At 72.3% G+C, this 110,695-nt stretch carries 110 protein-coding genes and 1 riboswitch (2 of these 111 cut by a window edge); of the genes, 63 read left to right on the top strand and 47 right to left on the bottom strand.

All coding sequences use genetic code 11. From position 1 onward, the window contains the following. The 7 genes from AC2YHB_RS07500 to AC2YHB_RS07470 form a co-directional block, all read left to right on the top strand. Window positions 1–1,286, top strand: partial view of a serine hydrolase domain-containing protein gene (locus AC2YHB_RS07500; RefSeq protein ID WP_179651171.1) — the 3' portion only. 91 nt of this gene lie to the left of the window's left edge; 1,286 of the gene's 1,377 nt are visible here — the last part of the coding sequence; its start codon lies off the left edge, out of view; the stop codon is at window positions 1,284–1,286. Beyond that, window positions 1,270–2,307, top strand: coding sequence for a dipeptidase (locus AC2YHB_RS07495; protein WP_179651172.1), 1,038 nt, complete (start codon window positions 1,270–1,272; stop codon window positions 2,305–2,307). The genes AC2YHB_RS07500 and AC2YHB_RS07495 overlap by 17 nt, the downstream gene beginning before the upstream one ends. A gap of 88 nt (window positions 2,308–2,395) precedes the next feature. Next, window positions 2,396–4,444 (top strand): ABC transporter ATP-binding protein, encoded by a 2,049-nt coding sequence (locus AC2YHB_RS07490; RefSeq protein ID WP_308645669.1) that lies wholly within the window; start codon window positions 2,396–2,398, stop codon window positions 4,442–4,444. Window position 4,445: 1 nt separating this feature from the next. Continuing rightward, complete coding sequence (locus AC2YHB_RS07485) at window positions 4,446–5,396, top strand: ABC transporter permease (RefSeq protein ID WP_179651173.1); 951 nt, start codon at window positions 4,446–4,448, stop codon at window positions 5,394–5,396. After that, a complete protein-coding gene (locus AC2YHB_RS07480) occupies window positions 5,393–6,253 on the top strand; it encodes an ABC transporter permease (RefSeq protein WP_179651174.1) in 861 nt (286 codons plus the stop codon). The genes AC2YHB_RS07485 and AC2YHB_RS07480 overlap by 4 nt, the downstream gene beginning before the upstream one ends. 121 nt (window positions 6,254–6,374) lie before the next feature. Next, a complete protein-coding gene (locus AC2YHB_RS07475; protein ID WP_179651175.1) occupies window positions 6,375–8,237 on the top strand; it encodes an ABC transporter substrate-binding protein in 1,863 nt (620 codons plus the stop codon). Continuing rightward, window positions 8,237–11,209 (top strand): prolyl oligopeptidase family serine peptidase, encoded by a 2,973-nt coding sequence (locus AC2YHB_RS07470; RefSeq protein WP_179651176.1) that lies wholly within the window; start codon window positions 8,237–8,239, stop codon window positions 11,207–11,209. Before AC2YHB_RS07475 ends, AC2YHB_RS07470 begins: the two co-directional genes overlap by 1 nt. On the opposite strand, the gene AC2YHB_RS07465 is transcribed toward AC2YHB_RS07470, so the two are convergent. The 5 genes from AC2YHB_RS07465 to AC2YHB_RS07445 all read right to left on the bottom strand — a co-directional run bounded on the left by AC2YHB_RS07465 (window position 11,187) and on the right by AC2YHB_RS07445 (window position 17,976). Then, on the bottom strand, window positions 11,187–12,884 hold the full coding sequence (locus AC2YHB_RS07465; protein ID WP_179651177.1) for a PucR family transcriptional regulator: 1,698 nt from the start codon (window positions 12,882–12,884) through the stop codon (window positions 11,187–11,189). The genes AC2YHB_RS07470 and AC2YHB_RS07465 overlap by 23 nt on opposite strands. A 104-nt stretch (window positions 12,885–12,988) precedes the next feature. Further along, complete coding sequence (gene menC / locus AC2YHB_RS07460; RefSeq protein ID WP_179651178.1) at window positions 12,989–14,098, bottom strand: o-succinylbenzoate synthase; 1,110 nt, start codon at window positions 14,096–14,098, stop codon at window positions 12,989–12,991. Continuing rightward, window positions 14,095–14,967: a GNAT family N-acetyltransferase gene (locus AC2YHB_RS07455; protein ID WP_179651179.1), complete on the bottom strand. Its 873-nt coding sequence runs from the start codon at window positions 14,965–14,967 to the stop codon at window positions 14,095–14,097. The genes menC and AC2YHB_RS07455 overlap by 4 nt, the downstream gene beginning before the upstream one ends. Beyond that, the gene (locus AC2YHB_RS07450) at window positions 14,961–16,079 is read right to left on the bottom strand and encodes a M20 family metallopeptidase (RefSeq protein WP_308645670.1); all 1,119 of its coding nucleotides are present in this window, start codon (window positions 16,077–16,079) and stop codon (window positions 14,961–14,963) included. The genes AC2YHB_RS07455 and AC2YHB_RS07450 overlap by 7 nt, the downstream gene beginning before the upstream one ends. A 94-nt stretch (window positions 16,080–16,173) precedes the next feature. Next, on the bottom strand, window positions 16,174–17,976 hold the full coding sequence (locus tag AC2YHB_RS07445; RefSeq protein ID WP_179651180.1) for a hypothetical protein: 1,803 nt from the start codon (window positions 17,974–17,976) through the stop codon (window positions 16,174–16,176). 131 nt (window positions 17,977–18,107) lie between these two features. Between AC2YHB_RS07445 and AC2YHB_RS07440 the strand changes: the two genes are divergently transcribed. After that, complete coding sequence (locus AC2YHB_RS07440) at window positions 18,108–19,076, top strand: AurF N-oxygenase family protein (protein ID WP_179651181.1); 969 nt, start codon at window positions 18,108–18,110, stop codon at window positions 19,074–19,076. A 10-nt stretch (window positions 19,077–19,086) separates the two neighbouring features. On the opposite strand, the gene AC2YHB_RS07435 is transcribed toward AC2YHB_RS07440, so the two are convergent. Both AC2YHB_RS07435 and AC2YHB_RS07430 read right to left on the bottom strand, forming a co-directional pair. Continuing rightward, window positions 19,087–20,064, bottom strand: coding sequence for a cation diffusion facilitator family transporter (locus AC2YHB_RS07435; RefSeq protein WP_036545591.1), 978 nt, complete (start codon window positions 20,062–20,064; stop codon window positions 19,087–19,089). A 9-nt stretch (window positions 20,065–20,073) separates the two neighbouring features. After that, window positions 20,074–20,802: a PaaX family transcriptional regulator C-terminal domain-containing protein gene (locus tag AC2YHB_RS07430; RefSeq protein WP_051932262.1), complete on the bottom strand. Its 729-nt coding sequence runs from the start codon at window positions 20,800–20,802 to the stop codon at window positions 20,074–20,076. Window positions 20,803–20,903: 101 nt separating this feature from the next. On the opposite strand from AC2YHB_RS07430, the gene AC2YHB_RS07425 reads away from it, so the two are divergent. Next, window positions 20,904–21,749, top strand: coding sequence for an SDR family oxidoreductase (locus AC2YHB_RS07425; protein ID WP_179651182.1), 846 nt, complete (start codon window positions 20,904–20,906; stop codon window positions 21,747–21,749). Continuing rightward, window positions 21,746–22,129, top strand: a complete 384-nt coding sequence (locus tag AC2YHB_RS07420; RefSeq protein ID WP_179651183.1) for a hotdog fold thioesterase — start codon at window positions 21,746–21,748, stop codon at window positions 22,127–22,129. Before AC2YHB_RS07425 ends, AC2YHB_RS07420 begins: the two co-directional genes overlap by 4 nt. On the opposite strand, the gene AC2YHB_RS07415 is transcribed toward AC2YHB_RS07420, so the two are convergent. Next, window positions 22,126–23,328 carry a cytochrome P450 gene (locus tag AC2YHB_RS07415; protein WP_487353706.1) on the bottom strand — a complete coding sequence of 401 codons (1,203 nt, stop codon included), beginning with the start codon at window positions 23,326–23,328 and terminating at the stop codon, window positions 22,126–22,128. The two genes, AC2YHB_RS07420 and AC2YHB_RS07415, sit on opposite strands and share 4 nt — an antisense overlap. Window positions 23,329–23,459: 131 nt before the next feature. On the opposite strand from AC2YHB_RS07415, the gene AC2YHB_RS07410 reads away from it, so the two are divergent. After that, entirely contained in the window at window positions 23,460–24,005 is a 546-nt protein-coding gene (locus AC2YHB_RS07410) for a TetR/AcrR family transcriptional regulator (RefSeq protein ID WP_487353705.1), read from the top strand. Here AC2YHB_RS07410 and AC2YHB_RS07405 read toward each other — a convergent pair. Next, window positions 23,995–25,332, bottom strand: coding sequence for a TIGR04338 family metallohydrolase (locus AC2YHB_RS07405; RefSeq protein ID WP_179651185.1), 1,338 nt, complete (start codon window positions 25,330–25,332; stop codon window positions 23,995–23,997). The genes AC2YHB_RS07410 and AC2YHB_RS07405 overlap by 11 nt on opposite strands. Before the next feature lie 162 nt (window positions 25,333–25,494). Here AC2YHB_RS07405 and AC2YHB_RS07400 point away from each other — a divergent pair, with 162 nt between their 5' ends. Then, a complete protein-coding gene (locus AC2YHB_RS07400; RefSeq protein ID WP_487353704.1) occupies window positions 25,495–26,193 on the top strand; it encodes a hypothetical protein in 699 nt (232 codons plus the stop codon). Between the two features lie 25 nt (window positions 26,194–26,218). Here AC2YHB_RS07400 and AC2YHB_RS07395 read toward each other — a convergent pair whose 3' ends face one another. After that, window positions 26,219–27,370, bottom strand: a complete 1,152-nt coding sequence (locus AC2YHB_RS07395) for a CDP-glycerol glycerophosphotransferase family protein (protein ID WP_179651189.1) — start codon at window positions 27,368–27,370, stop codon at window positions 26,219–26,221. Window positions 27,371–27,450: 80 nt separating this feature from the next. On the opposite strand from AC2YHB_RS07395, the gene AC2YHB_RS07390 reads away from it, so the two are divergent. From AC2YHB_RS07390 to AC2YHB_RS07325, 14 genes are all read left to right on the top strand, one after another. Further along, complete coding sequence (locus AC2YHB_RS07390; protein ID WP_277987703.1) at window positions 27,451–28,119, top strand: acyltransferase; 669 nt, start codon at window positions 27,451–27,453, stop codon at window positions 28,117–28,119. Between the two features lie 63 nt (window positions 28,120–28,182). After that, on the top strand, window positions 28,183–29,529 hold the full coding sequence (locus tag AC2YHB_RS07385; RefSeq protein WP_179651190.1) for a hemolysin family protein: 1,347 nt from the start codon (window positions 28,183–28,185) through the stop codon (window positions 29,527–29,529). Continuing rightward, window positions 29,522–30,589: a hemolysin family protein gene (locus AC2YHB_RS07380; RefSeq protein WP_207010748.1), complete on the top strand. Its 1,068-nt coding sequence runs from the start codon at window positions 29,522–29,524 to the stop codon at window positions 30,587–30,589. Before AC2YHB_RS07385 ends, AC2YHB_RS07380 begins: the two co-directional genes overlap by 8 nt. A 19-nt stretch (window positions 30,590–30,608) precedes the next feature. Next, window positions 30,609–31,223: a cardiolipin synthase ClsA gene (clsA, locus tag AC2YHB_RS07375; protein ID WP_051932312.1), complete on the top strand. Its 615-nt coding sequence runs from the start codon at window positions 30,609–30,611 to the stop codon at window positions 31,221–31,223. Beyond that, window positions 31,220–32,083 carry a DUF881 domain-containing protein gene (locus AC2YHB_RS07370; RefSeq protein WP_036545612.1) on the top strand — a complete coding sequence of 288 codons (864 nt, stop codon included), beginning with the start codon at window positions 31,220–31,222 and terminating at the stop codon, window positions 32,081–32,083. The genes clsA and AC2YHB_RS07370 overlap by 4 nt, the downstream gene beginning before the upstream one ends. Next, window positions 32,080–32,412: a small basic family protein gene (locus tag AC2YHB_RS07365; protein ID WP_036545614.1), complete on the top strand. Its 333-nt coding sequence runs from the start codon at window positions 32,080–32,082 to the stop codon at window positions 32,410–32,412. Before AC2YHB_RS07370 ends, AC2YHB_RS07365 begins: the two co-directional genes overlap by 4 nt. Next, window positions 32,405–33,130 carry a DUF881 domain-containing protein gene (locus tag AC2YHB_RS07360; RefSeq protein ID WP_036545617.1) on the top strand — a complete coding sequence of 242 codons (726 nt, stop codon included), beginning with the start codon at window positions 32,405–32,407 and terminating at the stop codon, window positions 33,128–33,130. Before AC2YHB_RS07365 ends, AC2YHB_RS07360 begins: the two co-directional genes overlap by 8 nt. Window positions 33,131–33,140: 10 nt before the next feature. Further along, window positions 33,141–33,530: a glycine cleavage system protein GcvH gene (gene gcvH, locus AC2YHB_RS07355; RefSeq protein WP_487353703.1), complete on the top strand. Its 390-nt coding sequence runs from the start codon at window positions 33,141–33,143 to the stop codon at window positions 33,528–33,530. Window positions 33,531–33,575: 45 nt separating this feature from the next. After that, window positions 33,576–34,091, top strand: a complete 516-nt coding sequence (locus AC2YHB_RS07350; protein ID WP_036545621.1) for an FHA domain-containing protein — start codon at window positions 33,576–33,578, stop codon at window positions 34,089–34,091. Window positions 34,092–34,093: 2 nt separating this feature from the next. Further along, window positions 34,094–34,825 carry a transcriptional regulator FtsR gene (gene ftsR, locus AC2YHB_RS07345; protein ID WP_051932266.1) on the top strand — a complete coding sequence of 244 codons (732 nt, stop codon included), beginning with the start codon at window positions 34,094–34,096 and terminating at the stop codon, window positions 34,823–34,825. A gap of 158 nt (window positions 34,826–34,983) precedes the next feature. Next, window positions 34,984–35,454, top strand: coding sequence for a bifunctional nuclease family protein (locus tag AC2YHB_RS07340; protein ID WP_036545624.1), 471 nt, complete (start codon window positions 34,984–34,986; stop codon window positions 35,452–35,454). 173 nt (window positions 35,455–35,627) lie between these two features. Further along, complete coding sequence (locus tag AC2YHB_RS07335) at window positions 35,628–36,227, top strand: MerR family transcriptional regulator (RefSeq protein WP_036545626.1); 600 nt, start codon at window positions 35,628–35,630, stop codon at window positions 36,225–36,227. A gap of 23 nt (window positions 36,228–36,250) precedes the next feature. After that, a riboswitch (glycine riboswitch) is annotated at window positions 36,251–36,352 on the top strand. A gap of 79 nt (window positions 36,353–36,431) precedes the next feature. After that, window positions 36,432–39,260: an aminomethyl-transferring glycine dehydrogenase gene (gcvP, locus tag AC2YHB_RS07330; protein ID WP_487353702.1), complete on the top strand. Its 2,829-nt coding sequence runs from the start codon at window positions 36,432–36,434 to the stop codon at window positions 39,258–39,260. Next, a complete protein-coding gene (locus AC2YHB_RS07325) occupies window positions 39,257–40,552 on the top strand; it encodes a serine hydrolase domain-containing protein (RefSeq protein ID WP_179651197.1) in 1,296 nt (431 codons plus the stop codon). Before gcvP ends, AC2YHB_RS07325 begins: the two co-directional genes overlap by 4 nt. Here the strand turns inward: AC2YHB_RS07325 and AC2YHB_RS07320 are convergent. Together AC2YHB_RS07320 and AC2YHB_RS07315 are read right to left on the bottom strand one after the other, a co-directional pair. Beyond that, complete coding sequence (locus tag AC2YHB_RS07320; protein ID WP_179651199.1) at window positions 40,518–40,907, bottom strand: hypothetical protein; 390 nt, start codon at window positions 40,905–40,907, stop codon at window positions 40,518–40,520. The two genes, AC2YHB_RS07325 and AC2YHB_RS07320, sit on opposite strands and share 35 nt — an antisense overlap. Beyond that, window positions 40,877–41,305 carry a hypothetical protein gene (locus AC2YHB_RS07315; protein ID WP_179651201.1) on the bottom strand — a complete coding sequence of 143 codons (429 nt, stop codon included), beginning with the start codon at window positions 41,303–41,305 and terminating at the stop codon, window positions 40,877–40,879. Before AC2YHB_RS07315 ends, AC2YHB_RS07320 begins: the two co-directional genes overlap by 31 nt. A 62-nt stretch (window positions 41,306–41,367) precedes the next feature. On the opposite strand from AC2YHB_RS07315, the gene AC2YHB_RS07310 reads away from it, so the two are divergent. After that, a complete protein-coding gene (locus AC2YHB_RS07310; protein ID WP_179651203.1) occupies window positions 41,368–42,288 on the top strand; it encodes an acyl-CoA thioesterase domain-containing protein in 921 nt (306 codons plus the stop codon). Between the two features lie 15 nt (window positions 42,289–42,303). On the opposite strand, the gene AC2YHB_RS07305 is transcribed toward AC2YHB_RS07310, so the two are convergent. The 3 genes from AC2YHB_RS07305 to pepN all read right to left on the bottom strand — a co-directional run bounded on the left by AC2YHB_RS07305 (window position 42,304) and on the right by pepN (window position 46,924). Further along, window positions 42,304–42,870: a hypothetical protein gene (locus tag AC2YHB_RS07305; protein WP_179651205.1), complete on the bottom strand. Its 567-nt coding sequence runs from the start codon at window positions 42,868–42,870 to the stop codon at window positions 42,304–42,306. Window positions 42,871–42,963: 93 nt separating this feature from the next. Then, window positions 42,964–44,415, bottom strand: coding sequence for a DNA recombination protein RmuC (locus AC2YHB_RS07300; RefSeq protein WP_179651207.1), 1,452 nt, complete (start codon window positions 44,413–44,415; stop codon window positions 42,964–42,966). 55 nt (window positions 44,416–44,470) lie between these two features. Beyond that, the gene (pepN, locus tag AC2YHB_RS07295) at window positions 44,471–46,924 is read right to left on the bottom strand and encodes an aminopeptidase N (RefSeq protein WP_179651209.1); all 2,454 of its coding nucleotides are present in this window, start codon (window positions 46,922–46,924) and stop codon (window positions 44,471–44,473) included. Between the two features lie 28 nt (window positions 46,925–46,952). On the opposite strand from pepN, the gene AC2YHB_RS07290 reads away from it, so the two are divergent. Next, window positions 46,953–47,855, top strand: coding sequence for an oxidoreductase (locus AC2YHB_RS07290; RefSeq protein WP_487353701.1), 903 nt, complete (start codon window positions 46,953–46,955; stop codon window positions 47,853–47,855). On the opposite strand, the gene AC2YHB_RS07285 is transcribed toward AC2YHB_RS07290, so the two are convergent. Further along, on the bottom strand, window positions 47,842–48,576 hold the full coding sequence (locus AC2YHB_RS07285; protein ID WP_179651213.1) for a peptidylprolyl isomerase: 735 nt from the start codon (window positions 48,574–48,576) through the stop codon (window positions 47,842–47,844). The two genes, AC2YHB_RS07290 and AC2YHB_RS07285, sit on opposite strands and share 14 nt — an antisense overlap. Window positions 48,577–48,627: 51 nt before the next feature. On the opposite strand from AC2YHB_RS07285, the gene AC2YHB_RS07280 reads away from it, so the two are divergent. Both AC2YHB_RS07280 and AC2YHB_RS07275 read left to right on the top strand, forming a co-directional pair. After that, complete coding sequence (locus AC2YHB_RS07280; protein ID WP_179651215.1) at window positions 48,628–49,497, top strand: LLM class F420-dependent oxidoreductase; 870 nt, start codon at window positions 48,628–48,630, stop codon at window positions 49,495–49,497. After that, window positions 49,497–51,137 carry an ABC-F family ATP-binding cassette domain-containing protein gene (locus tag AC2YHB_RS07275; protein WP_179651217.1) on the top strand — a complete coding sequence of 547 codons (1,641 nt, stop codon included), beginning with the start codon at window positions 49,497–49,499 and terminating at the stop codon, window positions 51,135–51,137. The genes AC2YHB_RS07280 and AC2YHB_RS07275 overlap by 1 nt, the downstream gene beginning before the upstream one ends. Before the next feature lie 30 nt (window positions 51,138–51,167). On the opposite strand, the gene AC2YHB_RS07270 is transcribed toward AC2YHB_RS07275, so the two are convergent. Continuing rightward, window positions 51,168–51,860 (bottom strand): alpha/beta hydrolase, encoded by a 693-nt coding sequence (locus tag AC2YHB_RS07270; protein ID WP_179651219.1) that lies wholly within the window; start codon window positions 51,858–51,860, stop codon window positions 51,168–51,170. A 60-nt stretch (window positions 51,861–51,920) separates the two neighbouring features. Between AC2YHB_RS07270 and AC2YHB_RS07265 the strand changes: the two genes are divergently transcribed. After that, window positions 51,921–52,808 (top strand): AraC family transcriptional regulator, encoded by an 888-nt coding sequence (locus tag AC2YHB_RS07265; RefSeq protein WP_179651221.1) that lies wholly within the window; start codon window positions 51,921–51,923, stop codon window positions 52,806–52,808. Between the two features lie 17 nt (window positions 52,809–52,825). On the opposite strand, the gene AC2YHB_RS07260 is transcribed toward AC2YHB_RS07265, so the two are convergent. From AC2YHB_RS07260 to AC2YHB_RS07235, 6 genes are all read right to left on the bottom strand, one after another. Further along, entirely contained in the window at window positions 52,826–53,152 is a 327-nt protein-coding gene (locus AC2YHB_RS07260) for a VOC family protein (RefSeq protein ID WP_257026954.1), read from the bottom strand. Window positions 53,153–53,336: 184 nt separating this feature from the next. Further along, window positions 53,337–53,657 carry a hypothetical protein gene (locus tag AC2YHB_RS07255; RefSeq protein WP_179651223.1) on the bottom strand — a complete coding sequence of 107 codons (321 nt, stop codon included), beginning with the start codon at window positions 53,655–53,657 and terminating at the stop codon, window positions 53,337–53,339. Continuing rightward, window positions 53,650–54,672 carry a hypothetical protein gene (locus AC2YHB_RS07250; RefSeq protein WP_179651225.1) on the bottom strand — a complete coding sequence of 341 codons (1,023 nt, stop codon included), beginning with the start codon at window positions 54,670–54,672 and terminating at the stop codon, window positions 53,650–53,652. The genes AC2YHB_RS07255 and AC2YHB_RS07250 overlap by 8 nt, the downstream gene beginning before the upstream one ends. Window positions 54,673–54,712: 40 nt before the next feature. Next, entirely contained in the window at window positions 54,713–55,180 is a 468-nt protein-coding gene (locus AC2YHB_RS07245) for a GNAT family N-acetyltransferase (protein WP_308645671.1), read from the bottom strand. A 39-nt stretch (window positions 55,181–55,219) separates the two neighbouring features. Next, entirely contained in the window at window positions 55,220–55,708 is a 489-nt protein-coding gene (locus AC2YHB_RS07240) for a GNAT family N-acetyltransferase (protein WP_179651227.1), read from the bottom strand. 49 nt (window positions 55,709–55,757) lie between these two features. Continuing rightward, on the bottom strand, window positions 55,758–56,219 hold the full coding sequence (locus AC2YHB_RS07235) for a pyridoxamine 5'-phosphate oxidase family protein (protein ID WP_179651229.1): 462 nt from the start codon (window positions 56,217–56,219) through the stop codon (window positions 55,758–55,760). Window positions 56,220–56,274: 55 nt separating this feature from the next. On the opposite strand from AC2YHB_RS07235, the gene AC2YHB_RS07230 reads away from it, so the two are divergent. The 3 genes from AC2YHB_RS07230 (at window position 56,275) to AC2YHB_RS07220 (ending at window position 58,202) form a co-directional block, all read left to right on the top strand. Beyond that, a complete protein-coding gene (locus AC2YHB_RS07230; RefSeq protein WP_308645672.1) occupies window positions 56,275–57,090 on the top strand; it encodes an HAD-IIB family hydrolase in 816 nt (271 codons plus the stop codon). Between the two features lie 96 nt (window positions 57,091–57,186). After that, a complete protein-coding gene (locus tag AC2YHB_RS07225; RefSeq protein ID WP_036545659.1) occupies window positions 57,187–57,531 on the top strand; it encodes a YciI family protein in 345 nt (114 codons plus the stop codon). Between the two features lie 29 nt (window positions 57,532–57,560). After that, window positions 57,561–58,202, top strand: a complete 642-nt coding sequence (locus AC2YHB_RS07220) for an HD domain-containing protein (protein ID WP_207010793.1) — start codon at window positions 57,561–57,563, stop codon at window positions 58,200–58,202. Between the two features lie 3 nt (window positions 58,203–58,205). Here AC2YHB_RS07220 and AC2YHB_RS07215 read toward each other — a convergent pair whose 3' ends face one another. Further along, window positions 58,206–58,478: a hypothetical protein gene (locus tag AC2YHB_RS07215; RefSeq protein ID WP_179651232.1), complete on the bottom strand. Its 273-nt coding sequence runs from the start codon at window positions 58,476–58,478 to the stop codon at window positions 58,206–58,208. Window positions 58,479–58,516: 38 nt separating this feature from the next. Then, complete coding sequence (locus AC2YHB_RS07210; RefSeq protein WP_218864770.1) at window positions 58,517–58,795, bottom strand: hypothetical protein; 279 nt, start codon at window positions 58,793–58,795, stop codon at window positions 58,517–58,519. 89 nt (window positions 58,796–58,884) lie between these two features. Here AC2YHB_RS07210 and helR point away from each other — a divergent pair, with 89 nt between their 5' ends. Next, window positions 58,885–61,059, top strand: a complete 2,175-nt coding sequence (helR, locus tag AC2YHB_RS07205) for an RNA polymerase recycling motor ATPase HelR (protein ID WP_179651233.1) — start codon at window positions 58,885–58,887, stop codon at window positions 61,057–61,059. A gap of 27 nt (window positions 61,060–61,086) precedes the next feature. Further along, window positions 61,087–62,751, top strand: coding sequence for an AMP-dependent synthetase/ligase (locus AC2YHB_RS07200; RefSeq protein WP_487353700.1), 1,665 nt, complete (start codon window positions 61,087–61,089; stop codon window positions 62,749–62,751). A 130-nt stretch (window positions 62,752–62,881) separates the two neighbouring features. On the opposite strand, the gene AC2YHB_RS07195 is transcribed toward AC2YHB_RS07200, so the two are convergent. Then, entirely contained in the window at window positions 62,882–63,343 is a 462-nt protein-coding gene (locus AC2YHB_RS07195; RefSeq protein WP_179651235.1) for a VOC family protein, read from the bottom strand. A 177-nt stretch (window positions 63,344–63,520) separates the two neighbouring features. Here AC2YHB_RS07195 and AC2YHB_RS07190 point away from each other — a divergent pair, with 177 nt between their 5' ends. From AC2YHB_RS07190 to AC2YHB_RS07180, 3 genes are all read left to right on the top strand, one after another. Next, window positions 63,521–63,901 (top strand): VOC family protein, encoded by a 381-nt coding sequence (locus tag AC2YHB_RS07190; protein ID WP_179651236.1) that lies wholly within the window; start codon window positions 63,521–63,523, stop codon window positions 63,899–63,901. Between the two features lie 87 nt (window positions 63,902–63,988). Beyond that, window positions 63,989–65,239, top strand: a complete 1,251-nt coding sequence (locus tag AC2YHB_RS07185; RefSeq protein WP_179651237.1) for an NADH:flavin oxidoreductase/NADH oxidase family protein — start codon at window positions 63,989–63,991, stop codon at window positions 65,237–65,239. Window position 65,240: 1 nt separating this feature from the next. Further along, window positions 65,241–65,819, top strand: coding sequence for a TetR/AcrR family transcriptional regulator (locus AC2YHB_RS07180; RefSeq protein ID WP_179651238.1), 579 nt, complete (start codon window positions 65,241–65,243; stop codon window positions 65,817–65,819). On the opposite strand, the gene AC2YHB_RS07175 is transcribed toward AC2YHB_RS07180, so the two are convergent. From AC2YHB_RS07175 to AC2YHB_RS07160, 4 genes are read right to left on the bottom strand one after another with little or no spacing between them, the layout of a single operon-like run. Then, the gene (locus AC2YHB_RS07175) at window positions 65,812–68,160 is read right to left on the bottom strand and encodes an ATP-binding cassette domain-containing protein (protein WP_179651239.1); all 2,349 of its coding nucleotides are present in this window, start codon (window positions 68,158–68,160) and stop codon (window positions 65,812–65,814) included. The genes AC2YHB_RS07180 and AC2YHB_RS07175 overlap by 8 nt on opposite strands. Then, window positions 68,157–68,624, bottom strand: a complete 468-nt coding sequence (locus AC2YHB_RS07170; protein WP_179651241.1) for a pyridoxamine 5'-phosphate oxidase family protein — start codon at window positions 68,622–68,624, stop codon at window positions 68,157–68,159. The genes AC2YHB_RS07175 and AC2YHB_RS07170 overlap by 4 nt, the downstream gene beginning before the upstream one ends. Continuing rightward, a complete protein-coding gene (locus AC2YHB_RS07165; protein ID WP_179651243.1) occupies window positions 68,625–69,032 on the bottom strand; it encodes a VOC family protein in 408 nt (135 codons plus the stop codon). 5 nt (window positions 69,033–69,037) lie between these two features. Then, window positions 69,038–69,544 carry a helix-turn-helix transcriptional regulator gene (locus tag AC2YHB_RS07160; RefSeq protein WP_179651244.1) on the bottom strand — a complete coding sequence of 169 codons (507 nt, stop codon included), beginning with the start codon at window positions 69,542–69,544 and terminating at the stop codon, window positions 69,038–69,040. A gap of 91 nt (window positions 69,545–69,635) precedes the next feature. Between AC2YHB_RS07160 and AC2YHB_RS07155 the strand changes: the two genes are divergently transcribed. From AC2YHB_RS07155 to AC2YHB_RS07145, 3 genes are read left to right on the top strand one after another with little or no spacing between them, the layout of a single operon-like run. Beyond that, on the top strand, window positions 69,636–70,244 hold the full coding sequence (locus tag AC2YHB_RS07155; protein ID WP_179651245.1) for a TetR/AcrR family transcriptional regulator: 609 nt from the start codon (window positions 69,636–69,638) through the stop codon (window positions 70,242–70,244). Beyond that, a complete protein-coding gene (locus tag AC2YHB_RS07150) occupies window positions 70,241–71,833 on the top strand; it encodes an FAD-binding oxidoreductase (RefSeq protein WP_179651246.1) in 1,593 nt (530 codons plus the stop codon). The genes AC2YHB_RS07155 and AC2YHB_RS07150 overlap by 4 nt, the downstream gene beginning before the upstream one ends. Beyond that, on the top strand, window positions 71,830–72,981 hold the full coding sequence (locus AC2YHB_RS07145; RefSeq protein ID WP_218864771.1) for a DUF6670 family protein: 1,152 nt from the start codon (window positions 71,830–71,832) through the stop codon (window positions 72,979–72,981). Before AC2YHB_RS07150 ends, AC2YHB_RS07145 begins: the two co-directional genes overlap by 4 nt. Here AC2YHB_RS07145 and AC2YHB_RS07140 read toward each other — a convergent pair. The 3 genes from AC2YHB_RS07140 to AC2YHB_RS07130 all read right to left on the bottom strand — a co-directional run bounded on the left by AC2YHB_RS07140 (window position 72,873) and on the right by AC2YHB_RS07130 (window position 76,339). Continuing rightward, window positions 72,873–73,721, bottom strand: coding sequence for an SDR family oxidoreductase (locus tag AC2YHB_RS07140; RefSeq protein WP_179651247.1), 849 nt, complete (start codon window positions 73,719–73,721; stop codon window positions 72,873–72,875). The two genes, AC2YHB_RS07145 and AC2YHB_RS07140, sit on opposite strands and share 109 nt — an antisense overlap. Window positions 73,722–73,782: 61 nt before the next feature. Continuing rightward, the gene (locus AC2YHB_RS07135; RefSeq protein WP_179651248.1) at window positions 73,783–75,102 is read right to left on the bottom strand and encodes a cytochrome P450; all 1,320 of its coding nucleotides are present in this window, start codon (window positions 75,100–75,102) and stop codon (window positions 73,783–73,785) included. Beyond that, window positions 75,089–76,339, bottom strand: a complete 1,251-nt coding sequence (locus AC2YHB_RS07130) for an RsbRD N-terminal domain-containing protein (protein WP_179651249.1) — start codon at window positions 76,337–76,339, stop codon at window positions 75,089–75,091. Before AC2YHB_RS07130 ends, AC2YHB_RS07135 begins: the two co-directional genes overlap by 14 nt. A 182-nt stretch (window positions 76,340–76,521) precedes the next feature. On the opposite strand from AC2YHB_RS07130, the gene AC2YHB_RS07125 reads away from it, so the two are divergent. From AC2YHB_RS07125 to AC2YHB_RS07110, 4 genes are read left to right on the top strand one after another with little or no spacing between them, the layout of a single operon-like run. After that, window positions 76,522–77,172, top strand: coding sequence for a hypothetical protein (locus tag AC2YHB_RS07125; protein ID WP_179651250.1), 651 nt, complete (start codon window positions 76,522–76,524; stop codon window positions 77,170–77,172). A 44-nt stretch (window positions 77,173–77,216) separates the two neighbouring features. Further along, a complete protein-coding gene (locus AC2YHB_RS07120) occupies window positions 77,217–79,025 on the top strand; it encodes a peroxidase family protein (RefSeq protein WP_179651251.1) in 1,809 nt (602 codons plus the stop codon). 51 nt (window positions 79,026–79,076) lie between these two features. Then, the gene (locus AC2YHB_RS07115) at window positions 79,077–80,447 is read left to right on the top strand and encodes an L-serine ammonia-lyase (RefSeq protein WP_179651253.1); all 1,371 of its coding nucleotides are present in this window, start codon (window positions 79,077–79,079) and stop codon (window positions 80,445–80,447) included. A 55-nt stretch (window positions 80,448–80,502) separates the two neighbouring features. Then, on the top strand, window positions 80,503–80,628 hold the full coding sequence (locus AC2YHB_RS07110; RefSeq protein WP_257026957.1) for a hypothetical protein: 126 nt from the start codon (window positions 80,503–80,505) through the stop codon (window positions 80,626–80,628). A 111-nt stretch (window positions 80,629–80,739) separates the two neighbouring features. Here the strand turns inward: AC2YHB_RS07110 and AC2YHB_RS07105 are convergent, their stop codons facing one another. Together AC2YHB_RS07105 and AC2YHB_RS07100 are read right to left on the bottom strand one after the other, a co-directional pair. After that, window positions 80,740–81,543 (bottom strand): maleylpyruvate isomerase family mycothiol-dependent enzyme, encoded by an 804-nt coding sequence (locus AC2YHB_RS07105; protein ID WP_179651255.1) that lies wholly within the window; start codon window positions 81,541–81,543, stop codon window positions 80,740–80,742. 54 nt (window positions 81,544–81,597) lie between these two features. Then, window positions 81,598–82,614: a zinc-dependent alcohol dehydrogenase family protein gene (locus AC2YHB_RS07100; RefSeq protein WP_179651257.1), complete on the bottom strand. Its 1,017-nt coding sequence runs from the start codon at window positions 82,612–82,614 to the stop codon at window positions 81,598–81,600. A 90-nt stretch (window positions 82,615–82,704) separates the two neighbouring features. On the opposite strand from AC2YHB_RS07100, the gene AC2YHB_RS07095 reads away from it, so the two are divergent. From AC2YHB_RS07095 to AC2YHB_RS07080, 4 genes are all read left to right on the top strand, one after another. Then, complete coding sequence (locus tag AC2YHB_RS07095) at window positions 82,705–84,246, top strand: helix-turn-helix domain-containing protein (RefSeq protein ID WP_036545693.1); 1,542 nt, start codon at window positions 82,705–82,707, stop codon at window positions 84,244–84,246. Between the two features lie 2 nt (window positions 84,247–84,248). Beyond that, window positions 84,249–85,037, top strand: a complete 789-nt coding sequence (locus tag AC2YHB_RS07090) for a glycerophosphodiester phosphodiesterase family protein (protein ID WP_179651259.1) — start codon at window positions 84,249–84,251, stop codon at window positions 85,035–85,037. Continuing rightward, window positions 85,034–86,377: an MFS transporter gene (locus AC2YHB_RS07085; RefSeq protein WP_179651261.1), complete on the top strand. Its 1,344-nt coding sequence runs from the start codon at window positions 85,034–85,036 to the stop codon at window positions 86,375–86,377. Before AC2YHB_RS07090 ends, AC2YHB_RS07085 begins: the two co-directional genes overlap by 4 nt. A gap of 135 nt (window positions 86,378–86,512) precedes the next feature. After that, the gene (locus AC2YHB_RS07080) at window positions 86,513–86,902 is read left to right on the top strand and encodes an RNA polymerase-binding protein RbpA (protein ID WP_036545700.1); all 390 of its coding nucleotides are present in this window, start codon (window positions 86,513–86,515) and stop codon (window positions 86,900–86,902) included. A gap of 86 nt (window positions 86,903–86,988) precedes the next feature. On the opposite strand, the gene AC2YHB_RS07075 is transcribed toward AC2YHB_RS07080, so the two are convergent. The 4 genes from AC2YHB_RS07075 to AC2YHB_RS07060 form a co-directional block, all read right to left on the bottom strand. Beyond that, complete coding sequence (locus AC2YHB_RS07075) at window positions 86,989–87,468, bottom strand: FxsA family protein (protein WP_179651262.1); 480 nt, start codon at window positions 87,466–87,468, stop codon at window positions 86,989–86,991. 18 nt (window positions 87,469–87,486) lie between these two features. Next, a complete protein-coding gene (locus AC2YHB_RS07070) occupies window positions 87,487–88,269 on the bottom strand; it encodes a polyprenol monophosphomannose synthase (protein ID WP_036545704.1) in 783 nt (260 codons plus the stop codon). Then, window positions 88,259–89,782: an apolipoprotein N-acyltransferase gene (gene lnt / locus AC2YHB_RS07065; RefSeq protein ID WP_487353699.1), complete on the bottom strand. Its 1,524-nt coding sequence runs from the start codon at window positions 89,780–89,782 to the stop codon at window positions 88,259–88,261. The genes AC2YHB_RS07070 and lnt overlap by 11 nt, the downstream gene beginning before the upstream one ends. 416 nt (window positions 89,783–90,198) lie before the next feature. Next, window positions 90,199–90,660: an Lrp/AsnC family transcriptional regulator gene (locus AC2YHB_RS07060; protein WP_036545706.1), complete on the bottom strand. Its 462-nt coding sequence runs from the start codon at window positions 90,658–90,660 to the stop codon at window positions 90,199–90,201. Window positions 90,661–90,762: 102 nt separating this feature from the next. On the opposite strand from AC2YHB_RS07060, the gene AC2YHB_RS07055 reads away from it, so the two are divergent. The 12 genes from AC2YHB_RS07055 (at window position 90,763) to AC2YHB_RS07000 (ending at window position 101,092) form a co-directional block, all read left to right on the top strand. Further along, window positions 90,763–91,707, top strand: a complete 945-nt coding sequence (locus tag AC2YHB_RS07055) for a 5'-3' exonuclease (protein WP_308645673.1) — start codon at window positions 90,763–90,765, stop codon at window positions 91,705–91,707. Between the two features lie 137 nt (window positions 91,708–91,844). Further along, window positions 91,845–93,089 carry an urea ABC transporter substrate-binding protein gene (urtA, locus tag AC2YHB_RS07050; RefSeq protein WP_036545712.1) on the top strand — a complete coding sequence of 415 codons (1,245 nt, stop codon included), beginning with the start codon at window positions 91,845–91,847 and terminating at the stop codon, window positions 93,087–93,089. A gap of 84 nt (window positions 93,090–93,173) precedes the next feature. Then, entirely contained in the window at window positions 93,174–94,058 is an 885-nt protein-coding gene (gene urtB / locus AC2YHB_RS07045) for an urea ABC transporter permease subunit UrtB (protein WP_036545714.1), read from the top strand. Beyond that, window positions 94,055–95,176: an urea ABC transporter permease subunit UrtC gene (urtC, locus tag AC2YHB_RS07040; RefSeq protein WP_179651268.1), complete on the top strand. Its 1,122-nt coding sequence runs from the start codon at window positions 94,055–94,057 to the stop codon at window positions 95,174–95,176. Before urtB ends, urtC begins: the two co-directional genes overlap by 4 nt. Continuing rightward, window positions 95,173–95,949 (top strand): urea ABC transporter ATP-binding protein UrtD, encoded by a 777-nt coding sequence (urtD, locus tag AC2YHB_RS07035; protein WP_487353698.1) that lies wholly within the window; start codon window positions 95,173–95,175, stop codon window positions 95,947–95,949. Before urtC ends, urtD begins: the two co-directional genes overlap by 4 nt. Continuing rightward, complete coding sequence (locus AC2YHB_RS07030) at window positions 95,942–96,622, top strand: ATP-binding cassette domain-containing protein (RefSeq protein ID WP_179651273.1); 681 nt, start codon at window positions 95,942–95,944, stop codon at window positions 96,620–96,622. Before urtD ends, AC2YHB_RS07030 begins: the two co-directional genes overlap by 8 nt. A gap of 4 nt (window positions 96,623–96,626) precedes the next feature. Beyond that, the gene (locus AC2YHB_RS07025) at window positions 96,627–96,929 is read left to right on the top strand and encodes an urease subunit gamma (RefSeq protein ID WP_036545722.1); all 303 of its coding nucleotides are present in this window, start codon (window positions 96,627–96,629) and stop codon (window positions 96,927–96,929) included. Window positions 96,930–96,942: 13 nt separating this feature from the next. Then, the gene (ureB, locus tag AC2YHB_RS07020; RefSeq protein ID WP_036545723.1) at window positions 96,943–97,281 is read left to right on the top strand and encodes an urease subunit beta; all 339 of its coding nucleotides are present in this window, start codon (window positions 96,943–96,945) and stop codon (window positions 97,279–97,281) included. Then, window positions 97,274–98,980 carry an urease subunit alpha gene (locus AC2YHB_RS07015; RefSeq protein WP_179651275.1) on the top strand — a complete coding sequence of 569 codons (1,707 nt, stop codon included), beginning with the start codon at window positions 97,274–97,276 and terminating at the stop codon, window positions 98,978–98,980. The genes ureB and AC2YHB_RS07015 overlap by 8 nt, the downstream gene beginning before the upstream one ends. Window positions 98,981–98,987: 7 nt before the next feature. After that, complete coding sequence (locus AC2YHB_RS07010) at window positions 98,988–99,647, top strand: urease accessory protein UreF (RefSeq protein ID WP_179651277.1); 660 nt, start codon at window positions 98,988–98,990, stop codon at window positions 99,645–99,647. After that, on the top strand, window positions 99,640–100,362 hold the full coding sequence (gene ureG / locus AC2YHB_RS07005) for an urease accessory protein UreG (protein WP_308645674.1): 723 nt from the start codon (window positions 99,640–99,642) through the stop codon (window positions 100,360–100,362). Before AC2YHB_RS07010 ends, ureG begins: the two co-directional genes overlap by 8 nt. Next, window positions 100,346–101,092 (top strand): urease accessory protein UreD, encoded by a 747-nt coding sequence (locus AC2YHB_RS07000; protein ID WP_179651281.1) that lies wholly within the window; start codon window positions 100,346–100,348, stop codon window positions 101,090–101,092. The genes ureG and AC2YHB_RS07000 overlap by 17 nt, the downstream gene beginning before the upstream one ends. On the opposite strand, the gene AC2YHB_RS06995 is transcribed toward AC2YHB_RS07000, so the two are convergent. Beyond that, on the bottom strand, window positions 101,089–102,123 hold the full coding sequence (locus AC2YHB_RS06995) for a substrate-binding domain-containing protein (protein WP_487353697.1): 1,035 nt from the start codon (window positions 102,121–102,123) through the stop codon (window positions 101,089–101,091). The two genes, AC2YHB_RS07000 and AC2YHB_RS06995, sit on opposite strands and share 4 nt — an antisense overlap. 197 nt (window positions 102,124–102,320) lie before the next feature. Here AC2YHB_RS06995 and AC2YHB_RS06990 point away from each other — a divergent pair, with 197 nt between their 5' ends. Beyond that, a complete protein-coding gene (locus AC2YHB_RS06990) occupies window positions 102,321–102,701 on the top strand; it encodes a MarR family winged helix-turn-helix transcriptional regulator (RefSeq protein ID WP_487353696.1) in 381 nt (126 codons plus the stop codon). A gap of 139 nt (window positions 102,702–102,840) precedes the next feature. Here AC2YHB_RS06990 and AC2YHB_RS06985 read toward each other — a convergent pair whose 3' ends face one another. The 7 genes from AC2YHB_RS06985 to AC2YHB_RS06955 form a co-directional block, all read right to left on the bottom strand. Next, complete coding sequence (locus tag AC2YHB_RS06985; protein ID WP_487353695.1) at window positions 102,841–105,663, bottom strand: DEAD/DEAH box helicase; 2,823 nt, start codon at window positions 105,661–105,663, stop codon at window positions 102,841–102,843. Beyond that, window positions 105,660–106,529 carry a diacylglycerol kinase gene (locus AC2YHB_RS06980; RefSeq protein ID WP_036545732.1) on the bottom strand — a complete coding sequence of 290 codons (870 nt, stop codon included), beginning with the start codon at window positions 106,527–106,529 and terminating at the stop codon, window positions 105,660–105,662. The genes AC2YHB_RS06985 and AC2YHB_RS06980 overlap by 4 nt, the downstream gene beginning before the upstream one ends. A 49-nt stretch (window positions 106,530–106,578) precedes the next feature. Then, window positions 106,579–107,421: a twin-arginine translocase subunit TatC gene (gene tatC / locus AC2YHB_RS06975; protein WP_036545733.1), complete on the bottom strand. Its 843-nt coding sequence runs from the start codon at window positions 107,419–107,421 to the stop codon at window positions 106,579–106,581. 25 nt (window positions 107,422–107,446) lie between these two features. Further along, a complete protein-coding gene (locus AC2YHB_RS06970) occupies window positions 107,447–107,689 on the bottom strand; it encodes a Sec-independent protein translocase subunit TatA (protein WP_036545735.1) in 243 nt (80 codons plus the stop codon). A 77-nt stretch (window positions 107,690–107,766) separates the two neighbouring features. Continuing rightward, window positions 107,767–108,786 (bottom strand): helix-turn-helix transcriptional regulator, encoded by a 1,020-nt coding sequence (locus AC2YHB_RS06965; RefSeq protein WP_179651294.1) that lies wholly within the window; start codon window positions 108,784–108,786, stop codon window positions 107,767–107,769. Window positions 108,787–108,871: 85 nt separating this feature from the next. Beyond that, entirely contained in the window at window positions 108,872–109,843 is a 972-nt protein-coding gene (locus tag AC2YHB_RS06960) for a helix-turn-helix transcriptional regulator (RefSeq protein WP_036545740.1), read from the bottom strand. A gap of 24 nt (window positions 109,844–109,867) precedes the next feature. Then, window positions 109,868–110,695 carry the 3' portion of an FKBP-type peptidyl-prolyl cis-trans isomerase gene (locus AC2YHB_RS06955; protein ID WP_179651296.1) on the bottom strand. It continues 288 nt past the right edge of the window, so the window shows 828 of its 1,116 coding nt (coding positions 289–1,116); its start codon lies beyond the right edge, outside the window; the stop codon is at window positions 109,868–109,870.

The following is a 110,695-nucleotide window of genomic DNA, read 5'->3' as shown; positions in this document are numbered from 1 at the left end:
TGTCGCGGGGGGAGGAGGTCGCCGAGCAGGCGGCGGGTCTCCTGAGCACCGCGACCGGGGTGCCGGCGACCACCGACTCCGTCTTCCAGATCGGCTCCGTTACCAAGGTCCTCACCGCCACGCTCGTGCTCCAGCTGGTGGCGGAGGGTGCGGTGGACTTGGACCGGCCGGTGCGGACCTGGCTGCCCGAGCTGTCGCTCGGCGATGCGGAGGCAGCGGACCGGATCACCGTGCGCCAGCTGCTGAGCCACACCTCCGGCTTCGAGGGCGACGTCTTCACCGACACCGGCAAGGGCGACGACTGCATCGAGAAGTACGTCGGCGAGCTCGCCGAGGTGCCCCAGCTGTTCCCGCCGGGCGCGATGTTCTCCTACAACAACGCAGGCTTCTGCCTGCTCGGCCGGCTGGTCGAGGTGGTCCGTGACCGTCCCTACGACGACTGCCTGCGCGACCACCTGCTGAGGCCGCTCGGCGCCACCCACACGGCGTGCGATCCCTACGAGGCGGTGCTGCACCGGGTGGCGGTCGGCCACGTCGCCACCGACGCGGGCCTGGCTCCGACGACGACCTGGGCGCTGGCGCGGTCCAACGCGCCGGCGGGCTCGATGCTGGCCATGAGCGCAGGCGACCTCGACCGCTTCGCCCGGATGCACCTCGCCGGCGGTCGCGGCATCCTCGACACCGAGCAGGTGCGGTCGATGCAGGAGGCCCAGGTCGACCTGCCGGACATCGGCCAGGGCCGTGCGTGGGGCCTGGGGTGGGAGCTCTTCGACGTCCCCGGCGCCGTCGTCGTCGGCCACGACGGCAACACGATCGGCCAGTCGGCGTTCCTGCGCCTGCTGCCCGACCACGACCTCGCCGTCACGCTGCTCACCAACGGCGGGCCCGCCAAGCCGCTGTGGCGTGCGGTCGCCGGCCACGTGGTCCGGGAGCTGGCGGGCATCGAGCTGCCTGCCCCGCCGGCCCCGGCCGACCCGCCGGTCCCGCTCCCCGAGGCCAGCCGGTACGTCGGCCGCTACACCTCGATCGTCGGCGAGACCGTCGTGAGCGCGGACGCCGCGGGCCGGCTGTGGCTGGACCGGACGCCGCTCGGCGTGCTCGCGGAGATCGACGAGCCGTCGTACCGGACGGAGCTGGTGGGCTGGCGGGGTGACACGCTGTGGCCCGTCGAGCCGGAGGGCGGCACCCACCAGCCGGTGGCCTTCCTGGGCGACGACGGCGCCGGCCGGGCGGCGTACCTGCACACCGGACGAGCGGACCGGAGGGCCGATGACGGACGCAGCTGAGCTCCACCACCGCGCGGTGGTGGCCGACACCCACAACGACCTGCTGTGCGCGGTCGTGGCCCGGCCGGTGGACCGCTGGGCGTCGTACTTCCGGGAGAACTGGCTGCCGCAGCTGCGCGCCGGCGGCGTGGACATCCAGACGCTGCCGGTCTTCGTCGAGGACGCCTACCGCCCGGAGGGTGCGCTGCGTCGCACGCTGCGGATGGTGGAGGCCGCGCACCGCGTGGCCGAGGGGTGCCCAGCGGACACGCTGCTGTGCCGTGACGGCACCGACCTGGACGCCGCGCTCGAGTCCGGGCGGATCGCGCTGGTGCTGGCGCTCGAGAGCGCCCCCGGGGTGGGGGAGGACGTCGAGCTGCTGGGCACGCTGTTCCGGCTCGGCGTCCGCGTCGCGTCGTTGGCCCACTTCGGGCGCACGGCGCTCGCCGACGGGAGCGGGGAGGACGGGACCGGCAGCCGCCTGACCCGAGCCGGTGTCGCGGCGCTCGCGGAGATGGAGCGGCTCGGCATGCTGTTCGACATCAGCCACCTGGGCGCCACCGGCGTCGACCACGTCCTCGAGCTGGCGACCCGACCCGTGATCGCCACGCACTCCTCGGCGCGCGCGTTGCGCGACCACCACCGCAACCTCACCGACGAGCAGATCCGCGGGGTGGCCGCCGGCGGAGGCGTGGTGTGCGTCAACTTCTTCGCACCCTTCTTGCACCCCACCGACCACACCGTCGACCGACTGGTCGACCACATCGAGCACATCACCTCGGTGGCCGGGGTGGCCCACGTCGGACTGGGCCCGGACTTCCTCAAGGAGGTGCTGGCCGACACCACTCCGCCCTGCTGCGAGGGCGCCGTGGTGGAGGGCGTGCCCTCGGACGTCTACCTCCCCGGCCTCGAGGGACCCGCCGGACTGCCGCTCGTCACCTCGGCGCTGCTGCGCCGCGGGTGGGCGGAGGAGGACGTGCTGGCGGTGCTCGGCGGCAACGTCCGGCGCCTGTACGTCGAGCACCTGGGTCTCCCCGCATGAGCGGGTTCGTCGGAGCGGACGAAGGCACACCCTCACTTCGGGATCGCCGTACCAACATCCGGGGTGACCTGCATCGCACCATCGTCCTGTGGCAGTCGAGAGCACAGTCGTGAACGACCTCGTGCGAGGTCCCGGACCTGGTGCGGAGCGGGTCCTCAGCATCCGTGACCTGTCGGTCGAGATCCGGCGCGGCGAGCGCGTCGTCCGGCCGGTCACCGGGGTCAGCCTCGACCTGCACCGCGGCGAGACCCTGGGCATCGTCGGGGAGACCGGCTCCGGCAAGTCGATGACCGGGCTCGCGGTGATGGGCATGCTCCCGTCCGGTGGCCGAGTGACCGACGGCTCGATCATGCTCGGCGGCACCGAGCTCGTCGGGCTGGCCGCGCGGCAGTACCGCGGCCTGCGCGGCAACGAGGTCGCCATGGTCTTCCAGGACTCGCTGACCTCGCTGAACCCGACCCGGCGGATCGGCGACCAGGTCGCCGAGCCCGTCCGGCTGCACCGGGGGCTGTCCCGGCGCGCCGCGCGCGAGCGCGCTGCCGAGGTGCTCGCGATGGTCGGCCTGCCGCGCCCCCGCGAGCGCATGGAGGACCATCCCCACCAGCTCTCCGGCGGCCAGCGCCAGCGGGTGATGATCGCGATGGCGCTCGCGTGCGAGCCCAAGGTGGTGATCGCCGACGAGCCCACGACGGCCCTCGACGTGACCATCCAGGCCGAGATCCTCGACCTGCTCGACGACCTGCGCTCGCGCCTCGGGATGGCGATGGTCCTGATCACCCACGACATGGGCGTGATCGCCCGGCACGCGGACCGCGTCGGCGTCATGTACGCCGGCCGGCTGGCCGAGACCGGACCGACGCGTGCGCTCTTCGACCGCACCCGGCACCGCTACACCCAGGCACTGCTCGCCTCGATCCCGTCGCTGGACCACGACCGCGGCGAGGAGCTCTACAGCATCGGCGGTGCGCCGCCGGACCTGGCCGCGCCGCTGCCCGGCTGCGGGTTCGCGCCCCGGTGCGCTGCTGCCACGGACCGGTGCCGCACCGAGCAGCCGCCCCTGACCACGGAGCGGGCCCACGCCTTCGCGTGCTGGCACCCCGCCTCCGGACCGGTCGAGCGGACGCCCGTCCGGCTGGCCGAGCCCCCGACGTCTCCTGCGGTCACGGACAGCGGCCCCCGCCTGCAGGTCGTCGACCTGCACCGGGAGTACCGGGCCGCCAGCAGTGGCTGGTTCGGCGGGCGTCGTACGGTCAAGGCGGTCTCGGGCGTCAGCTTCGAGGTCGCCGCCGGCGAGACCCTCGGACTGGTCGGGGAGTCCGGCTGCGGCAAGTCGACCCTCGGGCGGATGCTGGTCGCGCTGGACAGCCCGACCTCGGGCGACGTCGTCTTCGAGGGGACGGCGGTCTCCGGCGGCCGGCTCGGCGATCGGCGCTCCCGGCTCCAGATGATGTTCCAGGACTCGAGCGCCGCCCTCGACCCGCGGATGAGGATCGGCGCGATCCTGCGCGAGCCCTTCGCGATCCACGGCATCGGCAGCCGCGCCGACCGCACCGCGCGGGCCCGGGACCTGCTCGCCGACGTCGGTCTGCCGGCCGCGGTCCTCGAGCGGTTCCCGCACGAGCTGTCCGGCGGCCAGCGCCAGCGGGTCGGCCTGGCGCGCGCGCTCGCGCTCGACCCGGAGGTCCTCGTCGCCGACGAGCCGGTCAGCGCACTCGACGTCTCCATCCGCTCCCAGGTGCTCAACCTGATGCGCCGGATCCAGCGCGAGCGCGGCCTGAGCAGCGTGGTCATCTCCCACGACCTCGCCGTCGTGCGCTATCTCGCCGACCGGGTCGGCGTGATGTACCTCGGCAAGCTCGTCGAGATCGGCTCCGCCGAGGAGGTGTACGCCGCACCACGGCATCCCTACACGGCAGGCCTCCTGGCCGCCGTACCGGGTGTGGGGGCGCGGCGCACCCGCATCCACGGTGAGCTGCCCAGCCCGATCGACCCGCCCAGCGGTTGCCGGTTCCGGACCCGCTGCCCGCTGGCCACCGAGAAGTGCGCCGAGCTGGAGCCGGCGCTCGAGGCGGTCGCGGCCACGCACCAGGTCGCCTGCCACCACCCGTTGCACGCCGACTCGGAAGGAGCCGCCTGACATGGCCTGGTACGTCGTCAAGAGGCTCGCCGTCTCCGCCGTGGTCCTGCTGGGGATCTCGGCCGTGGTCTTCTTCCTCCTCCACCTCGTCTCCGACAGCCCGGGCCGCGTGGTGCTCGGACAGCGCGCCAGCCCGGAGGCGGTGGCGGACTTCAACCACGAGCACGGCTTCGACCGGCCCGTTGTCGTGCAGTACGTCAGCTACCTCGGCCAGCTCCTGCACGGTGACCTCGGACGCTCGTACAAGCTGAACCAGGACGTGGGCACCCTGCTGCAGCAGAACGCCGGCCGCAGCGCGATGCTCTCGCTGGCCGGCCTCGTCGTCGCCCTGCTCGTCGCGATCCCGCTCGGGGTCCTCCAGGCCGTCCGGCGCAACAGCGTCGTCGACCGGTGGGCGACGAGCCTGGCCTACGTTCTCTACGCGACGCCGACCTTCCTCCTCGGCCTCGTCCTGATCGCCGTGTTCAGCCAGTCGCTCGAGCTCTTCCCGGCGGAGGCCTCGCAGTCGCACTCGCCCTGGGTCGTGTTCACCGACCCACGCTCGATGGCGCTCCCGGTCGCCACCATCGCGGTGACGAGCATCGCCGTCTTCAGCCAGTACCAGCGATCGTCGGCCCTCGACCAGCTCGGCCAGGACTACATCCGCGTCGCCCGCGCCAAGGGCCTGCCCGAGCGCCTGGTCGTCACCCGTCACCTGCTCCGCAACGCCTGCCTGCCGGTCATCACGCTGGTGGGCACGATGATCCCGATCCTGCTGGCCGGCAACCTGATCGTGGAGTCGTTGTTCAACTACCCGGGGCTGGGGCTGTTGTTCCTCAACAGCCTCCAGCGGGAGGACTACCCGGTGCTGCTGGCCTACACCCTGATCGGCGGCGTGCTGACCGTCGCCGGCAACTTCATCGCCGACATCGCGGTGGCGCTGGCCGACCGCAGGATCGAGCTCGCCGCATGACCGCGATCGAGATGCCCGCCACGACGCCCGAGCGCCGCCGACCGCGGCTGCGCGACCACCCGCTCGGTGTGGCCGGGCTGGGGCTGCTCCTCGTCGTCGTCGCCTTCTGCTACCTGGGCCCGCTGGTGTGGCAGACCAACCAGACCGACGTGAGCCTGCTCGACGCAGCGCTCCCGCCGGGGCCGGGCCACCCGCTCGGCACGGACACCAACGGCTTCGACGTCCTCGGGCGACTGATGGCCGGAGGCCGGGTGTCCCTGCAGATCGGGCTGCTCGCGGCGGTGTTCGCGACCACCCTCGGGACCGTGTACGGCGCCGTGGCCGGCCTCGCCGGGGGCGTCGTCGACGGCATCCTGATGCGCCTGGTCGACGTGCTGCTCTCGGTGCCCTTCCTCTTCTTCGTGCTCATCCTGTCGGCCCGCTTCCACGCGAACGCCTGGACGCTGGCGCTGGTGATCGGCGCGTTCTCGTGGCTCGTCTCGGCCCGGCTGGTGCGCGGCGAGGTGCTGACCCTCCGCGTCCGGGAGTACGTCCTCGCGGCCCGGGTGATGGGAGCCTCGCGTCGTCGCATCATCTTCACGCACCTGATCCCCAACGCGATGGGCGTGATCATCGTCAACATCACCTTCCAGGTGGCCGACGCGGTGCTCGTCGTGGCGGCGCTGGGCTTCCTCGGGTTCGGGCTCACCTACCCGACGACGGACTGGGGGAGCCAGCTCGCCAGCGGCGTCACCTACATCTCCTCGGACTACTGGTGGCTGATCTACCCCGTGGGTGGCTGCATCATCCTCACCGTGCTGGCCCTCAACCTGCTCGCCGACGCGCTGCGTGACGCGATCGGCCGCAAGGCCGACTGAGCCGACGACCCCTGTCCGCCCGTACCGACCGGCCGCCGGCGAATCGTCGTACCGGACGAACCGGCACCGGACCACCTGCTGGATCGTCGGAGCACCACCCACCACCTCACCAGGAGCCGTCATGACACACCTGCCCGGACCGCGACGCGCCCGCCTCGGCGTGGCCCTCGCCGCGGTGGTCGCCCTCCTCGTCTCGGGGTGCTCCGGCGATGCCGGATCGACCAAGGACATCGCGAGCAAGTACAAGGACATGCCCGCCGAGACCGGCAACCCCAAGGACGGCGGCACCATCACCGTCGCCCTCACGCCGGGTCTCAGCCCCAACTACATCTACCCGTACCCGCCGGCGTCGGTGAGCGGGACGGTCATCGCCCGCGGCCAGCTGTGGCGGGCCCTCTACCGGCCGAGCGGGTCCGGCGAGGGCGTCGTCAACGAGGAGCTGAGCATGGCGGAGATGCCGTCCTTCAGCGACGACCGCAAGACCGTCGAGATCTCGCTCAAGGACTACCAGTGGTCCAACGGTCGGCCGGTCGTCGCCGACGACGTGGTCTTCTCCCTCGACCTGCTCAAGGCGGGCATCGCCGAGAGCCCCGGTAACTGGAGCTTCTACACGCCCGGGCAGTTCCCGGACGGCGTGCGCGCCGAGGCGACGGACGACAAGACGGTCACCTTCCACCTCGACACGGCCTACAACGAGTCCTACCTGCTCTCGATGCTTGCCCTGCTCTACGTGATGCCGTCGCAGGAGTGGAACATCGCGGAGACCGGCGGCGAGCACCTCGACGCGACGGACCCGAAGAACGCCACGGCGATCTACAGGTACCTGACCAAGCAGGCCGAGGACCAGGCCGGCTTCACGACGAACCCGCTGTGGAAGGTCGTGAACGGGCCGTTCCAGCTGAAGAGCTTCGACCCGACGACCGGTTCGTTCTCGCTGGTGCCCAACGAGGAGTACAGCGGGCCCGGCGACCAGCACCTCGACCAGGTCGACTTCAAGGCGTTCACCTCCGCCTCCGCGGTGCTCAACCAGTACAAGGCGGGCACGCTCACCGTCGGCACCCTGGACGCGAGCTTCGTCAACGAGATCGACGACCTCAAGAAGGACGGCTACCACGTGTACGGCGCGCCCGCGCCCGCCCGCTTCGACCCGCTGACCTTCAACTTCAAGAACACGGTCGACAACTTCGACAAGGTCGCGAGCCAGCTGTACGTGCGGCAAGCGCTGCAGCACCTGATCGACCAGGACGGCTACATCGCGAGCCGCGGTGTCTACAACGGCACGGCGTCGGAGAACTACAGCGTGGCCGGGGCGGAGTCGCCGTACCCGCCGGAGTTCGGTGACGAGCCGACGTACCCGTTCGACCCGGACGCGGCGGAGAAGCTGCTGACCGACCACGGCTGGAAGGTCGTGCCGGACGGCCGCACGACCTGCGCGAACCCCGGCACGGGCGCGGACCAGTGCGGGGCGGGCATCCCCGAGGGCCAGGCCATCAGCTTCACCCTCGCGTCGGCGAACACGCCGTCCTACGTCGGCGCACGTGACATCGCCTTCGCCTCGCAGGCGAAGAAGCTCGGCATCGAGGTCAAGGTCGTCACCAAGTCGCTCAACTACATGTACGCCAACTACGGCAACAGCTTCGCCCCGGCGAAGGCGAACGAGTGGGCGATGCAGGACTACGGCGCGATCTACCAGGCGGCGGGCTACCCGACCAGCAACACGCTGTTCAACACCACGGGCAGCTTCAACCTCGGCAGCTACGCCAACAAGAAGATCGACGAGCTGATCGACCAGTCGACCTTCGGCGCCGATCCGGCTGCGCTGTCGAAGGAGATCACCGCGATCTCCGAGGACCTGCCCGTGCTGCTGTTCCCGACACCGCACACGCTGGTCGTCTGGAAGGACACGCTGTCGGGGCCGCAGGACTCGTTCCACGCCCTGCTGAGCTTCCTGTACTCGCCGGAGCTGTGGTACTTCCACCAATGATGACCGCGGTCGACCTCGCCGGGCTGCGCCCGCTCGTGCGCGATGCACGGGTGGTGGCGCTCGGCGAGGCCGCTCACAACGTGACCGAGCTCCACGAGGTCCGGGACGAGCTGTTCCGGATGCTCGTGGACCTCGGCTTCACGGCGCTCGTGCTCGAGTCCGGGTTCGCCGAGGGCCTGGCGGTCGACGCCTGGGTGCGCGGCGGTCCCGGGGAGGTCGCCGCCGTCGCCGGCGAAGGCATCTCCTACGGCTTCGGGCACTCGCCGGCCGTCCACGCGCAGCTCGGCTGGATGCGTGAGCGCGGCGGCCTCCGCTTCTACGGCATGGACGTGGCCGGCGCCTCGACGTCGCCGGGACCGGCGGTGCGCGAGCTGCTGCTCCGGCTCGAGCCCGAGCCCGGGGACGACGCACTGCTCCGGCGCGCGGACCTCGGCGGGCGCGTGGAGGCGGCCGTGCGGTACGCCGGCCTGTCCGACGAGGACCGCGAGCGCCTGCACGCCGACCTCCGGATCCTCGCCGACCGTGGCAGTGCCGCCGCGGACCCGGTCGCGCAGCGGCTCGCCGCGTCGGTACGGGCCTTCGCCGATGGACAGGACCGTGACGTGTTCATGGCGGAGACGGTCCGTTGGGTCCTCGAACGGGAGGAGCGGGTGCTGGTCGGAGCGCACAACGGCCACGTCCAGCGCACGCCGTACGACGGCCGGCCGACGATGGGCTCGCTGCTCTCCGCGGCGCTCGGACCCGAGCTGGTGGTCGTCGGCACGACCTGGGCCTCGGGTCCGCGCGTCGAGATCACCGACCTCTCCGACCGGCCCTTCGACTGGGCGGTGTCCCTCGCCGGGAATGCCCCGGCCCCGGCGCTTCCCAGCGCAGGTGCCTTCGACCACGTGCTGGCGCTGGGGGAGGTGCACCGGGTGCCCGGCGCCTTCGAGCGGCTCCGGGCCGAGCTCGCCGCGCCGTACCCGCCGACCCGGACGGTCGACGTCGTCGCCACGCAGGCGGGCGTCTCGGTCCCGGACCCCTACCGCTGGCTCGAGGCCGAGGACGACGAGGTGCACGCCTGGCAGCGCCGGCAGGCCGAGGTGGCCACGGGCACCATCCTCGGCGGCCAGGACCGGGGCGCCCTGCGCGCGCTCGTCGAGCAGTACGACGCCGGCGCGCGGCCCGCCCTGCCGAGGCATGCCGCCGGCAGGTGGTTCCGGCCGGTGGGCGACGCCCTGGTCGCCTCGGACGAGCCGCTCGGGGACGGTTCGGTCGTGGCGCGCCTCGAGCCGGGGGAGGTGCTCTCGTGGTTCGCGCCGTCCCCGGACGGGCGGCTCCTCGCGTTCGGCGTGTGCGACGACGGCAGCGAGCACAACACGATCCGCCTGGTGGAGGTCGCGTCCGGTGAGCGCCGGCCGGCACCACCGCAGGTCCTGCACAGCGCCTGGGCCGGGGGCGTCTCCTGGCAACCCGACAGCGGCGGCTTCTGGTTCCTCGCCCTGAGCGGCACCCCGGAGGAGTTCGTCCAGGCGACCTTCCACCACGACCTCGCCTCGGGCGCGACCGTCGTCGAGGAGATCCCGCTGCCGGAGGGCTCGCGCGAGTACACCCTCGTGCAGCCCTCGCCGGACGGTCGCTGGCTGGTGGCAGCGCACCGGGTCGGGAGCCCCGTGCCGGTCGCCGTGCGCGACCTCCGCGAGCCCGCCGCCGGCTGGCGTCCCTTCGTCACCGGCTGCACGGGCACGGTCGCCGGCCACGTCGTCGGCGACCGGTACGTCGCGGTGACCGACATCGGCGCCGCGCGCGGCCGCGTGGTCGCGATCCCGCTCGACTCGCCGACGCCGGCCGACCCGGCGACGTGGGCCGAGCTCGTGCCGGAGGGACCCACGGTGCTGCGCGCGCTGACGCCGGTGGCGGAGCACCTCTACCTCGCCGAGCTCGACCGGACCTTCGCCCGGATCCGGGTCCTCGACGCCGCCGGCGTCCCGGTCGGCGAGGTGCCGATGCCGGCGGGCGGCACGATCGCGGCGCCCTTCTTCCCCCTCACCGGCCTCGCCGTCGGCGCCCCGGCCCCCGAGCTGGTCTTCGCGTTCTCCACGTTGACGCGCTCGTGGAGCGTGCACCGCCACCGTCCCGGTGGCGGTGTCGAGGAGCTGGCGCCCCCGAGGGTGGTCCTCGACGCGTCCGTCGAGGCGGGGAGCGCGCCCGCCGGTGACGGGACCGCGGTGCCCTTCCACGTCGTGCGCCCCGCCGGGGCCGATCACGGTGCGCCGGCGCCGGTGCTCGTCACGGCCTATGGCGCCGCCAACGTGGCCACGCTGCCGTCGTACCAGCCCGATCTCGCGGCGTTCGTCGCGGCAGGCGGCACGCTGGTGCAGGCCTACCTGCGCGGGGGAGGGGAGCTCGGGCGGGACTGGTACCTGGCGGCCCATCGCGAGACCAAGCACGTGCGCGACGACGACCTCGTCGCCGTCGCCGAGCACCTCGTCGCCTCGGGCGTCAGCACCACGGACCGGATGGCGCTGACCGGCGGGTCCGACGGCGGGCTGATGTGCGGCGTCGCGGTGACCACCCGGCCCGACCTGTGGCGCGCGGTGCTGCCCAGGGCGCCCCTGCTCGACCTGGTCGCGGGCATGCGCGACCCCTATCTCGACTTCGTCATCCGCAAGGCGTGGGGCGATCCCGACGACCCCGAGGACGTACGACGCATGATCGGTCGTTCGCCGTACGAGCTGGTCCGTCCGGGCGAGTTCCCGGCGGTCTACCTGCAGGCGGGCGCGAACGACCCGCGGTGCCGGCCGTGGCACGCCCGCAAGTTCGTCGCCCGGCTGCAGGCAGCCCAGCGCGGCACGGCACCGGTCCTCGTCCACGTCTTCGAGGGCGCCGGCCACGGCGCGGCCAGCGGACCCGAGGTGGTCCTGGCCCAGGACGTGGAGTGGCTCGGCTTCCTGGTCCGCGAGCTGGGGCTCAGGCCCCGCTCGTCCGGGTGAGGTCGAGCAGCCGCAGCTGGAGCATGACCGCGAGCCGCGCGTCGGGGTCGGCGAGGTCGACCTGGCCGACCTCGGTGGCCCGGCGCAGCCGGTAGCGGAAGGTGTTGGTGTGGACGTACATCGCCGCGGACGCGACGGCCACGTCGCCGAACGCGTCGAGCCACGCCCGCAGGGTCTCCATCAGGCTGCTCTGGTGGATCCGGTCGTAGGCCATGATGCGGGCGACCGGACCGCTCGGGAGGTCGCCCTTCGGGACGCGGTCGGCGAGCTCGAGGAGCAGCGCCTCCAGGTGCACGTCCTCCAGGCGGACCACCTGCTGCCCGCCGCGACGCGACCGCAGCACCCGCAGGGCCCGGTCGGCGCCGGTGCGTGAGCGCTGCAGGGCCGCACCGCCGGCCGCGATCGGACCGACGCCGACCAGCGGACGCAGCCGCGAGTCGACGCGGGAGAGGAAGTCCGACGCGATCACCACGGCGCGCTCCTCGCTGTCCTTGCGGCCGCGGGCCACGGGGAGGATGGCATAGGCGACGTCGCCGACCAGCCCCGCCGCGCTCCGCGGGTGCACCGCGGTGAGGTGGAGCGCGAAGGCGTCCGCGAGGCGCTTGCGCTCGACGGCGAGCTGCGCCGGCAGGGGAGGCTCGGCGTCGGCGCCGACCACGGTGAGCGCCAGCACCACGGCAGGCTCGTCCTTGAGGCCGAGCCGCTGCAGCGTCTCGACGGTCCGGGGTCCGCCCTCGAGCGCGGTGCTCAGCAGCTCGGCGCGCAGTCGACGCTCGACGTCGGCGTCGGCCCGCTGCCAGACCAGGTGCATCGCGACGATCTTCGCGCCGTCGTACAGGGCCTGGCTGCGTTGCTCGTCGAGCGGCTCCTCGGCCACGGCCCAGATGGTCCCGAGGATCTCGTCGCCGGCCCGGATCGCGATCGCCGCGCGGCCCTGGCCGCCGGGGGTGCTGTCGTCGATGGGCGGCACGAACACCGGCCGCGTGCTGCGGTAGATCTCCTGGAAGTCGCCGCGCTCCTCGAGGATGCGGGTGTAGTGCTCGGGCACCTGGCGGCGCAGGATCGTCTGCACCCGCCAGCTGTCGACCTCCTCCTGGCGGCTCGAGAAGGCCAGGAGCCGGGAGCTGCGGTCCTCGATCGTGACGGGCGCGTCGACCAGCGCCGCGATCGCGTTGGCGACGGCGAAGAGGTCGTCCAGGCCGGACTGGTAGCCCGTCACCTGGCGCAGGCCGGCGCCGGACCTGCCGAGCTGTCCGGTCGGGACGGCCGGGTCGGCGACCACCGCCGCGGGCTCGGCGGTGAGGGTCCGCAACATCCCGGCCAGCTCGTTCCACGACGCGCCGCGGGCCAGCGCGAGGACGACGACACCGGCTCCCCGGGCCGCCTCCTCCAGCACCTCGGTCGCCTCGACGGGGCCGCGGACGACGAGCGCGAGCGCGCCCCGGCCACCGCTCTCCCGCGCGACCCGGGCGATCGCTGCCGGATCCTGCAGCCCGACGCCGAGGACGACTGCGTTGTCGGGCAGCTCGGGCTCGTCGAGGGGGTCGTGGATGACGATCCCGCCGATCTCACCGGCCCGGACCTCGCCGCACACCACGTCCAGCAGGGTCGCCCCGACCTCCTCGAGCACGCGCGTCAGCCCGGCGCGGGGGAGATTGCTCACGGCTGCCGACACGCCGGTGACGCTAGCCCCGGTGCGGGGTGCGCCCGTTCGTCGATCACGACGAAATCATCGCACTCATTCGTCCGCGCCGACACACGCCGGAGACCTCACGGACCTCAGGGCGCGAGCGGGAGCCATTCCCGCGCCACGGTGACCTCGTCGAGCACGTCGGCGATCGGGCTCACCCCGATGCCCGCGCCGGTCGGGACCCGCAGCTGGCCGTCCTCGAGCACGAACGGCTCGGTGAGGTCGGTGCGGTAGTAGCGCTCGGACGCCGAGGTGTCGCCCGGCAAGGTGAAGCCGGGCAGCGCGGCCAGGGCCAGGTTGGCCGCGCGGCCCAGCCCGGTCTCGAGCATCCCCCCGCACCAGACGGGCACGCCGTGCGCCGCGCAGACGTCGTGGATCCGTCGCGCCTCGAGGTAGCCCCCGACGCGACCCGGCTTGATGTTGACGATCCGGCAGGCGCCGAGCGCGATCGCGTCGGCCGCCGCGGCTGCCGAGACGATCGACTCGTCCAGGCACAACGGGGTGCGGATCGCGCGGGCGAGCTCTGCGTGGCCGAGCAGGTCGTCCTCGGGCAGCGGCTGCTCGACGAGGAGCAGATCGAAGGCGTCGAGCTGGAGGAGGTGACGGAGGTCGCTGCGTCGGTAGGCGGTGTTCGCGTCGACCTGGAGCGGGATGTCGCCGAACCGCTCGCGCACGGCCCGGACGGGCTCGACGTCCCAACCGGGCTCGATCTTCAGCTTGATCCGTCGGTAGCCGGCCGCCAGGTACTCGTCGACGACGTCGAGCAGGGCAGGGACCGACCCCGTGATCCCGACCGACACCCCGCACGGCACATGGGTCCGCACCGCGCCGAGGGCGTGGGCGAAGGAGACGCCGCGGGCGCGGAGATCGGCGTCCAGCACCGCCGTCTCGAGGGCGGCCTTGGCCATCCGGTGGCCCTTGAACGGCGCCAACGCCGGGGCGACCCGGTGCGCGTCCAGGTCGGGAGCGGCCGCGACCGCGGGCACGAGGAAGCGGCGCAGCACGTCGGCGGCGGCGCCGGTGTACTCCGAGGAGTAGTGCGGTCCGGTGCCCGCACCGCACTCGCCCCAGCCCTCGGCCTCGTCGGTGACCACGCGGACCAGGACCGCCTCGCGCACGGTCTCCGTGCCGAACGAGGTCCGGAACGGCGCCACCAGCGGCACCTCCACGGTGCGGATCTCCACACCCTCGAGCTTCATCGTTCCCTGCTCCTTCCGTCGGTGGCGGGCTCGCGGTCGACGACGTACCAGCCGGCCCGGTCGAAGCCGCGCACCCGGGCGCCGTCCGCCAGGAGGCCGCCGAGGACCTCGCGCAGGGCGGTGCGCCACTGCGCCGCGGTGCGCGGGTCGTGCTCGCGCAGCCCCTCGATGTCATCGGGTACGCCGACCAGCACGGTCCTGCCCAGGACGGGCCGCTGCAGCGGGCCGCCCGCCGCCGAGGCCTCGAGCGCGACCTGGGCGCCGGCGTGCCGCTCGGCCCCGCCGTCGAGGGTCCGGGGGCTCCCGGCGCAGGCGGCACGAACCGCATCGGTCGTGAGCGACCATCGCACGAGGATCCGGTCGGTGTCGTCACTGCGGTTGACCTGGTCGTCGATCGGCCCGTAGAAGTTCGGCAGGTACTCGTCGGCGTCCGCGGCGAGCTTGCCCAGGTTGAACCACGCGTTGCGCCGGATCAGCGGGTCGTAGGTCCACGAGATCTCGGCGGTGTCGTGCGCGAGCGCCCACGCCCGCTGGTGGAGCTTCAGGGCATAGCCGACATGGCGTGCCCGGGAGCTGGTGAGCACGCCGGCGATGTGGCTGTGCAGGGCATGGCGTGCAGGCGCCGCGAAGAAGCCGAAGCAGGCGCCGACCAGCTCGTCGCCGGCGTACGCGCCGCTGACGTAGCTTCCCGCCTTGGCCATGGCCTTGAGCAGGTCGGCGGTCACGGGTGGGGCGGCGGCGCCGGTCCGCCAGATCCGCTCGTAGAGCCGGCGCACCGCTTCGAGGTCCGCGACCTCGTCGAGGGTGCGGATGACCACGCCCGACGTCGCGGCGGCCCGCGCGGCGTCCTCTTCGGCGTGGATCAGCATGCGCCGTCCTCCGCCAGCAGGTCGTGGAGGAGTCCGGCGAGCAGGCGCGTCCGGGGCAGCAGGTGCGCGACGAGGACGTGCTCGTCAGGGGCGTGGGCGCCGCCGCCCACCGCCCCGAGGCCGTCGAGGGTGGGGGTGCCGACGCCGGCGGTGAAGTTGCCGTCCGAGGCCCCGCCGACGGAGAGCGACGTCAACGGGTCCAGGCCCAGCTGCTCGGCGAGGGCGACGGCGCGGTCGTACAGCGCCGCCGTCGCGTCGGCCGTCAACGGCGGCCGGTTCGGTCCGCCGAGGACCCGCACCCGGGCATCCGGCAGGACCGCCTCGAGGTCGGTGATCGCGGCGTGGATCCGCTGCTGCTCGGCGTCGTCGCGGACCCGGACATCGACGCCGAAGCCGGCGGCGGCCGGGACGGTGTTGATCGTCGTACCGGCGTCCAGGCGGGTCGGCGTGACCGTCGTACCGGCATCAGGATCGCTCAGCGCCGCGACCGCGAGCACCTGGTGGGCCGCCTCCACGGTGGCGTTCACGCCGCGCTCGGGCTCGAGGCCCGCGTGCGCGGCGCGCCCCTCGACCAGCACGTCGTACCGGGACACGCCCTTGCGCTCGGTCTTGAGGGCTCCGCCCGGTCCCGCCGCCTCGAGCACCAGCGCGGCACGGCAGCCGCGGGCCTCGTCCTCGATGAGTCCTCGCGAGGACGGCGAGCCGATCTCCTCGTCCCCGGTGATCAGCAGGCACACGCCCGTCCGGTCGTCGAGCGCGGCGACGGCCCGCAGCGCCATGGCCACCCCGGCCTTCATGTCGAAGCAGCCCGGTCCTCGCAGCACGCCGTTGACGACGGCGCAGGGGTTGTCGGCCAGCGAGCCGATCGGCCACACGGTGTCGTGGTGCCCCAGCACGAGCACCCGGGCGGGTCCGAACCGCCACCGCAGGTGCGTCCAGCCGTCACGCACGATGCGCTCGGGCGCGACACCGAGGAGGCGCGTGCCCAGGTCCGCGACGACCTCGGCGCTGCGCGCGACGGCTGCCTTGTCCTCGGTCGGGGACTCGCAGCGCACCAGCGCGCCGATGTCGGCGACGAGGTCGGCTTCGGTCAGGGCATCCAGCAGGGGCACCGGTCCAGCATCCCGAGCGTCCCGACGGCGCCGTCTGTGGTGCCGGACAAGATTTCCCGTCCGCGTTCGGTCCGTTCGATGAAGCGGGGTCGCCCTAGTCGAACGCGAGCCGGAGCTGGACCCGGTAGCGGTCGCCCTCCTTCGAGACGGCGCCGCCCAGCGTGGCGAGCGAGTCGACGTCCTTCGCCGTCAGGTCGCCCTCGGACAACGTCTCCAGCCAGTGGCCGGCGCCGAGGTCGGTGTAGGCGAGGGCCACGGCGTCGTCGGCGTCCGGCAGGGCGTCCTCGAAGCGGCCCGAGTCGCCCAGCGTCTCGTCGGGGTCGACCAGCTCGGCGAGGTACGACGGGCTGGGGCCGATGACGAGGCCGTCGTCGGTGCGCTCCGAGCCCAGGAGCTCGGACAGCTCCTTCGTCCCGCGCAGCTTGGCGAGGGCCGCCTCGATCCTCTCCGGGTCGCCGGTGACCCGGACGGCGATGGGCAGGTCCTCGACGGACTCGTCGTCCACGAACCTCTCGAAGCCGTCCCCGGCCGCGAAGGCGATCGCGTCGCCGCCGAGGTCCTCGAGGTCGGCGGGGGAGAGACCCGTGGCCTTCTCGAAGGAGGCGATCAGCTCGTCCCCCTCCTGCTCGAGGAGGAGCTGGTTGCGGGTCAGCGCCCGCTCGGCCCAACCGTCGGCGAGGCCGCCGCCGAACGCCACGACCGTGTCGGCCGGCAGGCCTGCGATCGCGTCCCGCGCGCCGGCGTCGTCGTAGATGCCGTCGTACCCGGTCAGGAAGGGGTCGGCCACGACGTCGAGTTCGACGCCGCCGTCGTCGAAGCGGACGGTCCCGCCGAGCCCGGAGAAGTCCTCGAGGGCCTTGCGGGTCTCCGCCGGGATCTCGAAGAAGTCCTCCTCGTCGCCGTCCGAGCCCTCGCCGGACCCACCGTCCTCGAGGTCGCCGTACTGCCGCTCGTAATAGTCGGTGAGCTCCTTGTCGAACTCCTTCTGCTCGGCGCGGGTGAGCTCGTCGTACCTGTCCATCCGGTCCCAGAGCGCCTCCTCCTCCGGCGACATCTCCGGCGCGGCGTCTTGGCCGGCGAGGTCCTCCTCGATGACGGACGAGAAGTCCGAGACCACGGTGGCTGCGGTGACCATCGCGCTGACCGGGTCGAGCGAGCCCAGCGGGCCTGCGGCGAACAGGAAGAACGGGAACCCGTCGCTCACGTCCAGCAGGGCCTGGCCGGCCTCCGGCGCGGCGTACAGGGTCACCACCCCGGGATCGCCGGTGGCGCCGGTGAGCTCCTTGAAGTCCTGGTCCCCGGCCAGGTCGGCATCCTCCGCGTCGGCCCGGACCTGCTCCGCGATCTCGTCGCTCTCGGCCAGGATCGCCCAGCCGTCACCGACGGTGAAGCCGAACTCGTCGTCGCCGCAGCTGTCGGCGACCTTCGCGAGCCCCCTCCGCGCGCCGTCGGGGTCGGAGACCTGGAGCGCCACGACGAGCGCCGGCTCCTCCAGGGGTACGACGGCCAGCGCGCCGCGGTCGCCCGCCCAGTCCTCGACCTCGCGCCACGGCAGGTCGCAGCCGCCGTCCTCGGCGATGCTCTCGACGAGCGACTTGCGCAGGTCGTCCTGGCTCCCGATCCCGAGCTCCTTCGCGAGCGAGGGGATCCGCTTCAACGCCCGGTACGCCGCCACCTTCTGGCCACCCGGCGGGTCGAGGTCGACGGCGACGTAGGCCAGCGTGTCGGCGGGGAGTGCCTCGGCCGGCTGGGGTCCCTGCGCCGCCCACACCTGCCACGCCCACGCGCCGCCACCGACGACCGCGGCGACGCCGACGATCCCGGCGATGGCCGCTGCCCGACGGCGCGGCCGGCGGGGCTCGGTGGGCGGAAGGGGAACGGCGTCGGCGAGGGTCACCGCCACACCGTAGGTGTGATCCGAGGTGCGTGAGGGGCGAACGGGACAGGTCAGGGGTCCCGGATCTGCGTGTTACCCCCGGTTGCATCTACCCATTGTCCGCAACACGGACTTGCACTAACTTGGCGGGCATGGGATCGATCGGATCGAGCCAGCAGGAGTACCACGACCTCCTCCGGACGCTGTCCGAGGCGTCGGTCGAGCACCACTTCGACGCGTTCACCGATGTCGCCTGGGACGACCCGGAGAACGCGATCGACCCGCAGGACCCGCGCTGGATCCTGCCCTCGGTCGACGCGCTCGGCCGGACGGAGTGGTACCGCTCGCTCCCGCGGGAGCGCCAGATCGAGGTCGGCTTCTACCGCCAGACCAACGTGGTCAAGGTGGGCCTGCAGTTCGAGCAGGTGCTGATCGCCGGCCTGATGATGTACTGCCTCGACCTCCCCAACGGGCGCCCGGAGTTCCGCTACTCCACGCACGAGGCGACCGAGGAGTGCCACCACACGCAGATGTTCCAGGAGTTCGTGAACCGGACCGGCCTCGACGTCGCCGGGTCCCACACGCTCTTCCGGGCGCTGGGCCCGTTCCTGCCGCTCGCGGCCAAGCACCTGCCCTTCATCTTCTTCATCGGCGTGCTCGGCGGCGAGGAGCCGATCGACTACGTGCAGAAGGTGATGCTGCGCTCGGGCGAGGAGATGCACCCGCTGCTGCGCCGGATCAGCCAGATCCACGTCGCCGAGGAGGCGCGCCACATCGGCTTCGCGCACCAGTACCTCGAGCACCGCGCGCCTCGTCTCGGCCGCTTCCACCGGCTGTTCGCCTCCGTGCTGACCCCGGTCCTGATGCGCGTGCTGTGCGACGCGATCGTCGTTCCGGGACGCAAGGCGGTCAAGGACATGGGGATCCCGCCCGAGGTCGTGCGCGAGGTGTGGTGGGAGAGCCCGGAGTCGCGCGAGTTCCTGCGCGACATGTTCGGCGACGTGCGGATGCTGGCCGACGAGCTCGGCCTGATGAACCCGGTGTCCCGCCGCGTGTGGCGGGCGCTCGGCATCGCCGGCCGCTCCAACCGGTTCCGCAGCGAACCGGCCCGCGCGGCCTGACCGAGGGCCGTCAGTCCGCGAGGTACCAGTCGGGAAGCCGGCCCGGCTGCAGGTCGGTCGGGTCGCCCGGCCGGGTGAGGGTGAGCACGGCACGCACGATCTCCGGCCGGTCGTGGAGCGCGTCCTCGATCGCGCCGAGGCGACCGGCGACATCGGACTCGGGCGCGTCGCCGACGAGGTCGACCGCGGCGACCAGGAAGATCCGGTCCGCGCCGACCCACTCCATGTAGAGATAGCTGATCCGGGCGATCTCGGGGTGGTCGAGCAGCGCCCGCAGCGCGATGTCGCGGGTCAGCGGCGTCACGGTCTCCCCGGTGAGGAAGTCCATGTTGCGCCGGATGAGGAAGAGCGCGACGACGCCGAGCAGCAGGCCCACGACGATGGACCCGACCGCGTCCCAGACGGCCTCGCCGGTCACCTGGTGCAGCAGGATGCCGAGGAAGGCGATGACCAGGCCGATCAGGGCGGCGAAGTCCTCTGCGAAGACCGCGCGCAGGGTCGGGTTCGAGGTCAGCCGCAGGTAGCGCAGGGGCGAGACGCGGCGCCGTACCGCCGCCCGCTGGGCCTGGCGCAGGGCCTGGAGGAAGGACGTGCCCTCCAGCGCGAACGCGATGCCGAGCACGGCATAGGCCCAGGTGTACGACGGCACCTCCTCCTCGTGCCCCAGCGACTGCACCCCGTGCCAGACCGACACCGCAGCGCCGACGGTGAAGAGGCCGAACGCCGCGAACATCGACCAGATGTAGCCGACCCGTCCGTAGCCGAGGGTGTGCGTCGCGTCGGGGGGCCGCGCGGCGCGACGCTCGCCGACCAGGAGGAAGACCTCGTTGCCGGCGTCCGCCCAGGAGTGCGCGGCCTCGGCGACCATGGAGGCCGAGCCGGTGACGCCCGCCGCCACGGTCTTGGCGACCGCGATCAGGAGGTTGGCCCCGAAGGCGATGACGACGGTGAGCAGGCTCTCGTTCTGCGGCTCCTCGAGTTCCGGCACGGGCCGACGCTACCCCGCGTCGACGAGGGAGCGCCGCATGTCGTTGACCCACTGCTTGTAGGCGACGTGGCTGGCGCGCAGCTCCTCGCCGGGCCAGTCGCGGGGGAGCAGCTCGGCGGGGAGGACGGGGTCGGTCAGCAGGTGCCGGCCCGACGTGGCGCAGGCGGTGAACCGCAGCACCGGGTCGGTGGTGTCGGTCGCGGCGAGCAGCTCACGGGCCGTGCGGGCCCAGTCCCCGAGGTCCCACAGGCGGCCGGCGAGCTCTCGTGCGTCGGTGGCGGCCGCTCCGGTGAACCGGTCGCTCACCTCCTCGACCGCGGCCGGCCAGTCGATGGCCAGGTTCGCCGGCCGCGTCCAGACGCCCTCGCGCAGCTCGGCCAGCCGCAGCTCGCCCAGCGTCGTGCGCAGGTCGGCCCGGTCCGCGGCGGTCCTGCCGGCCGTCGTCACCGCGACGATCTCCCAGCTGCCGTCCCAGTCGTGGACCGCGGGCCGGGTGGCCCGGTCCTGGCGCCGCTGGCGCTCGAGGAGGCGGTCGGAGAGCCGGTGCCGTCCCTCGTCATCGCGTACGACGTCGCCGGCCGCCGCCATCCGCGAGAGCGCCACCCGCACGGCCGGCTCGGCGAAGCCGACGACCGACGCCGCAGCGACCAGCTCCCGGGTGGTCAGGCTCGGCAGCTCGGCTCCGAGCAGGAGCGTCAGCAGCGCCGAGCGGGTGGTGACGGGCTTGAGGGCAGGCATGATGGCGTGATGTTACGACAGCGCGACGGTCGTCGGGAATCTGTTGTGACCTTTGTCTAACACTCTAGGCACGACTGTCGGAACTGTGTAACGGTTCCGGCATGACGGAGAACACCACCAGCCAGCGCCTCGCCGGGCGGACCCTGATGATGTCCGGCGGCAGCCGGGGGATCGGCCTCGCGATCGGCATCGCCGCGGCCCGTGAGGGCGCCAACGTCGTGCTGCTCGCGAAGACCGACGTGCCCGACCCGCGCCTGCCCGGCACGGTCCACACCGCCGCCGCCGAGATCGAGGCTGCCGGCGGCCAGGCGCTCGCGGTCGTCGGCGACGTCCGTGACGAGGCGTCGGTCGACAACGCGGTCGCCCGGGCCGTCGAGCGCTTCGGTGGCATCGACATCTGCGTCAACAACGCCTCGGCCATCGCGCTGGACCCGACGGCCGACCTGCCGGTCAAGCGCTTCGACCTGATGACCCAGATCCAGCTGCGCGGCACCTACCTGCTCACGCGGGCCTGCCTGCCGCACCTCCGGGTCGGCACCAACCCGCACATCCTGTCGCTGAGCCCGCCGCTCAACCTGTCGCCGGAGTGGCTGGGCAAGCACCCGGCGTACACGCTCGCGAAGTACGGCATGTCGCTGCTCACCCTCGGCTGGGCCGCCGAGTACGCCGAGGACGGCGTCGCCGCCAACTGCCTGTGGCCCGAGACGCTCATCGCCACCGCCGCGGTCCAGAACCTGCTCGGCGGCGACGACGCGATCGCGAAGGCGCGGACGCCGGAGATCGTGGCCGATGCCGCGATCGAGATCCTGACCCGGCCCTCGCGCGAGCAGACCGGTGAGGCGCTGCTCGACGTGGACGTGCTGCGCCAGGCGGGCGTGACCGACCTGTCGTCGTACGGCGGCACGGGCGAGCTGGAGTACGACATCTTCGTCGACGGACCCCGATGAGCGGCCCCCGCACCGACGCGTTCGCCGCCTTCCTCGGCGTCGACGTCACCGGGTACGGCGGCGGGCGGGCCGAGGCGCGGGTGCGCGTGTCCCAGGACCACCTCAACCCGCACGGCACCGCCCACGGCTCGTTCCTCTTCTCCCTGGCCGGGATCGCGCTCGCCGCCGCGGCCAACGACGACGAGCACTCCGGCGTGGTGAGCGCGGTGCACATCGACTACGTCCGGCCCGCGCGTCCGGGCGACGACCTGGTCGCGACCGCCGAGCTCGCCGAGCGCCTGGCCAAGGAGGACCTGTTCGTCGTCCGGGTGGTGCACGGCGACGAGCTGGTCGCCCGCGCGAGCGGCCGCGCGAACCGACGGGTCCGGCAGGCGTCCTAGCGGTCCAGCGCCAGCCGCAGCCGGGCGTGGCGCCGGACGAAGATGCTCGGCACCCACGTCGCTGCGTCGTCGCCGTCGAGGCTGAACGACGTCGTCCGCGCGAGCAGCGCCCGCAGGGCGGTCGACGCCTCCATCCGGGCGAGCGCGGAGCCGACGCAGAAGTGCGCGCCGCGGCCGAACGCCAGGTGCTGGCGGATGCCGGGCCGGTCGAGGTCGAGCTCGTCGGGGCGGTCGAAGCGCGCCGGGTCCCGGTTGGCTGCTCCCCAGAGCAGCAGCAGGTTGCTGCCGGCGGGCACCTCGACCCCGCCCAGCCGGGTGTCGGCACGGGCGTGCCGGTAGTGCCCGCGGAAGGGCGACTCGAGGCGGAGGCACTCGTCGAGGAAGGGGTCGAGCAGCTCGGGAGACGTCCGCAGCCGGTCCTGGAGCGCCGGATCGGTCGCGAGCAGCCGGGCCGCCGTCCCCATCAATCCCGCCGTGGACTCGCCGCCCGCGCCGACCAGCTGGAGCAGGACCAGCACCGCGGTCGCCGGATCGAGGACGCCGTCGTGGCACGCCCGGGCCAGCTCGCCCATCAGGTCGTCACGGGGTGCCGCGAGGGCGGTCGTGAACCGGGCCCCGAGGTGGGCGTGCAGCTCGAGCGACGCCGTGACGGTGGCGGTCAGGCGCTCGGCGTCGACCCAGCCGCCGAGCATCTCGGTGCTGTCGTAGGCCCAGCGGAGCAGGTCCGGCACGTCGCCGGGCGGGAGCCCGATCAGCTCCGCGACCAGGACCAGCGGGAGCCGGTCGGCCATGTCCCGCGCCCACTCGGCCGTGCCGCCGGCGAACCAGCGGTTCCAGAGCAGGTCGGCCTGGCGCTCCACGGACGACTCGAGGGCGCGGATCCGGCGTCCGATCGTGCCGAGGACCGCCGAGCGGTGCGGCTTGTGCACCGGGTCGTCCGCCGTGGCGAGCACCTGCTCGACGGTGCCGCCGCCGTCCATCGGCAGCGCCGTCGGCGTACCGCCGGGGGAGCGGAGCAGCACCGCCCGCAGGTTCGAGGAGTACGACGCCGGGTCGGCCAGCACCTCGTGCACCAGGTCCCACGACGAGACCAGGAAGAAGTCGGTCCCCGCGATCCGGTGCACCGGCTCGGTGGCGCGCAGCCGGGCCAGGGCGTGGTACGGGTCGTCGATGAGGTCGGGGTCGAACACGTCGAACATGGCAGGAGCGTCGGCGGCCGTACCGTCCGGCGTCAACGGGAGCGGACAGGCCGTCGCCGTCCTCATCGACGAGTGTCTCATTCCTCGCTCAATTGTGGCCCTCAGGTGTCTCGGTACGAGACCCTGTGGAGGTGAGCGACTGGCTGGTCGGCGGGCCTCGCAAGGATGCCGCCGTACGACGGGTCCACCGGGCCGCACGGGAACTCTTCCTCGAGCGCGGCATCGAGCAGACCACCGCCGACGCGATCGCGCGCCGGGCCGGCTGCTCGCGGGCCACGCTCTACCGGCTCGTCGGCAGCCGCGCCGCGCTCGTCGACGACCTCCTCACGTCAGGTGCTGCGGACGTGGTCGCGCAGGTGGAGCAGGCGATCGCGGGGCTCGGCGGCGCCGAGCGGGCCACGGCCGCGATCGTCACGGCCGCGGCGGCGATCCGCGCGGATCCCGTCGTGTCGACCTGGCTGCGCGGGCAGGACTCCCTCGACGACGTCCTCGGCGGACCCGACGGCGTCACCGCGCTGGCTCGTGCCCTGACCGGCGCCGTCCGGCCCGGGTCCCGGGACGCCGAGTGGATCGTCCGGTCGGTGCTCGCCCTGGTGGCCATGCCGGGGCGGGACGCCGAGGCGGAGCGCGAGCTCGTGGCGTCGTACGTCGTGCCGGCGCTCGGCCTCAGGAGCTGATCGCGCGCTCGGTGCCGAGCCGTGCCCGAGCCGCGGCCCGCACCCCGGCCTCGTGTGAGCCGGGAGCGGCATGGCCCGCCGACGCTGTGCCCTTCCAGGTGCCGCGGATGCCGTGCTCGCGCTGCATCGTGCGGAAGTAGTCGACGACCTCGACCTCCTTGGCGCGGATCGCGAGCTCGGTGGAGGTGGGGCGGTCGTCGACCGGTGGCTCGGCGGCGATCGCGGCGGCGCGGGCCTCGTCGCGCGCCCGGGCGAGCCGGTCGCCCACGTGGTCGGCCCAGGCCTCGTAGAAGGCGGCCCGCGCGGTCGACCCGTGCACCGGCCGGTCCTCCCAGCGGCGGCTGCGCGCGTTCCAGACCTGGCGGGTGTCGGACTTGTGCGCGCCGGAGCGCAGGTGGGCGTCGCCGTCGGCGACCATCTGGGTGACCAGCGAGGCGTAGAGCGCCTTGACGACGGCGATGTCGGACGGGAAGCCGTAGAGGGTCACCCGGGTGTTGCTCGTGTAGATGGCGACGCGCACGTCGTTGGCGCGGGCGATCTCGAGCACGAGGCGGACGTAGCGCGCGAGCGACCTCTTGCCGGACTCGCCGATGAGCACGGTCTCCCAGGCCGGGTCCTGGCGCTGCTCCTCGGTCTGCGCGGTGGCCCGCGCGACGGCGAGCGCGATCTGGTGCCGCGTGGCGAGGGTCTGCGCCTTGGCGAAGAAGGCGTCGCGCTCCGCGGTGTTGCTCGTCCGCTCCGCCTGCCGCAGCAGGCGACCGATCCGCAGCAGCGTGCGGTCCTCGCCGTCGATGCCGGTGTCGAGGCCGGAGAGCCGGTAGGCGGTGTGCAGCAGCTCGGCGAGCACCGGCATCCCGACGTCCTCGAGCAGCCGGAGGAAGGTGCTGCGGAAGGCGGCGCCGTGCCCGTCGACCCCGGCCAAGTGGTGGGCCACCTCGTGGAGCACGACCGCCGCCCGCAGCGACCACGCCCCGCCGATCTCGCGCGGCGGGATCGCCATCACGCCCCGCAGCGGCAGCTCGCCGCGCTCGTAGTGGGCCTGCCGGTCCCCGCGGCGGGGGCGCACCACGACCGGCACCGTCGCCAGGTCGAGGCCGCTCCCGTCGTCGTACCGGCTGTCGGTCGCGACGAGGTGGGCGAGCACGCGGTCGACATAGTCCTGGACGTGGGCGGGGTCGGTGAAGCGGGGCTCCGTCTCCGGCTCGAGCTCGAGGACCTCGCGCCCGGCCGTGATCCGCAGTGGGCTGCCCGGGCGTCGGCGCGCCTCGTCGAGCCAGCCGGCGAGAAGGTCCTCGGCGGCGTACACGGAGCGGGTGTCGTCGGGCATGGGAACAGCCTCTCAGGTGGTCCCGACACCGGATGTGATCCCTCCACAGGGGGTTCTGGTGTGGCCGGGCCGTGCGGTGGATAGCCTCCCCCTGCGGCAACCGCCGCAGAACCTTCACCAAAACTGACATCCCGGGGGCAACAAACCATGCATGTGAAGTCCTTGCGACGCATCGTCCTGATGGTCGTCGCGATGGTGGCGAGCTCGCTGTCGCTCGTCGCCGTCTCCACCGCGCCGGCGAACGCTGCGGCCTACAGCAGCTTCGCGGAGCTCGAGAACAACTACAGCTCCGTCCGGTACGGCGTCGCGGTCACCCTCACCGGTCGCGTCGGCTACGACACCGCGGCGCCGAAGTACGTCAACGCCGGAACGGCGACGCTCCAGCGCCTGCCCTACGGAGCGAGCAGCTGGGCCAACGTCAGCTCCAAGACCTACACCGACACCACGACCGACCTGGTCTGGTCGCTCAAGCCGTCGAACACCACCCAGTACCGCATCGTCTACTCGGGTGGCACCTACGGCGCCGACACCTACGGCACGTCGGTCTCCAACGTGGTCAAGGTCGGCGTCAAGCGCAACCTCGGCGACAACTTCAACCGCTCGACCCGCGTCTTCTACGGCAAGGTGACCCCGAGCTACGCCCGCCGCACGGTGTACATCCAGAAGTCGACCTGCACCAGCCCGACCAGCTCGTCGTGCACCTGGAGCCTCTACAAGACGCTCACGACCTCGTCGACCGGCGCCTGGTCGACCAAGCTGCCCGCCTACTCGCGCAAGACGCACTTCCGCGGCCTGGTGAAGGCGAGCAACGGCTACATCGGTGGCTACTCGAACTACTACGTGACCACGTACTCGTACTGACCGGTCGGACCTGGCCTCCCGAGGGTCAGGCCGACTCCTCGAAGCCGGCTGCGGGGCTCGTGCCCTGCAGCCGGTTTCGTGTCTCCACGAGCTCGCTGACCGCCTCGACGAAGCGCACGGTGCTGTCGCCGACACCGTTGTCGTCGAAGTAGTGGTGGCGCATCGCGGCCCGCGCGATCCGGTGCTCGTCGTGCTCGAGCCGGTCGGCGAGCAGGTCGCTCAGGCTGGCGATGTCGTCGGCGTCGATGACGTCGGCGCAGCGGCTGACCGGCACCTCCTGGCGCAACCGCTCGGCGTCGGCGTGCCGGTCGGTGATCAGGATGGGCTTGTCGGTCTGGAGGTAGAGCCAGTCGAGGCCGACCGAGGAGACGTCGGTGATCATCGCGTCGCAGCCGGGGAAGACGGCGAGGATGTCACCCTGCCAGACGGCGGCGTGGCCCGCCTCGGGGTCGGCCTCGGCGGCGCGCTCGATGAGGTCGAGGATCGCCTGGTGGCCCTCGCGGATCGCGGCGATCTGGCTCGTCGTCACCTTGGGGTGCGGCTTGTAGACCAGGCGGACGTCCGGCACCGCGAGGACGGCGCGCACGATGTCCGGACCGAAGACGTCGACCGACGTGTAGCAGTTGTAGGCGGCGTCGCCCTCCCACGTCGGGGCGTAGAGGACGGTACGCCGCTCGCTCGGCGGCAGCAGGGGAGCGGGGCGCAGGTCGAGCTGCGGCCGGCCGATCCGGACCAGCCGCCACTCGTCGAGCTCCATCAGCGCGGCGCGGTGCCGCTGCACGGCGGCCTCGCCGGCCACGAACACGCGGTCGTAGGCCTTGGCGTTGTTGCTGACCATCGAGTGCTTGTCGCTCTCGCCGTGGTTGATGTGCACGTGCATCATCCGGCCGTCGAGCAGCGAGTTGAAGTTGGTCATCGAGTTGTTGCAGTACAGGACGACCGCGGCGTCGAGCTCGTCGTACAGCTGGGCGAGGTCGTTGAAGCCGGGGGCGAACAGCACGGGGAGCGTGGTCCGCTCGGTGACGATGTCGCGCGTGGCGGCGTCGCGGGTGAGGATCCCGACCGGGTGCGTCGCGTCGAGCCGTTCGAGCACCGGGAGCCACTGCAACAGCTGGTAGACCCGCGTCGGGTCGTCAGCGAAGTAGGCGATCACCTGGGGGTCACGGGGCTTCTGCACTCCCGGATGTTAGGGGTCGCGGTGTCACACCAACGAACTGGGAACGTCCGCTGAATGTTGCGTTTCGGTAACCTCGCCCGGTGCCCGCCGTACGCCGCCTGCTCAACCGCTCCGTCCACGCCGCCTGGCAGTGGCTCGAGCGGGTGGGCGACGTCTCACCGGGCACCGACCTCGGCGACCGTTTCGGGTCCTTCGGCCAGGGCGCGTGCCTGGCCTTCCCGATGGCGACGGTGGTCAACCCGGAGGCGATCCACGTCGGGCGCGACACCCTGATCGGCAAGTACTCGACGCTCTCGGTCGGCTACGGCCCGACCCAGGCGGTGCTGCCGGAGAGGGGACTGGTGATCGGCGAGCGGTGCGTGATCGGCGCCCGCGCCTGCATCACGGCGCACGAGTCGATCACGATCGGCGACGACGTGTGGTTCGGCCAGGACGTGTTCGTCTCCGACGCCAGCCACGGCTACCAGGACCCCGACGTCCCGGTCGGCCTGCAGTTCGGTGCCCACCAGCCCGTCGTGATCGGCGCCGGCTCGTGGATCGGCCACGGCGCGATGATCCTCCCCGGTACGACGATCGGGCGGAACGTCGTGGTCGCCGCCGGCTCGGTCGTGCGCGGGGTCGTCGAGGACCACGCCGTCGTGGGCGGCGTACCGGCCCGCACCATCCGGCGCCTCGAGCCCGGACGCGGCTGGGTGTCGGCCTCCGGTGAGGGCGACGTGCGCGCGATCGCCGGGGCGCCGTCGGTCTGACCGGCGGGGTTTGGGGTGGTTGCCCTAAGGTGGTGGCTCCCGTTCCCCTCCTGAAGGACCTCGATGACCGCCTGGCTCTTGCTGGGACTCGCCATCCTCCTCGTCCTCGCGTGCGGGCTCTTCGTCGCCGCCGAGTTCGCGTTCGTCACCGTGGACCGCGGTCAGGTCGACCGCGCGGCCGCCGACGGTGACGCCTCCGCGATCGGCCTGCAGAAGGCGCTGCGCAGCCTGTCGACCCAGCTCTCCGGGGCCCAGGTCGGCATCACGATCACCAACCTCGCGATCGGCTTCCTCGCCGAACCGGCGATCGCGGAGCTCCTCCGCGGTCCGCTGGAGGACGCCGGCGTCGCCGAGGGCGCGGTCGGACCGGTGGCCGTCGCGACGGGCCTCGTGCTCAGCACGCTGCTCACCATGCTGGTCGGCGAGCTGGTGCCCAAGAACGTCGCGATCTCGCTGCCCTACGTGACCGCGCGGCTCACCCAGGCGCCGATGCGCGCCTTCACGGCCGCCGCGAAGGGCCCGATCAACGTCCTCAACGGCAGCGCCAACGCGATCGTGCGCCGCCTCGGCATCGAGCCCCAGGAGGAGCTGCGCTCGGCGCGCAGCGTCACCGAGCTCGCCTCGCTCATCCAGCGCTCCGCCGACGAGGGGACCCTCGACGCCGACACGGCCGAGCTGATGGAGCGCTCGGTGGAGTTCGGCACCCGGACGGCGGGGGAGATCATGACGCCCCGCGTCCGGACCCGCAGCCTCGACATCAACGACCGGGCGAGCGCGGTCATCGCGCTGGCGCGTGAGTCGGGCAACTCGCGCTTCCCGGTGCTCGACGAGACCGACGCGGTCGTCGGCACCGTGCACGTCAAGAACGCCGTCGCGCTGCCGCTGCACGAGCGCGCGACCACGAAGGTCAAGCACCTGATGGCGAAGCCGATCGTGGTGCCCGACTCGCTGCGGCTCGACCCGCTGCTGGCGCTGCTGCGGGCCGACGGCTTCCAGATGGCCATCGTGCTCGACGAGTACGGCGACCATGCCGGCATCGTGACCCTGGAGGACGTGATCGAGGAGATCGTCGGGGACATCGCCGACGAGCACGACCGGCTCGGCAGCCGCGGCCGCCTGCGCCGTGACGGCACGTGGTCGCTGTCCGGCCTGCTCCGCCCCGACGAGGTCGAGGACCTCACCGGCGTGGAGCTGCCCGAGGGCGAGGACTACGACACGGTGGCGGGGCTGGTGCTGAAGCTGCTCGGCCGCATCCCGGTGACGGGGGAGCAGGCCGTCGTACCGCTCACGGAGCCGGGGGACGACGAGGACGCCCCGGTACGACGTGCGGTGCTGACCGTCGACCACATGGACGGGCTGCGCATCGACCGCCTGTCGCTGCGGGTGGAGGAGGAGCCGGCCGATGGGTGACTTCTCCGGCGTGCTGCTCGCCGTGGTCCTGCTGGCAGCGAACGCCTTCTTCGTGGGCGCGGAGTTCGCGCTGATCTCCGCGCGCCGCTCGCAGATCGAGCCGCGCGCCCAGGCCGGCTCGCGGATGGCCGCCATCACGCTCACCGCGATGGAGCAGGTCTCCCAGATGATGGCGGGCGCCCAGCTCGGCATCACCGTCTGCTCGCTCGGCCTCGGTGCGGTGGGCGAGCCGGCGCTGGCCCACCTGATCGAGCCCGTCTTCCACGAGCTCCACGTCCCGGACGACTGGCTGCACCCGGTCGCCTTCGTGATCGCGATGACGGTCGTGGTCTACCTGCACGTCGTGCTGGGCGAGATGGTGCCGAAGAACATCGCGATCGCCGGGCCCGACCGTGCCGCACTGATCCTCGGCCCGCCGATGTACGGCATCGTGCTGGTGCTGCGTCCGCTCATCGTGTCCATCAACGCGATCGCCAACGCGATGCTGCGCCTGGTCCGGATCGAGCCCAAGGACGAGCTCGGCAGCACCTACACCCGCGAGGAGGTCGCCGCGCTCGTCGAGGAGTCGCACGGCGAGGGCCTGCTCGCCGAGGACGAGTACGACCGGCTGTCCGGCGCGCTCGGGTTCACCGAGAAGACCGTGGCCGAGGTGATGATGGCGCCCGACTCGCTCGCCACGGTGGTGCGCGGCTCGACCGGTGCCGACGTCGAGGCGCTGTGCGCGGCGACCGGCTTCAGCCGCTTCCCGGTGGTCTCCGACGATCCCGCCGGCCCGCCGGAGCTGCTCGGCTACCTCCACATCAAGGACGTCCTCGAGCCCGACGAGGAGCGTCGTGAGCGCCCCGTCGCCGACCGGTGGATCCGCCCGTTCGCGACCGTCACCGCCGACACGCTCCTGCACGACGCCCTCGAGGTGCTGCAGCGCCGCGGGGCGCACATGGCGCGCGTCGTGGCGCCGGACGGCACCACGCTCGGTGTCGCCGCCCTGGAGGACGTCATCGAGGAGCTCGTCGGGGAGATCCGCGACGCGGCGCACTCCGACGACGTCTCGGCGGGATGAGACCACTAGGGTGTCGATCGTGGGTGAAGCGGTGACGCGGGACGAGCGCGCGTCCGGTCGGGTGTGGACACTGCCCAACCTGATCAGCGCGTCGCGGCTGCTCGGCGTCCCGCTCTTCCTGTGGCTCGTCCTCGGGCCCGAGGAGGACGTCTGGGCGCTCGTCGTCCTGATGGTCTCGGGCGTCAGCGACTTCCTCGACGGCTGGCTGGCGCGCAAGCTGAACCAGACCTCCGAGCTGGGCCGGCTCCTGGACCCCGTCGCGGATCGCCTCTACATCCTCGCCGTCGTCGTGGGGCTCGCCCTGCGCGACGTCATCCCGTGGTGGCTGGCGCTCTCGCTGCCCCTGCGCGACCTGCTCCTGTGGGGCCTCGTGCCGCTGCTGCGGACCCGCGGCTACAGCGCGCTGCCCGTCCACTTCCTCGGCAAGGCCGCGACGTTCAACCTGCTCTACGCGTTCCCGCTGCTCCTCCTCGGCGACGGCGAGGGCACGGTCGCCACCCTCGCCCAGGTCTTCGGGTGGTCGCTCGCCCTGTGGGGCGTCGGCCTGTACTGGTGGGCGGGGATCCTCTACGCCTGGCAGGTGCGCAAGCTGCTGGCGACGACCGAGCCACGATCGCGCACGGGCGAGGGATGACCACCGAGCCCGCCGCGCCGGCCGCACCCGCCGACCGGGCACGGACGCCGCTCCTGGCGCTCATCACCCAGGAGGCGATGGACCGCGACTACCAGGTCGCGGCGTCGCGGCGCGGGCCGGAGGCCCATGCACGACCGGCGCTGCGGGCCGGCGTCGTCGGCGTGGTGGCCGCGTTCGCGCTGCTGGTGACCGTCGCCGCCGTACAGACCTCGGCGAACGCGGACGTCGACCAGGAGAGCCGCAGCGCGCTGATCGGCCGGATCGAGGCCCGCCGGGCGTCGCTCGCCGACCTGCGCGACTCCGCGGCGGCGCTGCGCGAGGAGAACCTCGCCGCCGAGGACGCGCTGCGCTCGCTCGGCTCCCGGTACGCCGACGTGCAGGCCGACCACGCGAACCTCGGCGCGGTCACGGGCTTCGAGGCCGTGCGCGGCGACGGCGTGCGGCTCACCGTCGACAACTCGCCCTACGCCGCCGAGAACGAGCTGGTCCGCAGCACCGACCTGGCGACGATCGCCAACGCGCTGTGGTCCGCCGGCGCCGAGGCGATCTCCATCAACGGGCAGCGGCTGACGGGCACGGGCGCGATCAGCACCTCCGGCGACGCGATCGAGGTCAACCTCGTCGGTGTCGCGCCGCCGTACACGATCCTCGCGATCGGCGACCAGGGCTCCCTCGCGTCGCGCTTCGTCGACACGCCGAGCGGCCTGCAGTTCGTGGCGGTTGCCAACCAGTTCGGCTTCTCGTGGAAGATGGACAAGGAGGACGACCTGCGGCTGCCCGCCGCACCGGCCTCGATGCGGAAGCTCCGGTTCGTGGAGCAGAAGAAGAACCCCAAGGTCGAGGGAGGTGGCCCGCCGTGATCGCGGTGCTCGGACTGTTGGTCGGTGTGGTGCTCGGCCTGGTGTTCCAGCCCGACGTCCCGGCCGGTCTGGAGGTCTACCTGCCGATCGCGGTGGTGGCGGCGCTCGACGCCGTCTTCGGCGCCCTGCGCGCCTACCTCGACGGGATCTTCGACGACAAGGTCTTCGTCGTCTCGTTCCTCAGCAACGTGGTGATCGCCGCCGGAATCGTCTACCTCGGCGACCGGCTCGGCGTCGGCGGCCAGCTCTCGACGGGCGTGATCGTCGTGCTCGGGATCCGGATCTTCACCAACGTCGCCGCCATCCGGAGGCACGTCTTCCATGCCTGACGAGCCGCTCGACCGACTCCGGCGGGCGCTGCTGCGTCCCTCGCGCCGGCAGCTGGTCGCGGGCGTGCTCATGGCCCTGGTGGGCTTCGCCGGCGTCACCCAGATCAGGGTCACCGACACGGACGCGACGTACTCCGGCCTGCGCCAGCAGGAGCTGATCGACCTCCTCGACGGTCTCGGCGGTGCCCGCCAGCGTGCCGAGGCCGAGATCGACCGCCTGGAGGGAGTCGCCTCCGACCTGCGCGACGACACGACCAAGCGGCAGACCGCGCTCGACCAGGCCAAGGCCGAGGCTGACACGCTCAGCATCATCGCGGGCCTCGTGCCCGTGACCGGGCCCGGCGTGCGGATCACGATCACCGAGGACGAGGGCCGGGTGCGCCTGGGCTCCCTCCTCGACACCATCCAGGCGCTGCGGACCGTCGGCGCCGAGGCGATCGCCATCAACGGCACCATCCGGGTCGTGGCGCAGACCTCGCTCGAGGAGACCGAGGGCGGGTTCACCGTCGACGGCGAGCGGATCGAGGCGCCGTACGTCATCGACGCCATCGGCGAGCCCGGCGTCCTCGCCGACTCGCTGACCTTCGCCCTCGGGCCGAAGAAGCAGATCGAGAACGACGGCGGCACGATGGAGGTCAGCGAGCTCAAGGCGGTCGACATCGAAGCGGTCGCGACTCGCGCAGAGCCTCGCTACGCCCTGCCGGAGCAGGGGCAGTAGCCTTCTCGCCATGACGAACCCCGCTGACCTGAAGTACACCGTCGAGCACGAGTGGCTGCGCCAGCCCGGCGAGGCGGCGGGCTCGGTCCGCGTGGGGATCACCGACTACGCCCAAAACGCCCTCGGCGACATCGTGTACGTGTCGCTGCCCGAGGTCGGCGCGACCGTGGCTGCCGGCGACGCGTGCGGCGAGCTCGAGTCGACGAAGTCGGTCAGCGACGTCTACGCCCCGGTCTCCGGCGAGATCGTCGCCGTCAACGAGGCCCTCGACGCCACGCCCGAGCTGGTGAACAACGACCCGTACGGCGCCGGCTGGCTCTTCGAGGTCGCGCCCGCTACGCCCGACGAGCTCGACGGACTTCTCGACGCGGCCGGATACGAGGCCCAGCTCGACGGCTGATCCGGTACGTTCGTAGTACCCGTTCCGGACCCAAGGAGTTTCCAGATGCCGTTCTGCACCGCCTGTGGCCGGCAGAACCCTGACGACGCCCGCTTCTGCTCGCAGTGCGGCACCCGTCTCGTCGAGGCGGACGCGACCGCGCCGGTCGCGACGGACTCGACCGCGACGATCCAGGCCGTCTTCCCCGCCGACCGCGTGGAGACCTCGGACCGGGCGCTCAGCGCCGTCGACGCGGCCGCCGTGGACGCCCTTCCCGTCGGGCACGCGCTGCTCGTCGTACAGAAGGGTCCGGGTGCCGGCAGCAGGTTCCTGCTCGACGCCGACGAGGTGAGCGCGGGCCGCCACCCCGAGAGCGGCATCTTCCTCGACGACGTGACCGTCTCGCGCCGCCACGCGGTCTTCCGCCGGTCGGGCGACTCGTTCACCGTCGAGGACGCGGGCAGCCTCAACGGCACCTACGTCAACCGCGACCGCATCGAGAAGGCGCAGCTCAAGGACAGTGACGAGGTCCAGGTGGGCAAGTACCGCCTGGTCTTCTTCGCGGGCCACGAGAGCCACTGACCGTGGTCGCTGCCGTCGCCCGCGGCGAGCGCGAGCCCCTGCTCAACATCGGGCAGGTGCTCGACCGACTGCGCACGGACTTCGAGGACATCAGCATCCCGAAGATCCGCTTCCTCGAGTCCGAGGGGCTGATCAAGCCGGAGCGCACCCCCGCGGGCTACCGCAAGTTCTCCGAGGCCGACATCGCGCGGCTGCGCTACATCCTGCGGATGCAGCGCGACCACTACCTGCCGCTCAAGGTCATCGGCGAGCACCTCGACGCGATGGACCGCGGCCTCGAGCCGCCCGCGCCGGAGCCGGTCGTCCCGACCGTGCCGACCGTCGCCATCGGCTCCGACGGCATGCCGGCACCGGAGTCCTTCCGTCGCAGCGACAAGCTGCGGCTATCGCGCAAGGAGCTCATCAAGGTGGCCGAGATCGACGAGGCCCTCCTCGCACAGCTGGAGGAGTTCGCCCTCATCACGCCGTCGGCGACCGGGCACTACGACACCGACGCGCTGGTGATTGCGCAGACCGCCAGCGAGCTGGCGGACTTCGGCATCGAGCCCCGCCACCTGCGCGGCTTCCGGGCGGCCGCCGACCGCGAGGTCGGGCTCATCCAGCAGGTCGTCGCCCCCCGCCGCGGCCGCGACGCCGGCGCCGCCGCGCGTGCCGAGGAGGCCGTGAGCGAGATCGCCGCCCTGTCCGTGCGGCTGCACGCCACCCTGGTCAAGGCGGGCCTGCGCCGGATCTGAGGGCCGGCGGGTCGCGGGGATCCGGCGAGGCCGCGGATTGGGCAGGAACTGCAGCTCCGGGCGTTGGATTGTTGCGGTTTGGTCCCAAACCGCAACACCTGCGCGACCCCCACGCAGCCACCACTCCCACCTCATCCCACCCCGAGTAGTGTTGAGGCATGCGCGAGGTGGATGTCCTGGGAGTCCGGGTGGAGATGCCGTCCAACCAGCCCATCGTGCTGCTGCGCGAGACCGTCGGGGACCGCTACGTGCCGATCTGGATCGGCGCCGTGGAGGCCACCGCGATCGCGTTCGCCCAGCAGGGCGTCGTCCCCCCTCGACCGCTGACGCACGACCTCATGAGGGACCTGCTCGCGGCGACCGGGGGAGAGCTGTCGGAGGTGCGGATCACCGACGTGAAGGACGGCGTCTTCTTCGCGACGCTGGTCCTGGCGTCGGGTGCCGAGGTGAGCGCGCGCCCGTCGGACTCGATCGCCCTCGCCCTTCGCACCGGTACGACGATCTACTGCTCGGAGGAGGTCCTGGCCGAGGCGGGGATCTCGGCGCCGGCCGAGGAGGAGGACGAGGTCGAGGCGTTCCGGGAGTTCCTGGACCACGTCTCGCCCGAGGACTTCGAAGCAGGACAGTGACGGGAGTTCCCTCAGCCTCAAGTTGAGGCTGAGGGTTTTTGACGACACGCCCGGCGACGTCTTTGACCGGCCCGTCATCGGCGCCGTACCTTGAAGAGTCGAATGACAGCCGTGCAATGCCTGCGCGACCACCCCTTGATCACCCACCTGATCGAACCCCTGCGGAGGACCCCGTGAACGAGCAGCAGCCCGAGAAGGTCGGTCAGGACACGGCCGCGGCGACCGCTGCCGCCGAGGAGCAGGGGCTGCTCTTCACCGACGACGTCTCCCCGCTGCCGAGCGACCTGGGCTACCGCGGTCCGACCGCGTGCAACGCGGCCGGCATCACCTACCGCCAGCTCGACTACTGGGCGCGCACCGGCCTGATCGAGCCGAGCGTGCGCGGTGCCAAGGGGTCCGGCTCGCAGCGCCTCTACAGCTTCCGCGACATCCTGATCCTCAAGATCATCAAGCGCCTGCTGGACGCCGGCATCTCGCTGCAGCAGATCCGTACGGCGGTCGGGCACCTGCGTGAGCGTGGCACCGACGACCTGACCCAGGTCACGCTCATGAGCGACGGCGCCTCGGTCTACGAGTGCACCAGCAACGACGAGGTCATCGACCTCCTGCAGGGCGGCCAGGGCGTGTTCGGCATCGCCATCGGCGGTGTCTGGCGCGAGATCGAGGGCACCCTCGCCCAGCTGCCGAGCGAGAGCGCCAGCGACACCGAGCAGGCCGAGGACGTGGCCGGCGACGAGCTCGCCGCGCGTCGCGCTGCGAGGAACGCCGGCTAGGCGTTGTAACCTGTAGCTGCTGTTCATCCCGCACGGGAGAGTCAGGACACGTCGCTGACGTGGGCCTGCGCCGAAGGGGCAATTCCTCCCCGGAACCTCTCAGGCGCCCGGACCGTGCGGAGCAGGCAACTCTGGAGGCGCAGCGACGCGCCGACAGAGGGGGAGGGCTCGATCCTTTTCGATCCCGAGGAAGCCTGCCTGCTGATGAGTGCCCCCTTCGTCAACCGCCACATCGGTCCCGACAACGACCAGGTCGCGACCATGCTCGACCGTCTCGGCTACGCGTCGATCGACGCGCTCATGGACGCGGCCGTGCCGAAGTCCATCCGGTCCGGCGAGGAGCTCGACCTGCCGGCGGCCGCCGACGAGGAGACCGCCGCCGCCGAGCTGCGCGCCCTGGCCGCGGCCAACGTCCCCGGTGAGCCGATGATCGGCCTGGGCTACCACGCGACCGTGACGCCCGCCGTGATCCGCCGCAACGTGCTCGAGGACCCGAGCTGGTACACCGCCTACACGCCGTACCAGCCGGAGATCTCGCAGGGCCGCCTTGAGGCGCTCATCAACTTCCAGACGATGGTCTCCGACCTGACCGGGCTGACCACCGCCGGCTCGTCCCTGCTGGACGAGGGTACGGCGGCTGCCGAGGCCGTCGCGCTGGCGTTCCGCGCGAACCGCAAGGCCTCGGGCCCGTTCGTCGTCGACGCGGACGCGCTGCCGCAGACCATCGACGTCGTGCGCACCCGCGCCGAGGGCATCGGGATCGAGATCGTGGTCGCCGACCTCACCGAGGGCCTGCCCGAGGGCGATGTCTCCGGCGTGCTGATCCAGTACCCCGGCGCCTCCGGCCGGATCGCCGACATCAAGCCGGTCATCGACGCGGTCCACGAGCGGGGCGGCCTCGCGGTCGTCGCCGCCGACCTGCTCGCGCTGACCCTGCTCGAGGCGCCCGGCACGCTCGGCGCCGACGTCGTGGTCGGCTCGGCCCAGCGCTTCGGCGTCCCGCTGTTCTACGGCGGCCCGCACGCCGGCTTCATCAGCGTCCGCGAGGGCCTCGAGCGCCAGCTGCCCGGGCGCCTGGTCGGCGTCTCGGTCGACGCCGAGGGACGCCCGGCGTACCGGCTCGCCCTGCAGACCCGCGAGCAGCACATCCGCCGCGACAAGGCGACGTCCAACATCTGCACCGCCCAGGTGCTGCTCGCCGTGACCGCCGGCATGTACGCCGTCTACCACGGTCCGCAGGGCCTGAAGGAGATTGCGGCCGACATCCACGGCCTCGCCCGCCGGGCCGCCGCGTCCCTCGAGGCCGCCGGCATCGAGGTCGTCAACGACACCTTCTTCGACACCCTCAACGTCCGCGTCCCCGGTCGTTCCGGTGCGGTCGTCACGGCCGCCCGTGAGGCCGGCATCCACCTGCGGCCGGTCGACGGCGACACCGTCGGCATCTCGTTCGGCGAGTCCGCCGGCGAGGCCACGCTCGCCGCCGTCCTCGGTGCCTTCGGGGTGACGGAGGTGTCGGCCGAGGGCGACGCCGGGCTGCCCGAGGACCTCGAGCGGACCACGGAGTTCCTGACCCACCCGGTCTTCAACACCCATCACAACGAGACCTCGATGCTGCGCTACCTCGCGCGGCTCTCGAACCGCGACTACGCGCTCGACCGCGGCATGATCCCGCTCGGCTCCTGCACGATGAAGCTCAACGCGACCACCGAGATGGAGCCCATCTCGCTCGCCGGCTTCGCCAACCTCCACCCGTTCGTCCCGGCCGCGGACGCCGACGGCTACCGCCAGCTGATCGAGCAGCTCGAGGGCTGGCTGGCCGAGGCCACCGGCTACGACCGCGTCTCCATCCAGCCGAACGCCGGCGCGCAGGGCGAGTTCGCGGGCATGCTCGCGATCCGCAACTACCACCGCGCCAACGGCCAGGGCCAGCGCGACGTCTGCCTTATCCCGTCGTCCGCCCACGGCACCAACCCCGCCTCGGCCGTCATGGTCGGGATGAAGGTCGTCGTCGTGAAGGCGACCGACGACGGCACCGTCGACCTCGAGGACCTGCGGGCCAAGTGCGAGCAGTACTCCGAGACGCTCGCCGCGATCATGGTGACCTACCCGTCGACGCACGGCGTCTACGAGGAGACCATCACCGAGCTGTGCGACATCGTCCACGAGCACGGCGGCCAGGTGTACGTCGACGGCGCGAACTTCAACGCGCTGCTCGGCTACGCGCAGCCCGGCAAGTTCGGCGGCGACGTCTCGCACCTCAACCTGCACAAGACGTTCTGCATCCCGCACGGTGGCGGCGGCCCGGGCGTGGGCCCGGTCGCGGTGCGCGCGCACCTGGCGCCGTACCTCCCGACGCACCCGCTGCACCCCGACGCCGACCGGCGCGAGGGCACCGGTGCGATCAGCGCCGCGCCGTTCGGCTCCGCCGGCATCCTGCCGATCTCGTGGGCCTACATCCGGATGATGGGCGCTGAGGGCCTCACCCGTGCGACCGCGGTCGCGGTTCTGTCCGCCAACTACGTCGCGGCCCGACTGGGCGAGCACTTCCCGGTGCTCTACCGAGGCGAGTCCGGGCTGGTCGCCCACGAGTGCATCCTCGACCTGCGCGGCATCACCGCAGCGACGGGCGTCTCGGTCGGTGACGTCGCCAAGCGGCTCATCGACTACGGCTTCCACGCCCCGACGATGTCGTTCCCGGTCGCGGGCACGCTGATGGTCGAGCCGACGGAGTCCGAGGACCTCACCGAGCTCGACCGGTTCTGCGACGCGATGATCGCGATCAAGGGCGAGATCGACCGGGTCGCCGCGGGGGAGTGGGACGTCGACGCGTCGCCGCTGCACCACGCCCCGCACACCGCCCGCGCGCTGGTCGGCGAGTGGGACCGTGCCTACTCCCGCGAGGTCGGCGTCTTCCCGGCGGGCCTCGCCGGCGCGGCCGACAAGTACTGGCCGCCGGTCGCCCGGATCGACCAGGCCTACGGCGACCGCAACCTGGTGTGCGCGTGCCCGCCGATGGACGCCTACGCCGAATGACCGTGTACGACGACCGGCTGGCCGCGCTCCAGGGCGCGGGCCGGCTGCCTTCGGTCGTGGCGGGCGTGGCGCGCGGGGGCGAGCCGGTCTGGTCCGGCTGCTCCTCGGCGCTGCCCGGGGTCGGCGTCGACTCCGCCTACCGGATCGGCTCGATCACCAAGACCCTGACGGCGGTCCTCGTCCTGCAGCTGCGGGACGAGGGCCTGCTCGACCTCGCCGACCCGGTGGGGCGATTCCTGCCCGAGTGCGGGTACCCCGACGCCACGCTGCGCGAGCTCCTCGCGCACACGGGCGGGCTGCAGAGCGAGCCGGTCGGACCGTGGTGGGAGCGCGTGGACGGCGGCGGTGTCGCCGAGCTGCTCGCCGCCAACGACGGATCCGGGCGGGTGGCTGCGGCGGGGGAGTACTACCACTACTCGAACCTCGGCTTCGCGCTGCTGGGCGAGGTCGTGGCCCGGCTGCGCGGCGCACCCTGGTGGGAGGTCGTCCAGCAGCGGCTGCTCGTCCCGCTCGGGATGGGCGCGACGTCGTACCACCCTCCTGCGGAGCACGCGCCCGGCCGCAGCGTCGACCACTTCGCCCACACCCTGAGCGCCGAGCCGCACACCGACACGGGCGCCATGGCGCCCGCCGGACAGCTGTGGAGCACGGTCGCGGACCTGCTGCGGTGGGCCGACTTCCTGGCCTCCGGCCATCGCGACGTGCTCTCCGCGTCCACGCTGGCGGAGATGGCGGCGCCGGTCGCTCCGGCCGACGCCTACGGGCTCGGCCTCCGCGTGCTCCACGTCGGCGGACGGACGATGGTCGGCCACACCGGCTCGATGCCGGGCTTCCAGGCCTCGCTCTTCGTCGACCGGGACACCCGTGACGCCGTCGTCGCGCTCGCCAACGCGACGACCGGCCTGCGGCCCGAGCAGGTGCCGGCGACGCTGCTCGGTGACGTCGCGGCGCCGGTGGCGCAGCCGTGGTTCCCCTCGCTGCCGCCCCTGCCGGGCGAGGTGGCCGAGCTGCTCGGGCTGTGGTTCTGGGGCAACACGGGCTTCGCCTTCGAGTGGACCGGCGGTGAGCTGGTGGCCCGCGACCTGCGCACGGCCGAGCTCCACGAGCGCTTCGTCGACGTCGACGGCGCCTTCGTCGGGGCCGAGGGCTACCACCGCGGCGAACGGCTGCTGGTCCGGCGCGATGCCGACACGGGCGCGGTTCGCAGCCTGGAGTGCGCGACGTTCGTCTACACCCGCACGCCGTACGACCCGGCGGTCACGATCCCCGGGGGCCATCCGGGAAGGCCGTGACCACGGACGCGAGCCCGACCGCCACGCTGAGCGCGACCACGGCCCACGCCCAGCCGGGCAGCAGGTGCGGGAAGCGGGCGAGCAGCACGACCGGCACGACGAGGTGGACCGTCACCGTGCCGATCCACGGCCACGGCGAGCGCCGCGCCACCAGCGCCGCCGCCCCCAGCGGCAACGGCGCGAGGACCACCCAGCCGAGCGCGACCGCGAGGACCAGCCCGCCGTGGGCCGCGAGCCAGGTCGCGAGCGACCAGGGGTCGACGCCTGCGCCCGCCCACGCCGCGGCCGAGGTCGCGACGGCGACGACGATGACGGCGGAGCGGGTCAGCTGATCGGGTCGAAGCCGGAGATGCACGAGCGTCCGTCCCGCTCCTCGACGTGCACGACCGCGGCGATCTCGGCGTCGGTGTAGGGCTCCTCGTCGCTGGTCACCCGGACCGTGAACGATCCCTCGGTGTCGCCCTCGACGTCGGAGATCTCGTAGGTCGCGTCGGGGTCGTCCTCGCCGGTCTCGTCACGCACCGTCTCGATCAGCTTCTCGAGGTCGGCGCGGTCCTTCCCGGACGGCGCCTCGCAGAGCAGGTCGATCCCGTCGTCCACCTCGAGGTCCTCCGCGGCGTCGACCGCGGCGTCGGCGACCTCCTCGACGCTGGTCGGGTCACCGCCGGAGGCGACGACGAGCGCGGTCACGCTGCCGGCGAGGAGCAGCACGAGGGCGACGGCTCCGGCGACGATCCATCCCAGTCTGGTCATGCGGGCACCCTGCCCCGGGAGCCCGCTGCTCACACCCAGGGGCCAGCGGGCATGATGGGGCCATGAACGAGAACACGTTCTATGAACCGGGGACGAGCGCGTCTCCGCCGCAGGCCGGGCAGCAAGCTGCCGGAGACGGCTCTCGCCGCGCTGCCGTCCAGTTCGCCTGGTTCCGCGACGAGGGTGACGCGCTGGTCCCGCTGCCGCTGGCGCAGAGCCTCTGGCGCTCGGACCAGATGCACGGGGTCGCCGTCAGCGGCCTGCTGGCGCGTGCCCTCGAGAAGGCCGTGGACGACGCCGGGCGCAGCGAGCTCGTCCCGGCTCGCTACCACGTCGACCTCTTCCGCCCGGCCCGGATGATCCCGACGACGGCACGAGCGACGGTGGTCAGGGAAGGTCCCCGGCTGCTGCTGGCCGACGCCGTGGTCGAGCAGGAGGGCGAGGTCGTCGCCCGGGCGAGCGGCACCTTCCTCCAGCCGTCGTCCTCGCCCGACGGGGCGGTGTGGACCTCGCCGGAGGAGCGGCCGTCGCCGCCGCCGCTGGAGCTGGCTCCCCTCGACGTCGAGCACCACGTCCCGATCTTCGCGAGCGACGCCCCGTGGTCGGACAACTTCGGCGACCACCAGAACGGTGGCCGGCACCAGACCTGGCACATCGCCGTCCCGATCGTGGAGGGCGAGGAGTGCACCCCGTTCCAGGCCGTGGCCTCGGTCGCCGACGCCACCAGCATGGTCACCAACTGGGGTGCGGGCGGCGTGGAGTACATCAACACCGACATCGACCTGGCGCTCTCGCGCCGGCCCACCGGCATCTCGATCGGTCTGCGCGCCACCGACCACGTCGCCCACGCAGGCATCGCGGCCGGCACCGCCGAGGTCTTCGACCGCGAGGGCTCGCTCGGGACGGCGACGGTCACCTCGCTGGCCAACACCCGCCGGACGGTCGACCTGTCCGGCGGGGTCAGCCTCGAGGGCAGCGCCTGAGCGCTGTCGGGTCCGTCAGTCGGACGTCAGCACGATGTAGAAGCGCTTGCGGGCGCCCGGCTGGGTGACCGTTCCGTCGCTGTTGCGCGGGCTCACCACGAAGTGCCGGGTGTTGTTGGTGCCGGCCGGCGCGCAGGCGACGACACCGGCCAGGCCGCACACGGTCGCGGCGATCTCCCCGGAGAACTCCGGGTTGGCGTCGGGAGCCGCGGCGCGGCCGTTGGTGATCCCGTCGGCGTTCTGGTCGACCTGGTTCTGCAGGGCGATGGTGGCGACGAGGCCGTTGTCGCGCACGTCCTCGCCCGCGTCGATGTAGACGTTGCCGGCCGCCCGGAGCGAGTTGTCGCCGGTCGTCGAGGTGTTGGGCAGCGTCGGGTACGCCGCAGCGATCGTGAAGCCGCCCGACTGGGCCTCGATCTCGCCGTTGGCGTTGACGAGCAGCCAGCGCTCCTGGCCCGGGCGGCCGGACTCGGCCGGGTTCGACGGCCCCTGCTGGGCCATCGCCCAGGACGTGCCGCCGACGGACAGGGCCAGTGCCGCGGCCGCGACGACGAACGTGGGTGTGGACGAGATGACGCGCATGGGAACCTCCGGAGCGAGAGTGGGCTGTCACCCACGCTTCGGCGCCGGAGGTCGCACGGATGGCGACCGGCGGGTAAAGCTTCCCGGGCCCGCTCAGCCGGCCTGGGCGTCGTCGACGACCTCGCCGTCGGCGACGTCGAAGTCGAACGTCAGCTCCTCACGGTCGAGGTCGGCGATCGCGGCGAACTCGCCGCTGGTCAGCGCGCGCGGCACGTCCTCGACCTCCTTGGGGGCCGGGATCGTGGCGACCGGGTCGGCCGCGTTGAGCTTGCGCGCAGCCGGCAGCACCGAGCGCTCGAGGGAGCCGGTGAAGGCGTTGTAATCCTTCACGCTGCGCTGGAGCGAGCGACCGAGCTTGTCGACGTGCTCGGCGAGCTTGAGGATGCGGCGGTAGAGGACCTGGCCGAGCTCGAAGAGCACCTGCGCGTCCTCGGTGAGGGCCTCCTGCTTCCAGGTGAAGGCCACCGTCTTCAGCATGCTCCACAGGTTCGTCGGGGTGGCCAGCACGATGCCCTGGCCGAAGGCGTGCTCCATCAGCGACGGGTCGACGTCGAGCGCGGCGTTGAGCAGCTGCTCGTTGGGGATGAACGCGACCGTGAACTCCGGGCTGACCGGGAGGCCGGTCCAGTAGCCCTTCTGCGCGAGCACGTCGACGTGGCCGCGGACCTTGCGGGCGTGGTCCTCGAGCAGCCGCTGACGGGTCTCCGGCTCGAGGCCCTCCCGCTGGGCGTCCATGAACGAGTTGTAGGGGACCTTGGCGTCGATCGCCATCTGCTTGCCGCCGGGCAGGTTGATCACCATGTCGGGGCGGCGCGCACCCGAGTCGGCCTCGACGGAGTGCTGGACGTCGAAGTCGACCCGGTTGAGCAGGCCGGCCGTCTCGACGAGGGTGCGGAGCTGCGTCTCGCCCCAGGCGCCGCGGACGGCGTTGTTCTTCAGGACCGAGGCGAGGGTGTCGGCCGCCTTGCGGGACTCCTCGACGGAGCGCTGGGTGTGCTGGATCTGGGTGGCGAGCTCGGTGTGCTGGCGCACGCGGGCCTTCTCCAGCTCGTCGACCTTGGTCTGCATGGAGCGCAGGTGCTCGACCACGGGAGTCAGGGTCTTGAGCACCTGGGTCTGGCCGTTCTCGGCGCGCTCGCGCTCCTGCTGGGACTGGCGCTGCTGCTCCTGCAGGCTGCGCAGCTGCTGGCGGGCGGCGTCGAGCGCCTCGCGGAGCTGGTCGACCGTCGCCGACGCCGCGGTGAGGTCCGCCCGCACCTCGGCGCGTGCCTCGGCCTCGCCGGCCCGGACCTCCTCGAGGGCGGCGTGGTGCTGCAGGTGGGCGCGGTCGAGCTCGTGGCGCAGCTCCGCCATCGCCGTCTCGTGCCTCGTCACCGCGCGCTCCACCTCGAGGGCGTGGTCGCGGGTGAGCTGCTCCACCTCGGCGCGGTGGCGCGCCTCGACGACCTCGGCCGGCTCGCCGGCCTGTGTGGTCGCGGCGCGCAGCAGCCAGCCGACCCCCGCGCCGAGCAGGAGACCGAGGAGCAGAGCGAGCAGGACGACCATGGGAACAGTCAAACAGCGGGGCCCGACACAAACCCGCGGGGCGCGCCGTGGAGCCTCAACCCAGCACCGCGACCCGCCGCTCGAGCTCGTCGACGGCGTCCGCCAGCCGTCGTCGTACGGCGCCGGGCAGGTCCCGTCGCAGCGCGGCCTGCCCGGCCGCGACGGTCGCGGCGTCGAGGTGCGTGATCGGGAAGTAGGCCGTCACGACGGTGCCCTGGACCCACCCCTGGTGCGCGGCGACGATGGCGTCGAGGTCGGCGAAGTAGGCCTCGGCGTAGGGCTGCGTCAGGGCGCGTTGGTCGATGCGCCACATGGCCCGACCGGCCGCGTCGATCTCGTAGTTGGGCACGGACACCTCACCGGTGGCGCGGGCCCAGGCGAAGTCCTTGCCCTCGGTCGTCGGGAGCGAGGCGACGGCGGCGGCGTGGTTGACCGTGGCCGCGCTGCTGGGCTCGTCGGCCAGCGCGGCGTCGAGCGCCGCGCGGTCGGTCGCGCCGATCCCCGCGAGCCGGGTGAGCGCGCGCCAGCGCAGGTCGGTGTCGAGGGTGATGCCGTCCGGCAGGCCGTCGCCGGCCGCCCACCGGGCGAGGCGGTCGACGTCCTGCGACGACAGCAGCGCGTGGCGGAACGCCGAGAGCTGGAGCTCGGAGCCCGGGGTCGCGCGGCCGAGGGCGTCGAGCACAGCGGCGTGGTAGCGCTCGACGGTGCCGTCGGGCGCGAGCGGCAGCGCGGTCGAGCCGACCCACGAGAGCAGGCCACGCGCGCTGCTCGCCGTGTCCTCGACGGGCGGCGCCGCGACGAGCAGCTCGGCCACCTGCGTGGGGGTGAGCGCGCCGTCGAAGAGCGCGAGCCGGACGCTGTTCCACATCGTCGCCCGCAGCCGCGGGTCCTCCATCGTCGGCGCGAGCCGGGGGAGCGCGTCCATGGTGAGCGCGTCCGGCGGGCAGATCGCCCACGTGGTCTCGGTCGCGTCGAGCAGCACCGGCGCGTCACCGGCGTCGAACGGCGTGCTCGCCGCCTCGAGCCGGTGCGGAGCCACCTCCCACCGACCGTCGCGGTGGACGGCGATGTCGAGCAGGTGCGTCCGCTCCGCCGGGTACGACGCCGGCGAGGTCCGCAGCACGGCGCCCGCCGCACGGTCGACCCTCAGCTGGTCGGCGCCCGGGGTGAGCAACCAGTCCCGGACGAACCCGCCCAGGTCGGACCCGCCGGACGCGCGCTCCCAGCTGGCGAAGAGGTCGTGCATCGTCGCGTTGCCGAAACGGTGCAGCTCGAAGTGCTCCCGCACGCCGCCGAGGAAGGCGTCGTCGCCGAGCCGTGCGGCCAGCTGGCGCAGCACGTTGGAGCCGCGGGCATAGGAGATGCCGTCGAAGTTCTGCAGGGCCGACAGTGCGTCCTCGGCGGGGTTGCCGGCGACCGGGTGCGTCGTCGGCCGGGAGTCGGCGGTGATGCCCCAGCAGCGGCGTGCGTAGGAGTCGTGGAGCGGTCCGTCGGCGTACTCGGTGGCGTCGGTGATCACGCGCAGGCCCATGTACTCGGCGAACGACTCGTTGAGCCAGAGGTCGTCCCACCACTGCGGCGTCACGAGGTTGCCGAACCACTGGTGGGCCATCTCGTGGGCGATGATGTTGGCGCGGAAGCTGCGGTCGGCGCGGGTGCTCGCGCCCTCGAAGAGGAGCGGGTCGCGGATCGTCACGCAGCCGGGGTTCTCCATCGCGCCGGCGTTGAACTCCGGCACGAAGGCCTGGTGGTAGTCGCCGAACGGGTAGCGGATCCCGAACAGCCGGTGCAGCTCGTCGAAGGACTGCCGGGTCAGCGTGAACAGCTCGCCGGCCTCGCGGTCGAGCGTCGCGGCGAGGCTGCGGCGCGAGCTGAGGCCGAGGCCGATCCCGTCGTGGGCGTCCTCGAGGAGGTGGTACGGGCCGGCGACGACCGTGACGAAGTAGGTCGCCAGTGGGGGAGTGGGGCCCATCAGCCATTGGCGGGTGGTCCCGTCGGTGCCGACGTCGCGCGCCGGTGCGTTGCCGCGCACGAGCCAGTCGGCCGGGGCGGTCACCCGCATCGTGTACGGCGCCTTCAGGTCGGGCTGGTCGAAGCAGGCGAAGACCGTCGGGGCGGCGTCCATGAAGGACATGCCGTAGACGTAGGCGAGCCCGTCGGCCGGGTCGACCGACCGGTGCAGGCCCTCGCCGTCGTTGCGGAAGCCCATCGTCGCCTCCACGACGAGCTCGTGCTCACCCGCGGCGAGGTCCAGCGGCAGCCGGCCGCGCTCCAGGCTGTCGGGCGACAGCGCGGCACCGTCGAGCACGGCGGAGTGCAGCGCGGTGGGCTTGACCTCCACGAACGTCCGCAGGGACGAGCTGGCGAACCGGATGGTGGTGCGCGAGGAGAAGGTGTCGTCGGCCAGCGACAGGTCCAGCTCGACGTCGTACGACGTCACGGTGAGGCCGTTCGCGCGGTGCTCCGCCTCGGCGCGGGTGAGGCTGGCGGGTCCGTTCTCGCTGCTCATCCGGCCAGCGTATGGGAGCCTGTCCGCCATGCGTCCGTGGACCCAGGTGCCTCCCCAGCAGGGACGGCGGTTCGTCATCACCGGCTCCAACGGGGGCCTCGGCCTGGAGACCGCGCGGATCCTCGGCTCGCGGGGCGCCGAGGTCGTGATGGCGTGCCGCAGCGTCGAGAAGGCGGAGGCCGCCGCACGCACCGTGCCCGGGCACGACAAGGGGCGCGTGGAGGTGCGGCAGGTCGACGTCAGCGACCTGGCGTCGGTGCGTGCGTTCGTCGCCGGCATGGTCGACGACGGCCGGCCGGTCGACGTGCTCGTCAACAACGCGGGTGTGCTCGGGGTGCCGCACGCGCTGTCGGCGGAGGGCGTGGAGATGCACTTCGCGACCAACTACCTGGGCCACTTCGTGTTGACCCTCGGCCTGCTGCCGCTGCTGACCGACCGGGTGGTCGTGGTCAGCTCCCGCGAGCACCGCTCCGGCCGGATCGACCTCGACGACCTGGGCTGGCAGCGCCGGCCCTACCGCGCTTTCGCCGCCTACGGCGACTCGAAGCTCGCCGACCTGCTCTTCATGCGCGAGCTCGACCGCCGCCTGCGCGCGGCCGGCTCACCGCTGAGGGCCGTGGGCGCGCACCCGGGCGCCAGCGCCACCGGCATCACCAGCAGCACCGGCAATCCGGTCGTGACCGCGATCGGCCACTACGGTCACCTGCTCGTCGGCATGCCGGCGTGGCGCGGCGCGCTGTGCACCGTGTACGCCGCCACCACCGACGTCGCCGGCGGCACCTACATCGGCCCGCACGGGCGGACCGAGCTGTGGGGCTGGCCCGCGCCCGCGCGGATGTCGCGGAAGGTCGACGACGAGGTCCTCGCCCACCGGCTCTGGGAGAGGTCGGTGGACCTGACCGGCGTCGACCTCGCGGTCAGTCCTTCTTGACCGACTCGATGTCGACCGGCGTCACCGGCGCACCGTCCTCGGGGCCGTTGGCCGGCGTGACGCCCGCCGCGGCGGCCTTGTCGATCGCCTTCAGGCCGGCCTCGTCGACCGTCCCGAAGACGGTGTAGTCGGGCGTGAGGCCCGTGTCGCCGTACACGATGAAGAACTGGGAGCCGTTGGTGTCCGGGCCGGCGTTCGCCATCGCGAGGGTGCCCGCGCCGTAGGTCTCCTGGCCGGTGAGCTCGTCGGCGAAGGAGTAGCCCGGCCCGCCGGCGCCGGTGCCCGTCGGGTCCCCGCACTGCAGGACCTTGAAGCCCTCGGCCACGGTGAGGCGGTGGCACTTGGTGCCGTCGTAGTAGCCCTGCTCGGCGAGCGACAGGAACGAGTTGACCGTGCACGGCGCCGCGTCGGCGTCGAGGGTGAACCCCAGCTTCCCGATCGAGGTGGTGACCGTGGCGCCGACCTTGCCGGAGTAGGCCGCCTTCGCCGGCGGGGGCGTCGCGTCGCTGTCGGACCCGTCGGGCGTGTAGGTGCAGGAGGCACCGCCGGCAGGGGCGCCCTCGCTCGTCTCGGTGGCGACCGGGTCGCTCGGGCTGCCCGACTCGCTGGAGGACGTGTCCGACGAGCTGTCCGTCGCGGTCTCGTCACCGTCGTCGTTGCACGCGGTGAGGGTGGCGAGCAGGAGCAGGGCCGGGACACCGGCGAGCAGGCGAGTGCGCATGGCCCGCATCGTACGCAGGGAGCCTGAGTGCCTCCGGGCTAGGTTGATGCCATGGACCTCGGCCTGCACTACGCGACCTTCTCCCACCCCGACTGGCAGACGACGCTGGTCGACCGGCTGGACGCGTCGGTGCGCGTCGCCGACGAGGGCGGCGTCGCGCTGGTGACCTTGATGGACCACCACTTCCAGATGGTCGACTTCGGCGGGCCGTTCGAGCCGATGCTCGAGGGCTACACCGCACTCGGCTACCTCGCCGCCCGCACCGAGCGGGTCCACCTCGGGCTGCTCGTCACCGGGGTGACCTACCGCCACCCGGGCGTGCTCGCGAAGGTGGTGTCCTCGCTCGACGTGCTGTCGCGGGGGCGGGCGTGGCTGGGCCTCGGCGCCGCCTGGTACGAGCGCGAGCACCGCGGGCTCGGCGTCCCGTTCCCGCCGCTGGCCGAGCGGTTCGAGCGCCTGGAGGAGACGATCCGCGTCGCCGAGCAGATGTGGAGCGACGACGACGGGCCCTTCGAGGGCGAGCACTTCCACCTCGCCGAGACGATCTGCCTCCCGCGGCCGGTGCGGGGGCGGGTCCCCCTCATGATCGGCGGACAGGGGGAGCGCAAGACCCTGCGGATGGTCGCCCAGTACGCCGACGCCTGCAACCTCTTCACCGGCGAGGGCGTGCCGGGCGTCGCCCACAAGCTGGAGGTCCTGCGCCGCCACTGCGACGACCTCGGCCGTGACTACGACGCCATCCGCAAGACGATCCTCTGGATGGGCGACCCGGTCGGCGAGGCCGACCGGTTCGCCCGCGAGATGGAGGAGTACGCCGCCCTGGGCGTCACCCTCGCGACCGCGATGCCGGCGTCCGACGACCCGGAGGCGTGGACCACCGAGCTGGTGACGTCCGTCCTGCCGCGGGTCGCCGGGCTCTGATGGCAGCGACCGTCAAGGTCGCCGGCCTCTCGGCGGGCCACGGCGCGACCGCCCTGTTCAGCGGCCTCGACCTGGTCGTCGCGCCCCGCGACGTCATCGGCCTCGTCGGACCCAACGGTGCCGGCAAGTCGACCCTGCTGCGCACCCTCGCGGGAGAGCTGGCGCCGGAGAGCGGCACGATCACGCTCGCGCCGGCGTCCGCCACGATCGGCTACCTGCCGCAGGAGACCGAGCGGCGCGCCGGCGAGACCGTGCGGGCCTTCCTCGCCCGGCGCACCGGCGTGGCGGCGGCGCAGGCCGACTTCGACCTCGCGACGAGCAGGCTGGAGGCGGGGGAGCCGGGCGCCGACGACGCCTACGCCGAGGCTCTCGAGCGCTGGCTGGCGCTGGGCGCGCCCGACCTCGACGAGCGCACCGACGCGGTCCTGGCGGATGTCGGACTCGCCGTCGACCTCGACCAGTCGATGGCCTCGCTCTCCGGCGGCCAGGCCGCACGGGCCGGCCTGGCCAGCCTGCTGCTCTCGCGCTACGACGTCTTCCTGCTCGACGAGCCCACCAACGACCTCGACCTGCAGGGCCTCGAGCGGCTGGAGCGGTTCGTGGCCGGCCTCGGCGTCGCGGCGGTGATCGTCAGCCACGACCGCGAGTTCCTCGCCCGCACGGTCAACCGGATCGTCGAGCTCGACCTGCACCAGCGCGCGATCAACGTGTACGGCGGCGGCTACGAGTCGTGGCTGCAGGAGCGCGAGATCGCCCGGCGCCACGCCCGCGAGGCCTACGAGGAGTACGCCGGCACGGTCGCCCAGCTCCAGGCGCGGGCCACGATGCAGCGCAGCTGGGCGGCACAGGGCGTGCGCAACGCCCGGCGCAGCATCGACAAGGAGCCCGACAAGTCGGTGCGCCGGTTCCGTGCCGAGTCCAGTGAGAAGCAGGCGGCGAAGGTGCGGCAGTCGGAGCGGGCGCTCGAACGGCTCGAGGAGGTCGAGGAGCCCCGCAAGGAGTGGGAGCTGCGCCTGGAGATCGCGGTGGCGCCACGCTCCGGTGCGGTCACCGCGGCGCTGCGGCAGGCCGTCGTACACCGGGGGGACTTCACGCTCGGCCCGGTCGACCTCGAGATCGGTTGGGCGGAGAAGGTCGCCATCACCGGCGCGAACGGCGCCGGCAAGTCGACCCTGCTGGCCGCCCTGCTCGGCCGGCTGGCGCTGTCGTCGGGGGAGTCCTTCCTCGGCCCCGGCGTCGTGGTCGGCGAGGTGGACCAGGCGCGGCGGCTGTTCGAGGCCGAGGACAGCCTCGTCGATGCCTTCCAGGCGCAGGTGCCGGACATGGCGCCGGAGCCGGTCCGGACGCTGCTGGCGAAGTTCGGGCTGAAGTCCGACCACGTCGTGCGACCGGCGTCGACGCTGTCGCCGGGGGAGCGGACCCGTGCTTCCCTCGCGCTGCTGCAGGCCAGGGGAGTGAACCTGCTCGTCCTCGACGAGCCGACCAACCACCTCGACCTTCCCGCGATCGAGCAGCTCGAGTCGGCTCTCGCCGACTACCCGGGCACGCTGCTCCTCGTCACGCACGACCGGCGGATGCTGTCGGCGGTCGCGACCTCCCGGGAGCTCGTCGTCGCGGACGGTCGGGTCACCGAGCGCTGACCCGACCGTCCTGCGGGTGCTCCGCCGGGTTCAGGCGGTTGCCGCGCGGAGTGCCTCCTCGATCAGGTCGGCCACCGCTGCCGGCTGCGACGCCAGCGAGGCGTGGCTGGCCGCCAGCTCGATCGTGCGCTGGGGCTGCATGCGCGCGGCCATCCGGCGCTGGTTGTCCGGGTGGATCATCCGGTCCTCGGTGGAGACCTGGTACCACGTCGGCTTGTGCCGCCAGGCGGGGTCGGTCACGGTGTCGCCGAACGTGCTGCCGAGCGGTGCCTTCTGGGTGACGGCCATGACGAGGGCCTCGTCGGCGGAGAGGTCCTGGGCGAAGCTCTCCCGGAACCTGTCCGGCTGCACCCACAGGCGCCCGTCGGAGTCGGGTGCGATGCTGGCGACCGCCGCCGGCGGGTGCTCCTCGGTGATCTGGCCGGGGCTCTCGCCGGCGTCCGGGGCGAAGGCCGCGACGTACACGAGGCCGGTCACGTTCGGCAGGTTGCCGGCCTCGGAGATCACCGCACCGCCGTACGAGTGGCCGACGAGAACGACGGGGCCGTCGACCTGGCGGACCATCTCCCGGGTGCGGGTCGCGTCGTCGGCCAGCGAGGTGAGCGGGATCTCCACGGCGCGGATGCCGGTGTGGCCGCGACGGTCCAGCTCGACGATGACATTCGCCCAGTGGGCGGCGCCGCCCCAGAATCCGTGGACGAGGACGACGGTCGGTTCGGTCATGGCAGGTGCTCCTTGTTGATAGGGTGCATCCACCGTATTGAGACGCGGGAGCAAGTAGCCATGCCAGAATCGCTCGAAAACTTTGCAGTTCCGCTCGACACCTCGGCCGATGCCCTGTCCGACGTCCTGGAGATGATCCACCTGCGCGGCGACCGGGTGACCCGCGTGGCGGCAGGTCGCGGGCACGAGGAGCGGCACCGGGCCGGGGGCCGGTTGCTCCACGTCGTGGAGAGCGGCTCCGTCGCGCTGCGCTACGACGTCCCGGACGGCGGGGGAGAGCGGGTGGTGCTGGGCACGGGTGATCTCGCCCTGCTCGCCCGAGGCGTCGCCCACCGCCTGCGGCCGATGGAGGACGCGGTGTGGATGAGCGGCTCCTTCGTGGTCGAGGAGCGTGCCGGCGTACCCCTGCTCGAGGCGCTGCCGCCGGCGATCGTGATCCGCGCGGAGGGACGCGAGTGGCTCCCGCTGAGCGCGCAGCTCCTCGGCCGTGAGGTCACCGACCCGAGTGCGGGCTCGAAGGTGATGGCCTCGCGGATCCTCGACCTGCTGTTCATCCAGGCCCTGCGGGCGTGGGCAGCGACCGACGGGGCGAGCGGTCCGGGCGGCCCCGGTTGGCTGACCGCAGCCCTGGACCGTCCACTCGGGCCCGCACTGCGCGCGATGCACCGCCAGCCCGAGCAGCCGTGGACGGTGGAGTCGCTGGCGGAGCTCTCGGCGCTGTCGCGGGCGGCGTTCTCGGCGCGGTTCACACGACTGGTGGGGGAGTCGCCGGGGCGCTACCTCCAACGGCTGCGCCTGGCGCAGGCCGCCGACCTGCTGACCTCGACCCCGGACTCGGCAGCGGCGATCAGCCGAGCGGTCGGGTATGCCTCGGAGGCGGCGTTCTCGCGTGCCTTCGCCAAGGAGTACGGCGTCGGGCCGCGTGCGTGGCGCTCCGCCGGTCGCTGAGTGGCGGCGACGTTATGTCAGGTCGAGCGGGGCTGGAACAGCTCGACCAGGTTCCCGGAGGGATCCTCCAGGAGGATCTGGCTGCCGCCCGGCCCCGAGACGAGGTCGCTGGCGAAGGACAGACCGGCTGCGGCCAATCGCTCGACCTCGGCCTCGATGTCGTCCACGGGCAGGTTGATCCGGTTGCGTCCGAGCGATCCTGAGCGATCCGGGGGCGTTGCGCGGGCGCCGGAGCTGGCCGATCCGCTCAGGAGCAGCCTGAGCGAACCGCGGACGACATCGGCGAGAGCCGGTGCGACGTTCGTGTGCACGGTGAAGCCGAGATGTGTCGTGTAGAACGCCAAGCCTCGTCGACGACGTCGACGAGGTAGCGCACGCCCACGAGCTCGCTGGGGGAAGCCATGAAACCACGGTGGACCGGGGCAGGACTCCAGGCCAGCGTCCGCGGTCCGGGGAGGGGGCCGATTCCCGTAATCTGACATAATGTTCGTTATCGGCGATATGGCAAAGGAGGGATCTGTGCCTCGATCAGTCGATGCGTCCCCGCGTCCGGAGCTCGTACACCGCCTGCTTGAGCTGGTCCAGACGCGCCACCAGCCGGGGCTGGTCCATCTCCATCTGCATCCGGGTGTCGCTGCGCGGATGCAGCCGGCCCGGCGGTGTCTCGTTGGCGCGGCTGAACTCCTTGAGATCCACGTCGGAGAACCCGTGCACGCGGAACCGTTGGCAGGTGGCGATGAGCTCGTCGAAGGCGTCGGTCCGGTGGCTCTTCTTGATCCATCGGGCATGCCGGAGGACCTCGCCGAGCTGCCTCCTGCGGTCCTCAGGAGTCCAGGCGTGGTCAGCCATGGCCGCGCACCGTCGTCAGGTGCTCGGCGACCTCGGCCTCGCTCAGCGTGCGTTCGAGGGTCAGGTGCGCACGCATCCCGGGGAAGAGCCGGCCGGCGGTCCAGGTGCGCTGGTACGGCGGCGGGTCGAGCAGGAGCAGACGGACACCCTCGGTGACCGGGATGTCGCTCGGCGTGCCCTCGTTCCAGATCCACGTGCCGTCCGGAGCGACGAGGTTGAAGACCCCGGCGCCGGCGTACTCGGTGGACGCCTGCGGATCGGCGCCGGTGCAGGCGGCAATGGCGGCCGCGTCGGGCCGGGCGCCCGGCAGGTGGTCCGGGACGAGCGCCGCAGCGAGCAGGGTGTGCAGCTGGAAGTTGTCGCCGATGCCGCCCATGGTCATCTCGAAGCCCTTGCCGCTCGGACGGTGGACGACGACGAGTCGCTCCTCGTCGAGCACCTTCAGCGCCGAGAGCAGCCACTGGCCCGCGCCGGAGGCTGCGTGCACCTCCGCCAGGACGTCGGTCAGCACCGGTCGCGGAAGCTCGGCCCGGCGTACCTCCTCGTGGCTCAGCACCGCCCCGGCGGCCCGCTCCCAGAGCGGGAGGGCCCACCAGCCCAGCGCAGCACCGCGCGCGACCGGGTCGTCGGCTCCCCCGACGGCGGCGACGACGGCAGCGGGCGGGTCGGCGAGGGTCGGCTTGGGGAGGTCCTGCTCCCCCGGCCACCGCCGGCAGAACTCGGCCGCCGCCGCGACGGCCGTCTCGGCCTTGTCGAGAACCGCCGGCGCGCAGGCGACGGGATCCGCGCCGCGTTCGACGCAGGCACCGACGAGGATGCCGAGCAGGCCGGCCGGCCCGGCGGGCACGGCCGGAAGGGCGGCTGCCAGCCGGGGGCCGGCAAGGGCGGCCTCCGCATCCGTGGCGTCGCCGAACACCTCGCGGAAGCGGTCGAGGGCCGACAGCGCAGCCTCTCCGTCGCCCCTGTCGACGGCCGCCTCGAACGCGGCCACGGTGCTGAGGAAGTCACTCGTCACGCGACGAAACCTAGCCCGGACTCCTGGGTGACGCCGATACTCACCGACCGAGGTCGATGCCGAAGACCAGCGCGGGCCCGCCGTTCTTGTGGACCTCACGCTCGAGGGTCATGCCGACCCGCGTCGCCACGCCCTGGGATGCGACGTTGTCGGGGCGGATGATCGCGACCACGTGGTCGACGGCTTCGCCACGAGCGGCGTCCAGGACTCCGGTGGCCGCCTCGGCGGCGTACCCCTGCCGGCGCAGCGACGAGCGCACGTGCCAACCCGCCTCGACCAGCCACTCCCCCTCGACCTCCTGCATCGTCAGGCCGCAGTCGCCGACGAACTCCCCCTGGTGGGTCTCGACGACCCAGAGCCCGAACCCGTGCTCGTCGTAGTTGCGCAGGTTCCACTCGATCCACCCGGCGGGGCCGCGGGAGCCGCCGAGCTCCAGGGTGCTGATGTCCGCCAAGTCGTCCCGGCCCATGGGCCGGAACCGGAGCCGGGCGGTCGGGTCGGGAAGCACGCAGACACGGTACGACGGCCGGTGCACCCCGAGCCGTCGTCAGCCGTCGAGGCGCTTCGCCAGCACGAGCTCCCGGCCGTCACCGAGACGGTCGTCTCCCCCGGGCGGCGGGGCGAAGCCGTGGCGCTCGTACAAGGTGGTCGCGATCGGGTTGTCGCGCATCACCGCGAGCCGCAGGGTGGTGGCGCCCTCGTCCCGGGCCCACTGCTCGACGGCCGCGACGAGCAGGTCCCCCACTCCCCTGCCGCGGGCCGCGGCCGTCACCCACATCGAGATCAGCTCGACCACACCGGCGTCCTCGCCCGGCACCCCACTGACCATGCCGGCGGGGGTGCCGTCGAGGAGGACGACGTGGTCGCGTGCCCCGGGGATCGACAGGCGGGCCCGCCAGCGCTCCTCCTGGTCGCCCGGGCCGGACCACTCGGCGAGCGTCGCGCCGAACGCCTCGGGAGCCTCGGCCAGCGCCGCGAGGCGCAGCTCGCGCCACAGCGGCCAGTCGTCCGGGGTCAGCGTGCGCAGCTCGAGCATGCGGCGACTCTGCCCTGCTCCCCGTCCGGCGGCAACGGAGTTGTGCGCCTCACCGCGGTACGACGGCCCGCTGGTCGACATCGGCGTCCTGGTCGAGCACCCACACGTCGACCAGGTCGGCGGCGTACAGCCGCAGCCGTGCCGGCGGCGAGACCTGCGCGGCGGTGAAGGCAGGCAGGCCCTGGGCCACCGAACGCTCGTTGAGGACCGACAGGTTGTGGTCGAGCAGGTCGTCCGGGCACAGGGCGGCCCGTGCCGTCGCGTAGAGCGCCGCAGCGTTGCCCGGCACGACCGTCGAGTCGAAGACGGTCAGCGCGATCTCCGGCCGGCTCGCGATCAGCTGCGAGTGGCGCGACCCCGGCCAGGAGAGCCAGAGGATCCGGTCGAGCCCGTCGGGGGCGAACCAGACCGGGGTGGCCCACGGGCTCCCCTGCTCGTCCGCGGTCGCGATCGTGACGTAGCGGTTGGCGTCCAGCAGCTGGCGTGCGTGTGCGTGGTTGTCGGTGCCCATGCAGGGATCGACCGGACCAGCGGCCCGGACTCACCGCCGCACTAGGGTGGTGCGGGTGCTGATCGCGACCGACCTCGACGGGACGCTCGTGCCGGACGGGGCCACGACGGTGCCGTCGTACACGGCGCAGGTGCTGCGCCGCGCCGACGACGCCGGCGTCCCGGTGGTGTTCGTGACGGCCCGGCCACTGCGGTGGATGGACCCGTTGTGGCCCCACGTGGGCCGGCACGGGCGGGCGATCGTGTCCAACGGTGCGGTGACCTACGACGCCGGCGCGCGCGAGGTCGTGCACCTCGCGGGCATCGACGCGGGGACCGGGCTCGCCATCGCCGCCGCGGTGACCGAGGCCGTGCCGAGCGCCAGCTTCGCGCTGGAGTGCCTGGACGGGATGCGGCTGGACCCGACCTTCGACGAGCCCGACCCCACTCCCCCGGGCACCCCACGCGGCCCGCTCGACGAGGTCTGGGACGCCACCGCCCTCAAGGTCCTCGTCCGGTACGACGACCGGTCGCCCTCTGGGGGCGATCACACCGCCTTCCACGACGCGGTCGAGGAGGCCGTCGGCGACCGCGCGACGGTCACGTGGTCGGTCGCCGGCCTGGCCGAGATCAGCGCCGTGGGGGTCACGAAGGCCAGCGCACTCACGCGCCTGTGTGAGCGCATGGGCGTCGTCCCCGCTGACGTCGTGGCCTTCGGCGACATGCCGAACGACCTCGCGATGCTCAGCTGGGCCGGGACGTCGTATGCGATGGCCGACGCGCACCCCAGCGTGGTCGAGGTCGCCGACCACCTCGCGCCACCGTGTGCCGACGAGGGGGTTGCCCGGGTGCTCGCAGGCCTCCTGGACCAGGTGTCCGGCGAGGTCCGATGAGAAATCCGCTGCCGGCCTGTCGTACCCGGTGGCGGCCGTTCGTGGACAGGACAGGGGCGGCGGGTCGACGCTACCCATGACGAGGAGGCAAGACAGATGACGCGTTACCTGATCTCGTTCGACGACGGCTGGATGGACTTCCCGGACTCCGAGCTGCCCGCGGTCACCCGCGACTCGATGGCCGTGGTCGAGGAGGCGCGCGCCGCGGGCGTGTGGGTCTTCGGTGCGGGGCTGGAGAGCCAGCAGGCGAGCATCGTCGGCACCGACGGCGTGGTGACCGACGGGCCCTACCCGGAGACCAAGGAGGTCATCGGTGGCTTCGCCGTCCTGGAGGTGGCGACCCGGGAGGAGGCGCTTGCGTGGGCGGCGAAGATCGCTGCCGCCTGCCGGTGCTCCCAGGAGGTGCGGGAGGTCCTGCCGGAGCCCGACCTCCAGGACTGAGGCTCGCCGCGTCCTGAGAGGGTGGCGGGGTGGACGACGACCTGATCATGGACCGGAGCCCCCTGCCACCCGGCATCGACGAGCGCCTCGCAGCGCAGCTGGGGTTCATCGCCGAGGTCGACAAGCTGAAGACGATCCTGCGCGCCTCGCCCCTCGCCGCCGCGGACCGCCGCGAGAACGACGCCGAGCACTCCTGGCACCTCGCGCTCATGGTCATGCTCCTCGCGGAGTACGCGAACGAGCCGATCGACGTCGGCCACGCGATGCGGCTCGTCGTGATCCACGACCTCGTCGAGATCTACGCCGGCGACAGCCCCGTCTTCGACCCGGCAGCGGTCGTCGGCCAGCAGGAGCGGGAGGAGGCCGCGGCCGACCGGCTGTTCACGCTGCTCCCGGACGACCAGGCGAGGTGGATCCGGGCCCTGTGGGACGAGTTCGAGGCCGGCCAGACGCCGGAGGCGCGCTTCTGCAAGGCGATGGACCGGCTCGAGCCGATGCTGCTCAACTGGGTCAACCGGGGCGGCACCTGGCAGATGCCCGGGGCCAACGAGACGACCGTCCGGGCCCGCGAGGCCGGTGTCGTCGCGGGATCGACGGTGCTCGGCGGCGCGACCGACGCGCTCGTCACGCACGGGCTCGCCAACGGCTGGATCAGGCCCGCGCCCGAGTAGCGGTCAGCCGCGGGTCGCCTCGAGCGCGGCCACCAGCTCGTCGAGCGTGCCCTTCGCGGTCTCCGGGACGGAGATCGACATGAACGACGCAAGGACCACCATGACGTCGTACCGGCCCTCCTTGCCGCGCTTGCCCGGCTTGTGCTTGACCTGGACCTCGCGGAAGGTCGACACCGGGTTCCGGGCGGCCTCGTCGAGGCCGTTGTGGCGGAACTTCGCGACGGTCGCGCCGTCGTAGACGACGGACTCCCCGTTGAGGCCCTTGAGCTCGATCACGCCCCGACCCTAGGGGCGCGTCGGAGACTCCGCAGGCGTTATGACGAACGGGCCGCGCGGCGGGCCCCCAGCGCCGCGGTGTACGACGCGTCCCTCCCGGCGCCCAGCACGTCGACGAGGTCGGCGACGTCGTCGGCGGTGAGCTGGAAGGTGCCGGTGCACACGTTGTCGCGCCACAGCGACAGCACGACGACGTCGCGCTCGGTGTGCCAGGCGACTCGCAGCCGGCGGCCCTCACCGCGGAGGTCGGCGTACGTCTCGCCAGCCCGCGGGAGCGGCATGACGCGCCGTCCGCGGCTCGGCAAGGCCTCTTCCATTTTCAAGGTATAGCCGAGAGGGGGCCTTGCCGCAAGGCCCCCTGCGTGCTCCAGAATCACCGGTCCGACCCGACCAACGGAGCTGACACGTGACCCTTGCGCCGACGGCGTTCTCCCTTCCCGACCATCTCTCCGCCAAGGCGGACCCCGCGCTCGTCGCCGACGACGAGCGCCACTTCGCGGCCATGGCCGCGAGCCTCGAGACCACCATCGACGACCTCACCGCCCGGCTCGACGAGGAGCGCCAGCGCAGCGGTGGCCACGGGCAGGCGGCGATGGACCGCGACCTCGAGGTCCACCGGCTGACCGCGCGGCTGCGCACGCTGCGCAGGTTCACCCTGGACCTGTGCCTGGGCCGCTTCGTCCGCGAGGATGACCCCGAGCCCGTGTACGTCGGCCGGCTCGGCCTGACCGACGCCGACGGCACCCGCCTGCTGGTCGACTGGCGCTCGCCGGCCGCGGAGCCGTTCTTCGCCGCGACCCATGCACGGCCGATGGGCCTGGTGAGCCGGCGCCGCTACCGCTGGACGCTCGGCCGGATCAGCGACTACTGGGACGAGGTGTTCACGGCCGACGGCCTCGAGGGCAACGCCGCCCTGGACGACCAGTCGGCGTTCATCGCCAGCCTCGGCGCGAGCCGGTCGCCGCGGATGCGCGACGTGCTGAGCACGATCCAGTCCGACCAGGACGCCATCATCCGCGCCTCGTCGCGCGGCGCGCTCGTCGTCGACGGCGGACCCGGGACGGGCAAGACGGTGGTCGCCCTGCACCGGGCGGCGTACCTGCTCTACGAGGACCCGCGGCTGGGCTCGGGGCGGGGTGGGGTGCTCTTCGTCGGGCCGCACCAGCCCTATCTCGACTACGTCGCCGATGTGCTCCCGAGCCTCGGCGAGGACGGCGTCCGCACCTGCACCCTCCGCGACCTCGTGCCCGGTGGTCGCGACCTCGTGCCCGAGGAGTCCCCGGCCGTCGCGGCCCTCAAGGCGGACGCCCGGATGGTTGCGGCGATCGAGCCCGCGGTCGCGCTCTACGAGGAGCCGCCCACCGAGGGCGTCGACGTGGAGACCGACGCCGGGGACCTGTGGGTCGGGCGTGCGGAGTGGGCCGAGGCGTTCGGCGCCGTCGAGCCCGGCACGCCGCACAACGAGGGCCGCGACCAGGTGGTCGAGGCGCTCGTCGAGATCCTCGTCGACAAGTACGACGACGAGGAGGCCCTCTCCCCCGCGGTCGTCCGGCGTGCCGTGCTCCGTTCCCGCGCCCTCCACGACGTGCTCGGCCGGGCCTGGCCGCTCCTCGACCCATCCGACCTGGTGGGCGACCTGTGGGAGGTCCCGGCCTACCTGCGCCGGTGTGCTCCCTGGCTCGACGAGGACGAGGTCCGCCTGCTGCGCCGACGCGGCCCTCAGCGCTGGACGGCCGCGGACCTGCCGTTGCTCGACGCGGCCCACCGGCGCCTCGGCGATCGCGAGGCGTCGCGTCGCCGGCGACGCCGGGCGGCGGAAGAGGCGGCCGCGAAGGAGGAGATGGACCACGTCGTCGACCACCTGATCGCGAACGACGACTCCGAGATGATGCTGATGTCGATGCTGCGCGGCGCGGACCTCCAGGGCGCCCTGGCCGCGCCCGGTGGTGCCCCCGCCGCCGACCCCGACGCCCTGGCCGGGCCGTTCGCCCACGTCGTGGTCGACGAGGCGCAGGAGCTGACCGACGCCGAGTGGCAGATGCTGATCGCCCGCTGCCCGTCGCGGAGCCTCACGATCGTCGGCGACCGCGCGCAGGCGCGACACGGCTTCACGGAGACCTGGGAGGACCGGCTGGCCCGTGCGGGGATCGACCGGGTGAGCATCGCCTCGCTCACCGTGAACTACCGGACGCCGGAGGAGGTCATGGCCGAGGCCGCCCCGGTGATCCGCGCCGCGCTGCCGGACGCGAACGTGCCGACGTCCGTGCGCAGCACCGGCATCCCGGTCCGGCGCCTGCCCCGCACCGACCGCGACGCCGTCGTCGCGCGGTGGCAGGAGCAGCACCCCGAGGGCGTCGCCTGCGTCATCGGCGACCGCACCTTCGTGGCCACCGACCGGGTCCGCTCCCTCGCGCCGGAGCTCACGAAGGGGCTCGAGTTCGACCTCGTCGTACTGGTCGAGCCGGACGCCTTCGGCGACGGGATCGAGGGCGCCGTCGACCGCTATGTCGCCATGACCCGCGCCACCCAGGAGCTCGTGATCCTCTCCGGGGCGAGCGGATCCGGCGAAGGCGTTGCGTGACCTGCGCCACACTGCCAGCATCGGCCCATGACCGACCGCCTTGATGTCGCCAGCCTCTGCGAGGCCTTCCAGAACTCCGTCGCGAGCGGTGCCGACCGCGTCGCGCTCCGCACTCCGGGCGGCGCCCAGGAGATCACCTGGACCGGGTACGGCGAACGCGTGCGCCGCATCGCGGAGGGTCTCGCCGCGCTGGGGGTCGGCCCGGAGGACACCGTCGGCATCATGCTGACCAACCGCCCGGAGTTCGCCCTCGTGGACACCGCGGCGCTGCACCTGGGGGCGGTGCCGTTCTCGATCTACAACACCTCCTCGCCGGAGCAGATCGCCTACCTGTTCGGCAACGCCGGCAACCGCGTGGTCGTCACCGAGCAGGCCTTCCTCCCGCAGGTGCTCGCGGCCGGCGCCGACCTGGAGACCATCGTCAGCGTCGACGGCGGCGACGGGGCGATCACGCTGGCCGAGCTCGAGGAGCGCACCGTCGACGGCTTCGACTTCGACGCGTCCTGGCGCGCGGTCGGGCCCGACCACGTGCTGACGCTCATCTACACCTCCGGCACGACCGGGCCGCCGAAGGGCGTCGAGCTGACCCACGGCAGCATGCTCGCCCAGCTCCGGGGGGTGCAGGCGGTGATCCCGGCCGAGGACGGCGAGCGCACGACGTCGTACCTCCCCTCGGCGCACGTCGCCGACCGTTGGGCGTCCCACTACACGCCGATGGCCTTCGCCGCGACGACCACCTACGTGGCCGACCCGAAGGCCGTGGTCGCCGCCCTGCCCGAGGTCCGGCCGACGGCCTGGGGCGGGGTGCCCCGGGTCTGGGAGAAGATCAAGGCTGCGCTCGAGGCCAAGGGGGTCACCGACCCGAGCGCACTGCCCGACGACCACAGGACCGCGGTGCGGCAGCTGCTCGGCCTCGACGACGTGCGGTTCACCGTCTCGGGAGCCGCGCCGATCGCGCCGGAGGTGCTGGAGTTCTTCGCCGCCCTGGGGGCGCCGATCTGCGAGCTGTGGGGCATGTCGGAGATCTCCTGCTGCGGCATCATCAACCCGCCCGAGGACATCCGGATCGGGACGGTCGGCAAGCCGATCCCCGGCCTGGAGGTCCGGCTCGCAGACGACGGCGAGCTGCTCGTACGCGGCCCGCAGCTGATGCGCGGCTACCGCAACCAGCCGGACAAGACCGCGGAGGCGATCGACGCCGACGGCTGGCTGCACACCGGTGACGTCGCGACCATCGACGATGACGGCTACGTCCGCATCGTCGACAGGAAGAAGGAGCTGATCATCACCGCGGCCGGCAAGAACATGTCGCCGGCCAACATCGAGCAGGTCCTCAAGGCGTCGCACCCGCTGGTCGGCCAGGCCGTCGTGGTGGGCGACCGCCGGCCCTACAACGTGGCCCTGCTCGTGCTCGACCCCGACGTCTGCGCGGCCTACGCCGAGCAGCAGGGCCTCCCGGACGGCTCGGCCGCCGCGCTCGCGACCGACCCGAAGGTCCAGGAGCAGGTCGCGACGGCCATCGAGGAGGCCAACGCCCGCCTCTCGCGCGTCGAGCAGGTCAAGAGCTACCGGATCCTGCCGACGGACTGGCTGCCCGGAGGTGACGAGCTCACCCCGACGATGAAGCTGAAGCGTCGGCCCATCGCCGAGAAGTACGCCGACGTGATCGAGGAGCTGTACGCCGCCGACTGAGCCGCGCCCGGTGGTCGAGGAGCTGGACGCCGCCGACTGAGCCGCGCCCGGTGGTCGAGGAGCTGGACGCCGCCGACTGAGCCGCGCCCGGTGGTCGAGGAGGTCGCGCAGCGACCGTCACGAGACCCGGTCAGTCCAGGCAGAACTCGTTGCCCTCGGGGTCGGCCATCACGAGGTGGCCGGCCTCCAGCGGAGGCGCCGGCTCGTGGCGCGCCAGCCGGGTGGCGCCGAGGGCGACGAGTCGTGCGCCCTCGGTCTCGAGCGCGGCCATCCGCTCCTCCCCCGCCAGCCCGGGCGCGGCACGCACGTCGAGGTGCAGCCGGTTCTTGACGACCTTGTCCTCGGGGACCTGCTGGAAGAACACCCGCGGGCCCACCCCGTCGGGGTCCTCGACGGCGGAGCGGCTGTTGCGCTGGTCGGCGGGCACACCGATCCGCTCGAGGAAGCCGTCCCACGCGGCCAGCGGGTCGGCACCGTCCGCCAGCTCGACCCCGGGTGGGCCGGGGATGAGGTAGCCGAGCACCTCGGCCCAGAACCTCGACTGGGCGCGCGGGTCGTGGGCGTCGTAGGTGATCTGGACCTGTCTGCTCATGCAGCCCGTTCTACCGGCGGCCACCGACAGCCGCCGACAGCCGCCCGACAGCCGCCCGACAGCCGCCCGACAGCCGACGGCGGGCGCTCCTCCCCCGCTTCCGAGCATGGTGGCGGCGCCCGCTTCGGCGTACCTTGCGAAGTGGCGGCGAGTGCCGGCCGGAACGGAGGATCAACCATGCTGCAGGACAGCCAGGTCACCGCGAACATCCCGGCCGCCGATCTCGGGCGGGCGCGCCGGTTCTACGAGGACAAGCTGGGCCTGGTCCCGGCCGACGAGAACCCGGGCGGGCTGGTCTACCGCGCCGGCGGCACCGCCTTCTTCCTCTATGAGACCGACCAGGCGGGGAAGGCGGGCCACACGATCGCCCAGTTCCACGTCGGTGACGTCGCTTCCGAGGTCGTCGACCTCGAGGCGAGGGGCGTGGTCTTCGAGCACTACGACATGCCCGGCATCACGTGGGACGGGCCGGTCGCGAGCATGGAGGGGATGGGCCACGCCGCCTGGTTCAAGGACAGCGAGGACAACATCCTCTGCCTCGACGACGCGGCGATCTAGAGCGCTGGGCTCCGGGCGCCGCGGGCGTGACGCAGGTCTCTGCGCGGCCCCTTCCCGATTTCTATGCAGGGCTGCATAGTTATCGCCATGTCAGAGACCCCGACGGCCGTCGCCGCCCTCCACCAGCCGTTCACCCTCCCCAACGGCTCGGTCCTCCCGAACCGGCTCGCCAAGGCCGCGCTCAGCGAGAGCCTCGCCCGGCGCGACCACACCCCCGGTGAGCGGATCAAGAACCTCTACCGGCGCTGGTCGGGCAACGGCGCGGGCCTGACGATCACCGGCAACGTGATGGTCGACCGCCGGGCGATCGGCGAGCCCGGCAATGTCGTCGTCGAGGACGACCGGTCCGCGCAGGACCTCGCCGAGTGGGCCGACATCATCAAGGCCGACGGTGCCGTCGCCTGGGCCCAGATCAACCACCCCGGCCGCCAGGCCCCGCGCACCCTCACCCCCCGGCCGGTGGCTCCCTCGGCGGTCGCGCTGCCGGAGAGCGGCGGCATGTTCGCCCAGCCGCGCGAGCTGACCAACGCGGAGATCGAGGACATCATCGCCCGCTTCGCCGCGACCGCCGGACACCTGGTCCGCGCCGGATTCGACGGCGTCCAGATCCACGGCGCCCACGGCTACCTCGTCAGCCAGTTCCTCTCCCCGCTCGCCAACCTGCGCACCGACGCCTGGGGCGGCACGCCCGAGAAGCGCCGCCGCTTCGTGCTCGAGGTCGCCCGTGCGATCCGCGCCGAGATCGGCAGCGACAAGGCGATGGCGATCAAGCTCAACTCCGCCGACTTCCAGCGCGGCGGGTTCAGCGAGGACGAGTCCATCGAGGTCGTCCACGCGCTCGCCGCCGAGGGCATCGACCTGCTCGAGGTCTCCGGCGGCACCTACTCCTCCGCTGCGATGCTCGGCGTCGACCCCACGCTGAAGGAGAGCACCCGCAAGCGCGAGGCCTACTTCCTCGACTACGCCCTCCGGGTGCGCGCCGAGCTCCCCGAGCTCCCGCTCATGCTCACCGGCGGCTTCCGCACGGTCGACGCGATGGAGGACGCCGTCGCCAGCGGTGCCATCGACGTCGTCGGCCTGGGTCGCCCGCTCACGGTCGACCCCGACGTCACCGCCGGCCTGCTGGACGGTACGACGACCGAGAGCATCGTCCGGCCCAAGCGCAGCGGCATCAAGCTCATCGACAGCCTGACCGAGCTGACGGCGTACACCGTGCAGATGTGGCGGATGGCCGACGGCAAGGAGCCCGCCCCGCGGCGCCACCCGGCCCTCAACGTCGCGCAGTACCTCGTCCGCAACGGACGCGACAGCGTCCGCGTCGGCCGCCGCGGGCTCTGAGATGGCCCGTCGCCCCGACCCGGCCAAGCGCGAGCGGATCGTCCACACGACCCGCGAGCTGATGCGTCGCCGCGGCGTCGCCGGCACCACGATGCTCGACGTGGTCGCGGAGGCGGGGGCCTCGCGCGGCTCGCTGTACCACTACTTCCCCGGCGGCCGGTCGGAGATGGTGGCGGACGCGGTCCGGGAGGCCGTCGAGGACTACTCGGCGGCGCTCCTCGCCCTCGTCGACCTCGAGCCGGCCGAGGCCATCCCGCTCATCGTCGAGGTGTGGCGGGCCGAGGCGGAGGCGAGCGACTACACGGCCGGCTGCCCGGTGGTCGCCGCCGCGCTCGGTGGCGAGAGCGAGCCGGTCGCCCGCGAGCTGGCCGGGCAGGCGTTCAGCGACTGGAGCGAGGCGGTGGCGGGCTGGCTGCTCCACGTCGGCGTGCCCTCGGAGCGCACGGCCAGCCTGGCGACGTTGATGCTCGCCGCGGTCGAGGGCGCCGTCGTCGTCGGCCTCGCGCAGCACTCGAGCGAGCCGATGCTGCGCGTGGCCGACGAGCTGGTCAGGATCGTCGAGGCCGAGCGCGTCAGCTGACGTAGTCCGCCAGGTGCTGGCCGGTGAGCGTGCCCGCCCCGGCCACCAGGTCGGCCGGCGTGCCCTCGAACACGATCCTGCCGCCATCGTGGCCGGCGCCAGGGCCGAGATCGATGATCCAGTCGGCGTGGGCCATGACGGCCTGGTGGTGCTCGATGACGATGACCGTCTTGCCCGCGTCGACCAGCCGGTCCAGCAGGCCGAGCAGGTTGTCGACGTCGGCGAGGTGGAGTCCGGTCGTCGGCTCGTCCAGGACGTAGATCCCGCCCTTCTCCTTCAGGTGCAGGGCCAGCTTGACCCGCTGCCGCTCCCCGCCGGAGAGCGTGTTGAGCGGCTGGCCGAGGGTCAGGTAGCCGAGCCCGACGTCCTGCAGCCGGGCCAGGATGTCCGCCGCGGCCGGGACCTTGGTCTCCGGCGCGGTGAAGAGCTCGAGGGCGCGCTCGACCGGCAGCTCGAGCACCTCGGCGATGTTCAGCCCGCCCAGTCGGTAGTCGAGCACCGCTGCCTGGAAGCGCTTGCCGCCGCAGTCCTCGCACGGCGTGGAGACGGTGTCCATGAAGCCGAGCTCGGTGACGATGACGCCGGAGCCCTTGCAGGTCGGGCAGGCGCCCTCCGAGTTGGCGCTGAACAGGGCCGGCTTCACGTCGTTGGCCTTCGCGAAGGCCTTCCGGATCGGCTCGAGGAGCCCGGTGTACGTCGCCGGGTTGGACCGTCGCGAGCCCTTGATCGCCGCCTGGTCGATCGCCACGACGCCCTCGCGGCCGACCACCGAGCCGTGCACGAGCGAGCTCTTGCCCGAGCCCGCGACGCCCGTGACGACGGTGAGGACGCCGAGCGGGATGTCGACGTCGACCTTCTGCAGGTTGTGCGCGTCGGCCCCGCGCACCTCGAGGACGCCGGTGCGCTCCCGCACCGACTCCTTCAGCGACGCGCGGTAGGCCAGGTGCTCGCCGGTGCGGGTGCCGGACGCCCGCAGGCCGTCGACGGTCCCCTGGAACACGACCTCGCCGCCGCCGCTGCCCGCGCCGGGACCCATGTCGACCACGTGGTCGGCGATCGCGATCGTCTCCGGCTTGTGCTCGACGACGAGGACCGTGTTGCCCTTGTCGCGCAGCTCGAGCAGGAGCTTGTTCATCCGCTCGATGTCGTGCGGGTGGAGACCGATGGTCGGCTCGTCGAAGACGTAGGTGACATCGGTCAGGGCCGAGCCGAGGTGGCGCACCATCTTGGTGCGTTGCGCCTCGCCGCCGGAGAGCGTGCCGGACGGCCGGTCCAGCGACAGGTAGCCGAGGCCGATGTCGATGAACGAGTCGAGCAGGTGGAGCAGCGTGGCGATGAGCGGGGCCACGCCCGGGTCGTCGATGGTGCGCAGCCACGCGGCCAGGTCGGTGACCTGCAGCGCCGCCACCTCGCCGATGTTGCGGCCCTTGATCGTCACCGACCGCGCCGACTCGTTGAGCCGCGTGCCGTCGCACGAGGGGCAGGTGCCGAAGACCGCCGCGCGCTCGACGAAGGCCCGGATGTGGGGCTGCAACGAGTCGATGTCCTTGGCGAACATCGACTTGCGGATCTTCGGGATCAGGCCCTCGTAGGTGATGTTGATCTTGTCGACCTTGATCTTGCGCGGCTCGGCGTACAGGAAGTCCTCGCGCTCGGCCTTTGTGTACGCCGCCACCGGCTTCTCCGGCGGCAGGACCGCCTTGAAGGCCGCGACCATCCAGCCGTCCGCGGTGTAGCCGGGGACCAGGATCGCGCCGTCGACGAGCGACCTGCTCTCGTCGACGATCTGCGACAGGTCCAGGTCGGAGACCGTGCCGCGCCCCTCGCACTGCGGGCACATGCCGCCGAGGTAGACCTGCTGCTTGATGACGTTCTTCTTGCCCGACTCGGTGACCGACGCGCCGCCGACGGTCGTCGTGGGGATGTTGAACGAGAACGCGGTGGGCCCGCCGATGGAGGGCTCGCCGATCCGCGAGAAGAGCGAGCGCAGCATCGCGTGCGCGTCCGTGACCGTGCCCAGCGTCGAGCGCGGGTTGGCACCCATCCGCTCCTGGTCGACGAGGATGGCCGTCGTGAGGCCCTCCAGGACGTCGACGTCCGGCCGCGGCAGGTTGGGCATGAAGCCCTGGACGAACGTCGAGTAGGTCTCGTCGATCAGCCGTCGGGACTCGGCCGCGATCGTCCCGAAGACCAACGAGCTCTTCCCCGAGCCCGAGACGCCGGTGAACACCGTGAGGCGCCGCTTCGGGATCTCGACCGAGACGTCCTTGAGGTTGTTCTCCCGGGCGCCCTGGACCCGGATCAGGTCGTGGCTGTCGGCCGGTTCGGGGGTGGTGCTCATGGGTTCCTCTCGCTCCAGGTGCCGCCGCGCATGAGCGTGCGGCCCGCCATCTCGTTGACCTCGCGCCAGGCCTGGACCCGCTCGGGGCGCAGCACCAGGTAGACGTAGCCGGCCAGGCCGCGGGGGTCCCAGTCGGCCTGCGCTGCATAGGACTCGCCGAGCTCGCCGGACTCATCGGCCGGCACCGACCGCTCCAGCACGACGTCCAGCATCACGACGTCGCGGGTCGGACCCACCCCCAGCCGCGCCGTCCCCGACGCCAGCACGTTCCGGGCCGTCGGCGAGGCGGCGTCCGTCGCGACCACGGCCCGCTCCCCCACCCACGCCAGCGACAGCGGCACGAGATGGGGTACGCCGTCGGCGGACGCCGTCGCGACCCACGCGTCGGCCGCCGGGGCGGTCAGCTGCGCCAGGGCGTCGCGGGTGCGGGTCGCCCGGTCGCGGGGCTCGGCGGGCACCGGCACTCAGGCCTGGTTGATGCGGACGTGGTTGCCGGCCGGGTCACGGAACGCGCAGTCGCGGACGCCGTACGGCTGGTCGATGGGCTCCTGGATGACCTCGGCACCGGTGGCCTGGATCCGGTCGAAGGTGCCGTCGAGGTCGGAGGTGCTCAGCACCACCGTCGCGTAGGTGCCCTTGGCCATCATCTCGGCGATGGTGGTCTTCTCCTCCTCGGTGATGCCCGGGTCGGCCGCCGGCGGCGCGAGCACGATCGAGGGGCCGCCCTGGCCCTTCGGCGCGACGGTGATCCACCGCATGTCGCCGTACCCGACGTCGTTGAGGACCTCGAAGCCGAGCACGTCGCGGTAGAACGCGAGCGAGGCCTCGGGGTCGGTCTGCGGGAGGAAGCTGTGCTGAATGCTGATGTCCATGGCCGTCACGCTAGTGGCGTCCCGAAGCGGGGCGCTTCTCGATTCCTGACCTCTTGTCCTGCGTGCCCCACCTGGTCCGGGGAGGTCTGCGCGCCTCCGCGACGCAGCGGCCGGGTGACCTTCTTGGTCTCGCAGGAGGGCGGCTCGACCATGTCCTCCTCGCCGGCCGCGACGGCGTCGCGGTAGGCGCTCGGCGGCACCCCGACGAGCTCGGTGAACCGGGTGCTGAAGGTGCCGAGCGAGGAGAACCCGACCTCGAAGCACACGTCGGTCACCGACAGGTCGCCGCGCCGCAGCAGGGCCATCGCCCGCTCGATCCGACGGGTCATCAGGTAGGAGTACGGCGGCTCGCCGTAGGCACGCCTGAACTCGCGGCTGAGGTGGCCCGACGACATGTGCACGTCCCGCGCCAACGCCTCGACGTCGAGGGGCCGTGCGTACTCGCGGTCGATGCGGTCGCGCACCCGCCGCAGGAGGGCCAGGGTGCGCAGCCGCTCGGGATCCGCTGCCACGGGTCCATCTTGACAAAGGCTCCCCGGCCCTGGGCTTGACGTCTCTTGACCGATCGGTAAATTACCGATCGGTCAACACTGAGGAGGTGGCATGCGGATCCCCCGCGCGGAACGTGAGGAGCTCATCCTCGACGCGGCGACGACCGAGTTCGGCACCCTCGGGTACGCCGGCGCGTCCCTCTCCGCGATCGCCTCCGGCGCCGGCGTCTCGAAGCAGCTCGTGCTCGGCTACTTCGGCTCCAAGGACGCGTTGTTCGCCGCCTGCGCCGCCCGGGCGGGCGCCGGGATTACCGACCGGATCGACGTCGCACTGGCGGGCGGAGGTCCCCCGCTCGCGCTCGCCGAGGGCACCCTCTCCGCGATCTTCACCGCCCTCGAGAGCCGTCCGCACGACTGGAACGTCCTCAACGACCGCACGTTGCCGGCGGGCTCCGCCGGCCACGCCACCGCGCGCGCCGCCCGGCTGCGGATCGCCGGGCAGGCCCGGGCCGGCGTCGGCACGCTCGCGGCCCTCGACGAGGCCGCCGACGCCGACGACCTCGCGATCCTGACCGCCCTGTGGATGAGCGCCGTGTCGGCGCTGGTCGCCTGGTGGTTGCGCCACCCCGACCGCAGTCCGGCCGAGATGACCGAGCGCGGCCGCCGTGCCCTCACCGCCCTGTCCCGCACACCCGTCCCCGACGAAGGGAAGACCCGATGACCGCTCGATCCTGGTGGGGCTGGGGGCACACCGCGGCCGCGCTCGACGCGGCCGAGACCGACGCCCTGGTCGGCCGCGTGTCGGCGCTGCTGCCCGGCCACGACCTGAGCGACCACGAGCCCCCGGACCCGCGGTCACTCGAGGTCGCCGCGCCCCGGGTGGCGCTGCCGCCGGCGCTCGCCGGCCTCGGGTCCGACGACGTGGTCGACCGGCTCGGACACGCCCGCGGCAAGGCGTTCCGCGACGTCGTCCGCAACCTCCACGGCGACGTCGCCCACGTGCCCGACCTCGTCGTCCGCCCGCGCACCGAGCAGGACGTGGAGGACGTGCTCGACTGGTGCACCACCTCCGGAACGCCGGTGGTCCCGTACGGCGGCGGCAGCTCCGTCGTCGGCGGGGTAGAGCCGCGCTTCGACGGCCCCGCCGTCACCCTCGACCTCGGCCTGCTGGACCGGGTGCTCGAGGTGGACCCGGTCAGCCGCGCCGCGCGGGTCCAGGCCGGCGTCCTGGGGCCGGCTCTCGAGGACCAGCTGCGCCCGCACGGGCTGACCCTGCGCCACTTCCCCCAGTCCTTCGAGTTCTCCACGCTCGGCGGGTGGCTGGCCACCCGTGCTGGCGGCCACTTCGCCACCCTGGCCACGCACATCGACGACCTCACCGAGGCGCTGCGCGTGGTCTCTCCGGCCGGCACCGGCGAGTCCCGACGGCTCCCCGGGTCCGGCGCGGGGCCCTCGCCGGACCGGATGTTCCTCGGCTCCGAGGGCGCCCTCGGCGTGATCACCGAGGCCTGGATGCGGCTCCAGCAGCGCCCAGTGTGGCAGCGCACGGTCACCGTCGGCTTCACGTCGTACGACGACGCGGTCGCCGCGACCCGCGCCCTCGCCCAGTCCGGGCTGCACCCCTCGAACTGCCGCCTGCTCGACCCCGCCGAGGCGCTGATCAATGCCGGCACCACCACCTCCGGCGGGTTGCTGCTGGTCGCCTTCGAGTCCGCCGACCACCCGGTCGACGCCTGGCTCGACCTGGCGCTCGAACTGGTGCGCGACCACGGCGGCACGGTGCTGGCCAGCCGCGACCGCGACGGATCGGAGCGGGCGGCTCCGGACGCGCCCGACGCGTCTCAGGCGTGGCGCTCGGCCTTCATCCGGATGCCCTACCAGCGCGACGCGCTGGCCCGTCGCTCGATGCTTGTGGAGACCTTCGAGACCGCCTGCACGTGGGACGCCTTCCCGCGCTTCCACGCGGCGGTGACGGCCGCCGCGCAGCAGGCGATCGCGAAGGTGTGCGGCGGCCTCGGTGTGGTGACCTGCCGGTTCACCCACGTCTACCCCGACGGCCCGGCGCCCTACTACGGGATCTACGCGGCCGGCCGCTGGGGCAGCACCCTCGTGCAGTGGGACGAGATCAAGGCCGCGGTCTCCGACGCGATCAGCACGCACGGCGGCACCATCACGCACCACCACGCGGTCGGTCGCGACCACCGCCCGTGGTACGACGACCAGCGGCCCGCGCCGTTCGCCGCCGCCCTGCGTGCCGCGAAGTCGGCGCTCGACCCGGCCGGCGTGCTCAACCCGGGGGTGGTCGTGTGAACCCGCTCCGTCTCGCTGCCCCGGTCCTGGTGCCGGCGCTGGGCCTGCTCGACAGCCGGCTCCGCGCGTCGACCGAGCCGTTCGACCGCGACGACCTGTTCGTCCCGCACGCCCGCTCGCGCCGATGGGCGTGGACGCACTTCGGGGTCTTCCTGCCGGACCTGCCGGCGCCGTACCGCTTCCTCAACACGATGACGCTGATCGGCGCGACGGGCAGCACCTGCTTCGACGACGACCGGATCGCCGCAGCCGACGCACGCGACACCGCGATGCTGCTGTCGGCCACCGCCCACGCCGACCAGCACCACCATGCCGGCTACGACCTCGCCGAGTGCGACTTCCCCGACAGCGGGCCGCTGCGGTGGGGCGAGCACCTCGCCCTCGAGGTGGACCTGCCGCTCGTCCGCGTGAGCGGCCGCTACCTGGGCTTCGACGTCGACATCGAGCTGACCACCACGACCGCGGCGTCGTGGTTCATCCGTTCGGCGCCCTACGACCACGTCAGCCTGCTGGCCCCCTACACGGGCACGCTGACCGACGCGGACGGTCGCCACGAGCTGGGCGGGCTCGGCACCGTCGAGTACGCCCGCTGCCTGTCACCGCAGTCGCTGGTGCGCCGCCCGCTGCCCGCCTGGGCGAAGCTGCCGGTCGACTTCTTCACCTACCAGGTCGTCGACCTTGACGCCGACACCCAGCTGCTCCTCACCGACGTCAGCGCACTCGGGGCCACGGCGTGTCGGCTCGCCCACGTGCGCACCCGCGACGGCCGCGCCGAGGTGTACGACGACGTGGCCTTCGACGTCGTCGAGTGGGCCGACGAGCCGCAGGTCGACCCGGCCGGCCACCCGATGCCGGTGCCGCACCGGATGCGGTGGACCGTGCGCGACCGCGGCGAGGAGCTGCTCCGGCTGGACGCGGAGGTCGACGCCCCGTACCGGTACGGGCACGGGACCGGGTACGTGTCGGCGTACGCGCACCGCACGACGTGGCGCGGGCGCGAGCTGACCGGCAGCGGCTACCTGGAGTGGGTCGACCGGCGTCAGGGCTGGGCGACCTCGGCGACCCAGGCCTCGCTGCGCTCCCACAGCTCGGCGGCGAGCTCGTCGGTGACGACCCGCGACGGCTGCTTGATCCTGCGATCGTCGTAGTAGAGCCCGGTCTCGCCGGCGACATCGGGCGAGGTGGCGCAGTACAACGAGGTCTGCGCTCCCTGCGTGGTGTCCTTCATGAACAGCTTCATCACGTGCCGCAGCCCCGGCGGCACCTCCCGCCACACGTCGGAGGCGATCGCCCCCGGGTGCAGCGAGTACGTCGTCACGCCGGTCCCCTCCAGCCGGCGACCCAGCTCGCGGGCGTGCAGCACGTTGGCCAGCTTGGAGACGCAGTACTCGTCGAAGGCGGTCCGGGTGACCGACGGCCTGCGCACGGCGTCCCAGTCGATGCCCTTCGCGCGGTAGTGGCCGGTGCTCGCGACGTTGACGATCCGGCCGGGGCCGCTGGCGACGATGTGGTCGCGCAGCAGCTCGGTGAGCAGGAAGGTGCCGACGTGGTTGGTGCCGAAGGCCAGCTCGAAGCCGCTCGGGGTCATCCCGCGCTTCCCCGCGAGGCCCGCGTTGTTGATCAGCACGTGGAGCGGCTCCCCCGACGCGAGGAAGGTCTCCGCGGCCTGCCGCACCGACGCGAGGTCGCCCAGGTCGAGCGGGATCCAGTCGAGGTCCGTGTTGCCGGTCTGGTCGGCGATCTCACGGATCGCCGCCCGGTTCTTCTCCTCCGACCGGCCGGCGATGACGACCCGCGCGCCCCGTCCGGCGAGGTCGCGCACGGTCTCCTTCCCGATCCCGGTGTTGGCTCCCGTGACGAGGAAGGTGCGTCCGCTCAGTTCGCTCATGGCGCCGATGGTGTCGTGCCCGGAGACCTGTTGTCGTCCTCCCGTGGGAGGAACGACGGGGTCAGGACGTGAGCCCGATCCGCACCGCGAACAGGTCGAGCCCGTAGGGCAGCGGCTTCGACGGGTTGAGGGAGGGCGACACCAGCTCCGGTGTCGCCCGCGACAGCAGCGCCGCCAGGAAGGCCTGGCCGAGGAAGACCGACATGCCCGCGCCCGGACAGCCCTGCGGGCCGTGGCTGAAGAAGTTGAACGACCACGACGACGCGGCGTCGCCTCTGGCCCACTCCCCCGGGGCACAGCGGTCGGCGAAGGGGACCCGGTCGCGGTCGCGGTGGTTGTGCAGGTTGTGGATCAGCACCTGGCTGCCCTCCGGCAGCACCCGGCCGTCCGGGAAGGCCACCTCGCGCGTCGTGACCCGGCCGAAGAGCGGCGTCGTCGGCCACAGCCGCATGGCCTCGAGGATCACGCCGCCGAGGTAGTCGAGGGAGGCGACCTCCTTGGCCCGGGTGAGGACCTTGCCCTCGAGCTCGGCGTAGACCTCGGTGCGCACCTCGGGGTGGCTGCCGATGACCGCCAGGGCCCGGACCAGGTTGGCCGGCAGCGTGTCGCCCATCGCGAACAGCCAGTGCACGAGCTGGCCCGCCACCGCGGTGGCGTCGTCGTGCGGGGCCTGCGCGACGAGCGAGACCAGCGAGCCCTTCTCCCCCGCGTCGACGTACGACGCCAGCCGGGCCACCAGGTCGTCGTACCCCTTGGCGGGCTTGCCGGGCGTCTTGTTGCCGGCCGCCATGAGGTCGCCGAGCAGGTCGGTCAGCGCCGTGTCGTCGGCAGCCGCGTCACCGAGGACGACGCGGCGGGTCAGCCGCTGGAAGGCGGCGTTGAGGTCGTCGTACCCGATCTCGCCGGTGAGGCCCGCAGCCTCCTGGGCGGCGACCTTGACCATCCGCAGCGCCAGCGAGTGCAGCGGCCTCCCGGTCTGCAGCACGGCCTCGGCGAAGTCGCGTCGGTTGCGCCACAGGTCGCCGCGCGACAGCGTCAGCGCGTCGGGCTGGAAGGCGCTCATCCCGGCCTTCTTGGCCGGCGGGTCGGAGGCGAACGGGTCGGGCGAGCCACCGAGCACGAACTCGATGTCGGCAGGGTCGCTGAGCAGCAGGGCCTCGTCGGTGGCGACCCGGACCCAGAACGGGCCGGGGCCGTACTTGCGCACCAGCCCCTGGACCAGCGTGAACGCGAACAGGTCGGCGCGGGCGACGCCCGCCACCTTCGTCGGCAGCTCGCGCTTCTTGAACAGCCCCTGGATCACGTTCGGGACGCCGACCTGCGCCGTGAAGCGCACGCCCTCGATCACCGACGCGTGCGGAAAGTCCTCAGCCTTGCCCATCCCGGTCCCCCACGGTGTTGTTCCTCATCGGTTGGTCGGTCGCGGTCCGCTCGGCGCTCCAGCGCCGTCGTACCTCCAGCGCCAGGCACAGCTCGGCGACCTGGCGCGGGTCCGTCATCGAGCGACCGGTCAGCTCCTCGAGCCGCTTGAGCCGCTGGCGCACCGTGTTCGGGTGCAGGAAGAGGGCCTCCGCCGCATGGGAGGTCGAGCCGCCGGCGTCGAGCCAGGCCGCCAGGGTGTCGAGCATCAGCTCGCGGTCGCCCGGACGCTGCTCGTCGAGGCGGGCGAACACGGTCCGCGCCACTCGCTGCAGCAGCTCGGGCGAGCCGGTGGCGGCGAGGGCCAGGGGCGAGTCCTCGAAGACCCGCACGAGCTGGCCGGCACCGGTCCGGGCGCTCTCCATGGCCGACTCGGCGAGCCGGACCGCGTCACGGGCGTCGGCGAGGTCCTCGAACGAGGAGCTGATGCCCGTCGGGGTGGTCGCGAGCTGGCGGAGCCGCGTGACCAGCGCGCTCAGCTGCTCGGGGCGTCGTACCTCCACCACGCCGAGCTGGCGGTCCGGGCGCAGCAGCCAGACCGAGGGCAGGTCGCGGGCGCGCAGGTCCTCCTCGAGCCGCTCCAGCGCCGGCTGGCCGAGCGTCGGCACCGCGACCGCCACGGCGACGTAGGGGCCGGCGACACCGAGGCCGAGCATCCCGGCGAGCTCCCACACGGCGGACCGCTCGGCGATCCTTCCGCCCAGCAGTGCGTCGACCATCGCGGCACGGCGCTCTTGGTGGCGCACCAGCTGGCCGGCCACGACCTCGGCATGTGCGGCCGACGCGGCGTGGGCGAAGGCGTCGTGCGCGGCGACGGCGTGCTCGGTCGCGGCGAGCAGCGTCTCGGTGTCGACGCCGCTCCCGCGTCCCTCGGCGACGACGTGCTCCCAGATGTGCCGGAAGCCGACCCGGTACGCCGCCAGCAGGGCCGGCAGGGGCACCCCGGCCTCGGCCCGTTGCCGGCCGGTCTCCTCGGCCGCGGCGAGGTCGAGCTCCTGCTCGGAGGTCAGCGCGCTGAACACGAAGCGGAGGTGCTCGACCGAGCTCTGCCGCAGGTCGGTGGCGGCGACCGTCGGCGACGCGTCGTAGAAGGGGACCTGCGCGAGCACGGCGTCCGCGAGCGCCTCGCCGAGGTCCTCGGCCCGGTCCAGCAGCGCCTGGCCGAGGGCCGCGACGCTGCCCAGCTCGTCCACGCGCATGGAGCAGACAGTAGCGCCGTCGAGGCGCACATGTGATGTGTGTCACCACCGTCTTGGGGTCGGATCAGTGTGGCCGGACACATAGACGCGGCCGCGTGGCGCTCGTCACACTGAGCGCCGGGGCCGCCCCGACCGGGGGCCGGCGCCCGGCACGCAGGTCCATCGGTGACTGGGGGGTTTCGATGACGGACGCAGTACAGGACGGCGTGGACGCCGTGGCGCGTCTGGCAGACCTGCGTGCCGACGCCGGGAAGCTGGGGACAGCCGCGGCGGCGTGGGCCTGGCTGGAGGACCTGCGCGGCACCTCACGGGAGGACCTCGCGTCCGCAGAGCCCGTGCTGGACGCCCTGTTCGCCGCCGGGACCACGCCGACCGCGCTCGACGGGGCGACCGAGGGCATCCTGGTCGCGACCACCACGAACCGCGTGCTCGACACCGCGGTGAAGGCGCTCACCGCGGTGTGGATGCCGTGGCGCGGAAAGCGCTTCGACAGCGAGGCGGGCAGTGGCGACAACCGGATGACGGAGTCCTCCAGCCTGGTCGGCAAGCTCCTGTGGCCGCTCTACTCGATGCGGACCGACGACGACGGTCGCTCGGCCTTCGACTTCTCCACCTACGCCGAGCCCGGCGTCGAGGACCCGGACGTCACCGTCCTGGTCATCGACTACGCCGGCATCCCGCAGAACCCGGCTCTCGTCATCCGCAGCATCCGCGACGAGCTGGTCGAGCTCGTGCCCGGCGTCTACCTCGGGAAGATCTTCTTCAAGATGCCGAAGCTGACCGGCGACGGAGGCTTCGAGCGCATCGGCTTCTTCGCGCTCCGCTCGCCCTGATCCCCCACCGATCCCGCCCACCCACTCCCAGGAAGCAGGCACCGATGGTCCAGTGGCACCAGAACCCGTCGCTCATCCTCCAGCTCAAGGCCCTCTCCGGCGAGCGTGACGACCTCCGCTCGAAGAACCTGTTCGAGGGCGAGGGCGTGCGGCCCGAGGAGGACCCGAAGGAGACGCCGCCCGAGGAGGCGGTGCGGGCCCGTACGCCGGACGGCACGTGGAACGACCTCGGTTGCAAGCACATGGGGGCCAAGGGCACGGGCTTCGGCCGCAACGCTCCGATCGAGAGGACCGCTCCCGACCTCAAGCGACTGCTCGACCCCGACCCGCGCGTGATCAGCGAGCGCCTGATGGCCCGTGACACCTTCAAGCCGGCGGGCATCATCAACGGCCTGGCGGCGGCATGGCTGCAGTTCGAGAACCACAACTGGTTCTTCCACGGCGACGGCGTCCCGGACCGCACGATCGACATCCCGCTGCGCGACGGTGACGACTTCCCCGAGAACCCGATGCGGATCCGCTCCACCATCCCGATGGACGGCGGCGAGATCACCTCCGGCTGCCCGGCGCCGGTGTTCGCCAACCAGGAGACGCACTGGTGGGACGGCTCGCAGATCTACGGCAGCGGTCGCGAGCGCCAGGACGAGATGCGCACCTTCGTCGACGGCAAGATCAAGGTCGGCGACGACGGCCGCCTGCTCAAGAGCGACATCCCGGGGATCGACCTGACCGGCATGCGCGAGAACTACTGGGTGGGCGTGGGCCTCCTGCACACCATGTTCTCCCGCGAGCACAACGCGGTCTGCGACGCGCTGAAGAAGGCGTACCCCTCCCTCAGCGACCAGCGCCTCTTCGAGCTGGGAGTGCTCGTCGTGTCGGCCCTCATCGCCAAGATCCACACGGTCGAGTGGACCCCGTGCGTGCTGCGCCACCCGGCGCTGCAGATCGGCATGAGCGCCAACTGGTACGGCGCCCTCGGCGAGACCTTCCGCAGCCGCATCGGGCGGGTCGGCGACAGCGAGGCGCTGTCCGGCATCATCGGCTCGACCGCCGACCACCACTCCGCGCCGTTCTCGCTGACCGAGGAGTTCGTCTCGGTCTACCGGATGCACCCGCTCATCGCCGACGACTGGGACTTCTACTCGTTGGAGTCCGGCGAGTTCCTCGAGCACCGCGAGTTCACCGAGCTGCAGGGCCGCTACACGCGCGACTTCATGGACCGCATGGAGATGGGTGACCTCTGGTACTCCTTCGGGCTCGCCTCGGCCGGCGCGGTCTGCCTGAAGAACTACCCCAACGCGCTGCGCAAGCTGACCCGCGTCGACGGCCAGGTCACCGACCTCGCGACGCTCGACATCGTGCGCGACCGGGAGCGCGGCATCCCGCGCTACAACGACTTCCGCGAGGTGCTGCGGATGCCGCGGCGCAAGTCCTTCGACGACATCACGCCCGACAAGGCATGGGCCAAGGAGCTCGCCGAGATCTACAAGGGCGACGTCGACGCGGTCGACCTCCAGATCGGCATGCAGGCCGAGAAGCCGCCGAAGGGCTTCGGGTTCTCCGACACGGCCTTCCGGATCTTCATCCTGATGGCCTCGCGCCGGCTCAAGAGCGACCGCTTCTTCACCGACGACTACCGCCCGGAGATCTACACGCAGGTCGGCCTGGACTGGGTGAACGAGACGTCGATGAAGGACGTCATCCTGCGCCACTACCCCGAGCTCGAGCCCGTGATCGGCGACGTCGAACGGGTCTTCGCCCCCTGGCCGCAGCTCGGTGAGGCGGCTCCGGGCAAGCGGAACCCGGTCATCCGGCTGGCGGACACCGTGAAGTCGTACATGCCCCTGGGCTGACCAGCCGTCCGGCCACAGGCGGGATTGTCAGACAAGGTCTAGGTTGGAGACGTGGCCCTCAGCGTCTTCGACCTCTACTCCGTGGGCATCGGGCCCTCCTCGTCGCACACGGTGGGCCCGATGCGCGCGGCGAAGCTGTTCGCCGACGGCCTCGTCGCCGACGGGTGCCTGGACCAGGTCGCCCGGGTCCGCGCCGAGCTGTTCGGGTCCCTGGGCGCGACCGGACACGGGCACGGCTCCGAGAAGGCGGTGGTCCTCGGCCTCGAGGGTGAGGAGCCGGCCACCGTCGACATCGCGACGTACGACGCCCGCGTCGCCGCGATCCGGGAGGCCGGTCGGCTGCGGCTCGCCGGGCAGCGCGAGGTCGCCTTCGGCCCCGACGACCTCGTCCTGCACCGCCGCAAGTCGCTCCCCGGCCATCCCAACGGCATGCGCTTCGAGGCGTACGACGCCGACGGCGCCCTGCTGCGCGACCGGGTCTACTACTCGGTCGGTGGCGGGTTCGTCGTGGACGAGGCGGCGGTCGGGGCCGACCGGGTGGTCGCTGACGCCACGCCGGTGGCGTACCCGTTCTCCAGCGCGGCCGAGCTGCTCGCCATCTGCGAGCGGACCGGCCTGCGGGTCAGTGACGTGATGCTGGCCAACGAGCTGGCCTGGCGCTCCGAGGACGAGGTCCGCGCGGGCCTGCTGGAGATCTGGTCGGTCATGGAGGCCTGCGTCCGCAACGGCTGCGCCCACGAGGGCGTGCTGCCCGGCGGGCTCAAGGTTCCCCGGCGGGCGCCCGCCCTCCACGCCCGGCTGACGACGGAGGGCGGCGCGGACGACCCGCTGCGGGCGATGGACTGGGTCAACCTGTTCGCGCTCGCCGTCAACGAGGAGAACGCCGCGGGCGGGCGGATGGTCACCGCGCCCACCAACGGCGCCGCCGGGATCATCCCGGCCGTGCTGCACTACTACGACCGCTTCGTCCCCGGCGCCGATGCCGACGGCGTCGTCCGCTTCCTGCTCACGGCCGGCGCGATCGGCGTCCTCTTCAAGGAGAACGCCTCCATCTCGGGCGCCGAGGTCGGCTGCCAGGGCGAGGTCGGCTCCGCCTGCTCGATGGCCGCAGGCGCCTTCTGCGAGGTCCTGGGCGGGACGCCCGAGCAGGTCGAGAACGCGGCCGAGATCGGCATCGAGCACAACCTCGGCCTCACCTGCGACCCCGTCGGGGGCCTGGTCCAGATCCCCTGCATCGAGCGCAACGCGATCGCGTCGGTGAAGGCGATCAACGCGGCCCGCCTCGCCCTGGCCGGCACCGGCCGGCACACCGTGTCCCTCGACCGGGCGATCAAGACCATGCGCGACACCGGACGCGACATGCACACCAAGTACAAGGAGACATCGCGGGGCGGCCTCGCCGTCAACGTGATCGAGTGCTGATCCGCGACGCGCACGGTGCGTGAAAAGTGACGCACGTCATGTCAGGATGTTACCCATGGGTACCGTCACGCTCCTGGTCCTGATCGCCGCCGTCGTGTTCTTCCTCGGCCTCATCGGGGCGCTCTTCGGCGTCGTGTGGTTCGCGGGCAAGAACGGCCGGAAGGCCCAGCTGCGCGGTTGACGCACTGCTGTCAAACCCGGCAGCAGCATGACCGTTGCTTACACCGGTTGACCTTCCAGCCCGAATTCCTGCGGTTTGGGACCAAACCGCAGGCCTTCGACCCGCTCCGCCCTACTCGATCGCCTGCCCCAGCACCTCGGCCGCCCGCGCCCACACCTCCGGGTCGCCGTCGATCGTGATCCCGGTGGCGTCGAACCTGTGCCAGAGCCAGCCGTCGAGCCGGTCGGCGGTACCGGTGACCACGACGTCCGCCGCGACCGACGGGGCCGGGACGACGTGCTGGTCGGGCTCCCCGGTGCGGACGGTGCCGTCGGGCGCCGTGCCCGAGAAGGTGCCGAGCTGCGCCCACACCGAGCGCCCGGTGTCGCTGGTGCGGTACTCGACGTACAGCGGCTCGCCGTCGAAGCGACCCCACTCCGGCAGGCCGCCGTACATCACGTCGAGCACCTCGTCGACGCCGTCGGTGGCCAGGTCGGCCGGGAGCGGGCTGGTCGTGCCGGCCGCGAGCTCCGCGTCGAGGCGGTGGATGAGGGCCTCGTGCGCCTGGCGGCGGTAGGTGAAGGCGATGTTGTGGTGGCCGGGGTTGCTCGACCAGGACCAGGCCGCCTCGGCCGGGTCGGCGGCGGCGAGCTCCGTGAGGAAGCGGTCGTGCCACTCGTCGAAGAAGGACCGCAGCCCGGCCCAGGAGGCCGGCCGCTCGGGCTCGACGTAGCTCTCCGGCGGCGCCGGTCGGGTGGTGACGACGTGGTGCCACCAGTGCTGCACCTCGCCGAGGTGCCACAGCAGGTCGGAGGCGTCCCACTCGGGGCACGACGGCACTCTCGCGTCCGGGGCGAAGTCGGCCAGCACGGCGGCGAACCGGGCGGACTCCGTGCGGATGTGGTCGAGGTAGGTCGCGTCGTCGAGGCGGGTCATGTCGCAGAACCTAGGGCCCGCCGCCGACAGGGCGCATCCCGATTTGCCCGCGGGTCAGGGCTGCAGCATGACCTTGATCGCGCGCCGCTCGTCCATCGCCCGGTAGCCCTCCGGAGCCTCCTCCAGCGGCAGGGTCAGGTCGAAGACCTTCCCCGGGTCGATGGTGCGGTCCTGGACGAGCGCGAGGAGCTCGGGGAGGTAGCGCCGGACCGGGGCGATGCCGCCGCGCAGGCCGATGTTGCGCTCGAAGAGGGTCCGGATCGGCAGCTCGACGCCGTGCGGGACGCCGACGAAACCGACGCCGCCGCCGGGGCGGGTCACGCCGATCGCGGTCTTCATCGCCTCGTCGGTGCCGACGCACTCGAGGGCCGCGTCGACACCGATGTCGTCGGTGATCTCCCGGACCTCGGCGATGCCGTCCTCGCCGCGCGCCGCGACCACGTGGGTGGCGCCGAACGCGCGGGCGATCTCCTGCCGGGGCTCGTGGCGCGACATCGCGATGATCTTCTCCGCGCCCATCACGGAGGCCGCGAGGACGCCGCAGAGGCCGACCGCGCCGTCACCGACCACCACCGCGGTCCCGCCCTTGCGCACGCCTGCGCACACGGCCGCGTGCCAGCCGGTCGGCATCACGTCGGTGAGCGCCAGGACCGAGGCCAGCAGGTCGTCGGGCGGCGTACCGCCGGTCGCGACGAGGCTTCCGTCGGCCTGGTTGACCCGGGCGTACTCCGCCTGGCCGCTGGCCGTCATGCCGAGGTTGACGCACGCCGACTGGGCGCCGGCCTGGCAGTTCGCGCACGTGTTGTCGCAGTGGCAGAACGGTACGACGACGTAGTCGCCGGCCTTGAAGTCGCGGACCTCGCTGCCGACCTCCTCGACGATCCCGATGCACTCGTGGCCGATGGTGGCGCCCGAGCGGATCGGGTTCTCGCCGCGGTAGGGCCACAGGTCGGAGCCGCAGATGCAGCCGGCCGTGACCTTGACGATCGCGTCGGTGGGCTTCTTGATGACCGGGTCCGGGACCTCTTCGACGCGGATGTCTCCGGCGGCGTGGATCGTCGTGGCGCGCATGACCTGAATCCTGCCGCATCGGCGGTCGGCGGCCGAGACTCGCCGTCGCCGCCGTTGGCGATATCTCATATGTGAGTTACCGTCGTAGGCATGACGACGGACGAGTCGAACGACGACTACAAGGGCCGCATCGGGAACCTGATCCGCGACGCCCGCAAGCACCGGGGCCTGACCCAGGCCCAGCTCGCCGAGCGGCTGGCGACCAGCCAGAGTGCGATCAACCGGATCGAGAAGGGGCACCAGAACCTCTCCCTGGAGATGCTGGCCCGGATCGGCGCCGCCCTCGACTCGGAGATCGTGGCGCTCGGCGCCGGCCCGACCCACCTGCGGGTCAAGGGCCCCACGACGCTGTCCGGCAGCATCGACGTCAAGACCTCGAAGAACGCCGGTGTCGCGCTGCTGTGCGCCTCGCTGCTCAACCGCGGTCGCACGACGCTGCGCAAGGTCGCGCGGATCGAGGAGGTCAACCGCCTGCTCGAGGTGCTCGACAGCCTCGGCGTCCAGACCCGCTGGATCAACGCGGAGAACGACCTCGAGATCATCCCGCCCAAGGAGTTCGACCTCACCAAGATCGACGAGGAGGCCGCGCGGCGTACCCGCTCGGTCATCATGTTCCTCGGTCCCCTTCTGCACCGGATGGACACCTTCGAGCTGCCCTACGCGGGCGGCTGCAACCTCGGCACCCGCACCGTCGAGCCGCACATGTCGGCGCTGCGGCCCTTCGGGCTCGAGGTGAAGGCGACCGACGGGTGGTACCACGCCCAGGCCAACCGCGCGATCGTCCCCGGCCGCCCGATCGTGCTCACCGAGCGCGGCGACACGGTCACCGAGAACGCGCTGATGGCTGCCGCCCTGCACCCCGGCACGACCGTCATCCGCAACGCGTCGTCCAACTACATGGTCCAGGACCTCTGCTTCTACCTGCAGGCGCTCGGCGTCGAGGTCGAGGGCATCGGTACGACGACGCTGACCGTCACCGGCCGCGAGTCCATCGACGTCGACGTCGACTACTCCCCCAGCGAGGACCCGATCGAGGCGATGTCGCTGCTCGCCGCGGCGATCGTGACCCGCTCGGAGATCACCATCCAGCGCGCGCCGATCGAGTTCCTCGAGATCGAGCTCGCCGTGCTGGAGGAGATGGGTTTTCGCTACGACCGCTCCGAGGAGTACCTCGCCGCCAACGGCCGGACCCGGCTCGTCGACATCACGACGCACGCCTCCGACCTGGTCGCCCCGCGCGACAAGATCCACCCGATGCCCTTCCCCGGCCTCAACATCGACAACCTGCCGTTCTTCGCGGTGATCGCCGCGGTCGCCGAGGGCACGACCTACCTCAACGACTGGGTCTACGACAACCGGGCGATCTACCTCACCGAGCTCAACAAGCTCGGCGGCCGGGTGACCCTGCTCGACCCGCACCGGGTCCAGATCGACGGCCCGACCTCGTGGACCGGCACCGAGCTGGTCTGCCCGCCCGCGCTGCGTCCCGCGGTCGTCGTCCTCCTCGCCATGCTGGCCAGCAAGGGCACGTCGGTGCTGCGCAGCACCTATGTCATCCACCGCGGCTACGAGGACCTCGCCGAGCGGTTGAGCTCCCTCGGCGCCGAGATCGAGACGTTCAGAGACATCTGAGGATGACGTACCTCCCGAAGGGCAAGGTCCTGGCCTTCGCCCACCGCGGCGGTGCCTACCACCCGGAGATCGAGGGCCTCGAGAACACCATGGCGGCCTTCCGCCACGCCGCCGCGCTCGGCTACGACTACCTCGAGACCGATGTCCACCTGACCGCCGACGGCGTCCTGCTGGCGTTCCACGACGAGGTGCTCGACCGCGTCACCGACCAGGAGGGCGCCGTGCGCGACCTGACCCTGGCCGACGTACGACGGGCCCGGATCGGTGGGCGCGAGGAGGTCCCGACCCTGGTCGACCTGCTCGACGCCTTCCCGCAGGCGCGCTTCAACATCGACATCAAGTCCGATGACGCGGTCGCACCGCTGGCGGCGCTGGTGCGGGAGCGCGACCTGTGGGACCGGGTGTTCATCGGCTCCTTCTCCCGGCGCCGGATCCGGCGGTTCCGCGCTCTCACCGATCGTCGGGTGCCGACGGCGGCCGACCCGTGGCAGGTCGTCGTGTGGCGCCTCTCCCCCAGCGCCCGCATCGCCCGGTTGCTGGCCGGGGACGGGTTCGCGGCCTTCCAGGTGCCGCACCGCAGCGGCCGCTTCGTCGTCGTCACGCGCGGCCTGGTCCGCCGGGCGCACGCCGCCGGACTCCAGGTGCACGTGTGGACCATCGACGACCCGGCGGAGATGAACGAGCTGCTCGACCTGGGTGTCGACGGGATCTTCACGGATCGCACCGACCTGCTCAAGGATGTGCTCCAGGGGCGCGGCCAATGGTGGTCCGCGCAGGGAGGGGCGTCATGACGATCGCGGACCTGGGACCGCTCAACCGCGCGCGCGAGCAGCGTGCGTGGTACTTCACCGACTGGGCCGCCTCGGCGTTCCAGACGACCGTCGCAGGCGTGCTCTTCGCGCCCTACCTGATCTCGGTGGCGGAGAACGCCGTCGGCGAGCACGGGCGGCTGCACGTGCTCGGCCTGTCGATCGCGCCGGGCTCCCTGCCGTCGTACGTCATCACGCTCTCGACGGTGCTGAGCGTCTTCTTCTACCCCGTGATCGGCGCGTACGCGGACCGGATCGCGCGCAAGCCGGACCTCCTCGCCGCCTTCTCCTGGGTGGGCGCGGCGTTCGCCGGGCTGCTGTTCTTCATGAGCGGCGAGAACTGGCTCTTCGGCAGCATCGCCTTCATCGTCGCCAACCTGGCCGGCGGCGCCGCCATCGTCGTCAGCGACTCGATCCTGCCGGTCATCTCGACCGAGAGCGAGCGCGACCGGGTGTCGTCGGTCGGCTGGGCCTACGGGTACGCCGGCGGTGGGCTGCTGCTCGCGGTGAACTTCGCCGTCGTGAGCCTCCACGACTCGATCGGCCTCGACAAGGAGATGGCCGTCCGCCTCTCCCTGCTCTCGGCCGCGGTCTGGTGGGCGGCGTTCATGGTCATCCCGTGGCGCGGCATCAAGCGGCACCAGCCGGTCGCCGTGGAGGCGGTCGAGGGCGGCGTGCTGACCCGGTCCTTCGGCCAGCTGTGGGCGACCCTGAAGGATCTGCGCAACTACCCCGTCGCGCTCACCTTCCTGGCCGCCTACCTGTTCTTCAACGACGGCATCCAGACGGTCATCAACTCCGCGTCGACCTTCGGCACCAAGGAGCTCGGCTTCGGCGACGGCATCGTGCTCGGCACCTACCTGCTGGTGCAGCTGGTCGGCATCGGCGGCGCGATCCTCTTCGCCCGCGTCGCCGGCCGGTACGGCGCCAAGCGGGTGATCCTGGTCGGCCTGGTCGGCTGGATGGGCATCGTCACGGTCGCGCTCGTCGTGCCCGACAAGAGCGTGCTGCCGTTCCTGGCCCTCGGCGTGGCCATCGGCCTCGTGCTCGGTGGCACCCAGGCGCTGGCCAGGTCGTACTTCTCGCTGTTCATCCCCCGCGGCAAGGAGGCGGAGTACTTCAGCCTCTACCACGCCATGGACCGCGGGACGTCGTGGTTCGGGACGCTGACCTTCGGCCTCGTCTACCAGTTCACCGACTCCTACCGGCCGGCGATCTTCGCCCTGATCGCGTTCTTCGTCGTCGGCGGCCTGCTCCTGCTCCGCGTGGACACCGCACGCGGCATCCGCGAGGCGGGCAACACCGCTCCCCCGGTGATCTGACCCGCGACTCCTCCGACTGGTGGTCCGCCCGCCGATCTGCCACTGTGACCTGATCCGGCAATGCGCAGGGATTGGAACTTTTTACCGGCGGGTAGCGTTGTCAGACAGAGACGAAACACGGGAGGTGGAGTTCTCATGGCTGAGCGGACACTGCGTGGCGCCCGACTGGGGGGCCAGTCGTTCGAGGACGAGCGCGGCATCGAGTTCGCGGCCCGGCAGCAGGTGGGTTACCGCTGTCCCCAGGGTCACGAGTTCGAGATCACGATGTCGATCGAGGCCGAGGTGCCGGCGATCTGGGAGTGCCCGCGCTGCGGGCTCGAGGCCGAGAGCACGGCCGGCATCGAGCGTGAGGTCAAGGTCGAGAAGCCGCAGCGCACCCACTGGGACATGTTGCTGGAGCGGCGCTCGGAGAAGGAGCTCGAGGAGATCCTGACCGAGCGGCTCGAGCTGCTGCGCGGCGGCGAGATCGGCCCGGCGCACCTGCACCGCGCCAACGCGCGCAAGAAGAAGCCGGCGAAGGCCTAGAGCCTTTCGGGGCCGAGCGCGTCTTCGGCGTTGATGCGGGCAGCAAGCTGCCGTCGACGCCTCTCGCCGCGCTACCGGCCTTCGCGTCAGTCGTCGACGACCTCGCCCTGGACCACCTCTGGCCCGGGGCGAGTGCCATTTCCGGGCGCGGTGGACCCGCCCGGACCGAAGCCGGTACGCCGCACGACCTGGCGGCCGGCGTACGCCACCAGCAGTCCGCGGAACAACGGCCGCGTCACCGGCAGGATCAGCAGGATGCCGAGCGCGTCCGTGACGAACCCCGGACTGAGCATGAACGCCCCGCCGAGCACGACGAGCGCACCGTCGGCCAGCTCCTTGTGCGGCATCCGGCCGGTCTCGACCTGCTCACGCAGCGCCTGCCAGGCGCGCCGGCCCTCCCGCTTGATCAGCCAGGCGCCGATGATGCTGTCGAGGACGAGCAGCAGGATGGTCCACCAGGGGCCGATGGCCTGGCCGACCTGGATGAGCACGTAGATCTCCAGGATCGGCATTACGACGAAGGCGAGGATCAGCAGGACTGCTGCTCGCCGGCCGCGGCGGCTCATCGGGACCTCATGGTGTGCTCATCGGCTGGAGACCAGCTCCCGCCCGGTTGCGGGGCGGCCCTTGACCCGCGCCCAGCGCTCGCGGATGCCCCAGGCGGTGATCCGCTTGAGGGACTCCACGGCGACCTGGCCGCTCATCTTCGACTCGCCGCGCACGCGCTCGACGAACTCGATCGGCACCTCACGCACGGTCAGGCCGGCGCGCAGGGTGCGCGTCACGAGGTCGGTCTGGAAGACGTAGCCTGTCGAGCGCACCTCGTCGAGGTGGATCTTCTCCAGGGTGGTGCGGCGGAACAGCCGGTAGCCGGCCGTGGCGTCGCGGACCTTGATGCCGAGCAGCATCCGCACGTAGAGGTTGCCGCCCCGGGAGAGGACCTCGCGCTCCCACGGCCAGTTGACGACGGATCCGCCGGGGATCCAGCGCGACCCGATGACCAGGTCGGCGTCGAGCAGGCCGGTGAGCAGGCGCTGCAGCTGCTCGGGCTGGTGGGAGCCGTCGGCGTCCATCTCGCCGATGACGTCGTAGCCGCGCTCGAGCGCCCAGGCGAAGCCGGCGAGGTACGCCGCGCCGAGACCGCCCTTGGTCGTGCGGTGCAGGACGTGGACCTGCGGGTCGGTGGCAGCCAGGCCGTCGGCGATGTCGCCCGTGCCGTCCGGTGAGCCGTCGTCGACGACGAGGACGTCGAGGGACGGCTGGGCGGCGCGCAGCCGCCCCACGATCCAGGCGATGTTGTCCGCCTCGTTGTAGGTGGGCACGACCATCACGACACGTCCGAGGTCGGGGGTGTGGTCAACAAGCATCGCTGGGCTCCTTCGCCGGGACTTCCACGGGCCCGGCAAACTCTCGCCCTCGACGGTACGCGATGGCACCACAGACGAGAGCGGCAAGGGTCGATCCGGTGAACAACCGGGTGGGCCACGGCCCCAGCCACATCGCGGGGGTGAGCCCGCTCGCCAGGCCGACCTCCTCGACCATCACCGCGGTCCTCAGCTTCGGGGCCGTCGCGACGACGGTGCCGTCCGGCGCGATCACGCCGCTGCGGCCGTTGGTCGAGGCGACCGTGAGCCACCGGCCGGCCTCGATGGCGCGCAGCCGGGTGATGGCGAACTGCTGCTCGATCTGGTGGGTGAAGATGAAGCTCGCGTTGCTCGTCTGCACGGCGAGCAGTTCCGCCCCGTCGCGGACCTGCGGGGGCATCACGTCGTCGTACGCGACGTCGAAGCAGATCGCGTCGGCGACCCGCACCCCGGCGACCCGCAGTGGCTCGGTGCGGGTGCCGCTCTTCATGTCCCGGGAGATCAGGGCGAGCTGCCCGAACTTGGGGTCCCAGATGTCGCGGAAGGGGATGTACTCGCCGTACGGCACGGGGTGGTGCTTCGTGTAGCGGTCACCGGCACCCGCCTCGGGATCCCAGACGATGCCCTGGTTGAGCACGTGGTCGGGACCGTCGTCGACGATGCCACCGACGACGACGGGGACGCCGATCGCCTGCACCGCCTGCTGGATGCCGGTGCTGACCGGCAGGTCGTCGAAGGGGTCGACGGCGGTGGAGTTCTCCGGCCAGAGCACGAAGTCCGGCATCGGCTCGTTGCCGGCCGCGACGTCCGCAGCCAGCTCGACGGTCGCGTCCACGTGGTTCTGCGTCACGCCTCGCGGGTCCCAGAGGATGTCGTTGCCCGGGCCGGGCACGTTCCCCTGGACGACCGCCACCGTGGCCTTCCCCGTCTCGGGGACCGTCCAGGGGAACACCGCCGGCACCACGACGAGCGCGCACATGGCGACCAGTGCGCCGACGGCGGGCAGGGAGCGGTCCTCGACGGCACGGGCCAGCAGGAAGCCGAGCAGCGCCAGGAGGAAGGACAGCCCGGTCATCCCGACGTAGGCGACGGCCGGCGCGGCGGGCGTGTCGATCGCCGCGAAGGACAACCGCCCCCACGGCATGCCGCTGAACGGCCAGCCGCTTCGCGCGGTCTCCATCGTCGTCCACGCCGCGGCCAGCCAGACCGGCCACCACGGCAGTCGGCGCAGCAGCGGCACCGCGAGGCCCAGCAACCCGTAGAAGAGGGCCTCGACGGTGGACAGGGCGAGCCAGGCGTCCGGGCCGATCGAGGCCCGCATCCACTCGATGTGGCTGAAGTAGTAGGCGACGCCGAAGACCAGGCCGACCACGCCGGAGCGGCGTACCGACAGGCCGGAGGTGAGCAGCGCGAAGGACGCGACGCCGAACGGGAGCAGCCACGCGAACGCGATCGGCTCGAAGGACGCGGTGAGGAGGACTCCCCCGAGGACCGCGAGGAACGAGCGCTGCAGCACGCGCCGAGCCTAGCGGTGGTGGCCATCGGCCTTGCAGGCGCGAAAGGGTTCGAGCCGCCTTCGGACCATCCCGACTTCCGACCGGCTGCCGACGCGCGCGACGTTGTCTAGGGAGACCCGAACCCTTTCGGTCCGCCCTCGAGGAGCGAACCGACCTCCGCGAACCGCAACCCGGGAAGAGCTGGTGCTACTCCCCCGGGCGATGCGGCCACTCGGACGTCGGTCCGCCTGCCACGACCTGCACGGGCGAACGGTTCCGTACTTTTGTCAGCCGGACCGGCGCTGTCAACCGGCCGCTGACCTGCGCAGACGCGCGTTCTCGCAGGTCAGGAAGGCCTCACCGAACGAGAAAAATCTCAGAAAATCGGGACCTTGTCCGGCGTGTCGCGTCACAACACGCCGGCTCTCGTGCTGGATCAGCTCACCGGACGGTTCTCGTAGTACGTCGAGAGCACGATCGTGGTGCGCGTGGAGACGTTGGCCGCGCTCCGGATCCGGCCCAGCAGGCCCTCCATCTCGGCGGGCGAGGTGGTGCGGACCTTGAGGACGTACGACTCCTCGCCGGCCACGGACCAGCACGACTCGATCTCCGGCATGTCGACCAGCCGGTCGGGGCAGTCGTCCGGCTGGGACGGGTCGATGGGGCGGATGGCGATGAACGCCGTCAGTGGTAGGCCGATCTCGGCATAGTTCACCGTCGCGCCGTAGCCGAGGATGAGGCCGCGCTGCTCGAGTCGCTTGACCCGCTGGTGCACGGCCGAGGTGGAGAGCCCCGTGGCCCGCCCGAGATCGGTGTAGGACATCCGCCCGTCCTTGGCCAGGAGCTCCAGGATCTGCCGATCGGTCGCCTCGACGGCTGGATGGCTGCTCTGACTCACGCGCCCCACCCTAGTGGTCGCGGCGGCCCGTCACCGCGATGTCTCGCCGCGGCGCTCCGATCCACGCCGATCCACGCCGATCCGCACCACTACGCTGGCCCGGTGACGGACCGCCTGCTGCTCCTGGACACCGCCAGCCTCTACTTCCGGGCCTTCTTCGGCTCGCCCGAGATCCTCTCCCCCGGCGGCACCAACGTGAACGCTGTCCGCGGCCTGCTCGACTACATCTCCCGGCTGGTGGAGCAGTACCAGCCGACCCACCTCGCCTGCTGCTGGGACGACGACTGGCGCCCGCAGTGGCGCGTCGACCTGATCCCGACCTACAAGGCGCACCGTGTCGTCGAGGAGGTCGTCGGCGCCCCGGACGTCGAGGAGGTCCCGGACCCGCTGGAGCTGCAGGTACCGGTCATCCGCGAGGTGCTGGACGCGTTCGGCATCGCCGTGGTGGGCGCCCCCGGATACGAGGCCGACGACGTGATCGGCACGCTCGCGACCGGTGCCGGGATGCCGGTCGACGTGGTGACCGGCGACCGCGACCTCTTCCAGCTGGTCGACGACGCCGCCGGCGTCCGGATCCTGTACGTCGGCCGCGGGGTCGGCCGGCACGAGCGTGTCGACGAGGCCTGGGTGCTGGAGAAGTACGGCGTGCGGGCCGACCAGTACGCCGACTTCGCGACCCTGCGCGGGGACGCGTCCGACGGCCTGCCGGGCGTGAAGGGGGTCGGCGAGAAGACGGCCGCCAGCCTCCTGCAGAAGTACGACGACATCCCGGGCATCCTCGCCGCGGTCGAGGATCCGGGCAGCGACCTGGGCCCGGGTCCCCGGCTGAAGATCCGCGACGCGGCGGCGTACCTCGAGGTGGCTCCGACCGTCGTCGCGGTGGCCCGCGACATCGATCTCCGCCGCGACCACCTCGCGCTCCCCCAGCACCCAATGGACGCCGACCGGCTGGCGGCACTGGTGGAGCAGTGGGGCCTCGCGAGTCCGGTCGCACGGCTGACCGGCGTGCTCGCGTCACTCGCCGTGGAGCCCGCGGCCGACATGTAACACCGATTTCATTCCATTTGGTACTAGTTGGAAATCAGCCGTTCCTAGGTTCATCGCCACCGGGGCCCGGCGTCGTGCCCCCTGGCCCAGCGGCCGCCTCCCGAGAAGGCGGTCGCGATGACCGAGAGGGTTGTCCCTTGTTCCATTCCCGCTCCCGCCTTGCGACCGGCTCCGTGCTCGTGCTCACCGCGGCACTCAGCCTCAGCGCCTGTGGCGGTTCCAAGTCCGGGGAGTCGAGCTCAGCCGAGAGCTGCGTCGACACCTCCGGTGACACCATCAAGCTCGGGTTCCTGAACTCCACCTCCGGCGCCATGGCGATCAGCGAGCAGACCGTTCGCGACTCGCTGGTGATGGCCCTGGAGGAGATCAACGCCGACGGCGGCATCCTCGGGAAGAAGATCGAGCCGGTGGTGGAGGACGGGGCCAGTGACCCGGCCGTCTTCGCCGAGAAGATCGAGAAGCTGCTCACCGGCGACTGCGTCGCGGCCGTCTTCGGCGGCTGGACCTCCGCGTCGCGCAAGGCGATGCTCCCGGTCGTCGAGGCCGACAACGGGCTGCTCTTCTACCCGGTGCAGTACGAGGGCCTCGAGGCGTCGAAGAACATCTACTACACCGGCGCCACGACCAACCAGCAGATCATCCCGGCCATGGACTTCCTCAAGTCCAAGGGCGTGAAGACCCTGTTCCTCGCGGGTTCGGACTACGTCTTCCCGCGCACCGCCAACAAGATCATCAAGCAGTACGCCAAGGAGCTCGGCATCGAGATCGTCGGCGAGGAGTACGTCCCGCTGGACGACGACGACTGGACCACCCAGGTGTCGAAGATCGTCAAGGCGAAGCCGGACTTCGTGTTCAACACGATCAACGGCTCGTCCAATGTCGGCTTCATCAAGGCGTACTACGAGCAGGGCCTGAGCCCCGAGACGTCGCCGATCATCTCGGTCTCCATCGCCGAGGAGGAGGCGCCGGCGATGGGCAAGGACGTCACCGGCCAGTTCGCCGCGTGGAACTACTTCCAGTCGGTGAAGAGCCCGACCAACGACGCGTTCATCAAGGCGTTCAAGGCCAAGTACGGCGACAAGCGGCCCACGTCGGACCCGATGGAGGCGGCGTACACCTCGCTCTACCTCTACAAGGCGCTGGTCGAGAAGGCCGACTCCTTCGACGTCGACAAGATCAACGCCGCGGCCGACGGGGTCACCTTCGACGCCCCCGAGGGCACGGTCACGATCGACGGCGAGAACCACCACATCGCCAAGACCGGCCTGATCGGGCGGATCAACAAGGACAACCAGTTCGACGTGGTCTGGTCCTCGGACGCGCCGATCGAGCCCGACCCGTTCCTGAAGGGCTACTCGTGGTGGGACCCCAGCGGCGAGTGACCTGAGCCGGTCCGGATCGTCCCTCCCCCGGGGTGTCGTGCTCGCGCAGCGCGGCACCCCGGGGCCACCCGTCAGGAGTCCCCCGTGGACGCGTTCACCACCCCGCTGCTCGCCGGTGCCGCCACCGGCGCGTTGCTGCTCATCGCCGCGCTCGGCCTGGCCCTCACCTTCGGCCAGATGGGCGTGATCAACATGGCGCACGGCGAGTTCCTCATGGCCGGCGCCTACACGGCCTATCTCACCCAGCAGGTCGTGACCAACACCGACATCTCGATCCTCGTCGCGCTGCCGGTGGCATTCCTCGTCGCCGGCCTGCTCGGCCTCCTGCTGGAGGTCGCGATCATCCAGTGGATGTACCGGCGCCCGCTGGACACGCTGCTCGTCACCGTCGGCGTCAGCCTGCTGCTCCAGCAGCTCGCCAAGGACGTGTTCGGCGCGCAGGGCGACCCGGTGCACACGCCGGGCTGGCTCGACGGCAACGTCGACGTGTTCGGCTACCACTGGCCCTACCGGCAGATGTTCACGATCGTGCTCGCGCTCGCCGCGCTCGGAGCCCTCGGCGCACTGCTGAAGTACACCGCCTACGGACGCCAGATCCGGGCGACCGTGCAGAACCGCGACCTCGCCGAGACGATGGGCGTCTCCACGCGCACCGTCGACCGGGTCACCTTCTTCGTCGGCTCCGGCCTGGCGGGCATCGGCGGCGTCGCCGTGTCCCTCATCTCCGGCACGAACCCGAACCTCGGGACGACGTACATCATCTCGGCGTTCCTCGTCGTCGTGGCCGGCGGTCTCGGCCAGCTCAAGGGCACGGTGATCGCGGCCTTCGCCGTCGGCATCGTCACCGCGTACCTGACCGACTGGTACAGCTCGAGCATGGCCCAGGTGGTCACCTTCGGGCTCGTCGTGGTCTTCCTCCAGCTCCGGCCCCAGGGCCTGTTCACCGTGCGTACCAGGGGGCTCGCATGAAGCACCTGCAGAAGTGGGGACCGCTCGTCGGCATCGCCCTGATCGCGATCGCCCTGCTCGTCGTCGCGCCGGCCGTGCTCAGCCCGTTCCGGCTCAACAATCTCGGCAAGTACGTCTGCTGGGCGATCGCGGGCGTCGGCATCGGCCTCGCGTGGGGGCGCGGGGGCATGCTCGTCATGGGCCAGGGCGTCTTCTTCGGCCTCGGCGGCTACGCGATGGCCATGCACCTCAAGCTCGAGGCCGCGATGGCCACGGGTGGCCCGGACGCCATCCCCGACTTCATGGTCCTGTACGGCGACGGCACGATGCCCGGCTGGTGGGAGCCCTTCCGCAGCGGCGCCTTCACCCTGTTCGCCATCGTCGCCCTCCCGGCGGTCGCTACCGCGATCCTCGGCTGGGCAATCTTCAAGAGGCGGGTCAAGGGCGCCTACTTCGCGATCCTCACCCAGGCGCTGGCGGTCGCGTTCGCGACCCTGCTGATCGCGACCATCAAGCAGACGGGCGGCTTCAACGGGCTCAACCAGTTCACCGTGTTCTTCGGCTACAACCTCTACGACCCGGTGAACAAGAAGATGATCTACTCGATCGCCGCGGCCGTGCTGGTGGCCTGCCTGCTCGTGGTGTGGCAGCTCTACCGCAGCCGCTTCGGCGAGTTGCTGGTCGCGACCCGGGACGCCGAGGAGCGCGTCCGCTTCCTGGGGCACGACCCGGCCAACATCAAGCTGGTCGCCTTCGTGGTCGCCGCGGTGATGGCGAGCGTTGGCGGCGCCCTCTTCGCGCCGATCACCGGCATCATCTCGCCGTCCGACGTCGACGCGACCGCGTCGATCTTCCTGATCGCCGGCGTCGCGCTCGGCGGACGCGCACTCCTGCTGGGTCCGGCGCTGGGTGCGCTCGCCGTCGGCTACGGACGCACGTCGCTCTCGGAGTCCTTCCCGGACCAGTGGACCTACTTCCTGGGCCTGCTGTTCATCGTCGTGATCCTGTTCTTCCCCGCCGGTCTCGGCAGCGTCTGGTCCCAGGCCCTCGGACGGCTGCGCTCGGTGGTCCGCTCCCCCGCCGTCCCGAAGCACCGCACGGCAGAGCCGGCGGTCGACGACCTGGAGGTCGCCCGATGAACGACGACTACCTGGAGATCCGGGGGCTGAGCGTCGAGTTCGATGGCTTCAAGGCCATCGACGGGGTCGACCTGACCCTGCTGCAGGGCCGCCTGCACTTCCTGATCGGGCCCAACGGGGCCGGCAAGACCACGCTCGTGGACGCGGTGACCGGGCTCGTGCCCGCCACCGGGCTGGCCCGGTACCGCCACCGGGACCTGTTGCACACCAAGTCGCACCGGATCGTGCGCGCCGGCATCGGCCGCACCTTCCAGACGGCGACGGTGTTCGAGGGCCTCTCGGTCCTGCAGAACCTCGACATCGCCGGCGGGGTCCACCGGTCGGCGTGGAGGATGGCGCTCGCCCGGCGCGGCACGCCGTCGTACGTCGAGGAGGCGCTGGAGACCATCGGGCTCGCGGACCTGCGCGACAAGCCCGCGGGAGTCCTGGCCCACGGCCAGAAGCAGTGGCTCGAGATCGGGATGCTGCTGGTGCAGGACGCCCGGGTGATGCTGCTCGACGAGCCGGTGGCCGGCATGAGCGCCGAGGAGCGGGCCGAGACCGGCGAGCTGCTGCGGCGGATCGGCCGCGAGCGGACCATCGTCGTGATCGAGCACGACATGGAGTTCGTCCGCAGCTACGCCGACGTGGTGACCGTGATGCATGCCGGCAAGGTGCTGGCCGAGGGCACGGTGGCGGAGATCCAGGCCGATCCGCGGGTCCAGGAGGTCTACCTGGGCCGACAGGCCGAGACGAGTGCCGCCGAGGCGAGCGAGGAGGTCGACCATGCTTGAGCTGCGAGGGGTGAGCGCCGGCTACGGCCGCACCCGCGTCCTGGAGGACGTGTCGCTGGAGGTCCCCGATGGCGGCGCCGTCGCCGTGATGGGTCACAACGGCGCGGGCAAGACCACGGTGCTGCGCGTCGCGGTGGGTCTGCTGCCGGTGATGCGCGGGCAGGTGCTGCTCGACGGCGAGGACGTGACCCGGCTCCGCCCGAACAAGCGGGTGGCGCGCGGCCTGGGCTACGTCCCGCAGGGCCAGCTGTCGTTCCCCCAGATGACGACCCTGGAGAACCTGCAGCTGGTCAGCACCGACCGGGCGGCGATCGACGAGGTGCTGGACACCTTCCCGGCGCTGCGTGACCTGCTCGCACGCAGGGCGGGTCTGCTCTCCGGAGGCCAGCGCCAACAGCTCGCGATCGCGCGGACGCTCCTGACCAAGCCGCGGATGCTGATCCTCGACGAGCCGACCGAGGGCATCCAGCCCAATGTGGTCGCCGAGATCGAGGCGGTCATCACCGCGCTCACGGCGCGGGGGGACCTGTCGGTCCTGCTGGTCGAGCAGCACGTCGGCTTCGCCCTGCGCAGCACCGACGCCTACTACGTGCTGGAGTCGGGCCGGGTCACCTCGAGCGGTGCCGGCGGCGCCGGAGCGCTCGAGGCGGTTCGTACGGCGATGGCAGTCTGAGGCCATGCACCTGACACCCTCCGACACGGAGAAGCTGCTGCTGAGCGTCGCCGGCATGGTCGCCCGGGACCGGCTGGACCGCGGGGTCCGGCTCAACTACCCCGAGGCGGTCGCCCTGCTGTCCTGCTGGGTCATCGAGGAGGCCCGCGCCGGTGCGCTGGTCTCGGACCTGATGGAGCGCGGCCGCGACGTGCTGCGCCGCGAGCAGGTCATGGCCGGCGTCCCCGAGATGCTGGTCGACGTCCAGGTCGAGGCCACCTTCCGCGACGGGCGCAAGCTCGTCACTCTCCACCACCCGATCGCGTGAGGAGCGAGCACCCATGGGCATCGTGAGCGACGGACCGGGCGCCACCCGGACCGCACCCGGCACGGTCGTGCTGAACGCGGACCGCTCCCCCGACGAGCGTGGCCTGCTGGTGGTCACCAACACCGGCGACCGGCCGGTGCAGATCGGCTCGCACATCCACCTGCCCGACGTGAACGCCGCCCTCGACTTCGACCGTGCGGCGGCGTACGGCTTCCGGCTGGACATCCCCTCGGGGACGTCACGCCGGTTCGAGCCGGGCGCGTCCCAGGAGGTCGCGATCGTCGCGCTCCGGGGAGCGCGGGTGGTGCCGGGCATCCAGGTGCGCACGGACGGAGGCCGGCTCGATGGTTGAGATCAGCCGTGCGGCGTACGCCGCCCTGTACGGCCCGACCGTCGGCGACCAGGTCCGGCTCGGCGACACCGACCTGTGGATCGAGGTCGAGCAGGACTGGGTGGTCGGCGGCGAGGAGGCGGTCTTCGGCGGCGGCAAGTCGATCAGGGAGTCGATGGCGCAGTCGACGCGCACGTCGGCCGAGGGCGCCCTCGACACGGTCATCACCAACGCGCTGGTGCTCGACCACTGGGGCGTCGTCCGGGCCGACGTGGGGATCAAGGACGGGCGGATCGTGGCGCTGGGCCGGTCGGGCAACCCCGACATCGCCGACGGCGTCCACCCCGACCTCGTGATCGGTCCCGGGACCGACGTGGTCGCCGGCGAGGGCAAGATCCTCACCGCGGGCGCCATCGACGTGCACGTGCACCTGCTCTCCCGCTCGCAGCTGGTGGAGGCGCTGGCCACCGGCATCACCACCATCGCGGGTGGCGGCACCGGCCCGTCCGAGGGCTCGAAGGCCACCACGGTGACGCCCGGTGCGTGGCACCTGGCGACCGTGCACCGGGCGCTGGACTCGGTGCCGCTGAACATCCTGCTGTTCGGCAAGGGCAACACGGTCAGCGCCGGCGGGCTCGCCGAGCAGGCGCTGGGCGGCGCGGCCGGCTACAAGGTGCACGAGGACTGGGGATCGACGCCCGCGGCCATCGACGCCTCGCTGCGCGCGGCGGACGAGTTCGGCCTGCAGGTCGCACTGCACTCCGACAGCCTCAACGAGGCCGGCTACGTCGAGTCGACCATCGCCGCGATCGCCGGTCGGGGCATCCACGCCTTCCACGCCGAGGGCGCGGGTGGCGGGCACGCGCCGGACATCCTCACCGTGGCCTCGCTGCCGCACGTGATCCCCGGCTCGACCAACCCGACGCTGCCGCACACCGTCAACACGGTCGCCGAGCACCTCGACATGCTGATGGTCTGCCACCACCTCAACCCGCAGGTCCCCGAGGACCTCGCGTTCGCCGAGTCCCGGATCCGGGCCACCACGATCGCCGCGGAGGACCTGCTGCACGACCTCGGGGCCCTCTCGATCACGTCGTCCGACGCGCAGGCCATGGGCCGCATCGGCGAGGTGGTCTGCCGGACCTGGCAGGTCGCGCACGTCATGAAGGCCCGCTACGGCGCCCACGGCGACCTCGCCGAGGGGCCGGCGGACAACGCGCGGGCCCGGCGCTACGTCGCGAAGTACACGATCAACCCGGCCGTCGCGCACGGCATCGACCACGAGGTCGGCTCGGTGGAGCCCGGCAAGCTCGCCGACCTCGTCCTCTGGGACCCGCGCTTCTTCGGGATCCGGCCGCAGGTGGTGATGAAGTCCGGAGCGCTCGTGTGGGGGGCACTCGGGGACCCGAACGCCTCCATCCCGACACCGCAGCCGGTGCTGATGCGGCCCACCCTCGGCGACGACGGCAGCGCGCACGGCGTGACCTTCGTGTCGCCTGCGGCGCTGGAGGACGGCCTCGCCGACCGGCTGGGGCTGCGTCGCCGGCTCGCGGCGGTGAAGCCGACGCGAGCGGTCACCAAGGCCGACATGGCCAACAACACCGCGCTGCCGCGGATCGACATCGACCCGGAGACCTTCGCGATCGACGTCGACGGCGAGCGGATCGTGCCGGCCCCGGCCACCGAGCTGCCCCTGGCGCAGCTGTACTCGATGTTCTGAGACCGCGATGGCCCACCCCGACCTGCTCACCCTGCTGCTCGCCGACGCGCGGCTGCCCGTCGCGGGGCACACCCAGTCCGGCACGCTCGAGGGCGCCGTGATGGCTGGTCTGGGAGCGGCCGACGTGCCGTCGTACCTCCGGACGCGGCTGCGGGGCGTCACCCGGGTCGAGGCGGGCACGGCGCTCGCGGCCCGGCGGGCGGTGCTGGACCGGACGCCGCTGGCGGACGTGGAGACGGCCTGGGCGGCGCGGACCGTCGCGCCGGCGGTCCGCAGCGCGTCGCGGGTGCAGGCCCGGACCCTGCTGCGCCTGTGCGCCCAGGTGTGGCCGGACGCCGCGGCGCCGCTGCAGGCGGTCCCCGGCGCGAGCAGGGCGGTGGCGCTCGGCGCCGTGGCGGCCGGCCTCGGGATCGGCGCGGAGGCGCTCGCCCGCCTCGTCGCGTACGACGACGTGCAGACCGTCTGCGCCGCGGCGCTCAAGCTGCTCCCCCTCGACCCGGCGGCCGTCACGGGATGGGTGGTCGACGCGCTGCCGCTCGTCGAGGACCTGGTCACGGCGACCGCCGGCGTCGCCGAGCCCGACGACATCCCCGCCGTCGGGGTCCCCCAGATCGAGGTGTGGGCGCAGGCCCATGCCCGCACCACCAGGAGGTTGTTCCGTGCCTGAGCACCATCACCACGACCACGCCCATGCCCACGTCGAGCGCCCGCTCCGGCTGGGCGTGTGCGGGCCCGTCGGCACCGGCAAGAGCTCGCTCATCGCGCTGCTGTGCCGCGAGCTGTCCGACCGGCTCAGCCTCGCCGTCGTCACCAACGACATCTACACCGACGAGGACGCCCGCTTCCTGCGCTCCGCCGGGGTCCTGGCAGCCGATCGCATCCGCGCGGTCGAGACGGGTGCCTGCCCGCACACGGCGATCCGCGACGACATCAGCGCCAACCTGCTGGAGGTCGAGGAGCTCGAGCGCGACTACCCCGACCTCGACCTGGTGCTCCTCGAGTCCGGCGGCGACAACCTGACGGCCACCTTCTCGCCCGCGCTCGTGGACGCGCAGGTGTTCGTGCTCGACGTGGCGGGCGGTGGCGACGTCGCACGCAAGGGCGGACCGGGGATCGAGCGGGCCGACCTGCTGGTGGTCAACAAGACCGACCTGGCGCCGTACGTCGGCGTGGACGTCGTGCAGATGAAGGCCGACGCCGTCGCGGCCCGCGACGGGCGACCGGTCATCGCCCTCTCCCGGACCGACCGGGCGAGCATCGACGCGATCGTCGCCTGGGTCCTCGAGGTCCGCTCCTCCCACCAGCACGGCCTGCTGGTGCCGGTGGATCCCGGCCCGATGGCCGCGCACTCGCACGCCGGTGAGCATGCTCACGAGCACTGAGCGCCTCGGCCGGACCCGCCTGCGCATCTCCGCCGGTCCCTCCGGCGGGCGCTGCCAGGTGCGCACGGCCGTCACCCGCTCGGACCCGACGGCGTCGGCACTGCGCGCCGTGGTGGTCGAGCACGCCGCCGCGAGGGCACGGGTCGCCCTCGTTCCGGAAGGTGCGCTGCTCCTCGCCGGCGACGCGATCGAGATCGACGTGTCGGTCGGCGAAGGGCTCGAGGTCGACCTCGTCGAGACGGGCGGCACCGTCGCCTACGACATGCGCGGCTCCGCCGCCCGCTGGGACGTGCGGGTCGACCTCGCCGCGGGAGCGACCCTGCGGTGGGGCGGGCTCCCCTTCGTCGTGGCGGCGGGGGCCGAGGTCGCGCGTGCGGTGCGCGTGCGGTGCGCTGCCGGCGCACGCCTGGCGCTGCGGGAGACCCTCGTGCTCGGGCGGTACGGCGAGCAGCCGGGATCGGTCCGGCAGACCACCACCGTCCACGACCCCGCCGGTCCGGTGCTGGTCGAGGACCTGCCGCTCGACGCCGCGTCCGCGCCGTGGATGCTCGGGGGCTCCCGGGTCGTGACGAGCGTGCTGTCGGTCGGTGCGGACGTGCCGGAGACTCCCGACGACCTCCACCGCTACGACCTCGACCGCCCCGGTGCCGTCCTGTGGCGGCGGCTCGGCCAGCAGGTCCACGACGTCGAGCTCACCGGCGCGTGGGACGAGATCAGCGGGTGCAGCTAGTGGGCGCGCGCGATCTGCTGCTCGACGCGGAACTCGAGCCCGTCCGCAGCGGCGAGGTAGACGTCCTGGTCGAGCAGGTTCCCGTCCAGGCGCATCAGGCCGCGGGGACTGGAGTAGAAGTGGCCCGAGGGCAGCGAGGCCACCGCGTCGACGGTGAGCGAGCCGCACACCTCGCCGACGCGGGCGAGGAACGAGATGGCCTCGTAGCAGGACTCCCCGACGGCGTTGAGCGCCGGCGCCCACCGGCCCCAGCGCGCGTAGTAGTCCCGGGCGAGGGTCGAGCTCTCGACGGTGTCCATCCCGTCGAAGTACGCCGCCGCGGCGTACAGGCCCTCACTCGCGTCCGCACCGGCGGCGAGCAGCGTGTTCTCCTCGACCGCCGGGCTGAGCCGCGGGAGCGCCGCGGTGAGGCCCGCCCGGGCGAACTGCCGGTTGAAGTGCACGGCGTCCTGCCCCATCAGCAGCATGATCACGCCGTCCACCGGCTGTCGCTCGAGCTCACTGATCACGCCGGCGAAGTCGCTCGTGCCGAGCGGCACGTAGGTCTCGCTGACGATCTCCGAGGCGGTGCCCTGCAGGGCGAGGCGGGCCGTCGTCCCGGTCACCCGCGGGAACACGTAGTCGTTGCCGAGGATCGCCCAGCGACCGACGCCCAGCTCCTCGCGCATCCAGTGCGCCGCGGGCAGCAGCTGGTTGATCGGGCGCTCGCCGATCATGAACACGCCGGGCGTGGAGTCGCCGCCCTCGTGCATGGCGCCGAACGCGTAGACGACGCGACCCCCGACACGACGGGTGATCGCCTGGCGCACGGCCGAGGTGTGCCAGCCCGCCACGGCCTCGACCGCGCCCGTGTCGACCAGCCGGCCGACCTCGTCCGCCACCAGGTCCGGGTCGCGTCCGCCGTCGACCACGACCAGCTCGACGCGGCGTCCGGCGATGCCCGCGCCGGCGTTCAGCTGCTCGACCGCCAGCTCGCCGCACGCCAGGCAGGACGGGCCGTAGATGCCGGTCGGCCCCTGGAGGGGGACCACGAAGGCAACCGGAAGGACGTCGTCTGGGCGCGTGCGAAGCACGGGGACCTCCGTGCGGGGCGTCGGCTGGTGCTGCCGGCGACGTTGCGGGCGACGGATCAACCGGGGGTCTTCGTGGTCCGCCCTAGGATAGTGCCGACGCCGCGGCGTGGCAGCGTCGTTCACGCGATTGTCACAATCCGACCGAGGAGATCGCCGTGACCCAGCCGCAGTCCCTGCACTCGGGAGAGCCCGGGAGCAGCCTCGCCGTGCACGTGCGCCAGGTCGAGGCGCGGCTGCGCGGCGCCCTGCGACCGCTGCTGGCCGAGCACGGCCTCACGATGGACCACTGGCGCATCATCGCCGTGATCGGCGCCGCGCCCGGCCTCGGGATGGGTGAGATCGCGACGCTGGCCGTCGTACCGGCCGCCAGCCTGACGCGGTACATGGACAAGCTGGTCGAGCGGGGCATCGTCGTACGCCGCATCGACCCGGGCGACAAGCGGCGCTCGGTGGTGGCGCTGTCGCCCCGGGGCGTCGAGTACGCGGCCCGGTTGCGGGCGGCTGAGGCGGGGGTCGCGTCCGAGGGACTCGGCTGAGGGTTCCCGTGGGTGGCGCTGCCGGGTGCTGCTGAGAGTTGCGGTTTGGTCCCAAACCGCAGCAAAGCGGCCGGGACGGCTGCAGTCGTGCCCGATCGACGGGGGTCCCGGGCCTGGTCGGGTCGCAGTACGCCGGACGTCAGTCGCCCGCGACGATCCCCCGCCGCAGCAGCTTCACCAGTGCCCGTGCGTTGTCCCGCACCGGCGTGCCGGCCGCGGCGTCGGCGATCTGCCCGGCGAAGTCGATCAGCTGCTTCATCTGGCGCACGAAGTCGCCCGCGGTCTGGTCGTTGCGGGTGATCACCTCGTCGAGGTCCTGGCCCTCGGCCCAGCGATAGGCCGTCCATGCGAAGCCGCCGTCGGGCTTGCGGAGGAAGTCGAGCCGGTGCTCGCGCTCGAGCCGCTCCAGCTCGCCCCACAACCGGGTCATCGCGTCGATCGTGGTCCCGATCGCGCCGCCGGGGACGTTGGGCGGTCCGTCCTCGGGACGGCGGGCCTCGTAGACCAGCGCCGACAGCACGGCGCCCAGCTGGGCCGGGGACAGGTCGTCCCACAGCCCACTGCGCAGCGCCTCCGCCGCGACCAGGTCGAGGTCGGAGTAGATCCGCATCAGGCCGCGCCCGCGCTCGGTGACCTCGTCGCCGTCGAGGTACTCGAGCGCCTCCAGCACCTCGCAGACGCGGTCGAAGGTGCGCGCCACGGTGTTGGTACGCCGCTCGATCCGCTGCGACAGCGTCTGGGTGTCCTTGTCGAGCTTCGCCCACCGCTCGGCCCACCGGGCGTGGTCCTCGCGCTCCGCGCAGCCGTGGCAGGGGTGCTCGCGGACCTGGGCGCGCAGTGCCGCGATCTGCTGGGCGATCTCGGGGTCGACCTGGCCCCGCTCCGCCTTGGGGCGGGTGACCGACAGCGGCAGCCCGCGCACGGCCTCGCGGACGGCCTGTGCGACGTCCTTGCGCTGGTGCGGGTTGCGCGGGTCGAGCTTGCGCGGCAGCCGGATCCTCGCGACCGGCTCCACCGGCGTCGGGAAGTCCATCATCGCCAGCCTGCGGCCCTGCCGCTCCGCGGTGATCACGAGGGGGCGGTGCCCGTGCTCGGAGAGGCCCGGGTCGACGATGACCGCAGGACCGGCGAACTTGCCGACCGGCACCACGACGATGTCGCCGGGCTTGAGCCGCTCCAGCGACGCCTCGGCCTCGCTGCGCCGGTCGTTCCGGCGGACCTTGCTGGACTCCTTCTCGAGCTCGGAGATCCGACGGCGCAGGGCGGCGTACTCCATGAAGTCGCCGAGGTGGCACTGGGCGGCCTCGGCGTAGCCGGCGAGCGCGTCCTCGGCCTTGCGCTGCTGGCGGGCGAGCCCGACGACGGCGCGGTCGGCCTGGAACTGCGCGAAGGACTGCTCGAGGAGCTCCCGCGCCCGGTGGCGTCCGTAGGAGTGCACCAGGTTGACCGCCATGTTGTACGACGGCCGGAAGCTCGAGCGCAGCGGGTAGGTCCGGGTCGAGGCGAGACCGGCCAGCTCCCGCGGGTTCATGCCGGGCTGCCAGAGCACGACGGCGTGCCCCTCGACGTCGAGTCCTCGGCGGCCGGCGCGGCCCGTGAGCTGGGTGTACTCCCCCGGCGTGATGTCGGCGTGCGTCTCGCCGTTCCACTTGGTCAGCTTCTCGAGGACCACGGTGCGCGCCGGCATGTTGATGCCGAGCGCCAGGGTCTCGGTGGCGAAGACGATCTTGACCAGGCCGCGGAGGTAGAGCTCCTCGACGCACTCCTTGAACGCCGGGAGCATGCCCGCGTGGTGCGCGGCGACGCCGCGGGAGGCGGCGTCGAGGAAGTCGTGGTAGCCGAGCACGTGGAGGTCGTCGGACGGCAGGCCGCCGAGGGTGCGCTCGACGTACGCGATGACCTCGTCGCGCTCCTCGCCGTCGGTGAGCCGGAGGTTGGCGTCGAGGCACTGCTGGACGGCGGCGTCGCAGCCGGCCCGGCTGAAGATGAAGTCGATGGCGGGCAGCAGGTTCTTGCGCTGCAGCTGGTCGATGACGTCGAGGCGCGACGGGATCCAGATCCGCCGGCCGTTGCCGACCGAGCGCGGGTTCTTCGACGAGCCGGGGTTGCCCTTGCGGGGTGAGCGGCGGTCGCGCATCAGGCGGCTGCTCGCCCAGTCGTCGCGGGCCAGCTTCATCAGCTCGTCGTTGACCGGTGCTCCCTCGCGCACGAACCCGGCGGCCGCGTCGACGTCGGAGGAGGCGAACAGGTCGAGCAGGCGACGGCCGACCATCACGTGCTGGAAGAGCGGAACGGGGCGCCGCTCGGCGACGATCGTCCGGGTGGAGCCACGAACGGTCTCCAGCCACTCGCCGAACTCCTCGGCGTTGGAGACGGTCGCGGAGAGCGACACCACCGACACCGACTCGGGCAGGTGGATGATGACCTCCTCCCAGACCGCGCCGCGCGAACGGTCGGCGAGGTAGTGCACCTCGTCCATCACCACGAAGCCGAGGCCGACGAGGGTGCGCGATCGCGCGTAGAGCATGTTGCGCAGCACCTCGGTCGTCATGACGACGACCGGCGCCTCGCCGTTGACCGTGGTGTCGCCGGTCAGCAGGCCGACGTTGTCGGCGCCGTACCGGTCCACCAGGTCGCTGTACTTCTGGTTCGACAGCGCCTTGATCGGGGTCGTGTAGAAGCACTTGCGCCCCGTCTCCAGCGCGAGGTGGACCGCGAACTCCCCCACGACCGTCTTGCCGGCGCCGGTGGGCGCGGCGACGAGCACCCCGTCGCCGTCCTCGACGGCCTTGCAGCCCTCGACCTGGAAGTCGTCGAGCGGGAACGGGAAGCCGGCGGCGAAGTCGCGGAAGACCGGGTGGCCCTTGTCGCGACGGTACGACGCGTAGCGCTCCGCAGCGCCGGGCTGCTGCTCGTCGTCCCGGGCGCGGTCGTGGGCGCGATCGGCGTTGCCGTCGCTCATGCGCGCACCGCCAACGCGCCGGGGACCGCCTCCACGGTGAGGGGCAGCGGGCCGAAGCGCTCGCCGTCGGCGTACCCGACGATGCCGGCGCACGCGACCGTCACCCGCTTCACGCGGTGGTGCTCGTACTGCGGATGGTTCACGTGGCTCCCGTCGAAGAGCTTGGGATAGGTCCGGACCAGCTCCCGCCGGCTCAGTGGCTTGATGAGGACGACGTCGAGCAGACCGTCGTCGAGCTCGGCTCCGTGGGTGATGCGCAGGCCGCCGCCGAAGGACGGCCCGTTGCCGACGGCGACCAGCATCGCCTCCACGCTGCGCTCCTCGCCGTCGAGCTCGAGGAGGTACTTGAGCGGCTGGAAGACACGAAGCTCGGCCAGCGTGGCGAGGTTGTAGCGCATCTGCCCCCTGGGCCAGCGCATCCGGTTGGCCCGCTCGTTGACCACGGCGTCGAAGCCGGCGGCGAGGACCCCGCCGAAGTAGCGCTCGCCGATCCGCGCGAGGTCCACGGTGCGCGTCGTGGCGTGCACGATCCGCGAGGCTGCCGCGGCAGGGTCGCCGAGCGGGACGTCGAAGTAGCGGGCGAAGTCGTTGCCGGTGCCCGCGGGGAGGATGCCGAGCGGTACGCCGGTCCCGGCGAGCGCCTGCATCGCGATGTTGACCATCCCGTCGCCCCCGCAGACGGCCAGCACGTCGGGACGCTCGGCGGCGGCGACCCGCGCGAGGTCGAGCGCGTCGTCGGCGCTGCGGCTGGTGAGCGCCGTGGTCTGCCAGCCGGCGCCGTGGAAGCGCGGCAGGGCCTCGTCCCGCACCCGTGCCGCGCGCCCCTTGCCCGAGGTCGGGTTGGTCAGCACGACGACACGAGGCACAGGGTGAAGGTTAGCGGCCGGTCATCGTCGGGGCCCGCGGGTTGTGCGCTCAGAGGTCGAGCGGGCTCGCCTCGTCGGGCGAGAGGCCCGCGTTGATCGCGCGACCGGCCCGGCGCTTGTCGTTGACCCGCGCGATCACCTCGGAGATGAGGAAGAGGATGACCATCGGGACGGCCATGAAGGTCATCGTGAACGGGTCGCCGGAGGGGGTCATCACGGCGGCGAAGATGAAGCAGCCGACGATCATCCACGGCCGGTGGGCGCCCAGCGACTTGCCCTTGACGATGCCCGCGAGGTTGAGCAGGACGACGAAGACGGGGATCTCGAAGGCGATCCCGAAGCCGAGGAGGGTGCGCACGAAGAACGACAGGTAGTCGTTGAACTCCACCAGGTTGGTGAGGTCCGCCTGGGTGAACCCGATCAGGATCTCCAGGCCCTTGGGCAGGGTGACGTAGCCCAGAACGATGCCGGCGATGAACAGCGGGCCGGCGACGATCGCGAAGACCAGCGTCCAGCGCTTCTCCTCCCGGTGCAGGCCGGGGAGGATGAACGCCCAGATCTGGTAGAGCCAGACCGGGCTGGTCGCGACGACGGCCGTGATGCCGCACAACTTGAGGTAGAGCAGGAAGGGCCCGCCGATGCCGTTGGCCGTGGCTACCGTGCGGTCGGCGCCCAGCGCCTCGCGGGCCTGCTGGTAGGGCTCGTTGATGACCGCGAAGATCGGGTCGAAGAAGAACAGCGCGACCACGAAGGCCACGAGGATCGTGAAGACCGACTTCAGGATGCGCGCGCGCAGCTCCCGGAGGTGGTCGGACAGCGCCATCCGGCCGTCCTGGCCGACGGGGTGGACCGGCTTGCCGATGAACAGCCGGGCGACCCCGGGCAGCGACATGGAGGTGGACCTGCGGGTGGTCGGATCAGGCGTTCTTCTCGCGGTGCTCGTCGACGATCTCGCCCTCGGCGATGTCGTCGGCGGCGTTGAGCTCGCCGGTGGAGGCCGGCGCGGCCGGCTTCTTGTCGTCGTCCTTCAGGCCCTTGGTCTCGGCCTTGAAGATCCGCAGCGCCTGGCCGGTGCCCCGCGCGAGGTCGGGGAGCTTGGCGGCCCCGAACACGAGGATCACGATGGCCAGAATGATGAGCCACTCGGCTCCCTGGGGCATTCCGATCAGGGCAGACATCGTGGGGACCAACTCTCACTTCACGGGGTACGACGGACAGGCACCATGCTACGCCCAGGTCACCCGTAGAGCCTGAGCGTGTCCTGTGCACTGGTCGTGAAAGAGTCGGTGAACTCTTCGGGGGTCACCACCTCGGCGTACGGCGCGAGGCGGAGCAGGAGCCGGTTGAGCCACCTGCGGTCCACGACGACGAGGTCGACCTCGGCGGTCCCGTCGGGGTCGATGCGCACGTCGCGGACCGGGTAGTACTCCGTCGCCCAGCGCGCCTCCGGGGCCAGCCGCAGCGTGGCGACGACCTGGTCGGGACCCTCGACATCGGCGAACAGGCCGTCGCTGAGGTCCCGCGGCGGCTGCGGGTCGGTGGCGGTCGGTGAGTCGAGGACCTCGAGCTTGGTGATCCGGTCCAGCCGGAACAGCCGCTCCCCCTCTGCCCGGTGGCACCAGGCGTCGAGATAGGAGAAGACGCCGTGCGTCACCACGCCGCGCGGGTCGACGACGCGCTCGGACTCCTCGTCGCGGGAGGGCACGTAGTAGGTCAGCCGCACCTGACGGCCCGCCTCGACGGCGTCGTTGAGCTCACGGGTCCGCTCCACGATCGCGACCTGCTCCGCGTCGCGCGGCGACGGCGTGACGGCGACGTGCGCGGCACCGGCGGTCGCCGCCGCACCCTCGAGCTTGTCGAGCACCCGGGCGACCAGGGCCCGGGTGTCACCGGTCGAGGTGTCGCGGAGCATGCGCAGCGCCACGATGATCGCCGAGGCCTCCGTGGCGCTGAGGCGCAGCGGTCGGTCGAGGTACTCCGCGTTCTCGACCCGGATGACGCCCTCGGTGATGACCCCGCCCTGCTCGGTCTGGATGGCGTCCAGGTCGACGTCGATCAGGTCGCCCGGGAGCCCGCCGGGCAGGCCGCACATGAAGAGCACCTTGAGGTCGCGCAGGACCTGGTCGGACGTCGTACCGAGCAGGCGGGCGGCCTCGTCGAGGCGCACCCCGTCGCGGTGGTGGAGGAACGGGACGAGCGTGAGCAGGCGGGCGACCTGGTCGCGGGCGCCGGAGGGGGGTGGGGTGGCGCGGCTCATCGGGTGCCTCGTGAGGTGCGTCGATGGGGCAGGAACTGCAGCGTGGGGGGATCAGAAGTTGCGGTTTGGGACCAAACCGCAACACTCACGACGCGCATCCGACGACCTCCGTCAACCGAGCGACGACCTGCGCCCGGACAGCGGCCGGCTCCAGGATCACCACGTCCGGCCCGTGCCCGAGGACGTCGTCAGCGAGACCCTGCGCCTGTCGGACCAGCTCGACGCGGTCCCAGCGGGTGCGCTCGTCCGGCCCCGGTACGCCGACCTCGACCCTGGTCGCGGACCGCCGGAAGCCGTGCCCGGCACCCTCACGCACGAGCAGCACGGCGTGCTCGGTGGCCGTCGGCGGGGCCAGCCGTCGCGCGATCGAGCGGACGTCGGTGTCCTCCGGGACGTCGTACGCACCCGGCGGGCCGACGAGGCGCACCTCGCCCTGGACGCGGGAGAGCCGGAAGACGCGCTCGTCGGCGCGGTCGCGGTCGTAGCCGACGAGATACCAGCGGCCGGCGTGGCGGACCACTCCCCACGGCTGGACGTGGCGCGTCAGAGGCGCGTCCGCGCCCGGGCGCTGGTAGTCGAACTCGATCTCGGTGCGTTCGCAGACGGCGAGCCAGCACTTCTCGAAGCCCGGCTCCTCCGCGGTGAGCAGCGGCTGGGCGATGTCGAGGGCGTCGAGGTCGACGTCGATGCCCGCCGCCGACAGCTTCCGTACGGCGTCCGAGGTCGCCTGGGCCATGGTGGCGTGCTGCCAGACCCGGGAGGCGAGGCCGACCACGGCGGCCTCCTCGGGAGTCAGCTCGACGTCGGGGAGGGCGAACGCCTCGGGCGGGATCCGGTAGCCGACCTCGTCCTCGAAGAGGGGATCGATGGTGGCCACGTCGACGGGTACGCCGAGGCTGCGCAGCTCGTCCTTGTCGCGCTCGAACATCTTCTCGAAGGCGTCCGGGCGCGAGTCCGGGTAGAGCAGCTCCCGGATGCGCTCCTTGGCGATCGGTCGCCGCTGCACGAGCAGCATGATGAGGAGATTCAGCAGCCGCTCGCTCTTGGGTGCGGGCATGGTTCCGATTCTGCCCTGTGACCGCTACTCCGAGGGGGTGGAGGACGGCGAGCCCGTGGCAGACCCGGAGGGCGAGCCCGACGGCGAGCCGGACGGCGAGGCGGTCTCGGACGGCTTCGGGGCCGGCTCGACGTCCGCGACGTCGAGGATGTCGACCACGAAGTAGAGCGTGGAGTTCGCCGGGATGTCCTTGCCCTGCGCCTTGTTGCCGTAGCCCAGCTTCGGCGGGATCTGCAGGAGCACGCGGCTGCCGACCGGCAGGCCGACGAGGCCCTGCGACCAGCCCTTCACGACCGATGCCGCATCGCCGCCGACGACGGCCTCGAGGCCGCGCCCGTCGCTGTAGCTCTCGTCGAAGGGCTTCTTCCCCTTCGGGATCTGGCCGAGGTAGCTGGCAAGGATCTTCTGGCCGCTCTTGACGACCGGGCCGGTGCCCTTGACCAGGGTGGCGACCTCGAGGTCGCCCGACGGGGCGGGGGCGCCCTTGAAGTCGAGGCTGGCGGGCACGCCGTCCTTCTCGACGATCTTCGGCGCCCAGGCCGGCGCCTTCTGGGCGGTGCCGGCCGGGCCGGCGAGCGCGGCGACGTCCGCGACGATCAGCAGGCCGTCCTCGTTGCCGATGTCCATCGAGGCCATGGCCTGCTGGACCGTCGAGTTGCCGATGTAGTCCTTGAGCAGCTTGTCGCTGCCGACGGTCACCGCGATCCGGGTACCGACGGTCGTGCCGGGCTTGATCTCGGAGACGAGCGACTGCGTCAGCAGGTCGGCGACGCTTTGCGGCTCGGCCTTGGCGCCGACCTTCACGAGCGAGCCCACGTTGTAGTCGTGGCCGTCGTCGACGTACGTCGAGTA

The organism is Nocardioides sp. SRI_004, assembly GCF_057586415.1.
The sequence above is the reverse complement of the archived record's forward strand: the minus strand, read 5'-3'. Positions and strand labels throughout refer to the sequence as shown.

Bases quoted from the DNA above. Each gene is read 5' to 3' on its own strand.
- AC2YHB_RS07130 (WP_179651249.1), bottom strand. From the start codon at position 76,339: ATGCGCGTGGACGAGCTGGGCAGCGTCGCGGCCCTCGGCCAGGCGCTG.
- AC2YHB_RS06965 (WP_179651294.1), bottom strand. From the start codon at position 108,786: ATGAGCCGCGCCACCCCACCCCCCTCCGGCGCCCGCGACCAGGTCGCC.
- AC2YHB_RS07070 (WP_036545704.1), bottom strand. From the start codon at position 88,269: ATGCTTGTTGACCACACCCCCGACCTCGGACGTGTCGTGATGGTCGTG.
- AC2YHB_RS07265 (WP_179651221.1), top strand. From the start codon at position 51,921: ATGCCAGAATCGCTCGAAAACTTTGCAGTTCCGCTCGACACCTCGGCC.
- AC2YHB_RS07125 (WP_179651250.1), top strand. From the start codon at position 76,522: ATGACGGACGCAGTACAGGACGGCGTGGACGCCGTGGCGCGTCTGGCA.
- AC2YHB_RS07030 (WP_179651273.1), top strand. From the start codon at position 95,942: ATGCTTGAGCTGCGAGGGGTGAGCGCCGGCTACGGCCGCACCCGCGTC.
- AC2YHB_RS07495 (WP_179651172.1), top strand. From the start codon at position 1,270: ATGACGGACGCAGCTGAGCTCCACCACCGCGCGGTGGTGGCCGACACC.
- AC2YHB_RS06960 (WP_036545740.1), bottom strand. From the start codon at position 109,843: ATGCCCGCACCCAAGAGCGAGCGGCTGCTGAATCTCCTCATCATGCTG.
- AC2YHB_RS07010 (WP_179651277.1), top strand. From the start codon at position 98,988: ATGGCCCACCCCGACCTGCTCACCCTGCTGCTCGCCGACGCGCGGCTG.
- AC2YHB_RS07405 (WP_179651185.1), bottom strand. From the start codon at position 25,332: ATGCCCGACGACACCCGCTCCGTGTACGCCGCCGAGGACCTTCTCGCC.
- AC2YHB_RS07315 (WP_179651201.1), bottom strand. From the start codon at position 41,305: ATGACCAGACTGGGATGGATCGTCGCCGGAGCCGTCGCCCTCGTGCTG.
- AC2YHB_RS07285 (WP_179651213.1), bottom strand. From the start codon at position 48,576: ATGCGCACTCGCCTGCTCGCCGGTGTCCCGGCCCTGCTCCTGCTCGCC.
- AC2YHB_RS07425 (WP_179651182.1), top strand. From the start codon at position 20,904: ATGACGGAGAACACCACCAGCCAGCGCCTCGCCGGGCGGACCCTGATG.
- AC2YHB_RS07085 (WP_179651261.1), top strand. From the start codon at position 85,034: ATGACGATCGCGGACCTGGGACCGCTCAACCGCGCGCGCGAGCAGCGT.
- gcvP (WP_487353702.1), top strand. From the start codon at position 36,432: ATGAGTGCCCCCTTCGTCAACCGCCACATCGGTCCCGACAACGACCAG.
- AC2YHB_RS07475 (WP_179651175.1), top strand. From the start codon at position 6,375: ATGACACACCTGCCCGGACCGCGACGCGCCCGCCTCGGCGTGGCCCTC.
- AC2YHB_RS07015 (WP_179651275.1), top strand. From the start codon at position 97,274: ATGGTTGAGATCAGCCGTGCGGCGTACGCCGCCCTGTACGGCCCGACC.
- gcvH (WP_487353703.1), top strand. From the start codon at position 33,141: ATGACGAACCCCGCTGACCTGAAGTACACCGTCGAGCACGAGTGGCTG.
- urtC (WP_179651268.1), top strand. From the start codon at position 94,055: ATGAAGCACCTGCAGAAGTGGGGACCGCTCGTCGGCATCGCCCTGATC.
- AC2YHB_RS07235 (WP_179651229.1), bottom strand. From the start codon at position 56,219: ATGGGCACCGACAACCACGCACACGCACGCCAGCTGCTGGACGCCAAC.
- AC2YHB_RS07180 (WP_179651238.1), top strand. From the start codon at position 65,241: ATGGCCCGTCGCCCCGACCCGGCCAAGCGCGAGCGGATCGTCCACACG.
- AC2YHB_RS07255 (WP_179651223.1), bottom strand. From the start codon at position 53,657: ATGGCTGACCACGCCTGGACTCCTGAGGACCGCAGGAGGCAGCTCGGC.
- AC2YHB_RS07100 (WP_179651257.1), bottom strand. From the start codon at position 82,614: ATGCGCGCCACGACGATCCACGCCGCCGGAGACATCCGCGTCGAAGAG.
- urtD (WP_487353698.1), top strand. From the start codon at position 95,173: ATGAACGACGACTACCTGGAGATCCGGGGGCTGAGCGTCGAGTTCGAT.
- AC2YHB_RS07105 (WP_179651255.1), bottom strand. From the start codon at position 81,543: ATGACCCGCCTCGACGACGCGACCTACCTCGACCACATCCGCACGGAG.
- AC2YHB_RS07095 (WP_036545693.1), top strand. From the start codon at position 82,705: ATGACGACGGACGAGTCGAACGACGACTACAAGGGCCGCATCGGGAAC.
- AC2YHB_RS07210 (WP_218864770.1), bottom strand. From the start codon at position 58,795: ATGGAAGAGGCCTTGCCGAGCCGCGGACGGCGCGTCATGCCGCTCCCG.
- AC2YHB_RS07350 (WP_036545621.1), top strand. From the start codon at position 33,576: ATGCCGTTCTGCACCGCCTGTGGCCGGCAGAACCCTGACGACGCCCGC.
- AC2YHB_RS07075 (WP_179651262.1), bottom strand. From the start codon at position 87,468: ATGAGCCGCCGCGGCCGGCGAGCAGCAGTCCTGCTGATCCTCGCCTTC.
- pepN (WP_179651209.1), bottom strand. From the start codon at position 46,924: ATGAGCAGCGAGAACGGACCCGCCAGCCTCACCCGCGCCGAGGCGGAG.
- AC2YHB_RS07195 (WP_179651235.1), bottom strand. From the start codon at position 63,343: ATGAGCAGACAGGTCCAGATCACCTACGACGCCCACGACCCGCGCGCC.
- AC2YHB_RS07380 (WP_207010748.1), top strand. From the start codon at position 29,522: ATGGGTGACTTCTCCGGCGTGCTGCTCGCCGTGGTCCTGCTGGCAGCG.
- AC2YHB_RS06970 (WP_036545735.1), bottom strand. From the start codon at position 107,689: ATGCCCCAGGGAGCCGAGTGGCTCATCATTCTGGCCATCGTGATCCTC.
- AC2YHB_RS07175 (WP_179651239.1), bottom strand. From the start codon at position 68,160: ATGAGCACCACCCCCGAACCGGCCGACAGCCACGACCTGATCCGGGTC.
- AC2YHB_RS07225 (WP_036545659.1), top strand. From the start codon at position 57,187: ATGACGCGTTACCTGATCTCGTTCGACGACGGCTGGATGGACTTCCCG.
- AC2YHB_RS07000 (WP_179651281.1), top strand. From the start codon at position 100,346: ATGCTCACGAGCACTGAGCGCCTCGGCCGGACCCGCCTGCGCATCTCC.
- AC2YHB_RS07485 (WP_179651173.1), top strand. From the start codon at position 4,446: ATGGCCTGGTACGTCGTCAAGAGGCTCGCCGTCTCCGCCGTGGTCCTG.
- AC2YHB_RS07370 (WP_036545612.1), top strand. From the start codon at position 31,220: ATGACCACCGAGCCCGCCGCGCCGGCCGCACCCGCCGACCGGGCACGG.
- AC2YHB_RS07440 (WP_179651181.1), top strand. From the start codon at position 18,108: ATGGGATCGATCGGATCGAGCCAGCAGGAGTACCACGACCTCCTCCGG.
- AC2YHB_RS07150 (WP_179651246.1), top strand. From the start codon at position 70,241: ATGACCGCTCGATCCTGGTGGGGCTGGGGGCACACCGCGGCCGCGCTC.
- AC2YHB_RS07240 (WP_179651227.1), bottom strand. From the start codon at position 55,708: ATGCTCGAGCTGCGCACGCTGACCCCGGACGACTGGCCGCTGTGGCGC.
- AC2YHB_RS07185 (WP_179651237.1), top strand. From the start codon at position 63,989: ATGTCAGAGACCCCGACGGCCGTCGCCGCCCTCCACCAGCCGTTCACC.
- AC2YHB_RS07430 (WP_051932262.1), bottom strand. From the start codon at position 20,802: ATGCCTGCCCTCAAGCCCGTCACCACCCGCTCGGCGCTGCTGACGCTC.
- AC2YHB_RS07165 (WP_179651243.1), bottom strand. From the start codon at position 69,032: ATGGACATCAGCATTCAGCACAGCTTCCTCCCGCAGACCGACCCCGAG.
- AC2YHB_RS07140 (WP_179651247.1), bottom strand. From the start codon at position 73,721: ATGAGCGAACTGAGCGGACGCACCTTCCTCGTCACGGGAGCCAACACC.
- menC (WP_179651178.1), bottom strand. From the start codon at position 14,098: ATGAAGCTCGAGGGTGTGGAGATCCGCACCGTGGAGGTGCCGCTGGTG.
- AC2YHB_RS07340 (WP_036545624.1), top strand. From the start codon at position 34,984: ATGCGCGAGGTGGATGTCCTGGGAGTCCGGGTGGAGATGCCGTCCAAC.
- tatC (WP_036545733.1), bottom strand. From the start codon at position 107,421: ATGTCGCTGCCCGGGGTCGCCCGGCTGTTCATCGGCAAGCCGGTCCAC.
- AC2YHB_RS07090 (WP_179651259.1), top strand. From the start codon at position 84,249: ATGACGTACCTCCCGAAGGGCAAGGTCCTGGCCTTCGCCCACCGCGGC.
- AC2YHB_RS07455 (WP_179651179.1), bottom strand. From the start codon at position 14,967: ATGCTGATCCACGCCGAAGAGGACGCCGCGCGGGCCGCCGCGACGTCG.
- AC2YHB_RS07080 (WP_036545700.1), top strand. From the start codon at position 86,513: ATGGCTGAGCGGACACTGCGTGGCGCCCGACTGGGGGGCCAGTCGTTC.
- AC2YHB_RS07300 (WP_179651207.1), bottom strand. From the start codon at position 44,415: ATGGTCGTCCTGCTCGCTCTGCTCCTCGGTCTCCTGCTCGGCGCGGGG.
- AC2YHB_RS07270 (WP_179651219.1), bottom strand. From the start codon at position 51,860: ATGACCGAACCGACCGTCGTCCTCGTCCACGGATTCTGGGGCGGCGCC.
- AC2YHB_RS07155 (WP_179651245.1), top strand. From the start codon at position 69,636: ATGCGGATCCCCCGCGCGGAACGTGAGGAGCTCATCCTCGACGCGGCG.
- AC2YHB_RS07135 (WP_179651248.1), bottom strand. From the start codon at position 75,102: ATGGGCAAGGCTGAGGACTTTCCGCACGCGTCGGTGATCGAGGGCGTG.
- AC2YHB_RS07470 (WP_179651176.1), top strand. From the start codon at position 8,237: ATGACCGCGGTCGACCTCGCCGGGCTGCGCCCGCTCGTGCGCGATGCA.
- AC2YHB_RS06985 (WP_487353695.1), bottom strand. From the start codon at position 105,663: ATGAGCGACGGCAACGCCGATCGCGCCCACGACCGCGCCCGGGACGAC.
- ureB (WP_036545723.1), top strand. From the start codon at position 96,943: ATGGGCATCGTGAGCGACGGACCGGGCGCCACCCGGACCGCACCCGGC.
- AC2YHB_RS07305 (WP_179651205.1), bottom strand. From the start codon at position 42,870: ATGCGCGTCATCTCGTCCACACCCACGTTCGTCGTCGCGGCCGCGGCA.
- AC2YHB_RS07420 (WP_179651183.1), top strand. From the start codon at position 21,746: ATGAGCGGCCCCCGCACCGACGCGTTCGCCGCCTTCCTCGGCGTCGAC.
- AC2YHB_RS07290 (WP_487353701.1), top strand. From the start codon at position 46,953: ATGCGTCCGTGGACCCAGGTGCCTCCCCAGCAGGGACGGCGGTTCGTC.
- AC2YHB_RS07275 (WP_179651217.1), top strand. From the start codon at position 49,497: ATGGCAGCGACCGTCAAGGTCGCCGGCCTCTCGGCGGGCCACGGCGCG.
- AC2YHB_RS07310 (WP_179651203.1), top strand. From the start codon at position 41,368: ATGAACGAGAACACGTTCTATGAACCGGGGACGAGCGCGTCTCCGCCG.
- AC2YHB_RS07025 (WP_036545722.1), top strand. From the start codon at position 96,627: ATGCACCTGACACCCTCCGACACGGAGAAGCTGCTGCTGAGCGTCGCC.
- AC2YHB_RS07325 (WP_179651197.1), top strand. From the start codon at position 39,257: ATGACCGTGTACGACGACCGGCTGGCCGCGCTCCAGGGCGCGGGCCGG.
- AC2YHB_RS07200 (WP_487353700.1), top strand. From the start codon at position 61,087: ATGACCGACCGCCTTGATGTCGCCAGCCTCTGCGAGGCCTTCCAGAAC.
- AC2YHB_RS07415 (WP_487353706.1), bottom strand. From the start codon at position 23,328: ATGTTCGACGTGTTCGACCCCGACCTCATCGACGACCCGTACCACGCC.
- AC2YHB_RS07110 (WP_257026957.1), top strand. From the start codon at position 80,503: ATGGGTACCGTCACGCTCCTGGTCCTGATCGCCGCCGTCGTGTTCTTC.
- AC2YHB_RS07120 (WP_179651251.1), top strand. From the start codon at position 77,217: ATGGTCCAGTGGCACCAGAACCCGTCGCTCATCCTCCAGCTCAAGGCC.
- AC2YHB_RS07280 (WP_179651215.1), top strand. From the start codon at position 48,628: ATGGACCTCGGCCTGCACTACGCGACCTTCTCCCACCCCGACTGGCAG.
- AC2YHB_RS07480 (WP_179651174.1), top strand. From the start codon at position 5,393: ATGACCGCGATCGAGATGCCCGCCACGACGCCCGAGCGCCGCCGACCG.
- AC2YHB_RS07385 (WP_179651190.1), top strand. From the start codon at position 28,183: ATGACCGCCTGGCTCTTGCTGGGACTCGCCATCCTCCTCGTCCTCGCG.
- AC2YHB_RS07190 (WP_179651236.1), top strand. From the start codon at position 63,521: ATGCTGCAGGACAGCCAGGTCACCGCGAACATCCCGGCCGCCGATCTC.
- AC2YHB_RS07360 (WP_036545617.1), top strand. From the start codon at position 32,405: ATGCCTGACGAGCCGCTCGACCGACTCCGGCGGGCGCTGCTGCGTCCC.